Origin of the sequence: Streptomyces sp. NBC_01298, from assembly GCF_035978755.1 — a bacterium.
In the GTDB taxonomy this organism is placed as follows: Bacteria; Actinomycetota; Actinomycetes; order Streptomycetales; family Streptomycetaceae; genus Streptomyces.
In genome coordinates this window covers 55757-169316 of sequence record NZ_CP108415.1, presented here as the reverse complement: position 1 = coordinate 169316, position 113560 = coordinate 55757, and the positions used below count along the sequence as shown (strand labels likewise).

The following is a 113560-nucleotide window of genomic DNA, read 5'->3' as shown; positions in this document are numbered from 1 at the left end:
GGCCCGGCTCGCCGGCTGCGACTGGCGATGGTCGGCTCTGGTAGGCGCGCTGATGAACTGCCGCGGGATCACCGAGATCGTCGTCCTCGGCATCGGCCTCGAACTCGGCGTCATCTCCACCAACCTGTTCACGATCATGGTCCTTATGGCCGTCGTGACCACCGCGGCCACCGCGCCGCTGCTCGACCGCCTCACTCGAGGCGCCTCCGACCTCACCACCCCGGCCGCCGCAGACGATCAGGTCCCCGTACTGCCCCAGCGCCCGGGGGCGACCCGATGACCACCGCGCCGGCCGCACGGGCCGCCGCGGTAGAGGCCGAGACAGCGATCCGCACCCGGCGCAGCACCATCCGCCTCACCGCGCCCGCCCCAGGCCCGGACGAACTGCTCGACCTCCTCGCGGCCGCGGCCACCGCGCCCGACCATGGGCAGCTGCGCCCCTGGCGCGTGATCGCCATCTCCGGCGACGCCCGCATCCGGCTCGGCGAGGCCGCCGCCGAGGCCGCACCCACCGCCGACCTGGCCGAGAGGATCGTCGCCAAACACCTGCGCGCGCCGATGATGCTTGCCCTGGTCTTCCAGCCCCGCGACCATCCGACCATCCCCCGCTGGGAGCAGCTGGCCGCGACGTCTGCGATGGCCACCACGCTGCTGCTCCTCCTCAACGTTCGCGGCTGGGGCGGCGTCTGGTTTGGCGGCCCGTACCCGGACGCGCTGCAAGTTCGCAAACACCTCGGCCTCGGCCACGGCGAGCAGCTACTCGGCTACCTCCACATCGGGACACCCGCCCGTGAGGAGGCACCCCGGGTCCGTTTCGCGGCCGACGTCCGCTCCAAGCTAATCTGGGTCGGCGACACTGCGGCCTGACCGACTCCTCGCTGGCGCGCGACACTCTGAACCGGAGCTCCGACGTTCAGAAATCGTGGAGGGGGCCACCAGCGGCGGCGTCGGACAGGCGCCGTGCCAGGCGTCGGCTCTTGAGGTGCTGGACCGCCGCTCTCGCCTTCCCCAGCGACTCCTCCCACGCTGCTCGGTCACCACGCAGCCGCGCCAACTCCGCACCAGTGATCAACAGCTCCACGCTGTCGCGCGTACGCTCCGGCGGCAGGCCCATTGCGACCTTCAGAGCCTGCTCACCCTCCTCGGCCAGCCCGGCCATCGCCAGCGCCCACGCGGCCTGCCCCTCCAGTTCGGGGCGGTCCAGCCACGCCAGCCACCGAGGGTCCGATCCGCGCCCGGCCCGCTCGAACGCGCCACGCGCCCGCTCCACCGCCGCCTGGCACTGCGCGCCGTCCCCGTTGTAGGCCCATGCCCTCGCCTCTGTCACCGCGACGTATGCCCGCACCAGCGCAGGCGCGCCCGTCGCCGCAACCACCGCGCTGCGGGCGTGGGTCAGCACCTCCCGGCCATCGCCCCGCACCGCCGCCAGCCGGGCCTGGTGAATGCAGCCGCGCGCCAGCCGGCCGCGATCGCCGATCGCCTGAGCAAGCCGCATGGCCTGCAAGTCGTAGCGCTGAGCCAGGCCCGGCAGCTGGTCGTCGTAGGCCATGCTCGCCAGCGCGAGCACCGCGTCCGCGACGCTGCCGTACAGCAGCCGGCCACGCCCGGCGTTGAACCCCCCTTCGAGCAGCGGAACAGCGTGGGCGGCGAGGAAGGCGGCGAAGACGGAGCGGAACTGCCCGCCTCCGTGGCGGGCGTCCGTCCTGCCATACAGGTCGGTGTGTGCATCCAGGAGCTCGATGTCCGCCACGGTCACCCGTCGCTGTCCGCGCCCGGCGATCTCCGTGTCGGGCAGCATGACAAGTGCCTCGACTGCGGAAGGTGCCGCGGCGAACGGGATCCTCCGCACCGCCGTGCTCTTGGGAACAGCGTCCATCTGCCACAGCCTCCGGAGCATCCGCACCGCGTGTCCCAGGTCCCCGTACTGAAGCGCCTGTTGGGAGACATCCAGGTCTTTGGACAGCCACCCCAGAGTCTCAGGAGATACCTGGCGCTTGCACGCCCGAGTCAGGACGTAGCACGCCGCATCTGCCAGCTCCGGCCCCGGTTGTGCGCCGGCGCACCACCGAGACACCGTGCTTGTGCTCACGGACCGCGGCTGGCCGCCAGCCGCGCAGTGCTCGCGGATCCTCTTGGCGAACCCCGCCAATGACCACTTGAGTTCATCAAGGATGATCTGCTCGAGGTCGTGGTTTCTCGGGGAGGTTCCACGCGCAGACGTCGCCCCACTTGTGCGGCCATCCCTGGTGTCTGCGTGGCCACGGTGGACTGCCGTGTCCAGGCTGGAGTCCCCGGTGATGGTGTTGGTCACCACTGCGGGCGGGTGTGGGGTCCCCGGGGCTGGCTCGGTCATTGCCAGTCGCCTTTCGTTGTCCGACGAGGGTAGGTCGTGGTCTCGCCACGTGCGGGCCGCAGCCCGGTGCCACGAGGAGAGCAAGATCAGCTGACTGTGGTGGTCACCGGCGGCATGGCGGTCAGGCGGCCTATGGGCGAGCGCCACAGCACCCAGGACGACAGGACCAGGAGGACGAGGCCGGTGAGCATGGTGGTGGGCACGCTGGTGAGGGCTGCGAGGGGACCGGCGGCGACGGCTGCGAGAGTCTCGCCGCCGGCCACGGCCCAGTACGCGTTCTGCACGGCTCGGGCCTGGAATTGGGGCGGGCTGACGGCCTGGTGCACGGAGCGCTGGGTGGTGCCCATGCAGCAGGCCGCGGCGTGCTGCGCGAACCCGGCTGAGGCGAGGACCGCCAGCCAGCCGAGCCCGGCTCCGGCGATGAGCGGTGCGACGTGTGTGAGGGCGTACACCGAGGATCCGATGCTGAGGACGGCGCCGGGACCGTAGCGGTCCGCGAGGCGGGGAGCGAGAAGGGCCCCGGCAAGAGCCCCCAGGCTGCTCGCTGCCATGACGATACCGAGACCCGTCGTGCCGATCTGCACCGTGGTGAGCAGGTGGTACGCCAGGAATGTGCTGGCGAGTCCAGTGCCCACGCCGGTACCGACGAGGGCCAGAAACAGGGGGTTGAGCAGTGGGTCGCGGGTGTTATGGAGGAGGCCGTCACGGATCTCACGGACCATAGGCGGTCGTTTTCCCGGCACTTTGGGGGCGGGCCGCACGCGGACGCGGGTCGCGCACCACGCGGACACCAGGAAGGACGCCATGTTGGCGAACGTCGCCTTGGCGGGCCCGACTGCCGCGACGAGTAGGGTCCCCAGTCCCGCCCCGGCAATGCTGGCCACGCTGGCCACCGACGCGAGCCGGGCATGAACCCGGTGCAGCAGCCTGGGATCGGTAAGCCGGGGCAGCGCAGCCATCGCGGCCGCGCCATGGAGGACGGAGAGGGCGCCGAGTGCGAAGGCGACGATGTAGAGGGCGGGCATCGTCAGCTGGCCGAGGACGGCCGCGGCGGGTATCGCCAGGACAACGCCGGCCGCGGCAAGGTCGGTGGTGAGGAGCACGGTGCGGAGCGGATGCCGATCCAGGACGACGCCCGCCGGTAACGACACAATCAACGCCGGGAGTTGCGCGGCGGAGGCCAGGAACGCGATCTGGCCGGGGGTGGCCTGGAGGTGGAGGACGGCGAGCGCGGGCAGTGCCATCCGGTGGACGGCCGTCCCCGCGTAGCTGGTGCCTTCACCGGCCAGCAGGGCGATAAGAGCCCTGCGGGTGGTCGGTCCGCTGTCCGGTGCCGCTGGGGTGGTGGTGTCGGGGGCTGCCGTCACGGTGCGTCTCCGATGTTCTGCGGGAAGATCACGGCCGACTCCGCTCCGCCGAGACTGCGCTTGCGCCGCTGAGGTAGACGGCCGTTTGCTGGGCGATCGGGACCAGTCCGATATCGGCACGCATGCGTTCGGCGGCTTCCCGGTCCTTGATCGGGTAGGGGCGCAGGGTTCGCGGGTTGACCTGGGTGCCGTAGGTCTGCGGAATCGACAGCGCCACATCGCAGGTGTCGGCGACGTACGCGTACAGAATCTCCGGGAGTTCCCCGCTGTCGAGGGCCAGCTTCATCAGGTTGCGGCAGCGGATCTGGAAGCCCGGATCGCCGCAGGCCAGCAGGATGCGTACGGCGTCGGCGGCCGACTGGGCGCCGACCAGCCCGGGGGTGGGCCACCCGTGGACGTCGACGATCTCCCGGAGCTGTTCGGCATTGGTCCGCCGGATCTCGCGCAGCTGGACCATCAGGTGGACTGCGGGGATCCGGCAGGCGGTTGCGTGAGCGCTCTTCTCCGCGAGCCGCATGGCCTGCAGCATCTCGCTGGCCTTGCCGATACCGGCCGTCACCGCCGCTGGCGTGCGCCCGGGCGCGCCGGACGGCGGGGTGTCGGAGGTGGCGCTGGCCGTGGCTGTGCTCCCCGTGGAGGGAGTTGTCGCACTCACTCCGCGGCCTCAGTCGCGGCGCCGGCAGGCTTCCCGCCGCGGGGGCGGAATCGGACGCCTTCCTGGGAGAGGAGGCGGTGGATCATGCCGTAGGAGCGTCCCGTCTCGTCGGCGATCTGGCGAATGGCGCCCTGCTGTTCACCGGTGTAGGCGGCCACGACCTGCTGGGCGAACACCTTGCGTTCCTTGTCGGACAGACGCGAGTTCTTCTTGTGTCGAGGCAGGCCCAGGGACGGCTTCACCGGCTTCTTCTTCCGGGTCGTTCTGGTGGCGGACCGGCGAGTGCGGGTGGCGGGCATCGTGGAGCTCCTGGTCAGAGGTCGGTTTCGGGGGGATGCGAGAGCGGGAAAGCCGCCGACGTCACTGAGGCAGAGGTGGAGGAACTCCTCGTACTCGTCGTCGGAGGCGGTGAAGTCGGTGCGGGAGACCGCGATGAGTCCGGAGGGGATGCTCAGCACAGGAAGCCTTCATCCCAGCCGCGGGCCACCAGGTGGTGATTCGTGCGGGCGTCGAAGGCGAATCTGAGGGCGCTCAGGTCCGCCTTCACGACCTCGAGCGAGACTCCGATGGCCATCCCGATTGCTGCCTGCGGGTCACCGAAGGCGGTGAAGCCCAGCACTGCACGCTGGCGCGGGCTTACAGCCGCGTTCACGCCGCTGGAGACCCCTCTGGCCAGCTCTCCCCGTAGGTAGAGGTCTTGGACCAGAGCTGTAGTGGAGCGGACAGCAGTGAGTCGGCGTGCCTGAGCTGTGTGCGATTTGACGGTGTCGACGCTCAGGAAGAGCCGCCCGGCTACTTCTGGAGTGGTGCGGCCCTGTGCGTAGAGCTGCGCGATTCTTACGTGATGCGGGTGCAGCGGCGGCTGCACCTCCGCTTCCGACGGGGAAGACAGACTGGGGAGTCGCTCGGTCCGGACCCACTGATTCAGGAGCGCCATGATGGTGGCGCGCTGCTCAAGGAGGACTGCACCACCACGGTGGTGGGCGGGTCGCGGGACGTCAGTCCATCCACCGACCTGCACCTGCCGCGCGGCAACAGCGGGTGACCAGCTCACACATCGGACTCGCGTGCATCCGTCCTGCCGTGCTGCGAAGTCGCTGATCCACATCGATGCGAGCCGCGCGACGGCCTTTTCCCCGGGGGCCGTAAAGGCGTTCTCCAGAATCAGAACGGGTGCTGTGCTGGCGGAGCGTAGCGTGAACGCGCCCACGAGCCGAGGAGCTGGCGCCGTGCGCCACATTCCGATGGCCAACCTGCCGCGCCGCACCGAGTCCCGTTGGGAGGTCACAACGACGCGGCGGAGCCGTGGGCCGGCACAGACCTGGCGCCCGCGTTTCAGCTGGTACCGCACTCGGTCACTGATCAGGGCATCCACGGCAGAGATGTCGGGTGCCGTCAGCTGTCTCATGGCGAACATCGCAGTCCTTGAACTTGGGCAGCAGGGGGAGCGGCAAGCGCGGCAAGCAGCTCGGGGCCGAAACGGGGGTCCTCCCACTCCTCGAAGTCGGCAGGAGTGGCCCCCGGATCGCGGAGCAGTGGCCGCATTCGAGCTGCGTCCCCATGCCCGAGCTCGGCCGCGCAGGCGATGAGGAAGCCGCGCCACTCGCGCGCGCCGTCTCCGCCAAAGACGCTGGGCCCCAAGCGATGCGCGAGAACCGCATACCGAAACCAGGCGCCGGGATGGTCCTCCTTCGCCGCCTGACCCAGCGAGCTCTCCGCATGACGGAGCTCGCCACGCAGCAGCGCACGGGAGCCCAGCAGGAACATGGAGTTTGCGAGCTCGCGTCGCTCCAGTGCCGCCGGACTTGTCGGTGGACCCTCACCCCAGTCACCGCTGGGCCGGTCCCAGTAGTCCCTCTCGCCCTTGAGCTGACCGCGTAGTTCGATCAGGCTCCCCACACGGGGCCGGTCTGCCCGGCCCATCAGCTGTCTGCCCTACGTGCGCCGCCCAGAGCAAGGGCTACAACCTCACCGCGTCGGGTGAGCGGCCACACTGGAGCGGTCGGCCACGCGTCACGCAGCTCCGCGATCACTGCCCGAGGCAGACCTTCGCCCCCTCGGGCGTGCTTTGCCATCTCCTCACGGACCTGTGTGACCACGTAGACCGTGCCTGTACCTGGCCGAAGGAGGCAGCGCGTGTTGGCGATGAACGCGGGGAGGTCCAGGTACTGCAGCACGAACCGACAGCAGAGGACGTCCACCGCCCCTGGCTGGATGCCTGTGGGCCGGACAGGCAGGCCGAAGTCATGGGTCTCGAACGACAGCAGTGGGTGCGAGAGCGATGCACGCGCTACCGCCACGGCTGCCTCGGACCAGTCGTAGCCGATGGTCCGCAACCTGCCGTGCAATGCCAGGGCGCCGGACAGATCGCCTTTGCCGCATCCCACATCGATCGCCGTTCTGGCCTTCTCGTGCTGAACGTGCGCGGCGAACCCGCGCCACTCCCGCTCAAGGAGCACGAAGGTGTCCACGGACCGATCCGTGAGGTACAGCGAGTCCCAGAACCGGCGCTGAGAAGCGATCGCCTGAGCCGATCGTCGCCCGGTCACTGTGCTCCACTCTCGGCCTGAAGGCCATGAGCGGCCTCCGCGGGGTCGACCAGGCCGAGAGCCACGGCAGCGCCCAGGAGACGCAGCTCGGCTTCCCAGCCAGAGACCAGGCCGAACCCGAGGTGCTGCTGGGCGTGCCGTAACAGGCTCCGAAGCTCCGTGGCAGGCACGCGGGCCCGGCGGCCAATGTCTCCCAGATCGGAGCTCGGCGTCGTCGCCCACGTTCTGACCGCGGCCTCCTGTTCACTGGTCAGTGCCCGAACGGCCCGCGGGGCGTCGGGAGCCATGAGCTCGCCGGCGCTCAGGGCGAGCAGGGCCACGCTGCGCAGTGGCATGTCGTGCCTGCTGCGGGTGCGGGCCAGGGCCTGGCCGAGGGAGGCAATGCTGGTGTGAAGCCGTGCTGCGACCTCTCCGGCCGAGCCACCGGCCAACAGCCTCTGCATGCCAGCCCGCTCGGTGGCTCCCGTCAGGATGGGCGTGCCTGGCCATGTCATCGTGCCGCCCCCCGCATGCTCTCCCACTGCTCAACGCCGATCAGGCCATGGGCTAGTGCCGCGCCCACGAGGGTGATCTCCGACGCGGCGGGGGTGAGATCGAATGCGCGGTGGACATCGTGAAGGATCCTGGCGAGCTTCACCGGCGTGATGTCGGGTTTGACCTCCGGGAGCGCGTAACCGGTGTGCTCCACCCAGACACGAAGGGCCTTGATCGTCCGCTCGTCGAGCTGCCGATAGAGGTGGAAGGCCTCCGGCTTCGGCCGTTCGAGTTGGTGGGTGGCGACCGCCCCGAGAGCGATGCAGCGCAGCGGCATCAGGTGCCGTGCCCGTACTCGCTGGAGCAGTTCGCTCAGCGAATCCGTTCTTGGGAGGAAGGCTTCGACCTCGTCGCGTGGCGTGGCTCCGAGCAGGGCCTGGAACACCGCTTCCTCGATGTGTCCTACCAACAGCATCTCGTTCACGCCGCTGTCCCCCAGGAGGTGCCCTTCCAGGCGCCGGAGCGGTGCAGGGCGAGGGCGGCCCGGACTAGGCCGGCGTGGCTGAAGGCCTGCGGGAAGTTCCCCAACTGCCGTCCGCCGGTCGCGGAGGGCTGGAACTCCTCCGCCAGCAGACCCAGTCCGCCTGCAACCCCCGCGAGCGCGTCGAAAATGGCCGCTGCCTCCTTCCCGCGGCCGACCATGGCCAGCACCTCGACGAGCCAGAAGCTGCAGAGCAGGAATCGCCCCTCGTGGCCGGGCAGTCCGTCTGCGCTCCGGTCGCCGGGGGTGCGATAGCGCAGCATGAACCCTCGGTCGTCGGCGAGCTCGTCCATCAAGGCGTCGAGCGTGCCCACCATGCGCGGGTCGCTTGCCTCGATGAATCCGACCAGCGGCAGCCGCAGCAGGGAGGCGTCCAGGTCTGGCGCGCCGTAGGACTGCGTGAAGGAGCCCTGCTCGCTGTCGAATCCGTGGGTGAGGACGTCCGTGCGGATCAGGTCGGCAACGGCACGTAGCCTCCCCGCCTCGCGTGGATCGTGGAGCTCGGGGACAACCCCCGATCCCGCCAGTTCCGAGGCGCGGTCAAGGGCTACCCAGGCCATGACCTTGGAGTACGTGTGGTGCTTCAACCCGCCCCGGCTCTCCCAGAGTCCAGAGTCCGGCTCGGTCCAGCGAGTCTCGGCCACCCGCGCCAGGTCCATCACCAACCGGGCGGACTCGGGTGTCCATCCGATCTTGGAGGCGATCCGCGCGAGGGCGTGCGTGATAGACCCGTACACGTCGAGCTGGAACTGGTCGATGGCCGCGTTGCCACGCCGGACCGGCCGGGAGCCCTCGTAGCCGGCCAGGTGCTCAATGACCCGCTCCGGAAGCTCCCGCTCTCCGCGCACGCCGCACATGATCTGCACGCCGTTCACGTTGTCGCCGATCGTCTCGAGAGCGAACCGGCGCCATGCCTCAAGGCCTTCCTCAGCGCCGCCGGCGATCAGGGCATCGAGGGTGATCTCTGCATCGCGCCACCAGTGATGCTGGTAGTCCCAGTTCCTCACGCCGCCGAGCTCCTCAGGCAGGGACGTCGTGGCAGCGGCGATGTAGGCCCCGGTCGGCGCATACCGAAGTCCGTCCAGGGTCAGCATCGACCTCCTGACCAGCCCCGCGTACCTGCCCTCATACGACACGTTGCCGGCGACCCACCTGCGTCCGCGGTCTCGCGTCGCCTTCCGGCGTCCCGTAGGCGCCAAGGGACGAGGCAGGTCCGGCCCGAGCGTCATCACGAACGCCGTGGTGCGCCCGTACACCGTTCCCCGCAGCGCTCCGTCGGCCGGGTCTTTCACCAGCGATGCCAGGCCTTGCGCGGCGAGGGAGACGACCTGGTCGCCGTCGCGGAAGCGCCACCGCGCCCATCGGTGAGCCGTACCGACCTGTGCTACCTCCGGGACGGTACGGCCGTCGTGGAACCGGGGAAGGAACTCGAAGTCCATGGCGATCTGCCCCTGCAACCGGACCTCACGGAACAGCCGCCCAGGCGTGTCGGCCCCGGGGCGGGTGGGTGGCATGTAGTCGAGGACGGTGGCCTTGCCCTTCGCCGAGCGCCACACCGTCTCCAGGATCATGGTGTCCGGCAGGTAGCGGCGGCTCTCGACGGTGGACTCGCCGTGGGGACGGATCCGCCAGAGCCCGTTGTCCTCGCTGCCCAGCGCCCTGGCGAACACCAGGTCGGAGTCCGGCCGGTCACCGCCCGGCATGTAGCTCACAGCACCCGACGCATCGAGGAGCGCGGAGGTCTGGGCGTTGGACAGGAAGGCGAAGTCCTCGATCGCCGGTGAGTGCATGCTGTTCACAGGAACGGTCCTCGATATTGGGCACGGCTGGACCGCCGTGCGGAGGGAGAGCAGTAATCCGGGGCTGGCGGGCACGATTGGGGTCGCCCCCGATGACCGGGTGAGTGATGGTGTGAAAGCCGCCTCGGTGTCGCGCTCGTGGCACCGGACCGGGGCGGCCGTGGGGGTGCAGCGTCGTGGGTGCCGGTCCCGTGCGGCGGTGTCAGGTCAACCGCACGGGACCGGCGGTCTAGGGGGTGCCCGGCGGTCGGGCGACCTGGTCGACAACCAGCAGTCGGGCCCGGCGCCGGGTCAACCACACGGTGAGAGTTTCGGCCGCCTGGTTCTGGTCGGCCAGCGAGGTGCCGGGGGGCGAGAGGTCGGCGGCTGAGCGGACCACGAGGAGCTGCACCCGCCCGTCCTCGATGTCGCCGCGCAGCCGCGCGAAGCCGGGCCGCTGTTCCAGAGTCCAGCCGCTGGTCGCCACGTCGTGCTGGCGTACGGCTACATGCCGGCAGTACGGTGCGCTCGCGATCTCCAGCCGCTGATGGTCAGCCCATGGGGGGCGCTCGCTGTCCAGGTGGAGGTAGGTGGCCGCCACCGTGTGCCGGGCCAGGAATTCCCGGGTGATCCGCACCGTGTGCTCCAGGGCCCGGATGTACGTGTCCGCGGGGTCTAGGGGGTTGGCCGGCGTGATCTCGTCCAGCCACTGCCGAGCCCCGTCGACCGCCTGGGTCACCTCCGGCGTGAGGAGCGGGAGGATCGCGTCGATGGAGTACAGCACGGTCGCCAGCTGACGGCGCAGCTCCACCGCACGCCGCGCCCGAAGGTGGGCCTCGCTGTCCTCCGGCCCGGCAGCGCGAAGCCGGGGCGCCGCCGGTCGTGCGGTTACAGGCAGCCCGCAGTCTTGAGAGGCGAACTGCCGCACACCTCCTGCGGCCCGCATGGACTTGTGGTGCGGCCGGCGCCGGTGTCCTCCGGTCATCGCGCGCTCCGCACACCGTGCTCCGTCGATTCGGCATCAACGGTGGCGCCGACCACGCCCCGGAAGTCGGAGGTGCCCGCCTGGCCGCCCGCGCGAGCCCCGTGGCTGAATGCCGCCATCCGCCCCGCACTACCAGCCCTGGCCATAACCGCTTCACTGGCCTGGTCATGGTGCTGCGGCTCATCGGCGACGGGCTCTGGAAGAAGGAGCCTCGCGGGAAGGTGGAGGACGGCACGGACGCCGTCTTGCTGGCGGGGGTCGAGCCACGCCTGAAAGCCGCTGCGACGGGCGAGGACACCCACCGCGGCCAGGCCCAGCTGCGCACCGAGCGACGTGAGCAACACCCGCTGCTGCCCAGGCAGTACCGCGGCCGCGTGGGCGTACCCGCCCGGATCCCGCATCGGGCCGACGCTGTCGACGACGATGTTGATGCCGCCCTGCACAGGCATGCTCCACACCGCCACGGTGCTTGCCGGGCTCGAGTGTCGGCAGCCGTTGTCCACGAGCGCGCCCAAAGCGACGACGACTGGCTCAACCGCCGGACCCTTGACGAGGCCGCTGCTCTTGTTGGTGACCTTGACTCGTGTGTAGTCCTGAACACGCGACTGGGCACCGATCAGTACTTCCATGAGGGCGGCATCCGGGCGGCGGCTGCTCACTTCCCGCCCCGCCAGGGCCCCGATGATCTGCATTCGCTGGACCAGCAGCATTACACCGTGATCTACGGCGAAGGCGTGCTGGAGGACTTCCTCGTCACCGGTCCTCCGCAGCAGCTGCACCATCGCGCTTTGCTGCGCCGCGGCCTGGGCCGCCAGCGGGGCGAAGAGGGCCTGGATCTGCGCGTTGGCCGACGCCTCGGTCTGGCCCCTGAAGTCGGTGACGAAGTCGGCACTGTGCCGCAGCGCCGCCTGCAGGGAGCGGCCGAAGTCTGTGGTGGCCAGGTTCGGGTGGCGCAAGGCTCCAGCTTGTGCCGGGTTGCCGGAAGGGGCCGTGGTGAGGGAGGGCAGGCGGACGGTGGCGAAGTGGGCCACCTCCTGGTCTCGGGACTCGATCTGCAGGCCGAGGACCGCGTTCTGCTCCCGGGTCTGCTGGAGGTCGGTGTTGGCCCGGATCGCGGCCCGCCGAAAGTGCCAGGCGGTCATGGATGCGACAGCTGCACCGGCAGGCGCCACAGCCAGAATCACGTCGCTCAGGACTGCCATGTCAGCTCCTCACGGATGTTGAAGGGGAAATCGCGGGACCTGGGCTCACGCCCAGGAGGCAGCGCCGCCGGTCCACCAGCGTGGGTGCAGCACCGTCCGTACCGGCGGGGGCCGATGTGCCACCGCCCGTGCTGCGGGTGGTGACCGACGCTGCCGCTTCCGGAGCCCGGGGCGGGTGCTGTCGGCATCACCCACGGTGCCGTGAATCGCTGCGCACTGGTACGCCGAACCGTCGCCACTTCTTCGCCACTTCAGCGAGGCACGACGTAGGACGGTGTCCGAGTTGAGTGCTTTGCCCTTCCTGTTGAAGGGGCGAATGCACGGAGACGAGGTGGAAGTGGCGAAGAAGTGGCGACGGTTCGGCGTACCGATGCCACCGCAGTTCCGTCACGGTGGAGGAAGGTCAACCCCGGTCACGCCGCAGGGCGTCTCGATGGCGAGGAGGCGAGAGTGCCCCCGACAGCTGAGCTGGTCCATGACCGCAGCCTCGGAGAGTTGTTGAATCACCGCGACGTCGTGCTTGAAGGCCGTCCGGCCCCGCAACGCATTGCTCGTGTCGTACTTGCTGACATGCTGGGTGAGGCCCGGGCCGACGACGCGAAGCTCGTTGCCAGTGAGCTCATCGCCAACGCGATCAAGCACGCCGGCGGCGTGGTCCTCATCCGGATCGAGGTCTACGAGCTCGGGTCGGCGCTGGGAGTCGTCGACCGAGACCCTGACACCGAGGCTCTCCCCGCGAGCCCCTCGAACTCGTCCACCAAGTCGACGGCCGTGGCCATGAGCGGACGGGGCCTGTTCCTCGTCCACAACCTCAGCAGTACATGGTCGGTCGAACAGATCGAGAACGGAAAGATCGTCATCGCCGTGCTAGCACCGGCAGGGTCACGTTGAAGACCGCTTTCGACACCACGAAACGCCACCTCGGGCAAGGCCTCTTCGCTCATCCGCTCGGTGTCAACTGCGGAGCCATCGGAGCGGCTGAAGAACCTGGACAGGCACAGGCACGCGACGGGCGCTTCCTCGACGTCCTGCGCCGCGCCGTCGAGCTCGGAGCCAACTTGCTCGACACGGCCGACTGCTACGGCGCCGGCCATGCCGAACGCATGCTGGGACGCCTCCTGCGCGAACACCCAGACCAGGGGCTTCTCACCAGCAGCAAGGTCGGGCACATCCGCGGCTCCGCACCACACGCCTACGCCGACCGGCACATCCATCACCAGTTCCAGCAGACTCTGGAGAACCTCTACGCCGAGGAACTCGACCTCTACACGCTCGACTCCTGGGACTTCGGACCACAGGACCGCTATCTCGGAAGCGCGATCGACCAGATGCACACCTTGCGTGAGCTAGGGGCTGTGCGGGCCGTTGGTCTGCGCGGCCCGCACGTCCCCTACGGCGCTACGCCCGAGGAGCGGGACGCCAGCGCCGCACGGTTCCTGTACCTCTTCCAGATGATCAAGCCGAACATCGTCTGGACCCGCTTCAACGCTCTTACACCGGTGATCACCCTGGAGGGCGAGGACCTGTTCGCCTTCACAGCCCGCCTCGGAGTCGGCCTCGTTCTAGCCGCGCCCCTGGCCCACGGCGTGCTCACCGGGCGGGCCCCACGAATCACCACGCCGAACTTGGGCGCCTCCGGCCTGCCGCCAGGCAACAGGGGCCTTACTCCCGACAGAGTCGCGAGAGTCACCGCCGGGATGGAGGCCCTGCGCGTCCACTTCGGCGATGAGCAGGGGACCCTGACCCGGTTGGCCCTGCTCTCCTGCCTGCAGAGAGCCGACCACTGCGCAGCCGTCGTCGGCTTCACCAGTAAGACTCAAGTCGAAGAGAGCTTCGGATGCCTATCCGGCCCCACCCTCACGGCTACTGAGCTTCAGGTGATCGACGCGGCCTACGCCGATATCCGCGCCGACATAGAAGAGCAGCCGCGGCGGAGAGTGCCTCACCCCGCCCGCACTTGACGGGCTCCGGCATCCCGCAGCGGATGGAGAGGGAGACCGACCAACGCCCCTGCCTCGCTGCTGGCACCGCGTCCAAGGGCTCGTGATCATCGGCTCCCCGGGCTGGTCGGGGAGGGCACTTCAGGGTGCAGGGGGACCGAGCGGACTGTCCGCCACCGGTATGTCCTGTCCTGACGGCGCAGCTCGACGAGCTCCACCGATGTGACGTCCAGGGTGACGGGCGGCATCGAGCGCAGCTGTGCCACGGCCTCAACGACGGGCGAAGCCGGCCGTGCCTGGTTGTTGTAGGCGATTCCCAGATGCGGACGGAAGGCGTGTGTCGGTCCGCCTCCGGGAATACCGATCCGCTCGCCGACAGCGGTGAGCACGGCGTGGAGGTGGACCAGGGGGCGCCAGGGCGTGAGGCTGAAGCGGACGGCGCCGCGTGAGCCTGCCAGCGGGTGGGCCTGGAGACGAAACGCTCCGACGGGCAGGTTCTGGGTCAGGTCGAGGAGGCGTGCAACCTGGTCAGCAGATACCTGGTCGGTGCGGCCGACTCGAAGCATGGTCACATGCAGCCCGTCCTGCGGGACGGGGTCCATCCCGAGGTGATGGAGGGCCTTCTGGCAGTGCTCCGCCAGGCCGAGGAGTGCGGTGGCCCCGGTGAAGGTCAGCATCCAGTAGTACGAGCGCTTCTGGTCCGACCATCCAGGCCGGTCCCAATGATCGCCCATACGTTCGACATCCTGGAAGGCGTGCCAGTCGTGTCCGACAATCGCGTCCGGGTCGTCGAGATCCGCAGGCGGCTCACTGGGAAAGGCGCTGGGATCGGTCTCCAGCTCGGGCGTCACAGGGCTCCTCGTTAGTCAGGGGGCGATCTGGGCGGGCTGACCCTCGGCAAACGGTCCTGCCTGGGGTTGTGCCCGCCAGCTCCGCAGCTCATCGGCATAGTCCCCCACAGCGGGCTCGTCATGCCATTGCTCGGCGCCCACGTACAGCTCCTTCGCCCTCTCCCAGACCGATTTGATCGGACGACCGATGCCGGCTCTCAGCGCTCTACTGCCCAGGACCATGGCGTGCTCGACCTCAGGAGAGCCCTGCTTCAGCAGGGCGGACGCCACATCCAAGCCGACTAAGGCGCGACTCCAATCGGAGGGGGAGTGCTCGACCAGGTCCTCGATCTCCTCGGCGTGCGCCACGACCTCGGCCGTGTCGCCCAGCGAGAGACGCGTCGTGATGGCGTTGGCTAGCGTCCGGGGCATCGAGTAGGGCTCGAAGCTGATACACGAGGTCAGGCCGTCGGGCAGCGAGAACTGCTGATCGGACAGGCTGAGTGCCTGTCCGATGGCCGCCTCGGCCCTGCCGCGGTCCCCGAGGCGTGCGAGCGCCCGGGAACGGCCGTTGACGAGCAGCCGGATGGCCTGTGGGTTGTCCGGATCCAGCGCGACCCCCGCGGAGGCCGCATCGTCGGCTTCCGCGTACCGCTTCTGGTAGTACAGGCCGAGGGAGCGGGTGCCGCTCGCCCACATCTGCATCGAGACCTCGCCGATCTCACCAGCCAGAGACTCCGCCTCCGTGCAGTAGGCGTTGACGATCTCGAACCGCGCGCCGGCGTTGACGGCCATGTATCCCAGCAGCCCGGCGGCTTGGGAGGCGAGCCGGAAGAGCTCCGCGCGCACGCGCGGGGGCTGCTGGCCTCCGAGGACTCCGTGCAGCATCTCGCGGATGACCCGGGCCTCGCCCGCCAGCTGGTGCGGGCCGAGCGCCTCGTATCGGCTCACGACGTTGGTGATCGACTGCCTCACCATCATGAGAACGGGGTCATCGGCGTTGGAGCTCGTCAGCCTGTGAGTCTGCGCGACAACGCTCAGCGGGTCGTCGAACTCGGGGGCCAGTGCAATAGGAGCTACAGCTCCGGTCCCGAAGTCGATCGGCCGACGGGGAGCGGGGTCAACCTGGTCGAACAGCCGCTCGGGTGACATGTTGAACATGTGCTGAAGGACAAGGTACGCGTCGCGGCGGGGAGTGCCCTTGATCGTTCCTCTGCGGCCCATCCACCGGTCGAAGGAGCTGCGGGAGACGTCAGCGCGCGCGAGCCGAGGGTCGTTCTCCTTCTCGGCCGCCCGTCTCGCTGCCTTGCTGAAGTGAATGCAGAACTTCTCGTACGAGTCCCAGTGCTTCTCCTGCACCAAGAGGGTGAAGCGTGTGGTGGCCATGCCTCCTCCTACAAGTCTGGGTGCCAAATGGCTGCTCGCGCGCGGCGATGAAGGACCAGGCGAACCAGCAGCCGCGCGGGATCAGCCCTCCTGCTCGAAAGTGAGTAGGGGGACGTCGTAGAGATCGGGAATGCGCTTCCGGGTCACCACTGGGGAGGCCCACTCCTCGATGGCGAGTTCGGTGACGAACTGCACGGTGGCGCCCAGGAGGTGGCTCGTGCGTCCATCGGCAGAGTCCGCCTTGAGGCCGGCGGACACGTGGATGTGCGGAGCCACGCGGTCGTTCTCGGCGTCCCAAGCGAGAGTTCCGCTGCCGAGGACCTCCAGGGTCTCGACTTCGATCTCTTCCCACAGCGGGCGCTCCGGAGACTTCAGGGGGCCACAGGTTCCTACCAGCCGGGCACGGCTGAAGCCTCCGATGAACGTGATAGAGCCGGCGCGGACACCGGATTCGCGGCAGAAGGCATCCAGCGCCTCGAAGAACTCTTCGCCATGGTCGAAGGCAACAGCGAACCTTCGGCCGATACTGATCTCGGTGGCGCGCATAGGAATCCCATCGTGAGTCGTCGAGGGTCAGCGGTGGGCCGCGAAGACGGTCCGGATCGCGGTCTGGTCCGCGCCGGAGCGCAGGAGGGCAAGCAGCAGCAGCCGGGCCTTGCGCGGCTCCAGCCGGCCGCCATTGACCAGGCCCCGGCCGAGGAGGTCGGTCTCCGAGCCGGGACCGAAGTCGTAGGTGTGGGTGAGGACGCTTCCGGCGCCGGTACGGGAAGTCAGGACGACGGGGATGCGGGCTGCGAGGTTGCCCAGCCGTTGCGCCCAGATCTGCGGGACGTGCCCGGCGCCGAAGGCCGCGACGACCAGGCCGTCGAGCCGGTCGGCGGGAGCATCGAGGAGGGACCCCTCGCTGCCGAGCGTCGCCTCGATCACCTCGACGCAGGCCAGGCGCACAGGCAGTCCGATGGGCGCCTGGCGCGGCACCAGGAAGTGGATCCGAGGTTGGCCTTCCACCAGATGACCGACCGGCCCTGCGCCGGGCGAGGTGAACGCTGACGTGCTGGTGCTGTGGGTCTTCTGGACATGGCGGGCCGCGTGGAGCTCGTCGGCGAAGGCGACGAGAACCCCGATGCCGCGGGCCTCGGGGCAGGCCGCGGTGCGTACGGCGGCGAGGATGTTGGCCGGCCCGTCGGCGCCTGGCATCTGCGGATTGCGCATGGCGCCGGTGATGACGACAGGAGCGTTCCCGGTGTAGAGCAGGTCCAGAAGGTAGGCCGTTTCCTCCAGAGTGTCGGTGCCCTGGGTGATCACGATCCCCGCGGTGTCCGAGGAACGCTTGTTGAGTAGGTCGGCGAGGTCGACGATGTCGTCCACCGCGAGCCATGCCCCGGGAATCTTCCGGAAGTCCACCAGCTCCAGGGTGGCCTCCGCAGCAAGTTCAGGCACTGCGGCAACGAGGTCCTCGGCGGTCAAGGCGGGGGCGACTCCACGTCCCGCTGTGTCGGACGCCATCGCGATGGTGCCCCCGAGCGAGAGCACCAGAACACGCGGGGGCGGGGCCTGGGAGGTGAGGGCCACGGCGACTGCCTTTCACAGAAGAGGATCAAGCACAGGTCTGAGTCAGCGTCGTGCCTCTCAGCGGTCGGGGGCAAGGGATCCGAGGAAGTGGAACACCTCGTCCAAGGCCTCGACGCTGAGGTGGCGGCTGCGGGGACGGACGATGCTCGCTATCCCACACGCCGCCAGCTCACGGCACCGTACGACCAGCCAGCTCCAGTCGACGTCCAGGTACCCGGCCAGGGCACGCAGCCGGGCCTGCGGATCAGGCCCCCGCATCACGCTGTGTGCCTGGGCTTCGCCGGTCGCTTCACGGTATCCCCGGAGGGCGGGGCGCTGCGTGACCGTGTCGACAGCCCAGATCTCGTCGGTTCGCACCCAGTTGGCGACCACTGCACGCTGTTCGGGAATCATGGCGAACCCGTCCATCTCCGAGTACTCCGGGTCGGCGAGAACATCGACACGGATGCCCTGCAGTTCCATCAGGGTGACGGCCAAGAGGAGAAGGACCCGCTCGTACCTGTCGCTTCGCGCGACCGCGCTCTCCGGGATGCAGAAGGCGCGAGACATCGGCGCGGTGCCGACGGCGTACCGTGCTGACAGGGCCCTGAGGTAGTCGAGCTTGTGCTGGAACCACAGCCACGCGGCTGCCTGCTCGCCGGTCTGCTCGCGGGTCCAGAAGACCGGGGGCCCCGACAGCCCGTCGAGCCGGCGCATGATGTGCTGCGCGCAGAAGCTTGATCCCAGCCAGTGCGCTCCCGCCGTGGTGAGGTCGGGCATTGCCAGGCGGCTGGGAGCCGACCGCGGAAGAGCGAGGTAGGTGTCTAGGACCTGTTGCTCCTGGGCCAGAGTGGAGTCGTCGGCAAGTAGTCCGTCGTCGAACTGGACGAGCGACCACAGCAGACCGTAGGTGAGATCGTCCAGCACGTGCGCGGCCTGTAGATCAAGGGTGCTGCGTCCGGGTGCCATGGCGCGGGCGCGCCGGGCGTTCGCGGCGTCGATCACGAAGAGCTGAGCGGTGCTCTCCCGCTCGTCCACTCCGATGAGGAACCCGCGGCTCGCCGAACGCAGGAAGCGGTCGAACGCGTCGGCGCCAGTGATGTCGACTTGAGCAATCGAACCGGATCGGGTGACGGGACGGAAGGCCACTGCGGTAGCCGTCCCGTCCAGCGCTTGCCGACCGACCATCTCCCAAGAGCCGGGCGCCTCCCCCGAGGACATGAAAAGACGGCTCGTGGACCAGCTCTCCGTGATCGCAAGCGAGGCGCTCAGGCGGTCACGATCAGGCATGGGGGACTGTGGGCGGACGGTATCCGGGGCAGGGCTGAAGAGATCCCGGCAGGGGACGCCGAAGAGCCGCTCCAGGACCAGAGCCGTATCTGGCCGCGGCATGCCCTGCCAGTCCCCCTTCGCCCACCGGTCGAAGCTGCGCCGCGGCACCGTGATGCGGGCCAGCCTGGGTGCGTTGACCTCCTTGGCTATGTCGCGGGCTGCCTGTTCGAAGCGTAAGCAGAAGGTGTTCCACCGGTCCCACCTGCGCTCCATAAGCAGGACGCGGAACAAGGTGGGGCGGGGCATCGACACAGCCCTCCTCGGACAACGGCGGGACGAGCACCGGCAACCACGGCCAGCTGGCACATTCCACGAGGCGCGACAGAGGCACCACGGATTGTGACCTCGGCCAGGATGCTCCTCTCGGTGTGTTCCGCGCAACACAACCGAGAAAATTTCTCCATAGAATCGGTTGTTGGAGTAGGGGCCTTCAGGCCACACTGGCCACCATGTCCGATGCAGAGGTCCCCTGGTCTCTTCCGCACAGAGAAGTGGGCAGCAGGCTCGAGGAGTTGCGGGAGCGCCACGGTCTGACGCAGAGCGCTGTCGTTGACCTTCTGGGCGCGCGCGGCATCCGGACGAACGTCTCCTCTCTGAGCAAGCTCGAAAACGGGAAGCTGAAGAGGATCCCGAGCGGCCTCATCGAAGCACTGCTCGACCTGTACGAGACCGAGCCCGAGTCCGAGACCCGCCGGTACGTTCTCGGCCTGCTCAGCGTGGACACCACCCCAGCCGGTCGCCGACGCCGACCACCTCTCTGGCGACGCCATGCTGCTCTTCTGGGGCCGATGAAATTCGAGCCCTACCTCCAGCTGGAGCGCAAGGCGGCCAAGCTCCGCAACCACCAGCCTCGCCTAGTGCCAGGACTTCTCCAGACCTGCGGCTACGCCCAGCGCACCATCGAAACCATGCGCCCCGAGCTCAGCGCAGCGGACGTCCGCGGCTTGGTCGACGTCCGTATGGACCGCCAGCGACAGGTCCTCGGCGGAGACGTACTGCACGAGTTCCAAGCCCTGCTCGACGAGGAAGTCCTCCGCCGCCAGGTGGGTGACGAAGCGGTACGGCGAGACCAGCTCCGGCACCTCCTTGTACTGACGGAGCAGGGCAAGGTGACCATCCGCGTCCTGCCGGACAGCCTCGGTATCCACCCAGGCATGGCTGGCCCTTTCGTGCTGATGGGGTTCGATGACGCCGACCAGGACGTCGTCTGGTGTGAACTCGCAAAGCGGTCAGTCTATTTCGACCAAACCGAGGACGTGGACTACTACGACGGGGTATTTACGGATCTATGGGAGCGGGCCCTGTGCCCCGCTGAAACGCGTGCCCTCATCAAGAAGATGATCTAGGAGAGTTAGCAAGTGAGCAAGAGCAAGCCCACCGCGGCCGAGCTGGACCTTTCGGACATCGAGTGGGTGGTGTCCTCGTACAGCGGTGGCGGGGGCGACTGCGTCAGGGTCGGCACGAAGGACGGCTTCGCCTTGGTCGGCGACACGAAGAACCCCGACCTCCCCCCGCTCGTCTACACCCCGAGCGAAGCCCGCGCGTGGCTACAGGCGGCCAAAGCCGGCGAGTTCGACTTTCTGCTCGATCTGTGACACGAGCGGAACTCAGGTAGTCCGCATGGGCCGGCCTTGGACAAGGTCGGCCCATTGCGTTTTGTTCAGCTGCAGACTGGTCGATTCCGGCACCAGGGCACTTCCGGGCCAGGCACTCCGTGAGCGAGAAGCCATTGATGCTTCCCCTGCTCCTAGGAAGGCCGTCCTAGGTCGCGGTGCTCGACGACAAGGGCATATGCGCCCCCAATGTTCAGCTCTGCCAACCTCGTGGCGATGTGCCGCGCGATGACCACAGCACGGCGGCAGCCACCGAAGCTACCGATGGCGATCGTCAGTTGCGCCAGATCCGTGTCGTCCATCAGCATGTGCGTCCCGACCGCGGTCTGCACAGCCAGGCTCCGCGCCTCCGGGGAGGCGAGAACCCGCTGTTGGACAAGGCAGTCAAGGCCAGTCAGGCCGTCCAGAGCGGGATCTTCCACGGCGGGAACCAGCCTGCGGACGTCGAGAGCGAGATCGGATTCGGGCACGGCGCTGGCGTGCATGTAGCCGAAGCTGATGATGGTGACGATTCTTGGCATAACCTGCTGACTCTTTCTCAGGTGGAATGTATGCGTCGATAGCCAGCTGACCCGGGCGTGTCTTTTGTGCGGCACGGCCAGGGGGGCTGGGTGGCTCAGCGGCGACGCCGGTCGTCGCCGGGTGAGGGCGTGCGGCCGATGTGCAGGCCCCCGCAGTGGCGGCATGAATAGGAGCGCTTTGGCGTAGCTGACGGGTTGAAGCGGCTGTATTCGGAGGCGGCATGGTCTGCGTCCTCGGGGTTGGTGAATCGCTTCTTGCCTGTGCAGGCGCGGGCGCGCCTGAGGGCGTTGTTGGCGCGGCTACTCACAGTGGTGCTCCTTCCTGGGTGGGATACACGAAGGCCACCCCCGCGGCGCGGAGGTGGCCTTGGCCGTGCCGGACTCGGCGCCGGCGGCAAGAGGTTCTACTTGGGAGCCAGGTTTCGCAGGGCGTTGGCCGCCAGGTCGAGGTGCACGGAAAGCTGGCGGCTGTGATGCCTGGCGTTGTTGGTGCCGTTGACCGCGTTCTCAGTCCATGTCCGGGGTGGGTTGCGGTCCGTAGATCGCCAGGTCTCCGTGTGGAGGTGGGCGCGGACGTAGCTGTGGAGGTTCAGGGTGATCTCCGTCAGGAGGTCGGCGCACTCACGAATGGCGTCGATCGTCGCTGCTGCTTCGGCAGGGTAGGCGTATGCGGCCCGGGGGTCGCGGGTGCCGTTGGCGATCTCGCGGAGGGTCTGAGCGGCCTGGGATGCGGTGATGGGGTGGGCAGCCATAGCAGGAGGCTGCACCATATGTGTCTGTGCTGAGACGGGTTCGGACGAGTTGAGTTGATCCCGCCGGTGCGGCCGGAATCGTGTTCCGGCCGCACCGGCGGGTGGTCACTCGGGTTCGGCGAGGTCTCTCAGGGCGGTCAGGTCGATGCCTTTTCCGGACTTCGAGGTCATTCCCGCGCGCACTGGCTTCACCTCGAGGCCGGCCGCGCGGAGGGCGTCGCCCACGGTGGACGAGGTCCAGTCGGTGCCCTGGGTGCCGTCCTTGTTGAGGCGGGCGGCGATGTCGGCCAGGTGCGCCTTGGCCTCTCCTTCGAACAGGTCGGCGATGGTGGTGAGCAGCTGGTCCAGGTGGGCGGGATCCTCTTCTTCCTCTGGGTCGGCGTCGGGATCGAATCCGTCCGCGTCAGCGTCGTAGGCGTCGGTGTTGTAGGTGCCCCCTTCGGCACTGCCGCGCCCGCCCTGGCCGCCCGCCACGGTGGACAGTCCAGTCAGGGAGTAAAGGGCATCTTCGATCGGATCGAAGCACTGGCCGGGCAGGACCCCGGCCAGGCGGCGCAGCTCGAAGGCGTTGGTGATGATGTCGGCAACCTCCTGGTCGGTGAGGTAGTGGGAGCGGCGCAGGGCGGGCTTCCCACCGAGGGCGAGCCATCCGACTCCACGGGTTTCGTCGGAGATGAGGGACGCGTTGAACCCGGCCCCTGCTCGGCCGTCTCCGAGGATGGTGTTGGAGCTGGTGGCGTCCTCGCAGCGCATGGCCCAGCGGCCCGCGATGTTGTTGCGCAGGAGCCGGGGGATGACCTCCACGAGGGGGGTCTGCGTGGTGAGCACGAGGATGATGCCGGCGCCGAGGCCTTGGGAGCCGAGGAGGATCAGTAGGCGAATGATCTTCGCGCGGAGCTTGGGGTGGGTGGTGTACGGGTAAAGCTCGTCGATCGCGATGACTTCGATCGGCATTTCGTGGAGGAGGTCTTCGTCGAGCTTGGAGCGGCCGAGGTCGGACAGTCGCGCGTAGCGGCGGTCCATCTCGTCCTTGAAGACCAGGAGCAGGGCGAGGAGCCGTTCCGGTGAGTGCTTGAAGAAGGTTGAGGCGATGCGGGCGGTGCGGTTGTGTTCGCCGCTGCCCTTGCCGTCGATGATCCGCAGGTTGACGCGGGGGTCGAGGGCGCATGCGCAGATCAGTGCGGCCAGGGCGACGCCCTTCCCGGAGCGGGACGCGCCTCCGAGGATGATCGCGATGTCCCGGATGAGAATGGCGATGATCTCGCCCCGCGGGTCGGAGGCGACGGGCGCGCCGTCGTTCCACACGTCGAGGGGTTCGGTGCGGCCGATGAGCGGGGATCGGTAGGAGATGGTCATCGGGTCGACGTGGAAGCGGGCGACCTTGACCATGCGGGCGTGTCCGCCAGCTTCGGGGCGGACTCGTTCAAGGAGGAGCAGCGATTCGTCCACGGCCATCTCTCCGGCGATGTCGACCCGCCGGTTGATGATCTTGTCGGCATTCAGGTCCTGTCCGGCGGGCAGCACGATGAAGGCCTGCCAGCCGAGCTGGTCGCGGACGACCTCGCCGACGATCGTGGCGTGGGGGTAGATGACGGGCTGTCCGTCTTCGCTCTTGGGCGGCTTGAGGAGCCGTGCCCCGTAGAGGGCACGAGTGAACTCTTCGGTCTCTGGCGTGACGGTGTTCGGGTCGTAGGTGGGGGTCAGACCAGTGGGGTGGGGCTGCTGGCCGTGCAGCCCGGCAGGCATTGCAGTTTCTAGTTCGGGAATTTGCAGTACCGGGGGAAGGGACCGTTCGGTGAGGGGTATGGGGTGGCGGGTGAGCCACCAGGCACCGGCGAGGGACAACGGGATTGCGAGGAGGGCGCTGACGGGGAACTGGATGACTGCGAACCCGCCCACGCCGAGTCCGACCAGGGCCGTGACGAAGCGGCCGGCCCCGCCGGTCCGCCGGGCGCGGGCGACCTCGTCGTTCGTCGGCCAGACGGCGATGAACGATTCTGCGGTCAGGTGTTCCACGGCGGCGCGGTGTCGGCGGGCCTTTTCGCCGGCCTGCGCGGCGAGTGTCTTCTCCTGCGCGGTGAGTCCTTGCCGGGCTGCGCGGGCGGCCCAGGCCGCGACAGGCTTCTCGGCGGCGGCCAGAGCAGCCGCAGCGTCGGCCCGCTGTTTTCGATACAGAGCAAGAGCACGGAAGACGACTCGGCGGCGGATCTCCTCGTCGGACATGTTCTGTCCAGAGAGCCAGTGTGCGGTGACCTGGAAGGCATTGCGGTACCCGGGACCCGTGCGGGTGCCGACGATCCGGATGCCGGTCCACACCGCCTGTACGACGCGGTGGGAGCGGCCTGGATTTCTGATTCCGCTTTCGCTGTCGGGAGTCCTGGGATCGGGGCCAGCCGTACCGGGATCTGGGGCGGTGGGGGAGGGGATGTCGTCGACGATCTCGGCGTCCCAGACCCACTCACCCTGGTACAGCTCGGGAGCATTGTCCGGGGTGGTGCTCATTGCAGTTCTCCGTTCGGGCGGGCAAGCAGTGGGGCCTTGTAACCGTGTACCCAGGGTGTGCTGGGGACGGTCACAGGGCCGGTAACCGGGTACAGCAGGGGTCCCGGTTACCGGGTTACGCGGTTACATCGCTGGTCAAGACGTCATGCAAAGAACCACGCCTGGATGGTGCTGGCACCGATGCTGTTGACCATGGGGGTGAGGGTTACGGCTCCGAAGAACGGTCCGAGGCAGATGCCAGCGACCGACCCGAAGCCAAGTTCCTTTTTCAGCACGCCGACCGCGGACTTCCAGAAGGCGATCATCACGACGACGATCACCAGCATCAGCACGGATCCGTACGGGGTGAGCGTGCCGAACTCGGCGGCTCGGCTGACGGACACGGCGTCGGCTCCGGTTCCCTTCTCCAGGGCGGTGTCACCGACCCAGCCGAAGCCCTCGAGGATCCAGCCGAGCAGGGTGCCGAGGAGACCCCCGACGCACGCACCAACGAGGGCCAGGGCGGCGCAGCTGGTGAGGAACGGAAGCAGCTCGCGGACGTTGCGGGCGCCCTTGCCGGACTTGAACCACCACCAGGAGACCCGGCCGAAGAACACGCACAGGCCGATTGCGAGCATGCCGAGGCTGACGGTTTTCATGAGGCGGCTCCAGTAAGCATGGTGATGGCGGACAGCAGGGCGGGCGGGTAGTAGACCGGCGACAGGGCGGCGCCCCATACGAGGAGCACGGACCACCACTTGTGGTAGGCGAGGTGGACCAGGCCGAAGCCGATGAATGCGAGGGCGACCATCCCGAACGGCGCGGCGTCGGGGGTGTCTTCGGTGAACCGGGCCAGGGCGGCGCCGCCAATGGGGCCGGTGGTGAGCGCCGACACGATGAACTGGCGTCCGGTGGGGCTGGACAGCCAGTCGCGCAGCCACTGGAGGCTGACCTGCCGCGGCTTGGCCGGCTCGGGGGCGAGCCGGGTGGCGAGGGCGTCGGCGAAGGTCTCCGCCATGGCCCGCATGTCGGGCCCGGTGTAGGGGCTGTGGGGGTCCTGAGCTGGGGTGATGGAGTGCCACGGCACCTGGTCGGGCGGCGGGTGGCCCGGGTCGTAGGGGGGTTTGGGCGGGTACTGGTCGGGGTCCATCAGGTACCCCCCAGTCCGAACTCGGCCCACACGATGAGGAGCTGGCGGCGGACGAAGATCTCGTCGGCGTCCGGAGCCGCCCAGGCGGGGCGTTCTCGAGAGCCGGGCTGAGGCTGCGCCCACACGGGCGTGGACGGGGTCGTATCGGCGTCGGGCTCGTTGCGGGAGGGGAGGTGGGTGATCGTGTCCCACTTCCCCGGCACGACGGGGCGTTCACGGCGGAAGCCGCGGAGAAGGCGGGGTACGTGCGGCATGGTGGTGCCCTCCTGGTGTGTGAAGGCTGGGGTAAAGGCACGGGGCCCTGAGTGCTTCTGTGGTGGTTGCAGCAGGGCCCCGTGCTGCTAGCGGGGGTGGTGGCGCGCGTGCCGGTGGGGCCGCAGGGGGGCGCACTGCCCAGGTGCGGCGGGCGCGTCGCCCATGGGCGATGCGGCCTTGGCGGCGCGCGCGGTGCAGGCGTTCATGTGGTGTGCCTGTCTGACGGGGAGACTCCTGGCTCCCCGTCAGGGAATCGTACTGGTGTACGAGTCTGTCGGGGTGATTGCCGGCCTGGCAGTCCGCCGTTCTCGTTCACGGCCTTGCTCAGCCACGATTTGGACTTGCCGAGCGGGTCCTGTGCATAGGCACTCAGCGTGAGATTCGGGTTCAGCGCCATGGCGTTGAAGAAGTCGTTGGCGGCGCGCTTGCGTTCCTGTTTCGGGGTGAGAACGCCTTCCTCGTTCTCGTTCTCGGTGTCGTCGCTGTTCTCGCCGCCGTTCTCGCTCTTGTTCTCATCCGCGTTCACGGTGCCGGGGTCGGCGGTATCGGTGGTGTCCACGGGCAGCGGGACTGAGGCGTGAACAGCGGGCGGGCGCGGTGCGGCAGCGGCGTGAACGGGCACGCTGTTCACGGCCACACCCACGGGGTTCTCGGGGGGCCGAGAACGGTCGCTGAACTGTGAGAACAGGGAAAGGGTGTCGTCGTTCTCGGCACCGTGAATAGGCTCGTTCTCACCCGTGTTCATGGTGCCGTTCTCGGTGTTCTCGCCCGTGTTCACGGTGTCCGGGTCGGTGTTCACGGTGCTGTTCTCACCCGTGTTCACGGTGTCCGCGCCCGCGTTCTCGCCTCCGTGAACGGGCGTGTTCACGGTGGTGTCGGTGCCGACCGCGAGGGCGAGAACGGGCGCGCTGTTCTCGATGTCGTTCACGTTCTCGGCTATGGTCCCCGGGCCGTCGAGGCCGTGAACGGGGGCGCCGTTCTCACGGCGTTCACGGTGACCGCCCGTAGTCAGCGCGGGGAGACGCACGCCGTGGCGGAGCATCCGCAGCGGCAGCAGCTCCTCTATGGTCAGCTTCTTCCGCCACCGGCGCCCGTGCTTGGCCTGGAGTCGTGCTTGGTAGAGGAGCCGGTCCTGTTCGATCTGGATCGCCTCGTCGTACGAGCGCAGCTCCCAGAGCTTCATGCGGCGCCAGAGCTTGAACGTGGGCACCGGCGCGAGGAACCAGCGGGCGAAGCGGACGCTGTCCATGTGCCGGTCGGCGGTGATGTCCGCGATCCGGCCGATGGCGTGGCGGGCCGCTTCGACCGAGACGACGAACAGGATCGGGATGACGCCGTGCATCGCGACGCCCAGCGGGTCGGGCCAGGAGGCTGCGCCGTTGAAGGCGATCGTCGCGGCGGTCAGCAGCCACGCCGTCTGGCGGAGCATCGGGAACCCTATGCGCAGCCAGGTCAGCATCAGGTCCAGGGCGAGAAGTACGACGATGCCGGCGTCCAGTCCGATCGGGAACCAGTGCGCGAAGGCCCCGAAGCCCTTCTTGATGGCGAGGGCTTGGACCGCGGCGTACGACCCCGCGAAGCCGATCCCGGCAATGACCAGCACGCCGAAGATGACCACGCCGATGAGGATGCGCAGCGGGCGGGTGATGACGGGTTTGGTGGGGGTGCCGGACACCGGCACTGCTCCTTTCTCTTGGGGCCACTGGGGCCGCCTGGGCGACAGGATGATTTGCGAGTGCGCATCCTTGCCGCCCAGGCGGAGAGGGTGGCTAGAGCCCTGCCTGCCGCTGCTCGTCGGCCTCGGCCAGCGCCGTGGTGAACGCGGCGTCAGGGGCGGTTGCCGGGGCGGCAGCGGTGGCGCGGCCGGAGAGGTCGTGGGAGAGGTACCGAAGCAGCTCCCCCAGCGACTCGTAGCCGTTGTCGGGCATCCATTCGATGAGGCGGGTCAGGGCCCGAATCTCGCCCGGGTACAGGGGGACGGAGACGGGGGCCTGCGCGGTGGTGAGGTCGGCCGCCAGGCCACGGCGCAGAGCGAGCACGCGGGCGTCCGCATAGGTCTCGTCGGCGCTGAGGCGGCGGAAGCCGTTGTCGCGGGCGTAGCCGTCGAGGATGGCGGTCAGCCCGTCGAGCCCTTCACCCAGCGACCGGTAGCGGGGCTTCTCTCGGCTGCCCACTGAGGTGTGGTCGATCATGCAGGCCGTGGCGAAGGAGGCAACGCGTGCAGGGTCGGGGGTGAGACCGGCGCCCATGAAGACCTCGATCATCGGGCCCCCGCCTTCGACGCTGTACTCCCAGCCCGCGAAGCCGTCCCAGCGAAGCTGGGCGATGGTGCGGCGGGGGCCGTGGCGCAGAGCGTGGATGACGGGGAACTGGATGTAGGACTCCGTCTCGGCGTGCTTGGCGTCGAGCTTCGAGTCCTCGCCGTCGAACACGCTGATCGAACTGGTGGGCAGCCCCTCGTCCATGAGGGCCTTGGCGGTGGCGGAGGTGTAGTGGCCCAGGGCTTCCCGGAGGTCGGCTACCTGCTGGTCGGTGGGGTGGGGCATGTGCCTGCTTTCTTGATGGTGGTGAAGGGGCCGGTCGGCCGAGGCCGTGCTGAAGCCGCGCCTGGGTGAGGCGGGCCGCGGTTTCAGCACGACGTCGTTCGATGCCGGTCACTGCCAGGTGGAAGCGGTGAGCAGGGCGAGCGCGGCGGTCAGGCCGCCTAGGAGGCCGCGGAGTTCGGGGAGCGCGTCGGTGTGCTGCGCCTTGCCGAAGGCCAGGGCCATGAGGCCGGTCAGGGTGGCCAGGTGTGCGGTCACCGGGCGGGTTCCCACACGTCACAGCGGGGGCCGCCCTGGTGGTGGCCGACCGTGCCGTTGGGGTTGCAGGGGCAGCGGTCCGGGGCCGGGGCGGCGAGGGGCGGCTCGGGGGTGGGGTGGCCGGTCAGGCTGGGGCAGGGCTCCCAGTGCCTCCCGGTGCGCGGCTCGTCGTGCTCGGCGCAGTCGACCGGGCAGGGCCCCGGAACGGCGCCGAACCCGTTGCAGAACCTGCACTCCCGAGCGGCGAGGTCGCGGGCCAGGTCGCGGCGCATCCGGCAGAACCGGAGGTGGAACTCGGCCAGCGCCACGTTGCCCTGCTGGACGGCGAGGGTCGCGGCGTGCTCGGACGCCAGGGCTTGCGCGAACAAGTCGCTGGAGGTGCGGCTGCTGGTCACTGGTCGCCGCCTTCCGCCCGGAGTATGGCGACGGTAGTGCTGGCCTGCTCCTCGTTGAGGCCGGCGGTGAGCCGGAGCGCGGCGACGGGGTCGATGCCCAGCTCGATCGCCTTCTGGTAGACGGTGCGGTGCTCGTCGCTGTGCTTGCGGAGCATGGAGGCGACCCACTGGGTGCCCCAGGGCTCCTTGTCGGCGGCGGCCTTGGCGACCATTTCGCCGAGCTTGGTCTGCGCGGTGACCTCGTCGTAGATGACGGCCAGCCCCATGCCGAGGAGGAGGAACCGCTCGGCGGTGGTCTCCTCGACCTGGAATTCGGCCATAGCGTCGGTGACGGCGGTTTGGAAGTCGTTGGGGTTGGCGATCTGCGGGAAGCTGTCGGGGGTGCAGCGCATGGTGGTCTCTCCTTCCAGGGGTCGGCCGCCCCCGCCTGGGTTGGCGGGGGCGGCCGAGCCGGGGGTCAGGTGCGGTTCTTCTTGCCGAGGGCGGACAAGGCCCCGATCCGTCCGGCCGCCTTGCGGGCGCCGGTGCGTTCGGTGGTGACCCGGCCGGTCGTGAGGTTGGCCTTGGCGGTCTGGCGCGGGGAGCCGTTGTCGAGGAGGCGGTTGAGGAAGCTCATCAGCGCTTCCCCCAGCCACGCTTGGGCTTCGAGGTCCGGCCGCTGATCCGAAAGGCCTCGCCGCGGGCGGAGGCTGCCCGGGCGGAACGGTCCGGCTTCTTGAAGACGGACCTCTTGCCCCTCGTGCTGCCGTGGCGCTCGGGCTCGCTGAACAGGAAGCGGAGCATCAGCAGGCCCCCCGGCGGGGTCCGGCCTTGCGGCCGAGGTGGGCGCGGCACATCGCGATCTCGATGCGCTCGGCCACGCGGGGGTCGACGGGCGGGGCGTCGAGCGGGGGCAGCCGATATCCGGCTGCGCGAGCCCGCTCGACCAGGCGGGCGTGGTGGGCGGTGCGGGTCGCCTTCTGGTCGACGGCCATCAGCTGGCACCGCCGATCAGGATGTCCATGGTGATGCGGATGGTGGCCTGGCCGGCGTGAGCGACGATCTCCGCCCGGTCCCGGTTCTCCGGGTCGTTGAAGGCCATGCCGGGGGCGGCGAGGAGCTGGACCACGTCGGTGGCAAGGGACGGTGTGACCGGCAGGGGGATGGTCAGCTCCAGCTCGGCGGCGCGGTGCTGGTGGGCGCCGAGCCACTGACGGAGCTGGTCGAACCCGGCGTCCTCGTCGAGGAGGAAGCGGTCGAGGCTGATCGGTCCCGCCGTGGGGGCGGGGAGGGTGGCCGTAAAGTGGGCCATGTCCGGTACTCCTGCTGCTGTCAGGTGGTGCGGGACGTACGCCACGGCGGTTGCCGGGGCGCGGATGGGGCCCTCCTCTTGGTGTTGCGAGCACCGAATGGGGGGGCCCTTTCTGCTGCCCAGACGGGCACGGCTCCCGCACGCCTCGCATTTCTGCGGGCGTGTGGGACCGGGCTCGTCCGTCAGCGGGCAAGGCTGGGAGCTGGGTTCACCAGCTCACGGACGTCTGCCATGCGGAGGACCGCAGGGGTCACGCGTTCGAGTTGCGGGCCCGGTTGCGGGCGGCGCGGCGCTTCATGGCACGGCGCTCGTCCTCGCTGAGGCCGCCCCAGACGCCGGAGTCCTGGCCGGACTCGAGCGCCCACTGCAGGCACTGCTCCATGACGGGGCAACGGCGGCACACCGCCTTGGCCTCCTCGATCTGGAGCAGCGCCGGGCCGGTGTTGCCGATGGGGAAGAAGAGCTCAGGGTCCTCTTCCCGACAAACGGAGTTGTGTCGCCAATCCATGCGAATCACCTCTTTGCATTCGAAGGGTGGTTCCGGGCAGGCAGTCTGCGAGGAGCACACGAGTTGGCCTGACCGGTGTGGGCTGTGGAGCCCGGAAGAACCGATGCGGCAGAACCCGATCTGCGGTTCGTACCGCGGGCACGCCAGGTATTCGTCTGGATGTGCCGGATGCACGTCACGGCCCGAAGGGTGACGCGTAGGAGACGAGGAAGCCGAAAGGCCTTCTCGACTGCCAGTTACGCTCTGGCATGCGCGCCATCGTCACGCTCTGGTGTAGCGGGCGGCCGCTCCGGTGGTCCGTGGAGCCGGTGCGCTTGGCGTGCCGCCGGGCGTTTGGTGTCCCGGTCGCCGACCGGGGGCGGCTATGCCGCCACATGCGCTGGATGCCGCAGAGCCAGGGGCTCCTCCCCGCCCCCAGCAATCGCTGGGTGCTTGCCACGGCGTGGGGGGATAGGGCACTCGGCGCGGCGGCTCGGACCGGGGTCCTTGCTCGCCGTCCGGATGAGTGCGTCTCACGTCATTCCGCGCAGTCCACTGTGCAGTTCAGAAGTTGCGGGGCCTTCCCTGGTCCTCCCGCGAGCGGGTCTCCCAGAGGGCCTTGATCGATCAGGGGCCGGACCTTGCCGACCGCTTCCCCGCAAAGAGCCGGGGCTTGAGGGCTTGTTGAGCCCGGTAGGGGCAAATCGGAAGTCCGACTACGCCGGTCGCCGCTTGCCTCAACCTGGTAATCAAGGTAGTACCTGGTATACATAGTTTGTCAAGGAGGTGATTCGCGAGATGGCTGCTCACGTAGTGGTTGTGGTGGTTTCGGTCCCGGCGTTGTGCTGCACTAGGGGGACCATGTACAACCAGGCATACAAGGGAGGCCGCTCTGTGGCTGATGGAGCCAGGACGCAGCCCGAGTACCGCAGGGTCCTCGACGACCTGCTGCGCAAGGTCAGCAGCGGAGAGCTGCCGGTCGGTGAGAAGATCCCATCGACCGACGGCCTGTGCGCGGAGTACGGCGTATCGAAGCCTGTGGTCCGTCGCGCCGTTGCAGAGCTTCAGGGACGGCACATTCTCGAAGGTCACCCGGGCAAGGGCGTCTACGTGCGCGCTCGCCCGGCGGACCTCGAAGACGAGCAAGCCTCGTTGGCGGAGCTCGCAGCCGGACTGGAGTCGGTTCAGAGCCTGCTGGGTGCGATGCAGGAAGCCGACAATGAAGCTGTGGCCGCCATGCGGCGGGAGTTGGGAAACCTCCGCCGCCACGTGTCACGGCTTGAGGCCAAGCTCATCGAGCTTTACGGCCGGCTGGGCCAGCCGTACCAGCGGGATGCTGCGACGTCCGACGACGGTGGCGACGGGGTTGAGGGCAGCCAGAGCCAGCCTCTTGGTGCCTGAACAATGACTCACCGGGATAGACGTGGAGGGGGAGACATGGGGCAAGCAGCGAAGGTGGTCTCGATCGGAGCAAGGTCGAACTACCGGCCGGACTTCGGCCAACTCGCTCGGAGCCAGCTGGAGACTGCTCGGAAGGTCAAGGGCATGTCACAGGCGGAGTTCGCGTCGCTGCTCGCGTCCATGATGGGGTGGCCCATCACCGTGGACACGCTCGAGGCCTGGGAGTCCGATGCCACCCCGCCGGGGGACGTCATGATGGCGGTCGACCTCATCATCCGATCCGCGAGCACGGGCGTGGGCGAGGGACAGCCTCGTGATGTCCTCACCGACATCGTCGGCAGTCAGTTCGCCGATCTCACCGGCATCTACGCCAGCCGGTCGGAGTTCCAAGCCACCACGTCCGTCGCCTCGCTCTTCGACGATGCCCGCGACATCAAGGCCTGCGGTCTCTCCCTGAACATGCTGTGCCAGACGTACTCGGACAGTCGCCTGCAGCAGATCATCGAAGGTGGCGCGACACTGTGCTGTCTGTTCCTGGACCCTCACGGTCAGTTCATCAAGCAGCGTGAGGCGGAGGAGGGCTACCCAGAGGGGCAGCTTTCCGCTCTCACCGCCCTGAACCTCGGCATCATGGAGCGGCTGTCGGAGCGCCTCACCGAGGACGCGAGAGCGCGTCTGCAGTTCGCCGTGTACGACGAGCCGATCCGCTTCAACGTCTTCCTCATCGACGGCCAGCTTTGCGTGGCCCAGCCCTACCTGCCCCAGACCCGCGGCGTCGACTCCCCGACCATGCTTCTCCGAAAGCGCCCCTCATCCGGCGGCCTGTTCCCCACCTTTGAGCGGGTATTCACGAGCCTGTGGGAAAGGCACGGTGCGCAAGCATGAGCACGATGAGCGACTTGCTCGCTGTTGCCCAGGGTGCGGTCGATGCAGCATCGCACCTGGTCCGTCGCACGGCGGTCGGACAGGTGGAGGCCAAGGGGGAGCGCGACATGGTCACCAACGTCGACCGCGAGGTGGAGGAACACGTCCGAGCCTTCCTTGCCAGGGAGACTCCGGAGATCGGCTTCTTTGGCGAGGAAGGCGGCCAGGCCGGCAGGACCACTGCACCACTGCAATGGGTTCTTGACCCTGTCGACGGCACCGCGAATCTCGCCCACAAGATTCCCCTCTGCGGGGTGTCGCTGGGCCTGATGCAGGGCCAGGAGGCCATGCTCGGCGTCATCGACCTCCCGTTCCTCGGCGAGCGCTACCAGGCGGCCCGCGGACTCGGCGCCACCGCCAACGGACAACGACTCCAAGTTCGGCCGAACAGCGACCTGGGCGAGGCGATTGTCGGCCTGGGCGACTACGCGGTCGGCGAGCAGGCAGCGGAACGCAACGAGCAGCGCCTCGCCCTGACCCAGCTGTTGGCGGCCAAGGTACTTCGCGTCCGGATGCTGGGATCGGCAGCAATCGACCTGGCATGGGTCGCATCCGGCCAGCTGGACGCCTGCGTGGCACTCAGCAACCACCTGTGGGATGTGGCAGCGGGTGTGGCTATCGCGCGTGAAGCAGGCGCCTCCGTGATCGACGTCGACGGGACCCCCCACACCCCGTCGTCCCGGGCCACCATCGCCGTCACGCCCGGCCTCGAGAGGGCCTTCGCTGATCTGCTCAACACCCTGCGCGACACCACGTAGCAGGGCCAGCAATCGTCGGTCAGCTCGAGCACAGAAGACATAAGCCCGAGCAGCACCGCTCTTCGGACCGAAACGCAGAGCGGCCCGGGAGTCCAGTCCCGAGCCGCTTGTGCTGCCAGATGAGGGGGTGAGCACTACACGCATACCTAGCTGAATCACGTCGCATGCCCGGCTGTCCAACCTCCCCAGGTGGGCCGGGTGGCGATGCAGTACGTACTCAAACCCTCGACTGGAGCACATCATAGCTGCCCGCCCTGGGGCCGGCTCAGTCATGCCTGAAACCGGACCGAGTCCCCACTCCGCCAAGCCGCCACTGATCCTCTTACCTCCCGCCCCATCCGGCCCGTCCCGAGGGCGTGCCGACACCATGGACTACCCCGATCTCGACCAGCGCGGAGTACCCCGTCACCCTCTACTGCTGTCTGAGGGCATGCGGAGCCGTCTCCTGTCTGCAGTCCTCTGTCTGCTTGAAGACCCCGCTCTCGACGGGGCCTCGGACGACATACGGCTGAGCACCTTGGTGCTCGCGGCGAAGAGCGAGTCGGACTCTTGCCGCACAAAGATCCGCGCCCGTGAGCTCGGTCGATGGATCGGCATGTCGAAGTCCACGGTCGACCACAGTGTTCTGCCTCACTTCCGTGAGACGGGCATCGTCCAGTACCGCATAACCAGCTCTGAGACCGGCCGGATCACAGGTCTCGAATGCGTCATCATGCCGATGTGGCGAGCGCGGACTTCGGAATCACGCGAGCACCCCTTGACCCTGTACAAGCAGGAACTCGCCACCCTCCTGAGGTTGATCGAAGACCTGTTCGCACCCGGCTGGGGCGCCAACGCCACTTCCGCCGGACGAATTGCTCAGCGGCGAGGCCGCGGTGCTGCCACCGATCGCCTCGCACTTCTCCTCATGGTGCTGCACGCGAACGAGCAGGGGCGTGTGCCCCTCGTCGGCGGCACCGTGCAGACGGGGAAGGGCCGGGCGGCGGCGACCGTTGCAAGGCTCCTGGGCTGCAAGCCGGCCGGTGGGGGAAAGGTCCTATCTCGGCTGCGTTCCTTCGGCGCCGTGGCGACTACGCGTGTCCGCACACGATCCGGACTGCTGGGCAAGACCCGTCTCGTGGTGCCGGCAGCAGCGGATGCGCACGCAGCCTGGATGGACAGGCGGGCTGCGAACCGCCGGGCCGCACGCACGATCGCGCACCAGGGGCGAGGGTCAGGTCTGGTGACTGCAGCGAGTGGGCGACGGGCACTCACCTGGACACAGGCGTCCAACCGTGGCAAGGCTGGCGGCGACCACTGGTCCGAGGATGGGCTCCCCGGAACTGCAATCGGAGATCTTGATCAGCGGAACCCGGCGGACCGTACGCACCCATCTGCAGGGATAGCGTCCACGGGACCGGCAACTCCCACAGCTCCAGAGCGCTCCGGTGCTGCACCCCTTCACACTTACCACCCTGCTGTGGGTACTCAACCGAGCCAATCTGCAGACCGTTTCTGCTTTTCCGGCGTAGCCAGGGGGCGGTACGGAAGGCAGCCGGACCGCGCGTGCGCGTGCGAGGACCACACCGTGTCGTCGCCCAATGCGCCTGCCTCACCCGAGGCACCGGCCCCGGCCAAGAGCCCGCTGCGCGGAGAACAGCACATGCTCTCCCCCTCGGAAGTCAGCACGTTCAGCAAGGATGCCGCCCGCCAGACACTCGCTGCTTGGACGGGTCAGTCGGCCGACGCGCCGCAAAGCTGGGCTTCGGTTCCGAAAGAGTTCGCGACCGTTCTGGCCCCCGTGGAGGCGGTCTTTGGCCAGGTGGCGCGCAGGGCCGCCCGGCATGCGGTAGTCGCCGCAGCCCGGCGTGAGCTCCAGCTGTTGCGAGGTGTCTTCGGGCCTGGCGAGGCTGAGCGCCTGCTCAATGCCCGGCTCAGTCGGCGGCTTACCCAACAGCGTCAAAGCCAGGCGTCTATCGATGATCCAGCAGGCTGGATCATCGGCCGCGCCCTGCCGCGTCGCGGCAACTGCTACGACAACCGCTGCGACGAAGGCCGGCGCATGGACACCGAAGGCACCTGCCCGGCCTGCGTGTTGCTCATCGCGGACCGCCGAGCCCTCCGCCACAGTGTCGCTGCCCGGCTCTCCGGCAGCCTGTCCCTCGCACGGCCCGGACAGGCTCCCAGGCAGGACTTCGAGACGTTGTTGCGGCAGGAGTTCGCAGAGCACGAGGCTCGTCGCGCCGTTCACCGTGAGCGGGCCATTGCGGAACGGACTGCACGGGACGCCGCGGTTGCGGCTCACCGGGCGCAGGTGAAGTCTCTGGAAGCGGAGCGCATGGCTGCGCCCTGCCTGGAGTGCGGCGGGCAGACGGAGGCCGAGGTGTGCGGCATCTGCAGCAGCTGGCAGGCGGTGGAGCTGGCTGCTGCCGAGAGCGCAGACCTCGCCCGCGTTACCTGGACGGCCGCCGCCTCGCTGGCCGCGCGCGAGAGGACCGCCGACCACGCGGCGGCTGAGGTCCGGGCCGAGGCGGAGCAGGCCGCAAGTCGCGGACGAGTGGAGGGCGCCACTGCGGAGACGGCCGCCTGCATGGCCAAACTCGCAGCGGAGCTGACTGCAGGGGAGCGCCGCAGGGCGGCCCTCGCGACTCTGGCGCTTGGCTCCAGGGCGGAGGCGGAAGCGGCTGGCGCGTTCGAGGCTGAGCTGCGGCGCACCCACCTGCATCCGTCGGCTGACGACGCCCACCGCTCAGCGCGAGCCGCGGCCGAGGCCGCGCGCCTGCGGGTAGCCGAGCATCTCGTAGCCGCGGCGCTGGCAGAGGGACGGGAGCGCCGACGAGAGGAGCCGCAGCTGGACGAGACGGACCCGTACCGGTTGGGGGCCGCACGGGTGCGGGCGGAGTTGCGCCGAACAAGTTCGAGGGCGGCATGAAGGCCCGGGCAGGCCGCGCTGGTGGCCAGACTTGGCGGTGTCCCTGGGCGATGCCGACCCGCGACGGCACGTCGTGCGTCGCGCGCGGGCACGGGGACCCGACCGTCGATCGCCGTCGGGTCTCCGTGGACGGTACGAGTCCGTGGCTCGTTGCGCCCACGGAGACCTGCTGTGGGTCGGGGTGGGGGAGGTCAGCCCGTAGCTGCTGCCGGCGGCAGCGCGAAGGCGGTGAAGATCGTCCCGGCCGTCAGCTTGTGGAAGGTGAGTCGTTCGGCCACGGCCTGAGGGTCCTGCCAGCGGTGTTGGCCAAGGGTCAAGGACTCGGCCCAGGCTCGGACAGCTGCAGTGAGCTCGGTCCACTTCTCGGGCGTGACGACGCGCATGCCGTCGACGGTGATCGCCTGGCCGTGAGTCTCCCTGCTGGGGTGGACGATCACCGGGATCCGCTGGGTGCCGTCCGGGAGGGTTTGCGCTGCCCAGCGCACGCTGCCGCCAAGCTGATCGAGGTCGTGCTTGGAGATGGTGTCGGTCACGCAGCCGGTCTTGAGCTCGATGACGGCGTGCCGGGCGGGCCCGAGGATCCACAGGTTGTCCGGACCGGTGTCGTACAGCTTCTCGGGCCGCGTGCTGGTGAACCCGAGATGCCGGCCGAGGCCCTCCCATGCCTGCTCGGCTTCGTCCGCCCGGTCCTTGTCCCGCCAGACAACCTTCTCCAGGAGCGCCTGAACGCCGAGGAGCAGGGCTGTGGCGTCGGCGTATGTCTCCCTCAGATAGGCGGCGCAGGCCTCGGCCTGTGCCGCCGCGGGCCGCAGCTGGGTCGGGGTGACACCGCCGACGGGCTTGAGGACGAACGGGTTGTCGTCGAGGGCGCGGGAGAGCTGCTGCTGGGCGATGTGGGGGTCGACGTGGTGCAGGTAGGCGGCGCGCTGTTCGGCCATCCAGCCGCGGACCGCCGGATCGGTGACGGAACCCAGCGCCTTCTGCAAGCGGGCGGCGGCATCGTCGTAGCGGCCGGTTGTGGCGAGGTTGAATGCCTCGCGGGCGCCGACTGCCTCGGCGCGCACGGTGCCCCTGGCGTCGTAGTGGACGGAGGCCAGGGCCGATCGGTTGAGCGCGCGCCACTGGGGGTCCCGGTCGAGGCAGAGGCCGATCGCCTCGCGGATCCCGTCGAGGCCTTTGCCTTCCAGCTGCTCGGCAAGGCGGCTGCTGACGTCGATCTGGGCGCGGGTCGCGGGGGAGAACAGGGACTGCTGCTTGGGGTCGTGCAGGGCGATGGAGAGCTGGCTGCCCAGCAGCAGGACGGCGCAGTGGTCCTCGGTGTCGCGGACCCCGCGTCCCATGCCCTGCTCGATGCGCTGGATCTGGCGGGCGAGGAGGCTGGGGCTGCCGGACAGAACTCCGGCCTCGCGGCGTTCGGTGGCGTCCATGGGCCGGGGGACACCGTCCAGGATCAGCAGCTCACAGGCCGACCGGGGAAGGTCGACGCCGTCGTACTTGTTGACCAGGACCACGAGGCCGACGTGCCCGTTGCGGAGGGAACTCACGGTTTCGGGGAGCTCGCCGGCGTGCACGACCTGGTCGGCGTACGGGTGCCATGCAGCGGCGGCCGCGGTGCTCGGCACGAGAACCACGACGTTGACGGGATGCGAGTCAGGGGTTCCGTCTCCGTTGCGGTCGCCGTTGGCGAACTGGCGGGCCAGTTTGCGTACGGCTTCCGGATCCATCTTGGGGTTGAGGGCGACAGGGGCGAGGATCATCCGGTCCCCGAGGTCGGCCGCACTGCCGGGGGTGACCGGCTGCTCTACATCCTGCGGGCGGGCGTCGAGGCCGGTGACGAGGACGCTGTCGTCGGCGAGGGTGGCCGTGAGATAGACCCGGCGGCCCGCGCCGGCGAAGGCCGGGATCATCGCGATCGGCGGAGCCGGCGGAGCGATCTGGATGCCATCGCTGGTCAAGGTCGCGGAGCACAGGTGCAGGACGTCGGCGATGAGCGGCCAGGTGAACTTGAAGTCCTGGTCGTCGGCGTGGGGATGCAGGATGGCCATGACCTTGTCCTGCTGGTCGACCCACGACCAGAACGGAACGGGCAGCGTGGCGGTGTAGTCGTTCGCCTGGATGTCTGCCCATGCCTTGGGGGACTGCCGTTGCAGGTCGGACGCGAACAGGGTCTTCAGCTCCGTGTACGCGGCGTGCGCGGCCGGAACGGTGAGGCGGAACTGTGCCTCGGCCGTGGCGAGCGCGGCGTGCGCATCGTCCACGATGACGATGCCGACGTCGAGCTTCTCCCGGGCGTCCCCGACCACGCCGAACACGGACCGGCCGTTGATCAGCTTCTGGAAGGTGGTGACCAGGATGGCCCGCCCGGCCCTGAACGCGAGGTTCTCGACCTGATCGGTCGTTCCCAGGCCCATCGCTTCCGCCTCTGCACGTACCTGTGCTGCCAGGTAGCGGTCGGGAGCGAGGTAGATCGCGGGTCCCAGGCCTTCGTTGAGGGTGCTCTGGGCGATGAGCAGCCCGACGGCGGTCTTGCCGCCGCCGGTGTTCTGCTTGATCACTACGTCCCGGCGCGTGCGGGCGTTGAACCACGCCTCCAGGATTTCGCCCTGCTCGTGGCGCAGGTAGGGCCAGGGGCGGCGGGCAAGAGCCGCGTAGATCTCTCGGGGCCGCAGTAGCGGCACCTGGGGGCCGGTCCCTACAAGACTCAGATCCAGCGGCACGACGGTCCTCTCTCCACAACGGCGGCAGCCACAGAGCGCTGGGTGCCGAAGAGCCATCATCCACCGGCGCTGCCGCGCCCGGCGGGGGTTTCACAGGCGCAGCAGCAACGGGGGTCGAGGAGGGGGATGGCCGGCTGGATCAGAAGAACTCCACGCCGCAGAACTCGAACCCCTGCTCGTCGGCGAAGCATTCGGGAGGCCGGTCAGGGCAAGACCGCTCTACGCCGGCTTCCGCCTCAGGGCCCAACGCGGCGTCCCCACCAACAGCCCCGGCGTGGTTGTGCTCGGCGGCTGGGGTCCCGGAGTCCAGCCGACCGACTCCCTCCCCGGAGTCGCAGTCTGGGTCGCACCGCCCGTGCCCTGAAGCCCGCCACTGACACGCTCCGAACAGCCGACCCTTCCCAGGCACTGACCAGGGAGTCTGCTGCACCTGGCAGCAGTAGGCACGGCCCGGTCCCACCTGGGCGTGCGTCAGTCGCGCAGATCGCTCGTCGGGATCATGATCACGCTGGTACCGTCGCTCCTATGGAGCAAAGTGACGGACTGCCGACGGGATTCAGCCCGGACGAGTACGACCGGGTGGCGAAGGCGGCACGCGTGGTCGGAAAGTCGCCCGAGGCGTTCGTGCGTGACGCGGCCCTGGACGCCGCCGATGACCCGTTCCTCGACGCGCTGACGCGTGCCCGTAAGAGCGTTGCACGCCTCGCGCCCGCATTCGCGGAGCACAGCGAGGAGCCTCGGCCCGAGGTCACACCTGGCCTTTCCTTCCCGGATCCGGCGCCGCTCGGCAGCCGTGACCTCGGCCAGGCACACCAGAGTCACGCCGCGTGACCCGGTTCCTCACCCCACCAGAGCTGCTGCAGATCGCCCAGACCCTCCCCGGCGACCCGGCATGCCGCGATCTGGGAATCCTCGACGCTGTCTGTGCCCGAGCGCGAGCCCACTACATGCACCAGGACGTCTACAGCTCCCTCTGGCTCAAGGCAGCCGCAATGCTCGAGACGATCGTGCTCCACGAGCCGCTGGAGAAGAAGAACCACTTCTTCGCATGGCTTTGCGCCGAGACCTTCCTCGCAACGAATGAGGTCTACATGACCTATGAACCCGAGGACGCCCTCGCCCTCGTTCTGCGAATCAAGCACAAGGGCATCGACGACCTGCGCGAGGTTTCCGCCCAGCTGCGCGCCTGGACCATTCCGGCGCCCTGAGCACGCCCCATCCCGGCTCCGCCCGGAGCTCACGCATCACGAGAGACGCAGCTGATGATGTCCACGGCAAGCAGGCCTGCTGTCAGGACCGACAGCTACTGGGTGCTTCTGCACGAGCTGGCCGACGGTCTCGTGGGTACCGCTCGACAGCGGCGAGATGACGCTGACGCGGCCGGCCCCGCAACCATGAGGCGACTCCTCAACATCGGATACGGTCCCGGCGGCGTCCTGGACCTGTCCGCCATCGTCGTCCTCATGCTGATCGACGCATGGCCCGACCATGCCCGAGACCCACAAGGAAGGCCGGATCCGGCTGCGCTCCTCGCGAGCTCTGCCGCCCGCGCGCCCGGGACGCCAACCGCGCTCCGAAGCGGCCCCTTCTCCATGGCCGAGAGGCCCAGCCGCCAGCAGCATCAAAGAGCTCGGGAGCTCGAGCAGGCAGTCGCCAACGCGCTCAGGGTTGACCCGACCTGCCGTACCGCACGGAGCGCAGCACGGCAGGCTCTCGCTGCGTGCGGCCACACGGTCAGGGAAGCCACGGGGATCTACGCATCTGTCTGTGACCTGGTCTCGTGCCTGAACCCCACCCCGGAAACGGACTGACCAAGAGACCGGCCCGAGACCGCGGAACGAACCCGAACCAGCGCGCAACCGCGGGAATCGAAGGCCAGGCACCGCGGGGAGACGCGGCGTGCTCCACCCACGCTGGCCCGGACACTCGCGCCGGTGACCTCCGGCCGCCAGGACGCTGTACCAGTCAAGCGCCGACTGGCCCCGCCGGTGACGGCGGGACCGCTCACGGCCATTGTCGGAGGCTCCGCCTACGCTGGCGGCATCCCCGCCGACCAGCCCGAGGAGCGCCGATGCGGCCTGAGCGTTTTCGCGAGTTCGCCGAGTCGGCTCTGGCCGCCGCGCCCGGGGTCGCCGAAGTGCAGCGATGGGATGGCCGGCCTCTTGGGCTGGCCGTCACCCTCACCTCCGGATCCCGAGTCTGGATCGGAATCACCGGTGTGCTCAACCCCGGAGCCAAGCACCGCGACGCCGACGTGCCCGTTGCGGGAGAGGCCCCGACGCCGGTGGCTTGGCCCCAGCTGTACGACGACCAGCAGGCCACGACCCCCGAGCTCGTCACCGGTTACCTGGCGGCAGCGATCGTCAACAGCGGGAACCACGAGATCCGTGAAGCCTGTGCATACGGAGCGGCATCCCGGCACCCCGGCTTCGGGGCGGCCTTCCATAATGAGGCCCGGGCCTTCTGCCTCATCACGCACACCGCGCGAGCGGGACAGAACCTCGGGCCTGAGTACCGGCTTCAGTCCCGCTTCTGACGAAGGCGCCCGGATCGGCGCGAACGGTAGACCGTGATGGCTTCGCGTGCCCGCACGCTCGGCTGGCCGATCTACCCGCCCTCAGCGATGTCTCACCGTTCTGGGCTGGGCCAGCTTCGCAACTGAGTCTGGATCTCGCTGCGCTCCGTCTCCTCACGAGCGAGCACGGCACGGTGAACAGCAGGGTCACGGTGCCGTTCGATTGCCGCCCTCACGATGTCGGCCAAGATGTCGGGAGGCAGAGCCTCGGCCTGGGTTGTTGCCGCGCCCGAGAACGAGCGGCGGTCGGACGGCTTCGGCGGAGCGGTCGGCAGACCGTAGCGGGCAACCTGCTCCGCGGTGACTGCGACCCGCTCGAACTCCACCACGGCGCCGGCGGCCGCAGCGAACGCGACAACATCCTCGGCCAGCGAGCTGAACAGGTGCTCACCACTCTGGTCGTAGTCCCCGAGGTGCAAAACCCTTGTCTTAAGGCCTCCAGCAACCGCCCGCTGCGCCGCATCGTGCTTGCCTGCCAGGCCGTCGAACCCTCCTCCTGAGAAGCAGGCGATCCCGAAGCCAGCGCCGAGCCGAGCGAGCTGCGGCACCATGCCGATGGCCTCGCACCACAGCTCTAGCCGGACGGGCTGGCCCGCCTGCCGATCAACCCGGTACTCATCCGCGGCCGCCTTCACCGTCGCCCAGAAGTCAGCCGGGCCGTCGAAGGCCTGGGGGGCCTGGACGGCGACCTGAGTGTCGTCCCGGATCACTTCCCAGCCGATCCGGCCTGAACGGCGTGCCATGCCGACGTACTCGCACATTCGCTTGTAGTCCCGTTCGGTCTTGGCCAGCACTCCGTCGCTGACGAGCACGTAGAACAGCTGGCGCAGCGAGACCGGCAGATGGTCCCGGTAGCGGTCGAGAACGACGTCGACCGCGGCCAGGACGCGCAAGGTCTCCCGCTTGGGCCGCCAGTGCGGCTGCGGACCGCGTGGGCGCTTGTTCGGCACGACGACTCCCTGTCTCCAGAGTCCGCCATGGCGTCCTTCTGCTCAAGAGGGTCCGAAGACCGCCGCTGACCTGCTCCGCCGCGCAGCCCGTGTCACCCTCCGTCTGTGCTGCCGACTGGCCCGCGCCGGAGAGGTCTCGGCACGCGGGGCAGGATGCCGCTGACCGCGGCCTGGTGGGGATCCAGTGCTCGCCTGACCACCATGGACCAGTCCGTAGCGGCGAAGAACGGCTTGTCGGTCAGATGAACGCTCCACTCCAACAAGGCTGTCCAGGAGCGAACCCGTTCCACCGGGATCGAGTAGGCGCCCGTGGGTGCGCGGCCGCACCGACGGTGACGGGTCACCCACCGGATGCGCCTGCCAGCGAACACCCCAGGCCCATCGGTCCTTCGCCACCACTGCTCCAGCGTGCGCTGAGCAGCGGAAGCGTTGACTTCCAGAACACCAGCGCCGTTCTCGATCAGCTGTAGGCAGCGATCACATCGCGCAGTCAGTTCCAGATCACCAGTCATCGCAGCTCCCGCACGTACATGCCGTGGGCACGCCCTACCCCGTGGGACTCGCCGCCATGCCACGCTGGGCCTCCGGCCGGAGGCCCAGCGTCTGAAGTGTCGCCTGTGGCGCCTGGTCGGCCGGGGACGAGCCCGTCCGCGCGCACCCTGCACAGGGAAGCGTGCCGGGGCTATTGGTTCCCGGGTGCTGTGTGCGCTCTGATCGGGGACCGTGCCAGGGGATGGCGGGCGTCAGACGTCGGTCCCGGAATGTGCAGGGAGAACCAGCGGCGCAGACGCAGAGGCGGATGCCGGTTCAGCGCCCACAGTGCGTGGAGGCTCCGGACCGGCCACCGCAGGTTCCGTTCGTCGGCGAGGTCGGCGGTCCACATGGCGGCGACCGACGCACGGCCGCACGCGCGGATGGCCGCGAGGTCACAGGCCAGCTCCGACCACCAGCGGAAGGCGCGAGTAGCGAGCCAGGCAGCCAGCACAGTCAGCGAGGTGGCAACCAGGGGGAGCAGTCCTGCAGCAAGTACGGATACCGCGACGGCGCAGCTCTCAACGGCGAGTCTGCCACGGGTGTCGTTTCGGCGGATGTGCGCCAGCTCGTGTTCGAGGACGGCCGGCAGGTGGTGGGTGTAGTGCGGGTGGAACCAGCGTGCGCCGAGCCAGAGATGGCCGGCATTGCGGTAGCGCGCGGAGCGGGCATCGGCGAAGGCGTCGCGGGGACGGGGCAGGCCTATGGAGATCCGGTCCAAGCCGTTGCACGTCGCGTATGCGGTGACGTGCTGATCTGTCTGCTGCATGCGCTGTGCGAGTGCGGTGTACAGGGCGGTGGGTTCTTCAGGCGGTGTGTGCGGCCGGACATAGAGATCCCAGGTGGTGAACTGAGCAAAGTAGCCTCCTGACACTGCGCGCTCCTGTGTCCGGCGGCCGCTCAAGGCCCACGTGGCTGCGGCGAGAACCGTGCAGTACGCGGCCACGGCAGGGTGCGTCGAATGGCGCGCCGTGGAGATCACTTCGCCGATCGTCACGAGGGTGACGACGATCAGCGGCCAGTGAGTCCACACCTTCTCCCCCATGCGCATGCCGCCACCGTAGGGGGTGGACCGTGAAGGGGCTTCGCCTTTTGCGGCCAGCGGGGGTGCGGTCCCCGTCGCGGCCCTGCTGGCCAGGACCGCACCCCTCGCCGTCGAACGTACCTCCGGCGCGGGAGACCGTGCGCAGAGCGCCCGCGCGAGGCACCGCAGCCCTCTACGTCCCACGCTCGTGCTGCCGCGCGAGCAGGACATCAGTCACTCGCCGGTGGCGCCCCGCTCCGGCTGAACTGACTGGTGACTGGGGGTGATCCCGAGTTCCGTGAGGACGTTGTCGACGAGGTCGCCTGCTGCGGGGAGCCGACGCCCGTCAGCGGGCCACGGCAGGTCGACGAGGAAGGGGTCGTCGAGTGCAGGGCTGGGCCAGCCGAGACTTTGGGGCGGGTCCATGTCCATCATGAGGATCCGCTGTCCGCCCGACTGGGCCAGGAGACGGGCCAGCTCCGGGGCCTCCGTGGTCGTCTTGTCTTGTCCTCCGCGCCGGAAGCTCTTGGCATCCAGCACCCCCAGCACCTGCCGCGCCCGGGCCTGAAGGTCCGAGACATCGTTGGCAACGGAGGCCGGACCGCTAAGGCCTCGAGCCTGGACCAAGGCCATTCCTGTGGCCGCGCACAGGGCCCGGACTGTGCGCTCGGGCAGTCCGGCATCGAGCTCCTCCAGGCGCTGCGAGGCCGAGGTGCCGGGTTCGAGTCCGAGGAGCTCCATCGCCCGGTGCTGCTGAACACCGAGGCGTGCGGCGACTCGCCGGACGTAGCCCTCCAGCCGCTCGCCGGGGCGGGGGAGGGGAGCGGCAGGAATCCGGTCGGGGAGGCGAAGCCGGCGGCCGGCGCGGGCAGCGACGGCCTTGCGGGCCTCGTCCAGCGACATACCGGGGTGTTCCCGCTGGTACGCGCGTACAGCGCGGCTCTGCTCACGCTTGCCGGGGTTGGTCATGACGTCTCACATTCCTCGGCCTGCTGCCCCACACGCACCGGCCGTCCAGGAAGGAGGGCATGACGAAATCGTTCGCGCGAGTCTCAGACGTCTGCGGCCCTCCGCGACGGTGTGGGCGTCGTGGTGTGGTGGACCGGGCGCGGCGCGGTTGCCCTGGTGGTGCTTGGTCATCGTAGCGACCGCAGCGGACAGCGGAACAGGTGCCGTCGGCACGCAGCCCTGAGGAGCTCGGCGGGGTGAGCGCTCCACCGATCCACCGGGACACAAAACGATCATCGAACGATAGTGCGAATTTGATTAATTCGAACTTGTGCGCGAAATTCAAGGTGTGCAGGTAGTACCGGTTGCGAGGGAGCGGGCGGAGCGAGACGGCGCCGGTCAACCGGGGCAGTCACCGCTCGGCGCCCTGCTGCCCGGCGGCCGGATCCGCCCGGGCACGGCGGTATCCGCGGGCGCGGACATGCCGCTGCTCTTGGCGCTGGCCGCCGAGGCCTCCGCAGGGACGGCCGGCTGGGCAGCCGTGGGGCTGCCCGGGCTCGGACCGCGAGCGGCCGCAGATGCCGGACTGGATCTCGGCGCGGGCCTGTGGATCGACACTCCCGGACGAAGCTGGCCGCAGGTCCTGGCCACCGTGCTGGAGGCAGTCCCCGTCGTCATGGTCGGCCACCTGCCCCCCGCGCCGGACCGTGTGCTGCGCCGACTGTCCGCGGTCATGCGCCGCAGCGGCGCGGTACTGCTGGCGGCCGCTGCCTGGGACGGAGCCGACGTGCGGCTGCAGGTCACCTCGGCGACATGGGACGGCGTCGGCGAAGGCTTCGGGCTCTTGCGGGGGCGCCGTGCAACGGTCCTCTCGACGGGCCGCGGCGCGGCCGCGCGAGCCCGGCATGCAGATCTGTGGCTGCCCGGCCCCGACGGCCGGGTGGCTCCGGTCAGCTCCGACACGGACACCGCCACGGGCGGGATGCCGGACAACACTGCCGTGAGCCGACCAGTTCTGCGGGTGCTGGGATGAGCTCCTTATGGGCAGGGTTTTGTCGCTCTGGGTTCCGGACTGGCCGATAGCCGTCGCGGGATTCCCCGATGACCTCCCGGTCGCAGTGGTCTCCGGTGGGGCCGTTCTGGCGTGCTCGGCCACCGCGCGCAGGGCCGGAGTCCGCAGACGAATGCGCCAGCGGGTAGCTCAGGCCCGCTGCCCCCAGCTTCAGATCATCGACCGCGACCTCGAAGCTGAAGTACGAGGCTTCGAGCCGCTTGTCCGCCGCCTGGAGACGGAAGTCCTCCCGCACCTGGAGGTGATCCGCCCCGGCCTCCTCGCGGCACCCTCGAGGGGACCATCCCGCTACTGGGGTGGGGAAACCCAGCTCACCGACCGGCTCCGTGCAGCCACCGCAGAGGCAGGCCACAGGGCGGAGGTCGGGCTGGCCGACACCATGTTCGCGGCCGCGCTTGCCGCCCGGACAAGTCAGAACGTGCCTGCGGGCGCGACTGCGGCGTTTCTGGCCCCGTACCCGGTCGGGGTCCTCGGGCTGCCGCGGCTGAGCGAACTGCTTCAGCGCCTCGGGCTCAGCACCGTCGGCGCCTTCGCCGCACTACCCGCAGACAGCGTGACCGCCCGCTTCGGTGCTCCGGCCGCAGCCGCACACCGAACCGCCCGCGGCCTGGAGACCCGCCCGCTCACCGTGCGACCGGGCGGCGAGGAGCACGTCGTAGCTCGCACCTTCGAACCGGCCGAGATACACGTCGAGCGGCTCACCTTCGCCGCGAAGGCACTCGCTGACCAACTCCACGAGGATCTGTCGGCAGCCGCAGCGGTGTGCGCGCGCCTGGAAGTGCGCGCCGATCTCGCCCACACCGGACAGAGCCTGTCCCGAGTCTTCCGCCACGAGGGGCGACTCTCCGCGCTGGCAGTGGCCGAACGCATCCGCGGCCTGGTCCAGGCCTGGGCAGACGCCGGGGCCCTCGGCACGGGGGAGGACGGCGGCATTACCCGCCTGATGCTGCGCCCCGAGGACCTGGGACCGGCCGCGGGGCGGCAGCAGGCGCTGTTCGGAGAGGCTCTGACCCCGCTCGAAGTGGAGCGGGCGGCAGCGCGTGTGCAGGCGCTCCTTGGCCACCAGGCGGTGACCCGGGTCGAGATCGGCGGCGGCCGCGGCCCGGCCGAGCAGATCCGGCGCATCCCGTACGGGGATGACGACACCCGCCGACGTCTACCGGCTGGTCCCTGGCCGGGCCAGTTGCCCGCACCACACCCTTCCACCGTCTTTCCCCTGCCTCTGCCAGCGACCCTGACCGACGTCCACGGTGCCCGGGTGGTGGTCTCCGCGCGCCTCCTCCTCCCGGCGCCGCCATCCATGCTCGGCGTTGAGGGCTACGGCGAGGCCCGCGTCACGGGGTGGGCCGGGCCGTGGCCCGTACTCGAGCAGTGGTGGGAGGCAGGACAAGCACGCCGGATCGCACGGATGCAGGTCACTACCAGCGACGGCCGCGCCTGGCTGCTGGTCATCGACGAAAGCCGGTGGGCTGCGGAGGGGCTCTATGGCTGACCGGATCGCTACCGTCCACACCCTGCCCCACCACGCCGCTGATACCAGCGACGGGGGAGCGCTGCCGTGGGCTGAACTCCACGTCCACTCCAACTTCTCCTTCCTGCAAGGCGCGGCCGATCCGCGCGCGCTCACCGACGAGGCGGCCCGCTTGGGCATCACCACACTGGCGCTCACCGACCGCGACGGGCTCTACGGCGCCCGTCGCCTCACCCAGGCTGCCCGCGAGGCCGGCATCGCCACCGTGTTCGGCGCCGAGCTCACCCTCGGCGACCCCGAACTCGGGACGCCAGTAGTCATCGCCCGCGACCTGGAAGGCTTCTCCCGGCTCTCGACCGCGATCAGCGAAGCCCAGCTGGCCGGCACCAAGGGCGCACCCCGCTACGACCTCGGCGCACTCACGGCCGCCGCGGCCAGCGGACACTGGACCGTCCTTCCCGGCTGCCTCACCCCCGACGAGCACAACACGATCCCGGACGTCACCACCATCGCCTCCCGCCTCGACCGGCTCACCAGCATCTTCGGAGCCGGGACGGTGGTCGCCGAACTCACCGACCACCACCTCCCGATCACCTCCCTGCGCAACGACCTCACCTACGTCGCCGCCCGCCGCACCGGCTGCGAGATCGTGGCCACTGGCGCAGTCCACTACGCCCACCCCAGCCAAACCCGCCTCGCCCAGGCCCTCGCCGCACTGCGCCGACGGCAAACCCTCACCGCCGCCGCCGGCCACCTCATGCCCGCCCCCACCGCCCACCTGCGCTCCGGCACCGAGATGGCCCGCGCGCTCGCCCGCTACCCCGGCGTGTGGGAAGCCACCGTCGAACTCGGCCGCCAAACCGCCATAGACCTCGGCCAACTCCAGCCCGAGCTACCCGGCTTCCCCACCCCCGACGGGCACGACGAAGACTCCTGGCTCCGCCACCTCGCCGAGACCGCCTGCACCACCCGGTACGGACCACGCACCGATTCCGCGGCAGGCGCGGCATGGCGCCAGCTCGACCACGAGCTCACCATGATCAGTGCCCTCGGCATGGCGGGCTATTTCCTCATCGTCTGGGACATCGTCGCCTTCGCCCAGCGCTCCGGCATCTGGTGCCAGGGCCGCGGCTCCGCCGTGAGCTCGGTGGTCTGCTACGTCCTCGGCGTGACCGGCGTCGACCCGATCCGCCACGGCCTCCTCTTCGAGCGCTTCCTCCACCTGGAGAAGAGCGACCCCGACATCGACGTCGACTTCGAAAACGGCCGTCGCGAAGAGGTCATCCAGTACGTCTACGACCGGTACGGCCGCGACCACGCGGCCCAGGTCGCCAACATCATCACCTACCAACCGCGTCTGGCCATCCGAGACTCCGCCCGCGTCCTGGGCTACCCGGCGACGCGGATCGATGAGATGACCCGCCACATCCACCACCAGCCACCCGGCCCCGACTCCGCCATCCCCGACGACGTCCGCACACTCGCCGCCCAGCTCCACACCCTGCCGCGCCACCTGGGCGTCCACTCCGGCGGCATGGTCCTCACCCGCCGGCCCATCGCCGAGTTCATGCCCGTGGAATGGGCAACCGCACCCGGCCGCTCAGTCCTCCAAGGCGACAAAGACGACGCGGCCACAGCAGGCTTCCTGAAGATTGACCTCCTCGGGCTCGGCATCCTCGCCGCCATCCACACCGCCTGCGACCTCATCACCGAGCACCACGGGACCACATACGACCTAGCAACCATCCCCCCGGACGACCCCGAGGTGTACGCGATGATCGCCCGAGCGGACACCATCGGCGTCTTTCAGGTCGAGTCCAGGGCGCAGATCTCGATGCTGCCCCGCCTGAAGCCGAAGACCTTCCAAGACCTCGTCATCGCCGTCTCCCTCATCAGACCTGGCCCAATCCAGGGGGGCGCTGTCCACCCCTATCTGCGCCGACGCTCCGGGCGCGAACCCGTCACCTACCCCCACCCGCTGGCCCGCAGCGCCCTGGAGAAGACCCTCGGAGTCGCCCTCTTCCAGGAGCAGGCGATGCGCCTCGCGATCGACTGCGCCGGCCTCAGTCCGGGAGCCGCCGACCGGCTCCGCAAAGCCATGGCCGCCAAGCACTCCGCGGCGAAGGTCGCCGCACTACGCAATCAGCTGATCGAGGGCATGCGCGCCCGGGACATTGACGAGGACACCGCAGCCGAGATCACCCACATGATCGAGGCCTTCGCCGACTACGGATTCCCCGAATCCCACGGCCAGTCCCTGGCCCACCTGGTCTACACGAGTGCCTGGCTGCGCTGCCACTACCCCGCCGCCTACACAGCCGCCTTGCTGGTCAACCAGCCGATGGGCTTCTACAGCCCACTCAGCCTCATCGGCGACGCCCGCCGCCGCGGCATCACCGTACGCGGCGCCGACATCCACGCCTCCGGCATCCACGCCACCCTCGAACCCGACCCCACCTCGCCAACCGGACAGCCCGCCATCCGCCTCGGTCTGGCCTCCCTGCGCCACCTCACCACCGAAGCCGCCCAGCAGATCGTGACCACCCGCCCGTTCACCAGCCTCGACGACTTCGGCCGCCGTACCCGACTCTCGGCCCGGGCCTACGAAGCCCTCGCAACCGCAGGCGCTCTCACCGGATTCGGCATCGACCGCCGCGAAGCCCTGTGGAGCGCCGGAGCCCTCACCCATGCCACCGAGAGCCAGCTGCCCGGCGCCGCGGAAGCGCACACCCCGCCCCACCTCCCCACGATGACCGTCGTCGAGCAGACCTTCGCTGATCTGTGGGCCACGGGAGCCTCACCCGACACCCATCCCGTCCAGCATCTTCGCGACCACCTCGGCCGCTGTGGCGCCACCACCGCAGCCGACGTGCGCCACCTCGCCGACCACTCCGCCGTTCTCCTCGGCGGGCTCGTCACCCATCGCCAGCGCCCACCCACCGCCAAGGGATTCTGCTTCCTCAACGTCGAGGACGAGACCGGAATGGCGAACGTCATTGTTCCGCCGTCCGTCTGGGACCGCTACCACAGAGTTGCCGTCGACCATGCCGGACTCCTCATCCACGGCACCGTCCAACGCGCAGACGGCGCCATCAACATCCGAGCCCACCGACTCGAGCCACTACGCCTGTCCCAAGCGAGCTGATCCACGCCGCTGGCGGTTCTACACGCACGAGGCCGAGTACGGAGCAGTGGGCCGGCCGCGAGCATTGCTCCGCAGTAACCCCAGGCGCTTCGACCGCGTACGCGCTGCGTTGTCGCTGCACCGCTCGGCTCGGATGCAGGTCGGCCCGCCCTCCTGCATCGGCACGCCACGCCAGTCAGCGACCCGGTCCTCAGGGCCCGTTCACTGGGGGATGGCGAGGTCCTCAGGCCGTAGATCCCCCCGCACACGACGAACGCGAGGACGATGCCGGTATCGGCCGAACTCCAGCGCAACCTGGTCTGTTTCGATCTCCACCACGACCTCAGGCACCACGGGTCGATAGCGCACCGGATCCCCCCCGGGCAGACCACCCACCACACCAGGCAGCTCGGCCTCCTCCTCCCCGACAGCTTGCAGGACAGCAGCAAGCTCGCGCCGGACACCAGGAGCGACAGGAAGACTGACACCTACCGCCCGCATCTGCCCGCGGCGATCCGGCCGTCCCAGCACCAAGCACTGGGTGCCGGCGCTTCGTCCGCTCACACCCAGTACGACAGCCTCCGTTGAATGGGTCTGACGCCACTTCAGCCACCCTGACGCGAGACCGGCGGCGTAGGGCCGGTCCGGTTTCATGACGATTCCCTCCACCCCACCGAGCGCCCCCACCCAGCCCTGCGCCACACTCACATCGTGGGACACCGGAACCGGCCGGATGGACGCCGGAGCAGTGTCGAGCAGCTCCAGGAGGTGGCGCCGCCGCTCTGAGTAGCGCAGGCGCCGCAGATCCGCCTCGTCAACCGCCAGGACGTCGAACACCGCGAGGTGGACGCTGAAGTCTTCCCCGCGGCGGCGCCCCCGGGGCGAGCGCGACTGCAGAGAACCGAACGAGATCGTGCCGTCGTCGAGAACGGCGACCAGCTCACCATCGAGAACGCAGGGCGGCAGAGACCGGGAGGCCTGCGCGACATCGTCGAACCTGGACGTGAGCTCCGTGGCGTGCCGACTCCAGATCCGGCCGGACCCCGCCAGGACCTGACACCGCCATCCATCGAGCTTCGGCTCTGCGGCCATTTCCCCGGAGGTGGGCACGCGATCGACAGGCCGACAGGCCGCAAGCGGCACCGGCAGGGCAAAGGGCAGCGTCATGTCCGGATGCATTCCCGCTCGATCGCCACCCTCGCGAACCGTGCACTACTCTCCCCCGCCAGGGGACTGCCAGTCGGAGCCCCCGTCGCCTTCGCAGTGCCCCCACGGCCTGGCTAGGGTGACTCCATGGATCTTCAGGGCGACCTCATAAAGAACCCACACGCCGCGTACCAGCAGCTGCGCGACACTGCGCCCGCACAGCGAATCGCTGGACCCACCGGAGAGCCGGCATGGCTTGTCACCCGGTACGACGACGTCCGCGCAGCCCTCGCGGATCCACGGCTCTCCCTCGACAAGACCAACGCCGCCGAAGGCTCATACCGCGGCCTGTCCCTGCCGCCGGCCCTCGACGCCAACCTCCTGAACATGGACCCACCCGACCACACCCGCATCCGCAAGCTCGTCAGCCGCGCCTTCACCCCCCGCCGTGTCGAAGCGCTCCGCGGCCCGATCCGCCGGACCGCTGACACGCTGCTGGACGCCCTCGGAACGGACGGCCGGGCCGACCTCATCGCGGCGTACGCAGCCCCGCTGCCGATCACCGTCATCTGCGACCTCCTCGGAATCCCAGAGGAGCACCGCAGGGATTTCCGTGCCTGGACGAACGAGCTGATCGCACCGGACCCCAGCCGCCCCCAGGCCGCCAAGCAAGCGATCGGCGCCATGATCGCGTTCTTCGCCGAGCTCATCGCCCACAAGCGGCAGCACCCTGGCGACGACCTGCTCTCCGACCTGATCGCGGTCCGCGACACCGACGGCGACCGGCTCAGCGAGGACGAACTGACGTCGCTCGCCTTCCTCATCCTCGGCGCAGGCTACGAGAACACCGTCCAGCTCATCGGCAATGCGGTGCACGCCCTCCTGAGCCATCCCGAGCATCTGGCAAGCCTCCGTGCGGACCCGTCGAAGCTCCCCGCGGCAGTCGAGGAACTGGCACGCTACGAGGGACCAGCGCTTCTCGCGATCCGTCGCTTCCCCACCCAGGACGTGACCATCGCAGACGTCACCATCCCCGCAGGAGAAACCGTCCTGCTGTCGCTGGCCGCAGCCAACCGCGATCCCCAGCGCTTCTCCCACCCCGAGCAGCTCGACTTCGACCGCGACGCCTCCGGCCACCTGGCCCTGGGCCATGGCATCCACTACTGCCTCGGCGCGCCCCTGGCTCGCGTCGAGACCGAGATCGCGCTGGCCGCACTCCTTGAGCGGTTCGCCACCCTGACTCTGGCCGAGCCCGACCCCCGGTGGCGGCCGTCCCAGCGGGCCCGTGGCCTTCTCGGCCTCCCGGTGGAGTACAAGGCGACGCCGCCAGCGTGAGCGCGGCGTGACGGGCGTGTCGAGGTCTCATGTACTCCGGCCCCGATACGGCTGTGGGCCGCATGCGTTGTGTCGCATGCGGCCCACAGCCGTTCTGTGCAGTGCGTTCAGCTCTCCACCGGCTCTCGTTTGGCACGGACTCGGTCGATCAGGGCTCCCAGCATCGGAAGCGTCAGGCCTGCGAAGAGGAAGAGCACGGCCATGCCGCTCAGGGCGGGGCTCACGACTTCCTCCACCTCAAGGGACCAGGGCCGGCCCAGTGTGTGGAAGACGATGTACGAGCCTTTGGACACCGTGTATGCGACACCCAGCGTGGCCGCCATGGAGGAGAGCGCGAAGCCGGCCCCGCTCCAAGGATTGGGGCCCCACACGCGCTGAGCGGTCCGGCCGCACATGAACGCCAGCTCGCCGCATGTGAGGAGTACGTACGAGAGGTAGATGAGCAGGTAGGTGGCCACCCTGGGGTCCGAGACGTAAGCCGTCGTGAACTCGACGCCCGGGCGGTTCGTGGCGAGGAAGAGCGGGACCATGATGGCGAGTTCGACCATCGCGGCGAACCCGCGTTGGAACATCGCTGCCCGCAGATACTCTGGCCGGTAGGCGAGATCCACCATGGTGACCTGGAGCGCCACGCACCACAGGATCGCGCAGATATGGGCGATCAACTTGCCCACGTTGGCGACGCCGGTCAGGTCCTCCGCGGCTCGCGCGACCACGGGTACAGCGAACATCACCCCCAGCGTGCAGACGCCGAAGGCGACGGCGATGGACCAGGTGGCGACGCGGGGATTGCCGCGTGCTCTCCTGGTGCAGAGAACCGTGACGAGGAGTCCCGCCAGGGTGCAAGTCCCGAAGACTATGCCGTCAACCACTACTACAGCCCTTCCAGTGCCTTGGCCGCGTAAGCCGCGGCCTCATCCGCCGTTCGTCGTCGCCGACCCTTGGGCTGCCTCTCGACGGGATCGTTGCGCGGAATCGGTTTCAGGCCGAGATCGTCCCGCCGTCGCTTCAGGTCTGCAATGACATTTCGCAGCTCAGCCTCCGGAAGACCCTCCAGGAGGGTCAGCAACCGCAAGGCACCGGGCAACTCGTCGCCGAGGCGGTCGAGGAGCACCAGCGCCTGACGGGCTGCCGGGTTCTCGAAGGCCTGGAGGGCTTCTAGGTCGTCGTAGCTCGAGTGCGGCAGCAGGTGAGCAGGCGGAACGTCGCCCAAAGCCTTGCACAGGGCGATGACCGTGTCGGTGGTCGGGTTGAGCTGACTGCCGTTGGCGAGATTGCCGATGGCAGTACGGGACAGCGAAACGGAACTGTCGGGGAGGGCTTCGACGTCTGCAGAGAGTGAGCGCGTCGTGTGCCGCCGGCTGGTGCCGGCCCGAGCACGGGCCATCAGGGCTGTGAGTTTCTCGCCCAGCGACCGGGGAGTGCTGGTCATGGTCCGTCGGCCCTTTCGGGCATGGCTGTAGAGCCCTGCTGCCGATGACTACTCACAGCCACGTCTGGGTCTCTCTCGCGCCGGCTTACGATCTTGGTCTTGACCACTTTAGTTGACACTTCTGGGTGCTCAAGGCAGGATCACGATAAGGGACGGGTGTACTACCCGCCGTTGCGTAATTAGGGCATCCCTGCAAATGCGTGGTGCCCGCGCCGGGCGAAGTCATGTCCGCAACCAGGTCTAAATGCAAGTGCGGGACTCCGCTTTGCAGGCATAGGGGAACAAGTCGGCAAAAAGAGGCATGGGGGGTTTGCGTTCTCCGCCTCCGCGCAGCCGGCGGGCAGCAGCACAGGGGGAAGAGTGAATACAGTGCCGGTCTTCACGGGAAACTTGGAGGTCCGTTCGGGCAGTCGTGTCCCTTCGCAGGCGCCGCGTGCAGGCGCCGCCAGGCGCACGCTCCGTGAGAGGGGGGAGCTCCATGGCTCCCGCTCGCAGGAAGACGGCAAGGTCCGGCCAGAGGAGGCGGGCGATCCCGCGGCAAGTCGCCCGAGCCGGCTGCGAAAGCTGGTGCAGGGGCGGCGTGAGTTCCTGGGACTGAGTCAGGAAACCGTGGCTGCCCGCCTGGAGATGAGCACGAGGGCGTACGGGAACTGGGAGCGTGCCGTCGTCAAGGAGTGGACTGATCAGAAGCTGTACCAGCTGGCCGAGGCCCTGGAGATGACTCCCTTCCAGACCGAGCGACTCTTCTGGCTTGCCGTGGACCGCGCACCGCAGCCGGAGCTGCGCAGCCCGGCCCACCAGCCGCAGCAGGACGCCGCGACCGCCGCGTTCCTGGGGGACTACAGCGTGATGATCAACGCGCTGGCCCTGCCGGCATTCCTGATCGACCACCGGTGGAACATCCGAATGGCGAACAGAGCTTTCCATGAACTCTTCCGCGGCGTGCACCCGCACCCGACCGCCATGCCCACGGACAACTTCCTGCGCTTCGGGCTCTTCCACCCGGACGCGTCCCAGATCCTTGAGGGACACGTCGCCTGGAAGCTGTCGATGCTGGCTCAGCTCGCGGCCAGTCTCGAGCGCTACGACGACGACGCCGTGCTCCAGGCGATGAGGCGCGAGGTCTACCTGGACCCTGCCCTCCGCGAGATGTACTTGCAGGACATGCCGGCGTGGACCTACGGGCCCGGGGCCGACCTGCTTCATCACGGAGGCACCGTCCGACTGCTGCGCCACCCCGATCCGGGCCTCGGGCTGAAAGGCTGCCGGTTCGTGGAGGAGACGCCGCGGCCCCTTCAGGCCCAGGGCCTTACGCGGATCACCCTGGTTCTCACCGACGCCAGCGACGGCGCGGCCGCTGAGGATCAGCGTCTCCAGACTTTCCGTGCGGCGTAGCGCCAGCAGCCCATCCGCCGGTCTCGGCTGGCGTCGCGCTGCTGTCTGTGGCGCACGCCAGCGCCGCACCGAGGGCCGCCAGGGCGGCTAGTTCAAGACATTCGCCCTTGTGAGTCACTGCGCGTGCGGCATAGTCACTCGCAGCGAATTCGGCCTGGCGTTTGCATGTGAAGAAGATGTGTCGGCGGACAGAGTCGCCGAACTGCCCACGCCCCAACCCGAATGGTGCGCGGTGGCCCGGCGCTGGCTTGCCCCCGCTAATCTCCTTGACGGCTCCCGGAGGCCCGCACGGAGATCAATTCGAGTGTCTGTTCGGTTGATTGTTGGGCTGTCATGCGGAATACAGGTAGGGCGCAAGCCAAAACCGCGTGTAGCTTCAAGCCGCACGCGTCCGTACCCTGGCACCGTACGTCGGAGCAGAGGTGGGCCGGTCACTGTCCGGCGTCGAATGGGCAAGTGAGACCGGAGTCAAGGAGCCGTGCATGGTGATCGCTACGCTCGGCGCGGTTGTCGCGGACTACCGGGTACGCATGGCGCTCGCACCCGCCCGCGTCGCCGAGATGGCAGGCATCACCGAGGCGCAGTACCGCGCGCTTGAGCTTGGGACTGCATGGCCGGGCGGCGCCGCTGTGCAGGCTGTCATCGATGCCCTGAAAATTCCGCACACCAGGCGTTTGCACTTCCAGCCGGCCGACTCATCCCTCGACCGGTACCTCAGCCAGATCCTGCACGGCTACGACATACCCGCGCTCATAGTGGACAGTGAGTGGCGCACAGTCGAGGCCAACTGCTACGCGCAGCGCCTGCTTCCTGGTTCGGCCACCCCCGGCTGGAGCCTGCCGCGATGGATCCTGCACAGCAACGAAGCCCGCGAGCGCCTTGCCAACTGGCAGCAGGTGGCCCAATGCGTCGCAGACCTTGTACGCGAAGAGCTGGGCGCCGGCCTGGACAACCCTGAACTCCGCGACCTCGACCGAGCAGCTAGCCGCTACTGTTCCGGCCCCGACTCTGGATCTGACCCGCACGATGCAGACTCGGCGGGCCATCTCCTGACGTGGCGCACTGACACCGGGCCCTTTCCGGCCACGGCCTGCCTCATCAGTGTGCCCACCGGGCGACCGGACCTCAGGCAGGTCACTCTGATACCGCGGGGTACGCAGCCAGGCCACCCCTTGCTGGACGCCAAGCGCAGCCAGCCCTGGGACGGGCCTCTGCTCATAGACCTGCTCAACTGCGGAGTCTGCGGCCTCCTCCTCACGGGGGGTGGCACCCCCGCGACCTACCACTGCGCGACTGGATGCCTGCCCGCGTTTCCGGCGGACGCCCTGGAGTCCCGAGTTGCGCAGGAAGTAGTTCCCCGCGTGTTCGGGCCTGACGAGTGCCGCCAGCTGGCCGTCGCGCAGGAGTCCCTGACCGCCGATGGCTTCGACATGACCCTCAACGTGCCAGTCACGGCAAAGCACGCTCTTGACCAGTGGAGTCGGTCGATGACCGACACCCAGCGCCGAGGCATCCTCACCTCGGCCGTCCGCTCCGTCACCATGTACGGCTCCAGTGACTGTGGAGACTGGCGAAGGTCCGCACTGCGCTACGCCTGGCGCGACTTCATCTAGGACGGATTCCGCCACCCAGCCCAGGGCTCGCGTGCGAACCACGGCACCCTAGGTGTCCTTGGGCTTCGGCGCCCCACCTCCGCACCCAGGCGGCCCCGCTTCCAAGATCGTCTTGCGGCGCGCAGGATCCGTACCCCACGTCGTGCGGGACTTGACCTGGTGGTAGCCATTGGTGCACTCGCCGAGCCACATCCGGCTGATCCTCTCCACTGCCCGAGACCAGGCGTCGTGCCACAGGTACGGGCTGGCCGCGGCGTCCTCCTGATTGCCGTAGGCCGACTCCCAGCCCGTCCACAGTGCGGTCAGCTCGGCGACCACAGCGCCGTGCTCCCACCAGCAGGCGTGCGGCAGCTGCTCCGTGGTGAGCTCGTAGGTGTCGGCCATCCGAATCACCCAGGAGACGAACTCCGCCCACAGCGCAGCCCGCACCTCCTCGTCCTCGATCCGGTGCCAAACCACAGGGGCGCCCGGCACCCTGTCGCTCTCGCCCCCGCCGCTGCTGTCGCCGCCCTGCTTGGAGCCGCCGCGGACGGATCCGGAATCCTCGAGCCGCGCCAGCCGGGCCGCGAAGGTGGTCAGTTCGTTGTTGATGGACTCCAGCGCCTCGAAGAGCGGAGCAAGGGGATCAGGCATCAGCCGCCTCCTTTCGTGAGGCCCGGGATCGAGCTGCGCGCAGCGTGGGAGAAAGACGGTGCGGCCTCGGGGGGCGCAGCCGCTGGTATTGAGCAGACGCGGAGGGGGTGCCCGTCGCCGCCGGCAACGGTCGGTCCTCACGCGTGATGCACCTCGCTAGGTCACCGATCAGGAGACCGGGTGACGTGCCAGACGGTTCAGCGCGCATGAGCGTTCACCTTTCGCAGCGCATCCTTCGTCGCTTCGGCGATCTCCTTGGCCCGGGGGCCCTCGTGGATGCGCTCGAAGCGCACTCGCGTCACCGGCGTACGCCGATGCACGACCAGGCCCTCTCGTTCCCTGATCTGCCGGATGTCGCCCGGCTCCAGGACGGCCCGGCGCCGCGTGGAGATGCTGACCGAGCTGCTGTCGCCGCTGTCGGATACCGACTCGGTGTCTTCCTCGAACTCTCCGGCCAGGGCGCTGTAGGTCTTGAGTTCCTGCTCGTCAGAGACGCCACCCAAGATCACCTTGATGGTGGCTGCGGCGAACATCTTCCGGACGCCCAGTTCGCCCCAGCGCTCGTGTGCCTGGGCGAGGTTCTGGAGCACGGCGACCATGAAGATGTTCTGTGACCCCGAGACGGACATCAGGGACGGGATCTGCGGGAGGGGTGCCACGTTGGCGAGCTCGTCGCCCAGTACGCCGAGAGGGGGATCGAGCCGGCCGTTCGGCATCCGCGCGGCGATCACCTTGGCGGTGTCAAGGATGGCCCTGGAGAACGCTGCCAGGACCGGTGCCAGGGAGCTGCCTTCCTCCTCTTCGCCGATGAGGAAGACGGTGCCGCCCTCGGTGAGCCACTTCGTGATGGAGAAATTCTGCTCGTCGCGGGCCGACTTGCCGAAGATGGCGGCGACCTTGGCGTCGTACAGAGCCAGGATGCTCTGCTCCGCGGTCCGCCAGCTGGCCGAGCGTTCCTCCGGTGCGGCCGCGTGCTGCGCCGCCAGGGCGCGGGCGAGGTTCTCCTGGCCGTGGGCGGCCAGGATGTCGACCGGCTGCCGCTCGGTGGGGGCGGTGGCCCACCGGAGGATGTCCATGCCGCTGAGGCCTTCGAGGGCGGCCGCGTGCAGCCAACAGGTCATCAGCATCTGCGCGTTCATCACGAAGTAGCCGCCGTTCTTCGTCCCCTCGTCGGACTTCGCGGTGCCGGTAAGGGTCTCGGCGCGCTTGCGCGCCACGCTGAAGTCCTCGCAGCCGTCGAGGAGACTCCATTGCAGCTGAAGTGGCCAGTTCGACAGGCCCGTGGGGTCCAGGACCATCACCGGTCCGTACGCCTCCCGGGACTTTGCCGTCGCGTAGAGGACGTCCGTCTTGGACGATGTCGCCAGAACTGATCCCGGGAAGTCGAGGATCCACGGCATGATCAGCTGGGAGGTCTTGCCCTCGCGGGGAGGGGCCACGATCAGGACGGTCTCCTCGAAGGGGATGTAGAGCTTCACGCCTGTCGGGATCGCGGTCCCGCAGAACACGGCGACCTCGCTCACCGGCACGTCGGTGACCTGAGGCTTGCTGCTGCCCCGCCAGGGCTTCAGGCTGCGCGTGGAGGAACCTTTCTGCAGCGATGGGCGGGGCGTGCTGAGGCTGGGGCGGAGCGCGCCGAGCCGTGAGAGGGCCTTCGCCTCCCCCATCGCCTCTTCAAGCTGTGCGCCGGTGGCCAGGCCGTCCGTTCCCTCGTCACGCATGCTGCGCCAGCGGCGCCAGCCGGCCCGTGTGCCCCAGCAGGTCACGAAGGCCGCGCCGAGGAACATCGGATAGAAGGTGAACGGCCCACCGACTCCGGCTTCCGGAGGAAACGCGTCCTGCGGCCGGTGTGGTGCCGTGAGCAGGTGCGGGATCGCGGCGGCCGTTTCGTTCCAGGAGACCAGAGCCGGGGAGAAGTGAGCGAGGATCCCGGAGAGGAGCGCGGCGATCCACGTCCACAGGGTGAGTGCGACGGCGGCTATGCACAGCCCGATCCACCAGGCGTCCTTGTAGACGTGGAGCCGGTTGCCCGAGTGTGGGGTGACGACCTTGGCCATTACCGATCACCTCTGCGGACGTCACGTCGGACGGGCGTTCCCATTCCTTGTCGTTGCTGCTGGCACCGCGGGAGTGCTGCCCGGGTCGTAGCGTGTGCGTCGGACATCAGGCGGCACCCTTTCGCATCGTCATGAGTGGTGCCTCAGGCGCCCGGGTGCTCGTGGCGGCCTCGGTCATCTTTCGGTTGGTGTTGGTCAGCGCGGCTTCTGTGGCGCTGCGGATGTGCTCGACGAGGTGCAGGCGGTTGCCGACCTGCCACACGGCGCGCCCTGGCGAGCAGCGGCTGGCGCCGTCGACGAGTGCTTCGCGGGCCCAGTCGGGCAGCTGGAGGTAGTCGGCCGTCAGATCCGCCTCGGCCTTGTCCATGTGGTAGAGCACGCGGGTCGCGGTGAGTTTCAAGATGGCTGCGGCTTCCGGGGCTTCCTCGACTTGGAGGTCACCGAGGTGGTGGAGGATGGCCCAGAAGGAGAGCCCCAGCCGGCGTCCGTACCGCACGAACTCTTCGAAGAGCCGGGCCACTGGTCGGTGGCTGAGGATGTGCCAGGCCTCTTCGACGATCAACGTGCGCTTGATGCTGTCGCCGGTCTTGATCCACGCGTAGCGCAGCCAGGGCCCGATGACGCTCATCAGCAGCGGCATGGCCTCGCCTTCGCGGGGGAGGCGGGTGAGATCGAAGACGATCAGGCGTGCGTCCAGGTCGATCCCGGGCGTAGTGGGGCCGTTGAACAGGCCGGCCAAGTCGCGGGTCTCACTGCACAGCTGGTCCATGGCCAGGCTCGCGGGCTGGCCCCAGGTGACCATGTCCTCCGAGCCGATCTGGCGCTTCCCGAGCATCGCCGGCGCCGGGTTGGTCAGGGCGTCGTGGATGTCCGACAGCACAGCGACGCGGTTCTCAGCTGCCGCACGGATCTGGGCTGCTGTGTGGGCCACGGAGAGAGCGAACTCGCTCTCCGAGTTGAGGGTGCCACCGATGATCTCCACCATCGAGCAGAGGATCTTGAACTGGTACTGGGCCGGGATCCGCGGGTCGAGGGGGTTGAGGCGGACGCCTTCTCCGTCTTCACCTCCGTAGACCAGGCGGATGGGCGAGACCCCCAGGGCGCGCGCGATGGAGTCCCACTCGCCGACGCCGTCCTCGCCCTGGGCATCGAGGATGCAGAAGGACCGGTCTCGGAAGCGCAGTTGCCGCAGCACGTAGCACTTCTCGAGGCTGGACTTGCCGAAGCCCGACTTGCCGAGCACCAGCGCGTGACCACTGGGGAGGCGCTCGCGCGCGCTGGGGTCGTAGAGGACGAACGGGTCGTAGATGTAGGCCTTGCCGGAGTAGATCTCCCTTCCGATGATCACGCCGCGCGGGTCCGAGGAGGGCGCGCCTACGGCCGGGTACAGGCCGGACGCGGTGGCCGTAGTGGTGCGCAGGGCCCGGCGCCGAGTCTGGGCCTGCGGTCGGATGAGCTCGAGCATGGGCGTCAGTCCTTCAGCAGTCCGGTGACCAGCGGCAGAGTGTTCGCGAAGGCCCGGTGCTGCTCCGAGTCGCACCACTCCAGTGCCAGCTGGGACTTCACTGCTGCGGCGCGCACCGTATTGCGGTGCTGGACCAGCAGCTCAGGATCCGGGGCCGTGACGGTCACCCACCCCGTGAGGCGGATGCCGGCCGCGCCGTTGGCGAGGTCATGCATGGTGGCCGAGGAGGCGCCCAGCTCACGCTCCTCACGGGGGTCGGTGATCTTCCCCGGGGTGTTGTCCGCCTGGCCGGCCTCGTTCGTGACGTCCGCCATCGCGTCCTCGAGGGCCTTGTCGGCCGGCACCAGCCGCATGGTGATTCCCACGGTGAGGATCACGTCCGAGACGTAGAGCAGCAGGGGTGCGAGGAAGTTGACACCGACCGGCAGCACCGGGAACTGCTTGATCCAAGCGGTGGAGGTGTGCCACGGGTCGGCGCCCTCCCAGCTGCGGGCTGCCATGCGGGACGGGTCCCGAGCATCCATCTCAGCCGGCCAGCAGCTGGAGCGGTCCATGCCGCGGGTGTCGTTGATCCAGTGGTCGGGTGCGTAGCTGTGATGGATGAGGGAGGCGAGCCCCGGCTCGTCGAGGTTGCGCACCCATCGCAACTGCGCGCCCGACAGGCCGCGGATGAAGTTGTCGACCTCCTTGCCGAGGACCTCGCCGTACCCGTCGTGCAGGGTGCGGTACTGCAGGGCCTCGGCGGCCAGTTCCTGCGTGTAGGGGATGCCCACCACGAGGAACAGGCGACGGTCTTCTGCGTAAACCGCTACCGCGTCCAGGAGCTGGTTGTAGGAGTCGTCCAGCCAGGACGGGGCGGAGGGATCCCTGCGCGCCGCCGCGTCGTGAGCGTGGGCGTTCGGATCGGTGGGCAGCAGCCGCGCCAGCCACTGGACGTACTGGATGCGGCCGCCCGACTCAGCCGTCTCCTTCAAGAGGTACTCGTACGCCCCGATCAGCGCTTCCTTGTCAGCGCCGTCCAATCCGCCGAAGTTCTTGGCGGCCTCGACCTCGATGCATGCCACGAACATGGACTCCGTGGGCTGCAGCAGCACGGCGATGTCCCCGTAGGACGTCCTCGCCGTGATCCACTCCAAGGCGTCCGGGACGCCCACCGGCTGAGTGATGGGTTCGGGCGTTCCGTCCCGGCGTCGGCCCGCCAGGGGCGCGGTGGAGCGGTACAGGAGCTTGCCGTCACGCAGCAGCCGCCGGTACGAACGCCGGATCTCGAACCAGCGCAGGAACGTACGTCCCTTGTGAGGGATCATCGTGACCCACACGCAGCCACCGGCCGCGCCGAGGGCCCCGATGATCTTCAGCGGGATCCCGGGCAGAGCTGCCAGAAGCCCGACCGCCAGCGCGATCCCCCCAAGCAGGACGAGCTGTTCGTCCATCTCGAAGCGACGCCCCAGCAGACCGCGCGGACGCGGGCGGGGGAACGTGAAGAGGCGGTCCATCGCGACTCCTTTCATGAAACGTGGTGGGCGTTGGGGTGCCGGCTACGCCGACGGCGGGGGCGGTGCAGGAGCTGGCGGCGGGGGCGGTGTGTGTCCGCCTCCAGACGGCGAGGGCGGTGGCGGAGGGGGCGGCATGGGACGCCCTCCGCCGGACCGCGGCGGGGGAGCCGGGGGACGAGTGCCTCCTCCGGGCGCCCCACCTCCACGGCCGGGGCGCCTGCCGACGCCTCCTCCTTGGCCTCCGCGGCCGCCGCCACGATGGCCAGCACCGTTCTGCCCCTGGCCCTGCCCGCCGGAGGACGGAGCGCCGCTGCCCGACTGACCGCCGCCGCTGGACTGACCGCCTCCGCCTGCAGCGTTGTTGGCGCCGTCCTTGGCGGCCTGTACGGTCTGGTCGCGCAGCTGGTCCGCGGCTTCCTTGACTGCCAGTGCGGCTCCCGCAGGTCCTGCAGCCTTCGCAGCGCCGGCCTGCGCGCCACCACCTCCGGTCTGCTTGTTCGCGGCCTGGGCCTTCATGTCGTTCTGCTTGGCCTTCGCGGCCTTCGCGCGTTGCCCGGCCTCCTCCTTGACCTGGTGCATCGACTGCAGCTCATCGCCCACGAAGGGGATCCACTTGGCGATCTGGAAGGGCATGAAGAGAGCGATGAACAGCAGCGCGAGGAAGGTGATGGACGTGCCGATCGCCTGCGGGAGCGTGATCCTGTCGACGCTGTCGGCCATGCCGTCGAGCAGAGCTCCGGCCAGAGCAAGGGCGAGGTAGATGCCCAGCTTGCTGGCGATGATTCCGCCCAGGATGCCGACGTACTTCTTCGTGTGACCCCAGAGATCCTTGTCGACGAGTCCGGAAAAGACGATCGGACCGAAGATGAGCCCCATGAGGATCAGGGCATTTCGCACGACGAGCATGACCCACAGGCCGAACACGGCAAGGAGGATGGCCAGCGCGATGGGAATTGCGATGACGACACCCACGCCCGGCATGAGCATGGAGATCGCCGCAAGCGCCGTGAAGATGACCAGTCCACCGACGAACACCTCGGCGATGTAATCGCCGAGAATCTCCTCGGCCGCACTGTCGACGAAATCGACCGTGAGCGCCACCGCCAAGGGTGAGAACCCAGCCACCACCACAGACATCAGCAGGTAGCCGATGTTCTCCATGATGGCCTGGCCGATCGGGATGCCCCGCACGGCCCGCTTCACCACGGATATCAGCCACATCACCGCGGTGAGAACGGCAGAGAGCGCGAAGACCAGGCCGTAGAGGCGCAGGAAGCCTGGGTTTCCCCAGTCGATTTCCATCATGAACTAGTCCCCCTTGGCCTTCTCGTCCTTCTTCGGTTTCTTGTCGCCGCCAGCGGGAGCGGAAGGCTTCTTCCCGGTGAGCTCTTCACCGAATGCCTCGAACATTCCCTTTGTGCCGCCGCGGAGTTTGCCCTCGATGTATCCGAAAGGGTCACTCGCAAAGTCGGCTACGGATGCGACCCCGTCGACCACGCCCTTCGCTCCGGAATTTTCGTAGAGCCATTCGCCACCCTTCCTGGCCTTGTCGCAGAGGTATTTGCCACCCGGTGCGTTGCACGGGTTCGCCCAGTCAGGGACCTTCACGTCTGCACGGGCCTGCGGAGCTGCCGGGCCAGCGACCAGGACGGAGGCGGCCAGCACAGCGGTGACGAGCGCCTGTGCGGCCCGGCGGCGGAACGTGTCAGCCTGCGTAGCGCGGAGCATCGAACTCCTTGTTGGCCAGGCGCATGTCGGCCGTCGCCGACGGCGCCGAGTCGCCGGTCACCAGGGGAGTGGGGCCGTTGGCCTGGCTGATCGTGGCGACCTTCCAGTCCCCGCTCTGCCACTGGAGGATCAGGGTGTAGGTGGACCAGGTCGCGGCCACGGGCATGGCCGACTTGTCGGTCGGAACGCCGACCACCTCGGTCATCCAGACCTTGACGGTCGCGGTCTCGGACGAGAAGGCGCTCACACTCGTGCCCAGCGGAGCAGCGCGCAGGACCATGTCCGGAGCCGTCTGCGCCGTCACTCCGAGCGCAGCCATCAGGCCCTTGGCCGTCTGATCGTCCGTCTGCTGCTGGACCGGGAGGGCGGCCGGGGTCATCACCGTCTTGAGCACCTGGTGGCGCAGGCTCTCGTCGGTGAAGTAGGTCGGGCTCGACCGAGCGGTCTGGAAGTTGACCGCAGCAGCAGCTGCCCCGTCCTTGGTCTGCGGGTACCCGACAGGGACCCCGTCCTGGACCGACCGGGCCTTGACTCCCGGCCCCGTGCCGCCGGCCTGACTCGTCCCCGTCGCCTTAGGGGCCGGTTCGTCCGCGGACTGCTTGTCCTTCTTGCCGCCCGTCAGCATGAGCAGGATGCCGACCACGAGCACGATCGCGAAGCCGATCGCGCCGATCTTGGCCCTGCGCCACGGCGAGGGGCCGTCCGCCCCCGCAGCCTCTGCGGTCCGCGGGGTCAGGCTGCGCGTACCGGCCTTCCTCGGATTCCCGTTCATCAGATTCCAAATCCGTAGACGATGGTGAAGATCGTCGCCATGGAAGCGACGGTGAAGAGTCCGAGGAGGGAGCTGGCCACCATGGTCTGCCCCTTCTTGGTCTCCATCGAGTTGTGCTGCTGATTTCCGACGCGGATATGAACGGCACCCACGATTGCGCTTCCAAGCAGGAAGAGAATCGCGCCCGCCATGATTGCGCCGATGATGATCTTGGCCTTGGTGCCGAGAGCCCCGAAAACACCCCAGTCGGGGTTGATGCCGCCAACCAGGCTTCCGATGTCTGCGGCCAATATCTGCTGTGTAACCTGCACGAACCCTCCCAGGCGCCTGCCCGAGTCCGCTGTGAGGACCTGGACATCCGGTCGTCGACAGCCAGGAATCGCAAGCCGAATTGATAGCGCTCCGATGAATTGAGAAGCTGTCAGCCCCCCTCCCCGTCGAATGCGTTGACGTGTCCGCCTGTCAGTGACATACAATTCAGCGCGAGTTGTCGATTCCCTGCTGCTTTCACTCGGCGCAGACGCTAGCCGCGCTTCACCGGCTGACGCAGTGGCGCATTCGCAGCCCTGGGACGCCCGGCGTATCGGGTCCACCCCATGGCACGGGAAACGCGGTTCCTGTCCCTCGTGGCGGGATACGCATCGACGACTGGGGACCGAAGATGAGCACAGGCATGCGCGCCGGCGCGGGAGGCCTCGCTGCGCTACTCGCCGGAGCGCTTTGCATTCCGCTCCTGCTGGGCGCCGGAAAGCCCAACGGAGGCGGCTGGGACGACGCCTGCTCGACTGGCAGCACGGCGATTCAGGTCAACGAGGACAAACAGACGATTCCCCCCGCTACACCGGGGGCACCGGTAACCGTTCCGCTGAACCCTCAGGGGAAGCAGAACATGCCCAGCTGGAACGCCTCCCAGCAGAAGTGGGCAAGCATCATCACCAACGTGGCCCGTAGCCGCGGACTGCCGCCTCGCGCCGCGGTCATCGGCGTCGCCACCGCGATGCAGGAGTCAACCCTCGAGAACATCAATCACGGCGACCTCGACTCCCTCGGACTGTTCCAACAGCGGCCCTCACAGGGATGGGGAACGCCGGCTCAAGTGACCGATGCGGTGTACGCGTCAAACAAGTTCTACGCGGGACTTGAGAAGATCGAGGACTGGCAGACGAAGCCTCTGACCAAGGTCGCGCAAGCCGTTCAGCGCTCCGGGTTCCCCGACGCCTACGCCAAGTGGGAGCAGTCCGCCGGCGAGCTGGTCGTCAAGAGCTGGGGCAACGCTGTACTCACCACCACCTCGGGATGCGACCCGGCCCAGAACGCGGGCAGCAAGGGCACCGGCGCCTGGGCGCTACCCGTCGAAGACTCCCGGATCACCACGCCCTACAAGGCAGGAGGCGGCATGTGGTCATCCGGAAGCCACACCGGAGTCGACTTCGCCGTAGGAACCGGCACACGCGTCCAGGCGGTAGGCACTGGCACCGTCGTGAAGGCTGGCTGGGGTGGCGCCTACGGCAACGAAGTCGTCATCAAGATGTCGGACGGCAAGTACACCCAGTACGGCCACCTGTCCTCCATCGCCGTGAGCCAAGGGCAGGCCGTCACCGCCCGCCAGCAGATAGGCGTATCCGGCGCGACCGGCAACGTGACCGGTCCCCACCTGCACTTCGAAGCGCGCACCGGACCCGCCTACGGATCCGACATCAGCCCGGTCGACTACCTGCGCGGCCACGGACTCTCGCTCTGACCACGGAAGGAGGACGCCACCTGCATGGTGGCAACCACCAATGAACACCATCACCCCGTACCAGGCACACATCTCCCACGACGCCCAGCTCAGCCTCGACGCCGAGCCCCAGGTAGTACCCGATGGAATCGACCCGTCCCAGGTCCTCCTGCAGATCCTCCACATCCAAGCAGCAGGGAGCGGGACACCCGTCCAGGTGCACGTCAGTGATGACCGAACCGGCTCCGGCTTCGACATCGAGGTCCTGCCCGACGGAACCACCCGGCCCCCCGGCACGCAAGCCACGACCGCAGCCGACGAAGCACCGACCTCGCCCACCTCGAACGACCTGGCCCGGCGCCTCGCCACAGCACACGAGGCCGGACGAGCACACGACTTCGAGACCGCCATCCCCGCTGCAGACGCCCTCATCCAAGACCTCGCAGCAGAGTTCGGCGAGACGGCGCCACGGACGCTGAAGGCCGCGCAGTTCCGCGCCGACCTCGCGGTCCTGGAAGGCGACTACGCCTACGCGACGGCTTCCTGGACCTGGCTCGCGCTCACCTGGTACGACGGACTCGGCCCCGGCATGCGTCTCACCCAGGTGGCTGCCGGCAACGCGGCCTGGACGTGGATGCAGCTCGAGCCGGACGAGGCGGTTATATCCGCCCCCGACCTCCTCAGCATGCTCAACGAGGTGACCACGCCCGACCGCACACAGACGATCCGCGCTCAGATCGAAGAGCGGCTCCTGCAGGCCACCAACTAGCTCCCCGCTTGGGGGCCTAAGCCCAGCGGCGGGAAGGGCGGAGCCGTCGCCCGAATAGAGCGCGATCACCCGGTGCTACAGTCGCCAACGGCGCGACAGCACACCGACTCCGCGCGGATCGATGCCGACAGGAGGCTCCTCCCGATGCAGAAGCAGCACGGTCTCCGATCCCTCGCGGCATTCCTGCAGTTCGTCCTCGTCCTCGCGTTCGTTGTGCTCGCCCTGGTGAGCGGCCTCCTGGCCTACAAGCACCGCGGGATGTCCACCGAGCTCGCCCAGGCGCTAGGCCTGCTCCTGTCGTGCCTGGCGCTCCTTCTCGTCACCGAACGCCTGACGACGGGCCGCTGGACGCGCTGGTCCCGCCGCTGATCCCCCAAGCCGCACTGCAGCCCGGCTGGCTTCCTACGGCGACCGCCGCAGGAAGCCAGCCGCCTGTCGTGGTTGATCGCGAATCCCACCCGTGCGTCACGCTCAGCTCAGCCCGCCTGCAGAGCGCCGCCGGCTCCAGCGCCTGCACATGAAAAAAGACCAGCCATACCCGCGCCCGAGGGCACAGGATTTCAATGCCCAGCTCGTCGGCTGGGCCTGGGAGATGACTGGTCTCTCCAACAGTTAAGCACACCGATCAGACCGGCGGTCAACCCCTAGCTTCGCGCCGGCCCGGCACAGCACTCAGCTCAGCACCCCGCCCCCGGCAGACCAGGCCGTGATCCCGCCAGCCGGGACGCACCAAGAGATTTCGGAGCATCTTCCGCTCACCCCTTGGTCCGGACGCCGCCCTTCGCTTGAAGCACCGCCTCGTCATTCTGCACGCTCAACAAGTCCCACCCGCAGGAGAACGGAGCCGACATGGCCGAGCCCAGCACTGAGCCCTCAGCCTGGGCATCCCGCATGCAGTCCTTGCGGGACTCGGCCCAGCAGCGAGTGCTGACCGCACCCATGCCCATCCCTGCCATGGACCAGCTCCTGGCCGACGGCAAGGCCGAAGCGATGGGGCCCTTCGAGGGAAGTCCCATCCGCTACATGAACCGCTGGTGGAGGCAGACCGAGCAGTGGTGGGTTGCCCTCGACGAGACCGCAACCTCCCAGCTCGACCAGCAGGCCGAGCGCTACCAGGCGGCCATCGCCACCCTGCCCCGCGGGCAGGGCACACCCGACGTGAACACCCCCAGCGCGGGGGCCAACTCGCGATGATCAACGAACGCTACGGCGAGCCCCAGCATGAGCTCAACGTGATCAGCAGCATGCTGCGGGATCGGGCCGTGGCCGCACGCCAGCTGGTCAACTGGACCAGCTCACCTCCGCAGTACTGGCTCCTGCCACAGCACTTCCGAACCCCATGGGCGGGGGAGATCTACGAGATCCTCCTCAACGGTGGTCTTGACGCCATCGACCAGCGACTGCAGGCCTTCCCCAACGCCGACCCGGCGCACGTGACCGCGGACGCGGTCGCCGGGCAGCTCTACGCGAAGTACCAGCAGATGGCGGCGGCCGGCATGCCGCACGCCCGCGAGACCCTCGCCAGCTCCGAATACTGGGCCAGCATGCACAGCGCACTCCGCGACCTGGCCAGCACCACCTGGCAAGCGAACACAGACAGCGCCCGGCACGACGCCTACGTGACAGTCCGGGCAGCCCAGCACCCCAGCACCACCGAAGGCGTACCGTTCTCCCTCGCCCGAGGCCGCACCGACGACGCGTCTGCCCGGGAGAAGGAAGTCGCCGTCATCGGCGCGATACTCAACGATCCAGCCCGGGCCGCGAAGTTCCGCTACCAGCCATCCTCCCCGGATGCTTCCCCCTACTGGCTCCAGCCGCAGGACTTCGGCGACCCTGCCACCGCCGAGATCTGGGATGCGCTTGTCACCGGACCCGACCCCGCCATCGCGCTCCCCGCAGCCACCGACCCCAGCCTGACCCCCGAGCAGCGGGCCCAGGCGATGATCGAGCACATCTACCAGCGGCTGTCCTACAACGACTACCACCGCTCGACCGCAGACCCTCAGGCTCAGGAACGACTCCGAACCGACACCAACCGGGCGATAGCTCAGTATCTCGCCAGAGCGACCCAGGCCGACTTCTGCCCCAACCAGGATCACGCCGACCAGTACGCGCTGCGCTTCATCCTCGAGCCCAGCATCCCCGCCACTGTCCAGGAACTCGCGGGGGAGGTCCGTCGCACCGGCCTGTCCGACGCACCCCTCGGACAGATCGCGATGGAGCTGTCCACCCGCCAGTACTCCCTGGATCAGCTCAAGGAGAGACTCGACGCCGCACCGGACCCCGTAGCAGCCAACGACGCCCCCACCCCCGAACCGGTCTCCGCCGAACCCGCCCAGGACGCCAGCTACACCTCCCGCGACTCCGAACGCCGCGTGCTGATCTCCCTGATGCAAGACCCGAACCAACTACGCTCCGGCGGCCCCACATCAGCCCTGGCACCGCAGGACTTCACCCAGCCCGAGCACGCCTACTTGTTCGAGGCTCTTCAAACCCTCCACCCCGGTGCGGCCGTGGACCCCTGGGTACTGGCCAACCAAGCGCAACGCCTGGCCCGCCAGGCGGGAACCGAGCTCAGCCATTCCGAAATCCAGAACATCGGCTATGCGGCACGCACGCTTCGAGTCCCGCCCGCCGAACAGACTGCCGGCCATCTGGTCACCATGACCGTGCGCCGCACGGCCCGCGATGCGAGCACCGCCATGGAAGCCGCAGCCCAGAACCCCGCCACCCGCCCCCGCCAGCTCATCGACCAGACGCAGGCTCAACTCAAACAGGCCACGTATGAGGCCCTGCGCCACCACGAGCAGTCCGTCCCGAACCTGTCCCGCTACGCCGGGAACCAGGCGACCATCTGATGGCTTCAAGTCACCCCGGCCCGGGAGCCAGCCATGGCAGCGGATGAGTCAGCACCCGATGCGCGAGCCTCCCAAGCTCCCGGGGACTCTGTACAGCAGGCCATCGACTGGTTTTCCCAAGACACCACCGACACGCCACAAGCCGTCTCGCGGCCTGACGGACCTGCCGCCCCCGGTCACCTGCTGACGGAGGCGCTCCGACAGTCAGCCTTTGATGATCTCCTCGCGCCTTCAGCCAGCCGGAAACAGGAGCTTGTACGCGCCCAGGCCGCCTGGCTCATCCGCCACATGCCCAGTGACCACGAACCCCCAGCCCTCGACAGCGCGCTTCAGGCCGGCCGAGCCTGGGGCATCCTCCTCGCCGCCGCAACCGACGTCCACCCCTCTGTGCAAGTGGTCAGCGAGGTAGCACGACAGACCCGGATCTCACCGCGAGCAGCCGCTGAGATCGCCAACGAGTCTCTGAAGACCAGCGCCGCCTTCAACCGCGCGGACCTCCTCATCCCCTACGACGACGCCCCCGACGCGCAACTGGTGGAGGACTGGAACCGCCTCGCCGCCTGCGGACCAGAGCTCCCCGGGGCCGCGGAGCGCGCCACCGACGTCCTCGACCTGATCACGGCACGCATCTCCAGTGACGACCACGCCTGGATGAACACCGCGGCCCAGGAGGCCGCGCAGCTGTACGACAGCGTGACCAGAGTGCAGCCGCTTCTCAAAGAGCTGGGACCGCTGATCCCCTCCCGCGGCCACCCCGACGCTGCCGCCGCCCAGGAGCGTCTCCTCGCCCTGGAAGGGCAGGGAGTGCTCAGTGCGGCCTCCACCGCCGCAGCACGCGCCCGTGCTATCCATGACTGGGCGCGGGCGGAGTCCGAGCCACAGCTGAAGCGCACACGCATGGTCGAGGCCGCCGCTCCCGGGACTCGAACACTTCTCGCGCTCAACAGGGTCCTTGAGCAGGCCGATCCCGCCAGTCGGCGAGACGTCGACCCGCACCGTCTGGCCGAGATCGTCCAACTCATCGGGCAGGCTTCGGCACGCGATCGTCGGACACCACAGGCGCCCGCCAGCACGCGGCCTCAGCCGAGCAGGCACCCGCAGCTACCCCACCACGGGGGACCGGGCGGGAGCACACCGCGACTGGGTCCATGAGGTCTGCGCGAAGTCCAAGGGGACGTCGGCTCGTTAAGGGAAGTACAGCCAAAGACACGGCCGACTTGCACTCAATGCAAGAGAATTGCACTGAGTGCAAGTCTGCGAGTATGCTTCCCCCATGTCGCAGAGCCCAAGCACACTCACCAAGACCCGTGCCGCGATCACTGCGCTCCTCGCACTCTCTCAGCAGCAGCAGATCGACCTGGCCCGAGGCATCGCCTTGCCCGACTACGCAGTGAGCCGACGCCAGGGGGCGACTCCGTGGGGACTCGATGAAGCCGACCGAGTCGCCGCTCATTTCGGAATCGACCCTCTGGACCTGTTCGCAGGCCCGGAAAAGGCGTGCTCCGCCTACGCCCGCCGCCACGGCCTTTCCCACCTCGCAGAGTTCGTCACCACCTCCACCGACGAAGCCGCAGCCGATACTGAACCCGCCAAGCAGACCGCTGCGCCCCACGACAGCGACCTGGAGGCCGAGGTCACCACGCTGGCGACTCCCGCCCGCTGCGTACTCTGCAACCTCCCCACCACCACCACCCTGGAAGGGTTCCCCCAGCACGTGTCCGCCGAGGCCTGCGCGGAGGCGGGAGAAACAGCAGCCCTCGCAGCGGCACCAGCGCCGGAGCCCGCCACCACCGCGCCCGCCAGCGCTGAACCAGACCGGCCCCGACGGGAGCGAAAGGAACCGCGGCCACGTCAGGAACGAGCGGAGACCCACGCCAACTGCGTGGCCTTCCTCCGCCGCAACGTCCAGGCCGCACTCAAGGACGCCGGCGGCGACATGGAGGCAGCGGCGACCTACCTGGAGAAGAAGGCGATCCCCCACGCCATGGAGCTCCTCGACATCAGCCGCGCGCAAGGACGATACGACGTCATCGCCTACCCGCCGCTGCCGGACGCCATCTACAAGAAGCCCAGCAAGTCCAAGCCCAACCAGGTCTGGGAAGCCCGCCCGCACTGGCGCCGACGCTGGGACACCCTCCCGCTCGCGCCCGGTACCCACACCGTCGACGAACTCGACATGAACGGCGCCTACCTCAGCGCCCTCAAGACCCACCTGCCACTGGGCGAGCCGGAACACACCACGGGCGCCATCAACACGCTCGCCCTCAAGCGCTCCGGTGTACACCTCGTAACCCCGGGCGAGTGGCACCATGACCATCTCCCCAACCCCATCGGGGCCCGGGACGAACCCGGACCCCTGTGGATCATGGAGCCCACCCTCAGGCTGCTCAACCGACTGGCTTCTCCCAAGAACGGCAACCTCTGCGCCCCGCCAGAGATCCACGAGTCCTGGACGAGCGGCAGCACCGAGCACCTCCTGGAGTACTTCCGCACCGCCCTCACCGAGGTCCGCGCCCAGGCCATCGCAGAGGGCGACGAGCTCAGCGAGCTCTACGTCAAAGCCATCTACTCCAAGTTCGTTTCCACCGCTGGCACCTCGAGCGCGAACCACAGCCTTGTCCGCCCCGACTGGGCACACACCATCCGCAGCCAAGCTTTCTCTAACCTGTACGGCAAGGCCCTCAAGGCGCACGCGGCCGGACTGCACGTCGTCAGGCTCAGCGGAACCGATGAGCTCCATGTCATCGGTGCCTGGCGGTCGGTCTTCGACGAAGGGCGCGGAGTGACGGAAGTAAAGCTCAAGAAGACCAGCGAGATCACCATCTCCCCGGAGGCCTGACCGTGCCCGGACATCACATCGACTTCGGCCACTACGGAGCAACCGGCCAGCGCAGCAGCCTCGCAGCCGCCGAGGTACTCGACGGCCTGGCCGGCGGCATCACCTCTCCGGTAACGACGCACCGCGGCCTCGCAGCACGGCTCCGCTACATGACGCGCTCAAAGCACGCTCAGCGGACCATGGCCAACGAGGGGCTCAACCCAGCACCGGCCACGCTCAGGAAGTGGCTCGACGGCAGCCAGACACCACGCGAGGACAACCTGACCCTGATCGAGGAGACCTACCGCCGGATGCGACGGCACAACGTCGCCCGCTACCTCCTGCAGCGCCTCAACGCCAACGGCGGGACCCTCATCGAGATCCACCCCGCCGAGGACGGCAACGTCGCCCAGGAGCACCGTCGCCGGGACAAGAGCGTGCGGAAGGTCAAGATCAGAAGCTGGGACGCGATCGTGGCCGGATGGTCGGACGGCGGCTGGGAGAAGGGAAGCGAACGGCTCCTGGACGACGCATGGATCGACGAGCTGCGCGACGCCATCGGTTCCGACTGGGGTGCCTACGAGTACACGAGGTCTCTCGGCTTCGCTGCCTGATGCCGTCAAGATCCGCCCACGGACCGTCCTCTACGTACCCCATTGCTGAAAACCGGGGCGCACCTGAAGCCGATGGGCGGCTCGCCTGCCACTTGTGTCGCTAGGTGCCGCGCCACGCACCGTCGACTCACCCCACGGGACCAGAGGTCCCGCAGAGTGAGAGGAACACAAGATCATGAGTGTCTCGTCGACAGATGCGCTCGTCGGCTTCCTGGAAGCCATCGCACCGGCCCCCACCGAGGAAGGCGCGCGCACCGCGAACGCCACTCACGACGCGCTCACGGCGGCGCTGACCACGCGCGGGGTCTCGCACAGAACCTCGGGCGACAGCGCCGGCGAGTTCGTCCACGTTCCCCTCCCGGGCGGCTACCTGATCAGCCTGACCAATCCGCTCGGGGACGACTACGGATACGACTGGCAGGTCACGGACCGCAACGTCCTCCCGGTCATTTCCGGAACGCTCAACACGGGACCGGATGCCGTCGCGAAGCGCCTTGCGCACCTTGAAAGGCTCACAGGCTGAACACCTGTTGCGCACCCGCACACCGGGACCCCGACCGCGCCCGCCTACGCGCTCCTTCTCGCGGAAATGCCAGGCCGCCGTCCCACGGGACGGCGGCCTGGCATCTACGTCAGGTCGATCGGCAGGCATGGATTCGAGTAGGACTTCGACACCCACGCCGTCGTGCCGGCGGGAAGGCCAGTCCGCGACTTGTAGCGCAGCCGCAGCTTGACCCATCCGTCAGTCTCACTGACTCGCGTCCCGCTGTCGGGGTAGTAGAGCAGGCCCACAGACCGGTACCCCGTACCGGGACCCGTTCGGAAATTGACACCGTTCGAATTGACGTACCAGGTCGAACAGCTGCTGGCTGCTGCCGTCGACGCCCGCGCGGGCGCGGCATGCGCAGCAGCCGGCGCCGCCAAGACCAGGGCAAACGACATGACCGCAAGTGCAGTTGCCGAGCGCTTCAAGAGGCTCTCCTCAGAGGAAGGGAAGGTGAGGACGCGAGGCACCCACACCTCTTCACGGGCGCCACCCGCCTCCACACTTCCGCGCCCGCCCCCAGCCTTCAACGCGGCCGCCCTCGCACCGGGACGTACAGCTCCCGCATCCCACCGAGTGCGCGAGCGACCTCGCCCGGCGTCCCGCCCCGCGGGGCCGATGCCTGGCTGAGAGCAGAGCTTGCCCGCCTAGCAACCCGAGCTGGCCGGCGGAGTGCATCCACACCCGGCACGCGCGCAGTCGGGCCCTCCGGCTTGCTCTGCATGCGTCGGACCCCTGCATCCCGATGGACCCCACCTCTCCCAGAAGGGAGGTGGGGAGGGTGGGGAGGGCGGCCTCCAGCCACACAGACCTGCGCGCGCTGGAACTTCAAGCCGTGCGGGGTACGGATGGGAGCCTTGCGGGCCTTGGCCATCAGCCAGCGACTGTTCACCGGTCCACACAGACCGTTCAAACAGAGCATGGGAGCGAGATGTCCGAAGAGGCCAGTGCCCCAGAACCAGGGGAACCGGACAGCCCGTTGTCCGGGACCGCGGGGACCGCACGATCACTGACTGATCAGGAGCTGCAGATTCTGCAAGCCGCCAAGCTGACATCCTCGATGGCGCAGGGCCCCCGAGACCGCTACATCCGAGAGATCCTTCGTATGGCGCCCACGCGGTACTCGCAGCTCCTCAACGCCCTACTCGACGTGCCCGCGGCATGGGCCGCAGACCCAGCCACCGTCAAGCGTCTGCGGGACCGCCGCCAGCGCAACCGCGATCGCTACTGGTAGTTCAGGCCCGGTGCTCCCGCCCTGACAGGCACCTCCCGGGGTGAATCCGACCCGCGTCGCGTATCTGAGCATGCGGCATCAGACCGCCAGGCTGATCACCGCGACGCGGGGCTGGTGCCATGGAGCTGAACCTGGCATCGACGCTGCTGGTCCCCCTTCTGCACGAAGCCGGAGGGGGACCAGCCCGTTGTAGCAGGGCGGCCCTTCAGCCATTGCGTCCTCGGGGCTACAGCCCAGCGAGGTACCGGGCTACTCCATCCCGCATCGGGCCGCTACCAGGTGAGGCGTCCGGGGACGGTGTCCCAGGCCCAGGACCCCCAGGTGCCGTCGACGTCGAGCAGCCTGCACGGGCCAGCTGCGGGCCGGCATGGTGCCAGCCAGCACTGGTGGACGGCCGCACGTTGCGGGCCTAGGCCACGGGTCAGCGACGGTCCTCAGCAGCCGCTGACCCGGGCGGCTCCCATCCCCGAGGACCTGTCATGCCCCGTAAGCGGACCACCCCCACCAAGTCGCGCACAGCCCAGAAGATCGAACTCCTCCAGAACCTGATCAACCACCCTCGCACCGAAGCCGAAGAGCGCGAGGCAGCACAGCGAATGCTCAAGCGGGTCATCGAGAAGGCACGGGACAACGGTGAGGAGGTCACCGACACCCACACAGCGAGGAAGCCAGGGGGCTACCGCCTTCCCGAGGTCGTCTACGGAGACAAGTACGAGCAGGTCAAGGGCATGCGGCTGCAGGACATCGCCAAACTCATGCGTGCCGACATCAAGATGGCCCGCAAGGTCGGAGCGAAGAGTTCTGCACCCGGCGCACTCGCAACCGTTGACCCTCTCGGCGATATGCCGAAGGAGATCAAAGTCTCTGTGACCAGCGAATACTTCTCCGGCGGCGGCGCGATCCGCATGCGCGTCAAGAACGTCCCCCGCGAATGGGGATTCGTCCGGAAGCGAGACCCGTGGGGAGACATGCGATGGGTCCCGTCAGACGCCTTCGAAGCAGTGCTCACCGATCTCAAAGTCATCCACCAGGCCTACAACTACGACGGCAGTGACTCGCAGGTCGACTACTTCCACGTCAACTACTACGGATCGGTGGACTACGACCGGCCCGCGCCTCAGCAAGACACCACTCCCGAAGGGCCCGTGACCGAAGCCCCGGAGGAGGACACCGCACAGCCTCAAGACCAGACCACGACGCTCCGGCCCCCACAGAGGCTCAGCGAAGCCCGCATCGAAGCCGCGGCCCACGCCGCAGGCATGCAAGACGTCCGTCCCGTCCACGAGGACGGCGAACTCATCGGCTACACCGCGCAGAGCAGGCACGGTCTCTACGCCGCCCTCATGCCGACAGGAAGGATCCTGCGGCTCAACCACCGAAGCCGTCACACGGTGGCCCTGTGGCTGCAGCGCAACCCAGTCCGCACCACCACCTCCTCCACCAGGCCGAACCGATCCAAGAGCGCCGCACCCGGCGGGACTCCCACGGCCTCCGGCTTGCTGATGTTCGCCTACACCGAGGCCGAGCGGACCACTCACATCGCCGACCTCAAGACCGCCGCTGCCGACGAGCCGGATCACGTCCGCTACGCCGCCCGCCTGATCTCGCACTACGAACCCGGCGGCACCCTGGCCGATGAGCCTGACCACGAGGACCTCATGGGCGTGAGCCTCCGGATCGGGGCCGCGCTCTCCAACGACATCCAGGCCATCTACCGCCGGACATCGCCTGCCGACCCAGCTGCCAAGCAGCGCCGTTACCGCGCCGACTACCGCCGAGTGCGCAACGAGGACCGCCTGAGCCGCAGCCGCAGGAGCGGCCGCGCCTTGCAGCCGACGACCACCACGTCACAGCCGTGAGATAGATACCTCGCGGGACGCAGCCCAGCAGCGGCGTGCCGGATCACTTCTTCCACATGTCAGGCCATACGACTGCCCCCCGCATACCTCGAACGCGGGGGGCAGCCGTCCGCAGCCAGGCGGGGGCAGCGGATCCAGCAGGGGCCAGCAACAGCTAGCGGCCCACATGCATTGAGACGAGCCCAGGGCAGCCGCCGGCCTCCGGGCCCAACGCAGGGGTTGCGGGGCTTGGCAGTGAGCCGGTCAGAGTCCACTCAGCACCGACCACGCATCGCGCCAGCCGGTCGCTGCGCACTCCACTTGGCGCGCTCTCCACCTGCTGAAAGGGAAGAACCCGATGACCGACGACACCTCCTCCACGAGCGAGAGCACCCCCGCGATACAGCAGCGGGCGACGATCAACACGCTGGTCAAGGAGGCCAAGAAGATCGGCAGCCTTCAGCTCGCCGACTTCCTGAACGGCACCGGCCGCGAGATCACCGACGTGTACCGGGGCGCAACTACATGGACGACCATCCTGCGCCGCGCCGAGCTCGTGCCCACCCCCGCCACCGCTCTTCCCGGCGAAGCGGCTCTCCTCAAGCGAATGCACAGCTTCCTGCACGTCGACGATGCTGAGCGTGTGGCTGCCTACCAGCTGTTCACCGCCGACGACGCTCCCGTGTACGGCTCCCTGGACGAATGGGACCAGACCCTGGCGCGGATGCTCTTCTTCAACCTGTGGGACAAGGGCGGCTTCGCGTCCTACGCGGCTGGGCTCAACTCGTTGCGAGCCCAGCACGCGGTGCGCGGCGAGCTGAGCCAGATCCTCGCGTACCTGCTCAGCAGTGATCGCATGCACGACGGTCAGCCGCTCGGGGGAGCCCATGTGCACATCCCCCTGAGCGTCCACCACGCCTACAACCGGTCGGAAATCCTGGCCGCACTGGGCGTGGCCCGCCTCGGCGGCCAGATGCCGGGCTACTTCGCCCAGGGAGTGCTCTGGGACGCGGCGAACATGACGGACGCCCTGCTGATCACCCTGAACAAGAGCGAGCGGGACTTCTCCCCGACCGTCCGCTACAGGGACTACGCGATCAGCCGGACCGACTTCCACTGGGAGTCGCAGAATGCAACGGCGCCGGACTCCCAGACCGGTCAGCGGTACCAGAAGCACGCTGAGCGGCGGAGCCACGTTCTGCTCTTCATGCGGGAGAGCAAGGACACGGCCACCGGCAAGGCGATGCCGTGGGTGCTGCTTGGCCCCGGAACCTACAAGAGCCACACCGGAAGCAAGCCCATGGCGATCACCTGGCAGCTGCACCACCCCCTGCCCGACCGGATCTGGTCCCAGATGCCTGCCGCTCCGCCCGCCCGCTGACCAAGCTCGTTCCACGGCCCGGCCCCGCTCGTGCGGGGCCGGGCCGCACTGCGTCCGTGACCTTTCAGGCCTATGGACGCAATGGCTCCCGAACCGAGCCACTCCGTGTGCAACCACGCCACAGGTCACAACGAACTGCGGGCTCCCGTCGACATGGCGAGGCAGAAGGGGCGTCCTCGCGGCCCTTCCTACAGCCGTCGCCAACCCCTGTTCTTGGGGCCCACCTTCCGGTTCGCCGTCCCCGTGGTCGGTCCGGGCCGGACAGTCCGGGGTTGCCGGGCTAACCCCGTCGCCTCGCACGATGTGCTCCAGCTGGCCAGCAGTCACGAGGTCCTGGGCGACGCGGCCGGTAGACCACCAGCGGGGCCGCGTGGACGCGCGGACTATGCCGTCCCAGGCCCCGCGCCAGCAACGCGCAGTGCAGCGCCAGGCCCACCACCATCGCGTGAAGAGGACACTCCCATGACCAGCAGCCTCGACCAGTGGCGTGCCAACGCCCGCGCCGCCGAAGAGACCGGGCGGCAGGTCCGCCGCCTGTACAACATCGCCTACCGGGTCGCCCCCATCGGTCACCTCCTGGCTTCCCCCGACGCGACCACCAACGATGTCGCTTACGCCACCGCCCGGATCCCCCGCGCAGTATCGGCCGCAGCACGGATCCTGGCCCTTCCCGGCGTCGCCGACCACGCGGAGACCCCGTACGCGCGCAGCTTCATCAACGCAGCCGAGCGAACCCTCAAGGGAACCAGCACACGTCTACTGATCACCGCCAACGGGGCGCGAGCGGCGGCCGCCCAGGCTGCACACGAGAGGGACGACCTGCGCTCGGTCCTGTTCACTGACATCGAGCAGCGCTGCCGCAACCTGGTGGCACGCCCCCGGGACCGCCGGGACAGAGCCGATCGCGAAGCCAGCGATTCGGTGCTCGCCCTGGCAGCCCAGTGGGGCCTCCACCACGGCGGCCCGGGAGCTTCCAACCGAGCCATCAGCGGTGAGCCTGCGGTGCCCCACTACGTCGCCCACGAGGTCGCCCGCCGGGCGGAGATCCGAGCGCGCTGCACCGCAGGAATCCGCTGCACCCGGAACGCATGCCTTGAGTACGGTGCCGTATGGGCCGAGGACAGCACCGGCGCTCACGTCTTCCTGTGCCTGAGCTGCATACCTGTTGAGAACGCCGACCGAGTAGCCCGTGGGTTCGCCCCCACTATCCGGCCCGTACCTGACGGCGTCCCGGCCAGCGCCCGCTACGTCGTCTTCCTCTACAACGGCTCCGGCCGCGGGGGAGAGGAGGTCTCCTGCGACACCGCGCAGGAGGCCCAGTTCGTTGCCGAGACCATGCGCCCGTTCAACAACACCGGCCACCACATCCGTGTAGCGCTCGCCCGCTAGCGCACGACAACTGACTGAAGGGGCCTGCCCACCGCCGCGCGCGGGCAGGCCCCTTCAGCGTCTCCCGACTCGACGACTGTCGCCTCGGATCAGGCACCAGGCCTCACACCGCGCGCCGCCGGCCGTGACCTGGGCAGCCAGGGTTGTGGCACTAACCCCCGCTCATCGCATGGTTCCCACGACCAGGCGCTACCGCCTGGAGACCAATGCGGACGGCGGCATCCGATAGCCCGCCTCCCCAGAAGAGATTGGAAGGCCGTGCACGACACCAGGACCCTTGTTCTCGCAGCCTTGGCCAACGATGCCACCCTCGCCCGGCACATCCATGAGGTGAAGGTCAGCGGACGCAGGAAGACCCTCGGCATGACCATCACGCCCGGCGACCCGGGAATCACGGTGCATGTGCCCGCCGACACTCCGGCGGATCTGGTCATAGCCGCGCTGACCAAGAATCGTGAACGGATAGGAGCGATGCTGCTGAAGGCCCGCCGGTACGTGCCGGACCACCCCGTCAAGGAGCTGGTCGGAGGCGAGGGGTTCCTGTGGCTCGGCCGCTCCGCACGCCTGCGCATCGTCGACAATGCCGAGGTCCCTGTCTCTCGCCAGGCTCACCTCTGGATGCTCCTCTCCCGGGACGCCGTCCCCCTCGGCGGCAAGCCCCTGATCGACTGGTACATCCACGAGGGAGGCGCTTGGATCAACCAGCCCGACGAGGCCCCGTACTGGTGGCGGATGATGGGGGCCGATCGCCCCATGCCGGCTGTCGTCGTGACGGATATCGGCCGCAGGCGGTGGGGAGTACACGACGGCGCCACAGACAGGATCCGGCTGGCGTGGCAGACCTTCCAGCTCCCTACCCAACTCGTCCGACATGTCCTTATCCACGAGTTCATCCACGCCATGGGAATCTCGACGCACGGTCCCAAGTTCTGGCGTGCCTTCGAGCGTGGCCGGATCGGCGCACAACAGGAAGTCCAGCAGCTCAACGAACTGGGCTGCCGAGTGTGGATGGGCGACACCACCGTCGACACTCTGGGGAACTCCAGATCTCGATGACCACCGCGCCAGCCAAGTAGCAGGTACAAGATCAACGTCACGGCCCCGGTACCACGTGGCAGTACCGGGGCGGCTCTCGCACGCGGCAGTGCTGAATGGCCACGATCTACCCGGCGCGCGATCCCTCCGTCAGTCGCCGAGTCCGCCCCGGGCCGTGCTGCTCCGACTCGGGTCTCGAAGTCCGGACCAGGCGCGCGGTCCGCTGCTTGAGTCTCACGTCCCAAGTCACGCGCTGCGCGGTGCCAGTCCGCGTTGTGAGCTCTGACACCAACTACCCATTTACGTACCGCATTTGTTGGTTGCGCCGCTAATGCCCACGCATGGCTTCCTGGCTCGGTCAGCCCACCCCGGAGGTTCCGCTTCCGGCGATGGAGGATCGCGAATCGAGGAAGCGGCCATGAACGGCAAGTCCCCAGTCCACATAGTTGACCTGTTCGGTGGCCCTGGCGGGTGGGATCTTCCCGCGCAGCGGCTCGGTCTAGCCGTCACAGGCATCGAGAATGACCATTCCGCTTGTGAGACTCGCAGAGCCGCTGGCCTGGGAACCGTGGAGGGCGACGTGCGCGCCTACGGTCCCGCAGACTTCCCGGACGCCACAGATCTGATTGGCTCTCCTCCATGCCAGCCGTACGCAATCGGCGGCAAGGGTGCCGGGCGCCGAGCCCTGGACACCGTGCTGCACTTCGCCTCACTGCTCGCTGCGAGGCAGGAGATACGCTCCGGCCTTGCCACCTTGGACGACGAGCGCACCGGGTTGGTCCTCGAGCCGCTGCGCTGGGTTCTTGAGGCGCTGGACAGCGGACGTCCGTTCCGAACCGTGATGCTGGAGCAGGTCCCCACCGTGCTACCTGTCTGGGAGGCAATGGCGCAGATCCTGCGACGCGAGGGCTACACGGTGGAGACCGGCCGTCTGCACGCGGAGGCGTACGGAGTCCCCCAGACGCGTACACGTGCCATCCTGGTGGCCCGCTGGCAGGACTCAGTAGCACTGCCTGAACCCACCCACCGCCGCTACAGCCGCAACACCGCACAGGAAGACGGTCACCCCGCCCTCCTGCCCTGGGTGTCAATGGCGCAGGCACTCGGCTGGGGGATGACGCACCGCCCGGCGCTCACTGTCGCGGTAGGCACCGCGGCGGGCGGCCCCGACCCCTCCTGCGTCGGCGGCTCCGGCAGCCGGGCCACCCTGTACGGAGAGCGCGATGCAGGCCGATGGATCGCAGACACCCGACTGGCGCCCGCTGACTCGCTTCCCGCCTACCGCGGCGGCCGTAAGGACATGATTCGAGTGTCCGTCGCCGACGCAGCCGCTCTCCAGACATTCCCGCCAGACCACCCCCTCCAGGGGCCGCGGACCAAGCAGTACGAACAGATCGGCAACGCGATGCCGTACAGGCTGGCAGACGCGGTCATCCGGCAGGCCCTGGCTCCTGAACTGGCTGCCCTCCCCAGCGCACATGCAGCCTGAGCCTCCGCCCCGTTTGGCCCTCGGGGCCTGTTCCTGATGCACCCGCCCCCGGCCCGCGCAACGCGGTGCCGGGGGCTTTCCTGGTCTCATTACCACTCGCCCGGTCCAGCTGCCCGCCTCCTGGCCCCAGCAGCAGGACCGGCCGTCGGCTTCGGCGAACGACCGGCCCCATCCCGCCATCAAGCCATGCCGGGGGTGTTCGCGCTCAGTCCCATCATCCAGCGGTTGGGTTGCCGACCTTGCTTGACCGGCTGGCATGTTCAAGTCAGCTGCCCCGGGAGTTCGGTGACCACTCCCCGCTCCTCCCGGGGGCGCCCATCTCGGCGCCACGCCAAGCCACACCGCAGCCCTGACTCCTGGAGGACTCTATGAAGGCGACACCCAGCGGCTACGTCCTCGAATTCCCGCACATCCTGGAGGGACTGCGCGACGCCGCTGCCCAGTGCCGGAACCCCGCCCACCGTACCTTCGTGAACACCGCGATTGCGGCGTTCGAGCAAGAGGGACCCGACGCCGAACCACTTCTGAACGGCTGCCCTCTGCGAATCGCCCAGCTGATCTTCGACGAGGTCTCTGAGGCGTACATCACGACCCAGACAGCAGACCGTGTTCGCGAGCAAAACAGCATCCTGGCCCGCGACTTCCAGCGCCCCTACACCGCCCACCGCCGCGCTCAGAGCATCCAGGCACGGCGCGCACGCCGTATCCGAAAGGCCACCGGCATGGACAGGCTCCGTGCTCACCTCACGATCGGCTGATCGTCCCCCGGGTCCTCGGCACACCAGGCCAGCCCCAAGGTGCCGGGGCCCGTGTTGCGCTCCGGTGAGACAGGCACAGGACAGGGCTAGCGGGGCTTGGTCCCTCCCGGGGCAGTGTCCCTACTGCAGGGGAGAACGCTCCCGCGCCGCACCATCCTCAGAAGTGCGGGCGCGCCCTGCCGCCGGGCCGCCCACGTGGGCGGCCCGGCCCCTCGGCCAACGCCCAGCCCCGCCGCCGGCCGAGCACCCCTGAGCTCATCCGGCCCGTGCGACAAGCCCACTCGCGGGCCAGCACCACCGCGTTGCCCGCCTAGCCCCGGCATTGGCCACCGTTCGTCCACGCGCCCGCACCTGACGGGCCCAGCTACAGAAGGAAGCCCTTGTGTCGTCTCACCCTCATTCCGGATCCGCTCCCATTCCGATGACGCCCGCTGTCGAACCGGCCGCCGTAAGAAGGCTCGATGCCGAGGAAGCTGTGAAGCACGCTGTCGACACGGCAGTCGGAGCCGCACCTGTCCACCCCGGACTGATCCCCGCATGGACCTCGTGGCGCGGCGTCGTGCACGACCTCATCCACAGTGGCTGCCGGGCCGTCGGCATCGACCAGGCTGACGCCGTGCAAGGAGCCATCACGATGGCTGGCTACCAGCGCCGGACCACCGGCTCCCTCCACAACGAGATCGACGCCCTGACGGCCGCGGGAGCCTGGTGGCACCACACCCCCCACGGGGTGTTCTGGACCGACCCCGATCACGAGATCTGATCACAAGCCCCAAAATGGCCTGCCCCGCCCCAACGGGCGAAGCCGCCCCGGCCCGCTGAGAGAGGGCCGGGGCTTCCGTGTCTGTGCCCCGCACCGGCACAGCCCGCCGCCCAACACCCGGGCGAACCGTTCCGAGGCTGTAGCTCGTAGTAGGCGGGTTGCGGGGGTTGGCACTGCGGAGGGCAACGTTGACGGTGCCGGACGAGTTCGCGCACCACCCTCCCAAGTGTGGTGAAGCCCTCCGACCGCCCCACCCAGTCGGGGCGGCCAGGCAATCCCGGCCCCGGCCTGTAGCCGCGCCCTGACGGTTGCCCGCCGGAGCGTGCCGCACACCACCCACACAACCTGGAAGGGTCTCATTCGTGTCCGACCGGATCATGACCACGCCCGGCAGCACCGACCAGTTCACGCTCACCGACCGCCCTGTACCCTCCCTCTCCCACCGCTACCGGCCACTGCCCGAGGGCCTCAACACCACCCACCACACGATCGTCCCCGCCCACCAGGTACGCGACGGTGACATCGTCACCGCGTTCTTCACCGACGGACCCGGCATCCGCACCGCCCGGCACGCTCCCGAGGCGTTCACGGCGCACCCCCGCACCTACGGCACCCCCTGCCCGGCCGAGTGCCGGGCATGCGAGGACACAGCCGCCGCAGGCCTCACCGCGGACCGGTACGTGTGCCTGAACCCCGCCAACGACCGAGCAGACTGCGTCATCCGCTTCCGGAACGCCCCGGTCGCGATCGTCCGCGCCGACGTCGCCACCTGCTTCCCGCCTCTGGACACCGCACCGCTGCTCCCGGACCTGTTCACCTTCCACGACAGCGACTACGGCCCCTACGAGGCGCTCCCCGTCACCCGCGCCTGGGGCCCGTGGGACACCCTCAGCGTCACCCGGTCCACCGCCGAGCAGATCGCCCGTGACCTGCCCACCAGTAGCGCGGGCCGCCACCTCACATGCCAATGGCTGCACGACTCGTTGCTCATCGCCTCCGACCCCCACATGCGCACCGAACCGGGTCGCCCGGGCCACCTCATCCGGCTGGACGCCGAAGGCCGTTACCCGATTGGTGGCCTGTGGCGATGGGAGGCATGGTCCGCGCCCTCCTGCCCGGAATGCATGGCCAGCACGGAGCCGATCGACGTTGGGGACGAGCGGGTCTGGCGCTGCACCGGGCCCGACTGCACGCGACGCACCTACGGCACCGGCGACCCGGACGACGACGAAGACCTTCCGCCGTTTACCGAGACCGACGAGAACGGCGCGACGATCGTCTACCACGGCACCGGCGAGATCGACATCGAGGCGACAGCCGAACTCGCAGCCCAGGACGGCCCCGACGAGGACGAGCAAGAGGCTGGATAAGCGCGATTCCCCGGCACCGGGCCACGCAATGCGCGGGGCCCTAGGCACCGGCCTTCTCCCCGACGCCCCGACCCGCAGCCAGCGGACCGGGGCGTCCGCCTTTCCTGGATCTACCCCTAGCGGGTGTTGCGGGGCTTGCCCTCTTGTCAGGCACCGTCGGCACACCGGCCGAAGAGCGGTCACCCCCCTCGGCCGGCCAAGTCACCCCCGGCCGTAGCCCAGCCGCAGGCCCGGACCCACTCCCGGCCCGGAACAGAGTTGCACGCCCATGCCCATCAGGTCGCCGCCCAGGGCCCTCACCGCACCTCGCGGCCCCTCACGACCAGCTGACCCACCATCCGTCTGGAGGACACCACCATGACCCGCAACACCATTGACCTGACCGAGCTGCCGCACGTCTCCGAAATCGACAGGACCTACCTGCCCTGTCTGGAAGAAGAGTTGATTGCCGACCGCCAAGTGGTGATAGGAGACATCGGCCGCTTCCGCTCAGGCTTCGAGTACTACGCCCCGATCGCCCCAGACGAGACCGGCCGTCCCAATGGTGGCATGCTGTCCCTGTCCGAGGTGCAGGTGCGCCACATCCACGCGCGACTCGGACAGCAGATCGCGGCGTGGGACGACGAGGACGCCGCAGGCCTCTGCCCCGACAGCGACTGCGACGGCTACCTTCTCAACGACCGGTGCACAGCGCCGAACTGCCCCACAGAGATTGACATCCTCAGCACTCGCACCACCACCAGCCGCCGCTGACCACTCCAGCCGGCCCTAACGGCCCCCGGGTCGGGACACCCTGTCCCGACCCGGGGGCTGACTGCGTTCCCGCTCTGCCACCGCGCCCTCGCTGGCTGCCTGCCCTGCTACCCCGTCGGAGGAGCCGGGCCCGCGCCTCCACTCGCCGCCTGCGCGCCCCAGGTCCGCCGTCAGACGGGGCCGCCGTTTGCCGATTTGGGTCGCCCGCGACCTGCCGCCGGGGCGTGCCGTAGTGGTCCGGCAACCCTCCCGGCGCCCCGGTCCGCATTCAATTCAGCGGCCCGGGGCGTCCGCGTTCCCCGGCTCCCTCCGGCGAGGGTTGCGCGGCTTGCCTGCCTCGGCGGCACTGTCTGCTCACCGGCCGGGGGCGGTGCCGATCCAACCCGCTCCCCCGGCCTCCCAAACCAGCCGCGGCACGCAGGCACAAGCCAACCCCGCCCGCTGGGCGCACGCCCGACTGCCGGGCCGTTCACCGCATCGCAAGGAGTAGTCCATGAAGTCCAGCCAGATCACTGCGTTCCACACCGCCCTGGCCCGTCTGGCCGCCGCGGGTTTCCGCTGCACCGTCGAGTCCGACGGGAAGACGACGGACGAGTCCTGGGCCGCCTACCACTTCGCCGACACCTCACACCTCACGTGGGGTGCGATCAGTGACACCGGCGCGGAGAACTCCGCGACCCACCCCGTCAGCGCCCACCGAGCCCTGAGCGCCTTCTTCATCACTGACTACGGGGACGAGCCCCAGCTCTTCGACTCGGGTGACTTCGACCGGGACGTGGCCGCGCTCCTCGCCTGGATCACCGACCTCGCCGACACGCACGGAGCGTCCCAGCAGTAGCCCCACCCCACAGCCGCCCTGCCCTGGTGTCTGTCTCTGCGGACACCAGGCCGGGGACTGGCTCCCACCCCCGGCCGCCCTGCTCCCCGCAGCAGGCACGGCGGCCCGGCGGCACGACACCGGCCTCAGCCAGCCTCCGACCTAAGGACACCACCCCGATGCTCACCGCCCTGCTCCGCAGCCTCAGTGCCCGACTGGTGGCTGCCCCGCTGCGGACCGAGTTCTACCAGTGCGACCAGTGCGGCCTCCGCGCCTGGATCACCAACCACCCGGACCGCATCGCCCCGCTTCTCGCAGCGGTGAAGGACCACCGCTGCGAGCCGAAGCGGAAGTCCAAGTCTCTGTGATCAGCCCCGCCTGTCGACCGGGGGAATGGTCGTCTGTCGCTGCCCCCTCGTCGGCCCGGGGGTACACCGCGATCCGCCCCCGGGCGCGGCCGGCGCGGCCCATCCGGGTTGCCGTGCTTACCAGTTCCTCCAGCACGGTGCAGCCCCCGGAAGGCGCGGCCGCCACCTCGCCGTCACGGGGGAGTTCAGCCCGGCCCATCGGTTCGGGCGCCCCGTCATCAGCACACCACGATCCGGTACCCGCCGTGCCGGCATCTCCATGAGAAGGGAACAGGAACATGAACCGAAGCGAGCTGGAGGCGCTGCACACCTCGGGCGAAGAGCGGACCTTCACCGCGCGCTGGGAGCGACTCGGCGAGCCGTACAGCGAGGGCTGCCGGGGCACGGTAGAGCGCGTGGGCTTCCCGAACGCACCCCACACCGTGTGGGTGCGCGACATCGCGGGCAACCGCCACAGTTGGGACATGCGACACCTGTCCGTGCACTGACCCGCCAGCTCCCCGGGCGCCACGCCCCCGCTCCGTCTGAACCTCCCACGCCTCTCCCCGGGTGCCCCGGACCGCTGACCGTCGGTCCGGGGCACCCGACGTTTCCCTCGTTCCCGCACCCGCCCGCCCGCCCGCCCGTCCGGCCGCGTGCCGCTCGTATCGGGTGTTGCTCGGCTTGCCAGCCCCCGCTCCATGGTCATGCCCGTCAGCCGCCCCGCCCCTTGGTGGGAGTACCCGCTGTGACGCCGCCCGCGTCGACAGCGCCCCCGCCCCGGCCGGGAGGCCCCCAGCCCCCAGCCCCCATCCCGCCGACGAGCGGCAGCCGGGCCTTTGTCGGGCCGACCTACAGGCCGTCCCGCTGGGTGGGAGTCACACCCAGCTGAGGCTGTCAGGTGTTGGGACGCGGTGCCGCCAACCACTCGGCGCCTTGCCCCACTAGCCCTCCTCTCCGGCACGGTAGGTGCACCACCTGACCCGGGAATGTGGTCAACCATTTGCTGCCAAGGAGTTGCGATGTCTGATCTTCGCCCTGTTCGCACCGTCGAAGGTGTGCAGCGCTCCGGCGCTGTCTTCGTCGAGCTTGCCGCCCTGCACCCGAACCTGCCCGTCGCCACGAACTCGGTATCCCTGCACTCCACATCCATCTCCGTCCACCTTCACGGCAGGCACTCGCTCGAGCACCTCGCCCAGTGGGCGATGGTCTTGGGGAACTGTGCGCGCAGTAGTGGCAGCTACCCCAAGGACGGACTTGGCGGAGGCTTCTTCACCGAAACACGCACGGGTGTGTTCGCGGACACCAAGATCGAGGTCATTGCCTTCTACCACGCCTCGGCTGGCGCCGCCCCCCACGACCCGTACGGCATGACTGACCCCGGAGGTACAGCGCGCCAGATCCCGCTCAACCTCCGCAGCCTGTCCAATCCTCGGGCCCGTCGCCGCATGGTGGCGCTGAGCGCCCTCACGCTGACGGCCACCGCGACCGTCGCAGTCATGTGGGCCCGCCAACGACTTACCAACTGAGTCCTCCTGGGGCAGCGGTCGTGTCGGTGGCTGTGGAGTTGACTGCGACTCTGCTCATCGGGGACTTCGAATCCGAGTGCGGTAACTGCCACATGCCCACCCTCATCCGCGGAGTACACCGCCACTCCAAGATCCCGGGAGTGAAGCCGGAGCCCGGATGCGGAGCCCGTTTCGTGAGCACCGCCAGCAACTCCTGGCGGGTGACCCCGGACCACCTCCGTGCCGAACGGCCCGACCTCCCCGTGCGAGGCGAGGACACCGACTCCTGACCGAACACCACCAAGCGGCCCCCGGCACCCCTCAGCCGGGGGCCAGCCGCATGCCCTCCCCGGGGGCCGCCCCCGCCCACCATCTGGGCCCCGGCGAGACCGACACCGCGCCGCGCCTGTGGTGGTGCAAGGACGACGGCACCTACCTCCGCAGCAACGGCCGCTACCCCGTCCAGACCCGCGACGAGGACGGCCGCCTGTTCCCCGTCGTCTCGCCGACGGCTGACCGGGCGCTGACGCCACGACCGCCCTCGGCGGCGACGGCAGCTGCGAGTCCATCGAACTGACCACCCCCCTCCCCGGGGACGGCCGCACCCTCCTCGACGACCTTCGCACCGCCGCCGCCGAAGGCGCCACCCACTTCAACCTGACCATCCCCGACGACGGCGACTACCAGACCCCTGACCTACACCACCAAGTAGCCCCCCGGCCCGCGCCTGAACCCACCCCGCAGCGTGGCCCGCCTGCCCGCTGCCCGTCCGGCCCCTGAGAACCCGCAGCACCCCGCCGCACGGCACGGCGGCCGCCGCCGCACCCCAGCCAGGCCGAACGGCCAGCCGATATCACCTCACGCGCGAACAACTCGTCCAGGTCCTCGCGCTGGCCGAGTACCTGGCCGCCGCGAACACGGCCGGGTGAAAGCGGAAAGCGACGCGACGCCCTGGCCACGGCCGCTCACTGCGGGTTGTGGGGCTTGCCGCCTGCCGCTCCACGGTGTGCATGCACGACGTTCCGTGCACCGTCCGACGCCCGTCAATGAGCAGGAGGCCCCCATGAGCGTGATCCGATGGTGTGTCAGCACCCACAGCGGCAGGACCATGACCACCCTGTGGCCCGACCGCTCGTACGCCCCGGTCAACGTCTACGAAAACGGCTGGCTGGTCCGGGTCAAGGCCCGCGTCCGTACGGGTCACTGCCGGGCCTGCCTCGGCGTCGGCTGCGGGAAGCCCGAGGTCAAACCGTCCTACGACGGCCCGTACTCGCCTGTCCCGCAGGAGCTGATCACGCGTGGGCAGAAGCTCATGCCCGGTTGGCAGGCGGACCCTGCCGAACCGGTCGGCGTCCCGGTCGCGTGCACGCCCGCACGGCAGCCCACAAGCGCCTGAGGCTCTGCTCCGCGCAGCCCGGACCCGCAGGGTCGGGGCTGCGTAATGCCCACCGTCCCGTGCGCCGCCCTCGCCCCGCCCACGGCCGCGCCCCTCCCGTACACCGGTGCCCCTGGCCGCTCCCCGCGGTCCGGGGCACCGGCGTTCGCGCCCTGGCGCCCCGGCCCCGGCCGTCCCCGCCCGCGCCCGCCCGCCCCCGCCCCCGGCCGCGCCCCGTGTCGCGCCCCGGCCCCCGGCCGCTCCCCGGCCCGCGCTCTGGTCTGTCCTGGTGCCGGCGGTGTTGCCGTCCTAACCCCCGGCCCCCGCACGGTGCACCCCGCCCCGGTTCATCACTCCAGCGAGGAGCCCGCCCCGTGCCCACCGTGCCTACCGTTCCTGCCGCCCGCGCCCGTATCACCCGCCGCCGACTGCGGCGACTGCGCCGCCGCGACCAGTGGATGAAGGCCACCATCTACCCCACCCCCACCAAGCTCACCGGCGCCTATGGCCGCGGCTCCGCGCCCCTGCCGTTCCCCCTGACCTCCCCGCACGCTCCCTACCTGACCCGCCGCCGCCTCGACGTCGACCGCACCCCCACCAGCCCCTTCCCCCGCTACCTGACCCGCACCCCCAAGCGCTACCGGCGCTGGCCTCGCTGACCCCGGGGCTGGCCTTCCTAACCCCCCGCCCTCACACGATCCCCGTACCTGAACGACCGCCACGCACACGCCGGGCCGGGGCCGTCCAGCCCCGGCCCGGGCCCCGGCCTCACCAGCCCGTCACCCGTCCGCCCACACCCCACCAGGGAGCACCCGTGCAGTACCTGATCACCGACTCCAGCCGCCCCCTGCTCGCGGTCGACGTCCCCGACGACGACATCCGATCCATCGTCGTCGAACGCGCCGACCAGCCCGCGCTGCTCCTCGCCGGACTCGACGTGCACCCGGACGGAACCGTGACGGTCGGCCACTGGCCCAGCGGCGAGGACTGGGTGGAGGTACTCGACACCACCGGCGTCCCGAGCGCGTACGGCCCGAGCACCCTCCAGCCCGCTCCGGTGCCGCTCATCGACCCCCAGGACGCCGCCCTGCTCGTCCGGCTCCTCCAGACCGCGATCGACAAGCGCACGCTCCCCGGCGACCAGCACGAGCAGGCCGCCCAGCTCCTCCACCGCCTCACTCCCCGTCCCTGAAGCCCCGACCGCTCCGCCCGGCCGCGAGGCCGCTCGCGTTCGCGGGCCCGCACCCGCACCCGCACCTGGGCGCGGGCCCGCCCGGCTTCCGGGCCTTGCCCAACTAGGCGCCGGCCGGGGCAGTGTCAGCACCGCTCGCACCCCTTCCCCAACCGATCCGGAGACCCGTCATGTCCCGCACCCCTGTGAACCCGCCCCTTCCCCTGCCCGACCGGGCCGCGGCCTTCCTGTGCCCCCGCTTCACCCCGTACAGCCCCGGCCAGAACGACGGGTGGCACCTCATCTCCCGCAACGGCCGGTGGGCCGTCGTGTGGGACCTGGCCGACCGTGAGGGCGGCGAGACGCCGGAGCAGGCGGCGAAGCGGCTGGAGCTGGCCAAGGCCCTCGCGGCGGGCGGCTACGCCGTCAGCATGCCGTCCGGCTTCTACATGGTGTTCTTCGCCGACCGGCCCCACGACGACGCCGGGCCCCGGTACTCGGTCGTGACCGAGGACTCCGTACTCGGCGGCCTGCTCGGCGGCCCCCACGTGGTGATGGACACCTGGACCAACGTCAACATGGCGGCCTTCCCGACGGAGGAGAAGGCGCGCGAGCGGTGCACGGAGCTGGAGCGGGAGCAGGCGCTGGCCGACGCCGTGGCGAACTCCACCCCCAACATGGCCAAGTACCTCACGCGGGCGGACGAAATCCTCGGCGAGGGCTTCTGGTTCCTGCGCACCGAGGAGCACAGCGACACCGACCACCGGCCGCCGACCGTGCACGAGCGCGTCGACGCCCTGGTCGACATCGCCAACGCGGTACTGCGCAGCGCCACGTTCGAGCGGACCGGGCGCCGGGTGGCGTACGAGTCGCAGGAGTGCGACGTGGCGTGGTGCCCCAAGAGCAGCACCCCGGCCGTCGGCTACTTTCCCGGGCGGAACCCCGAGGACCGGCGCACCCCGCTCATGGACGCGGCGATTCAGCTCCTGGTCGACGCGGGCCTGACCCCGGCGGTCTTCGGCGAGCCAGTCGGCGACGGCGCCTTCATGGTCGAGCAGGAGGGATTCCAGGTGAACAGCGCCCCGCAGGCCCGGCACATATCCCCGCCCCTGTGGGTGTCCCTGTGCGGGCGCGGCATCGCGCTGGCCGAGCACGGGCGGGCCGTCGAAGTGCTGCAGGAAGCCGGATGGACGGTCAACCCGTCCGACTACGACGGCCTCCACGAGGCATTCCCGCCCGCAGGGACGGCCGCGCCCCAGCAGGACACGACGCCGGGCCTCTACCCGAGCGCCACGGACCGGGCGCAGGCCGTTCCTCCCACTCCCCGCCCCTGAAGCCCCGACCACCCACCACCCGGCCCTGGTACCGCACCCGCGGTGCCGGGGCCGGGGGCCGTTCCATGCCTGCGGGCCCGCCACCCCCGGGCCCCGGGCCGTGGCCGTCATGGGCCGCCCGGCCGCCGCCTCACCACGCCCCGCCCCACCGCGCCCCGCCCCCTTCCCGCCAACGTCGCGCGCGGGCCGGACCGTCCCGTGGCCGGCACGACCGAGGTGGTTGCGGTGCTTGCCCCCACCTCGAGCACGCTGCGGCAACTTCACCGCCACCCCGCCGCCACCCCGTCTCCGGCCACGCGATGCCCACCCCCGGCCAGCAGGCGCAGCAGGCGGCCCCCTTTCACCACCAGGAAGCCACCCCCGTGACGACCCTCCCGCCCGCACCACGCCCCTGCACCTTCTGCCCCTACAAGACCGAAGTCCCCTCCGGTGTCTGGTCGGAAGAGGACTACGCCAAACTCCCCCTCTACGACGGCCCCACCTGGACTCAGCCCCCCGGGCTGTTCCAATGCCACGTCCACGACCGCGACGACGACAGCGCCCGCGTCTGCGGCGGCTGGGCCGGATGCCACGACATGGCGGAGTCCCTCAGCCTCCGCCTGGCGCACGCGTTCGGTGAGATCAGCCTGGAGACCGCGCAGACCATCCTCGACTACGTCTCCCCAGTCCCGCTGTTCGCCTCCGGTGCCGAAGCCGCCGCTCACGGCATCCGCGAGATCCTCAACCCCGGCCCCGACGCCCGCCACGCCATCGGCAAGCTCCGCCGCACCCGGTCCGACCTCACCTGAACGCCCGCCCCCACCCCACGAGCACGGTGGCCCGCCCTGCCCGCCAACCCACCAGAGGCGACACCCCGCTCGCCCCCGCTCGCTGCTGGCGGCCCCGGGCTGCCCGGCGGGGCGGGTGTTGCGGGGCTTACCCGCCTGCCCGGCAGCGTCGGGTCACCGGCCGGGGGAGTGGTGACCACCCCCACCCCCCGGCCGCCCAGAGCCGCAACCTGTCAGGAGCATCGGCATGACCGTGTACTGGGTGTTCTTCCCGCAGACCCCCCAACATCCCAGCCCCGAGGCGCGTATGGAGCACGCACCGAACCTGTTCGTCCCCGAACGCGCCCTCCAGCACCGCGCCCAGCACCAGACCAGCAGGGTCTACTACGACGGCGTCGTCCGCCGGACCCCGCAGCCGACCGAGGACTTCCCCCAGGCAGACCGCACCGCCCTCCTGCACGTGTGGCGCCGCCGCAGCGCCGAACCGGTCCCGGACCTCACCGACACCCCGGACGAGCTGTGGAAGCTGTCGCCCAAGGGCGGCCTGGAACGCTCTCCCTGGCAGGCACGCTAAACACCCGCCCCCGCGCCCCCCTGCCCCCGGGACCACTCCTGCCGCTCCAGCCCGGCCCCGCGCCCCGGACGCCCCCCGCCCGGCTGCGGGGCTCACCCGGCTCCCCCCTGCCAGCAGCCCAGCAGCGGCCGCGCAACCCGCACCCGCGCCCGGCCGCGCCGTGTCCGCCCCCCTGATGCTTGCAGCGCTAACCCCTTGCCCCGCCACGGTCCTCCCACCGGCCCGCACCAGCGATGCCACCCACGGCACAAGGGAGTCCCCGTGACCTTCGACATGTACACCAAGGGCGCCACACCGAAGCAGGAAGAGGCCCTCCACCAGGCCGCCTGCACGGCCTTCGACGCCGCGGTAGCCGAGCGCAACGGACTGCCCGGGGACCCGCAGCAGCAGGAGGCACAGCGGAAGGTCGATGCCGCCTACGACAGGATGCAGAAGACGCACACCTCCCACTTCGGCCTGAGCAACTACGGCATGGGCAGGTACCTGGACGTCATGGACAGGCTCGGCATGCTCACCACCGACTACGAGCCGACCTCCTGGCCCGAACTCCCGGCCAGCCTCACATGGGAGGACATCGACGCCGCCGGAGAAGCCCCGGACACGCCGGACGACACCCTCCCCGTGAAGGCCGCCGCCCTCGACTACCTCCACGCGCTTGACGCGCACTTGTCCTGGCACCCGGAGCACCTCACCGGGATCGCGGCGCACAAGTTCACCTCCAACGACGGATGGCACGTCACCCCCAAGGAGATCGAGACCGCCCTGACCGCCTACCGCACCCACACCGGCGAGGAGGTCAAGGCCATCCTGAGTTCCGCCGAAGGCGGCTCCATCGACATCGACCGCTGGATGCAGTGGATCGCCTACCTCGAACGCTCCAAGGAACGAGAAGGCTTCGAGGTCCACTGACGCCTGCTCGGCTGGACCGGCCCGCCCGATCACACCGACTGGGCGGGCCACCCTGTGGCACCACCGCCCCGGCTGATTTGCCGGCCTTGCCGTGCCACCGGGCACCGTCCATCAGCCGCACCGCACCCGCGTGCCCACCACCCGCTGAGAGAGGCCCAGCATGAGCGACAACATCGCATCGGAACACACCGTCGGCGAGCACACCATCCACGGCCGCCGCGTGGAAGTGCACCGCCTGACGTGGAAGGACCACCCCGGCTTGAGCTTCGAGGTGATCGACGCCGAGACCGGCGACCTTCTCACCGAGACCGAGAGCTTCGACGACTACCCCACCGAGGAACAGCTCACCGCCCTGGTCGAGGCCAGCAACACCGCCGACGCGCAGTCCGGGGACGGGCACGAGGACTGCTTCGGCGCCCACGTCACTGCCGACGGCCACGCTGACTGCGACGGCAACGTCCTGTAACCCGGCCGGCCGCGACCCGCCTGCCGCCCCATCCCATACCGCGCTGCGCCCCCACCCCGCCCCCCGTCGGGAACGTCCCCCGACCCACGCCCGACCGGCTTCAGCGCCGAGTCGGCGCCGCCGCCAGGCCGTACGGCATGCACCGTGTGGCCCGGCGTCTACCTGGTCCGGCGCACCGACGGCGGACCCTGGGAGAACCTCCACCTGTCCGACTGAGCAGCCGCACCGCCCCCGCGACCCCGGGCCCGCGTCCAGCGGCCCGGGGCTTTCCATGTCCACGCCCCCAGCCCCGCACGGCGGCCGGGCCCGCCCCCCGAGCGTCCCGGGCCCGCGCCGTGCACCGTGCGGAAGCCCGCCCGGGACACCCCCATCGGTGACGGCTCCGCTTGTGAGGCTTGCCGGCTCCCGGGCCACCGTACGGACACCAAGCAGCCGCACCGCCCCGGCTCGGACCACGCCACCAGACCCGTACCTCAAGGGGAGCACCACATGGACCGTCGCAACGTCACCGGCCTCAACGGCCGCATCCACGAAGCCCTGTTCAACTCCCACACCGACGCCCTGATCGACGTCGCCTGCGACGCCACCCGCTACACGGTCGTGAAGCCGTACACGCTGTTCGACCCCGCCCAGCTCACCGACGCCCCGGCAACCTGCACCGACTGCCGCACGATCCTCGACGCCGCCCCCGGCGCGCCCCTCCACCCGGCCGACACCGCCCGCGAGTGCGCCAACACCCTGCTCGCCGACGCCGACAACCGGGGCTACCCGCCCACCCTGGACGACGAGGGCCTCCGGCTCGCGTTCGCCCGCCTCGCCCCGGACGCCGGACACCTGCGCCCCCTCTTCGAGCGCCTGGCCCGGGGCGTCTACGACCCGCAGAACTCGTACCGCACCCAGCCGCTGTACGCCCTGATCCAGGAGCACCTGACCGACACGCTCACCGAGCGGGCCCTGCAGGTACCCGCCAACACCCCCAAGGTGCTGGTCCGCTACGTGCGGTACACCGGCGGAGAGCTCCAGGCCCCCGTAGGGGTGGGCGACCGGCTGACCTATGACGGGCTCGCCTCCGGCCACTGGCCCACCGGCACGGTCACCGCCGTGGAGAACTCAGGCGTCCTCGTCGACTTCCACAACGGGTACCCGCCCCGCCACTACCACCGGCACGAGGTCCCCCGCTGCTTCGCCTTCAAACTGGACCGCGCTCCGCAGCCCACCACGCCCCCGGCCGCCACACCGCGTCCCTGACCCTCCCCGCCCGCCACACCAACACCGGCGCCTGCCACCCCACCCGGGGCGCCTCATCCCGGACCGCTTGGCACTACCCGCCTCGGCCCCGGCCCCCGCTCCTGGCGGCGCCGGGGCCGCCGCACGCCCGGCCCCCAGGGCTCGCCAACGCGCCACGCCCCGCCCGGCCGTGGGCCCACCAGCGCCCCCGGCCGGCCGCGCCTCCGTCTTCTTGCCGCGCTTGCACCCCGCCCGCGCACCGTGCTGCCCACCGCACCCGTCCGGGACACCCGGACCCCCGACCGGAAGGCAGCCCCGCCCATGTCCAAGTTCACGTTCGCCCTCGACGAGGTCGTCGCCGTCGCCACCCACTCGATGCTCGCCCCCAGCCACACGCTGCGCCCCACCTACGAGCAGTGCCTGAACGAGGAGAGCGTCCACGCCGCCCTGTGGTGGCTGCGTGACCGCACCGGCACCTACCTGACCGGCAACTCCACTCACACCGGCGCCCCCGACGACGCCTACGCCCGCGGGTATGGCCCCGGTGACGGCAACGACGCCTCCGGCGTCCTCGGCGCCGACGACGGGATCATCCACGCCCTTCCTCTGCATGACCCGGCCACCAGGGAGTGCCTGCACTCCGACCTGATCAACGCCAAGCACGACGGCCACAACACCCTGACCCTCACCCTGACCGACGACACGCTCGACCTGCACACCTTCCGCGCCGCCACCACCCCGTAGCCGTCACCACCCCACCCTCAGCCCGGCCCCGCGCCTCCCGGACACCACCGGCAGGCGCGGGGCCGACGCGCGTTTCCCGCCTCCAGCACCCGCCACCCCAGCCCGCGTCCCACCCCCCGACACCCGGCCGCCCACCACCCCCGCACACCCCCGCCGCCGCGTCTACCGTCGCGACCAGACCGCCGCCACCGCCCGCACCCGTACCCGCCACGTAGAAAGGGGAGCCCCTGTGCAGCACCAGACCACGATCAACGACCTCGCCGCCCTGGACGGCCTGTTCACCCTCGTCGACCGCATCACCGTCCCCGAGACCGACCCCAGCACCGGCATCACCGAGGAAGTCACCCTCCCCCCGCCGCTCATCCGCACCCGGACCCTGCGCGACGACACCGTCGTCTTCGTCCTCACCCCGCCCGGCATCCACGAGCGCATCCACGTCGCCGACGGCGCGCCCGTCACCGTCTACTACCGAACCCCCGCCCCCGCCCCCGCCCCCGCGTCCGGCCAGCACTCCGCACCGGCCGCGGCCGCCCCCCACCAGGCTGCACCGCCCCAGCACTCCGCGCCCTGGCCCCAGCCCACCGCACCCCAGGCCCAGCCCCAGGCCCAGCAGCCGGCCCCGGCCCCGCGCCGTCCCGCCGCCCCCTGGCAGTAACCCACCCCCCGCCCCGACGACTCGGCCCCGGCCGCCGCACCCCTCCCGCGGCAGCCGGGGCCGCTGCCGTTCCCACACCCCGCTCAGTCACCGGCGCCCCGCTACAACACCCGCTCACCACCCGGCAACACCGGCGCACCAGCCGCCGACGGCCCGGCCGGCAGCGGGGGAGCAGCAGCCACCGGCACCCCCCGCTCCCCAGACACCCCCGCCGCGCCCGTCACCCCCGTCCCCGGCCCCGGGCCCGGTTCCCGCTCCCGTGTCGAGGCCCCGTCCGCCTTCCGCCTCCCGCCCGCCTCCTGGCCGGTGACCACCCCACCCGCCGTGTCCACGGCGTCCGAGTCCCCGTCCTCACCGCCACCCCCCTCCTCCCGGCCCAACCGGCGCAGCTCCTTGACCCGCTCCGCCCCCACCCCCAACCGGCGCGCGCACCCGGCCACCGTCTCGCCCTTGTCACCCATCGCGACAACCACCCGCGCCGCCACCAGCCGCACTTCCTGGATCCGCGCCTGCCCGCGCTCGCGCACCAGCCGCAGCTCCGCCTCCACCTCGGCCGCGACCTGGTCCTCGTCCTCCCGCGCCAACTCGAAGTCCGCCGCCAGCTCGTCGAACTCCGCCTCCCGCGCCAGCCGCTCCTCCTCCGCCCGCGCCGCGGCCTCCCGCTCCGCCGCCACCCGCACAGCAGCCCGCTCCAACGCCGCGCTACGCCGCGCCATAAGCTCCTTGCCGCCCCGCGCCTTGCTCTTACTCGCTGCCACACGCCACCTCCTGGCCAAGAGGGGCCCGCCGGGCGCGGACCCACCTGCCGCCAGTCTGGATACGCCGCCACGCCCCGGCCCGGCCCCGGCCGCCCGCGTCCCACCCCGTAGCACTCCTGTCGCCCCGCCCGGTCCCGCTCACGGGACAAGCCCCTCCAGCCAGCACGGAGCCGGAGACGGGCACAGCACAGCCAGGGTCACGACTTCGGTGCTCCCCGTCCTGTCGTACGTAGTGCTGGCCCGGGCGTGGCAGCGGTGTGTCCGGTCGGTGGTGGTGGGGGTGAGGCCGGTCTCCGGTTGATGGCCGTTGGTGCGCAGCACACCTCTGGCACTTTTGGCCCGTCCACCCCTCGCGGGGCTGGATTTCCCGCCGGACGGAACGGCTGGGGCGATTGCCTTCCAAGCCCTTGGGAGGAACCCGCCTGGTGCCTTCCGGAGTCCTGCCGGGCTGGTCGACTGCCGGGGTGGGGATGACCGGGGCGGCCGTGACGGCCGAGAACTACCGCTACTACCGGAGCAACGTCGCCGCTGGCGACGGGGTCCACGGTGGTGGGCCGGCCGTGTCCTCGAGCCAGCCGGGCGTCCCGGCCGGTGTGTGGACGGGGCGGGCCGCGGCCGCGCTGGGGCTGGCCGGTCAGGTCACCGAGCCGCAGATGCGGGCGCTGTTCGGCCTGGGCATGCACCCGGACGCCGAGGAGCTGATCGCGGCCGAACTGGCCAGGGGAGCCTCGCCCCGCCAGGCACTCAAGGCGGCCAAGCTGGGGCCGGCCGTGCCCCGGCTGTCCGATCAGTCCCCGCTGGACAAGCAGATCGAGGAGGTCCTCGACCTCGCGGCCGAGCGGCTGTGCCGGCCGCTGACGAAGTCAGAGCGCCGCGAGCTGACCCACCGCACCGCGGCGCTCGCCTTCGAAACCGAGTACCACCGGAAACCGGCCGACGGGGAGGAGCTCGGCCGGTACCTGGCCGCGCGGACCGGGAGCCGGCGCCGTGCGGTGACCGGCTGGGACCTGGCTTTCGCCTCGGAAGAGCTCTCGCTGCTGTTCGCGCTCGGCAGTCCCGAGGTACGGCGCATCGTCCTCGAGGTGCTGGCCCAGGCGCGGTCGGAGTCCCTGGCATCGCTGGAGGAGCAGGCGCTGGCGGTGCGCACCGGCCCGGGCGGGATCGCCCAGCAGCGGGCCGAGCCGGCGCTGATGGCGACGGTCTACCTCCACTACGAATCGCGTGCCGGGGATCCGATGCTCCACGAACACGTGGTGATCAGTCCGCGTGTGAAGGGCCCGGACGGCCGGTGGCGGAACCTGGATTCGCGGCTGCTGCTGCGCGAGATCGTCGCCGCCAGCGAGCTGTTCAACCAGCGCTCACTGGAGCTGATCTGCGACCGTCTGGGGCTGGCCGCCGAGGAGGTGGTGGTCACGCCCGGCAGGCGGCCGGTCATGCGGATCGTCGGCATCGACCCGCGGATCCGGGCCGAGTTCGCGCAGAGGTCGGGGGCCGTGCGGACCATGGCCGAGTCCCTGTTCGACGACTACCGGCGCCGTTACGGCCGCCAGCCCGACACCACCGCCCGGATCCGCCTGCAGCAGCGGGCCACGCTGATGACCCGCCCGCCCAAGGGCAAAGCCCGCTCCCTGGACGACCTGCTGGCCCGCTGGCGGCGCCGGGCCATCGCCGCAACCGACCGCACCACCGTCGAGGAGTTGCTCACCGCCGCCCAGGCCGCGGCCCTGGCCCCCGGCGCCCGACTGCCTGCTGAGGCGGTCCTCGATGTCACCGCCGCCGCCGGCGAAGTGCTGGCGGCCGTGACCGAGCGACGCACCACCTTCCGGCGCCGCCATGTCCTGGCCGAGGCGCGCCGCTACCTGATGCGGACCCTGTGCGGGGCAGCCGCCGCACCCCACCTCGCCGAGGAGATCACCGACCGGGTCCTGGCACACGGCGACTGCCTGGACATCACTCCGCCCGAGATCAACCCCTCCCACCCCGACCTGCTGCGCCCGGACGGCTCCAGCATCTACCGGCCCATCGGCTCGGCCACCTACACCACCCACTCGCTCCTGGCCGCCGAGCACCGCCTGCTGGCCGGGGCTCGTACGCGGGTCATCCCGCCCGTCGCGCACGGCACGTTCGCCCGCACAGCCACCCTCCACCAAGGCCCCCTGGACGCCGGACAGCAGGCCCTGGCTTCCTCCTTCGTCCTGTCCGACCGGCTGCTGCTGGCAGGACTCGGCCCCGCCGGAGCGGGCAAGACCACCGCCATGCGCCTGGCCGCAGCCGCCGTGGACGCCGCCGGCGGCCGCCTGATCCCCCTCGCGCCGTCCTCCCGCGCCGCCCAGGTCCTCGCCACTGACCTCGGGCGGCGCGCCCACACCCTGCACTCCTGGCTCCACCAGCGCGGCCAGGCCGCCGACGGCCACGGCGTCGGCGCCGACTTCGCGCTGCGCCCGGGCGACGTCGTCCTCGTCGACGAAGCGGGCATGGCCGGCACCCTTCTCCTGGACCGGATCCTCGCCGACGCGGCCGCCGCCGGAGCCGTCGTCCGCCTCCTGGGCGACCCGCACCAGCTCGCCGCCGTCGAAGCCGGCGGAGCGCTGCGCCTGATCTCGCAGGCGGGCGCCACCGTCGAACTGGACCGGCTGCACCGCTTCACCACCCCCGGCGAAGGCGATGCCTCCCTCATCCTGCGCGACGGCGAGCAGGCCCGCACCGTGTTCGACTGGTACCGCAGCAAGGGCCGCATCGTCGCCGGCCGGCACGAGGCGATGTGCGACGCGGTGTTCACCGCGTGGGCCCACGACATCAGCCGGGGCCTGGCCTCGCTGATGACCGCCGCCGACAACCTCACCGTCACCGACCTCAACCACCGCGCCCAGGCCTGGCACATCGACCGACAGGACCTCGACACCAGCCGGTGGGCCTTGCTGCGCACCGGATCCCGCGCCCACGTCGGCGACATCATCGTCACCCGCCTCAACCGGCGCCGCATGACGGTGCGCGGCGGCAAGGACTTCGTGAAGAACGGCGACACCTGGGTCATCGAGGAACTCCTGGCCGACGGCGCCGCGGTCGTCCGCCACACCCAGCACCGCGGCCGCATCACCCTGCCCGCGGACTACCTCACCACCCAGACCGAGCTCGGCTACGCCTCCACCATCCACCGCGCCCAGGGCATGACCGTGGACACCTCCCACGCACTGGCCTCCGCCCGCTCCAACCGCGAGGGTGTCTACGTACAGCTGACCCGCGGACGGCGCACCAACCGCCTCTACATGGCCATCGACGACGGCGACCACCTCGACGACGTCCTCGCCGCCGTCGCCGCCCGCCGCAGTGCCCAGCTGACCGCGACCGAGCACATCGCCGCCCTGCAGCGCGACATCGCAAGCCCCGGGCAGCTGTCCGCCGAGTATGCCGACGTCACCGAACGCGCCACCGCCGCCCGCCTCACCGGCGTCCTCGAGCAGATCCTGGGCACCGACCGGGCCGCGATGTTCCTGGCCGCCGACGCCTACCCCGCCCTCATCCGCGCCCTCCACGACGCCGAACGCGCCGGGTTCGCCCTGCCCCGCCTCCTCACCCGCGCCACCCGCAGGCTCTCCTTCACCGAAGCCGACGACGTCGCCGCCCTCCTGACATGGTGGCTGCGCGAAGCCCTGACCGACGCCGAAGAAGCCCGCAACACCGCCCGCGACAGCGCCCTCGCCGCTCTCACCACAGCCCAGCTCGACCATCTCAAGCAGCTCGCTGCCAGCCACCGCGCCGCCGCCAACGAAGCCCTGCGCGCCGCCGATGCCGCCTTCACCCACCTGCCCACCGCCGTCACCACCCGCCGCGCGACCACCCACCCCGCCTGGACCGAGCGGCCGCTCGGCCCCCTCACCCGCACCGAGCTCGCCTCCCAGATGGCCGCCGTCCGCACCCAGGTACGCAGCGCGGCCGCCACCGGCCGCCCCCTCTCGGACGCGGCCCGGGCCACCATCACCGCCCTGACCGCCGAGACCCAGCTGCGCCGCGCGATGACCTGGCGAGACCGCGCCCGCGAGGACTACCAGCGCGAGCGCTCCCCCAACCGCCCCCACAGCAGCGGCCAGTCACTGACCGCCGCCCGCCTCCAGGCCGCCAAGCAGCGTGCCGCCACCGACCAGCGCCAGGCCTGGGCCCGGGCCGCCCTCACGCGCGCCCACGCCGCCGGCGCCCGCATCGACGCCGAACTGCGCCTGCGTGAACGCCTGCCCGACCACGCCCCGCCCGCCCGCGTCCACCGTGAGATCCCCGACTGGGTCGCCGACTCCCACGCCCTGACCCACCCCGACACCCCTGCCCACTGGCGCACCCATCTCGCTGAACGTCACCGCATCCTGGCCCGCTCGCTCGCCGACCGCGGCCACACCCTCGCCGCCGACCCGCCCGCCTGGGCACGGCCACTGGGCCCGCCGCCCTCCACCCGCTCACCGCGCCGCCGCCACGCCTGGGCCACCACCGCCGCCCTGGTGGAGCTGTGGCGCACCCGCCACGCCATCACCGGCGTCCCCGGCCTGGGCCCGCGCCCGGCCGACCCCGACCAGCAAGCCGACTGGGACGACCTCGACGCACGCATCCGCGCCCTCACCGGACGGCGCCGCCCCTCCGGGCACCTCCCGCCCCCCGGCGCGCCCGCCCACCAGGTCCTCGCGGCCGCCCTCGACCACCTCGACACCCCGCCCCCGGCCGGACCCCTGCCCGCACACCCGGCGCTGCGCGATCCCTTCGGCGTCGCGCCCCTGAGCTACGGAGCCCTCGACGCCAAGCTCGCCCGCACCGCACTGGCCGCAGCCCTCGCCGGCGAAAGCGCCCCCGAGGGGTGGATGGAGGAGATCACCCCGCCCGGCGAGGACGACGAGGACGAGCAGCGCACCTTCACCAGGCTGATCAGCGCCCTGTCCGACTACCGGCGCCGCCACCACCGCGCCGGACCCGACATCCTCGGCCCCCGCCCCGAAGGCCTCGCGGGCGAGGAATGGGACCACCTCACCGACGCCATCGACCTCTACACCCACGCCCGCGTCGCACGCCGCCTGGAGCAGATGCGAGAGCGCACCGCCGCGGCCCGGGCCCAGCTCCTGCCCCCGACCTCCCCGCTCCACGAACATCCCCGGCCGGACAACAACCGCCCGGGCCCGCAGCGCCCGACCCGCTGAAACGGACCACCGATGACCCTCCAGCTGCACCTGCCCGGCCATCTGAGGCCACGCTGGCGCGACCTGCCCCGCCTCGCCGCCCTCCTCCAGCGCCGCCTCGGACCCCCGCCCCTGCACCCGCTGACCCGGCCCGCCGCCTGCTGGCTGTGGCTACTCACCCTCGCCACCCAGCACGCCGCCGGACGCCTCCTCGCCCACGGCACCGCCACCGTCTCGGTTACCGGCCCCCGCGTCCCCTGGACCCGCCGGGCCGCCTGCACGGCCGTCCTCACCGCAGGCCTCGCGGCCCACCTCGCGTGGATCTGGCTTCCCCTGGAGGCCGCCGCCTGGGCCCTGAAGAGCCACACCTGGCCGCTCACCATCGCCGTGCTCGGCTTCGGCATCACGCTCTCCCTGCTCGTGGAGACCGGCAACCTGCTCCAGCACACCCGCGCGCTCACCTCCCTCACCGCCACCCGCCGGCACCTGCGAGCACACACCGAAGGCACCTGGTGGGAAGCCGGGAACCTCGCCGGCCACGACAACGACCCCGTCTCAGCCGGCCGCCTCGTCCACCAGGCGCTGCACCTGGCCGACGCCCACCAGGCAGGGCTGGTCGTCGTGGCCAGCAGCCCGGCCACCCACCGCGCCTACCTCCGCCGAGGCTTCACCCCCGGGCCTCTCAACCCGCGTGTCCTCATCCGGCCCCCGCACCCGACGGCCCGTCCTGGCGCGGCGAGCTGACCGGTTCCTGCTTGCGGCGTCCATTTCAGGAGCGGTTCGTTGGGGTCAGTGGCACAGGCGCTTCGGCGCGATGGGGAAGAGGAAGAGGGGCAGATGAGCACGCGTCGCATCGACTCGGAGGGCTACCACCACAGGGTCGCGGCATGGACGGTCGGGCAGCTGCGGGCGGCGTTGGCCGGCCTCCCGGATGACACGCTCGTGGCCGCGTCGATTCCGCACAGCCTGGGACCGCGCCCCAACGACCCGGCGGGAGCCGAAGACTCCGACTGGGTCGTCACGGATCTGGAAGAGGCGCCGTCGGCCTCCGAACCGCTCGTCCTGGTCCTTGACCGGCCCACGGGCCGCTACGTCTTCATCCACCGGGAGGAAGAGGGTGAGTAGCGCCGCCTCACACGTCCCACCAGCCCCAGTTTCGTGAAGTAGCACGTTCTTTGCCTCTCCAGTGCTCCCACCCGTACTCACAGCGGGGCCACTCCGGGCCCCGTGGAGGCGAAGGAGACACAGCGGTGACGAAGACGACCAACCCGACGGCGCCCACCGGGGCCGTGCTTGTGGGAGTGGCGCGGCGGCCGGGCACCGAGCCGCCGTATGCGGACGGTGCGGACTACCAGCGGCGAGGCGATCGTGTGACGGCCGCCGTCGTCGACAGCGCAGGCCACGGCAAGGAGGCCGTGCGCTACGCCGCGACCGTGCCCGCGGTCATCACGCAGATGGGCATGGTCCAAGGCGGCCTGGCCGGGCTGACCACCGCTGGGATGATGGCGCAGGCCCACGACACGGTGCCGCACACCAGCGCCGTGTACGTGAGCATGGAGCCGGACCGGACCACCGCCGTGTACTGGATCGGCGACGCGCGCGTCTACTCCGTCAACGACGGCACGGTCACCCTGGTGACCACCGACATGACCATGGCCAACTACCTGAGGACCCGGCGCGGCTTCGCCCCCGACCTCACCGCGGTCTACGACGACTGCTCCCGGCTGGGCCTCGCACAGGCCGGCTGGGGAACCTGCAGCGTCGCGGAGATCCCGGAAGACCACCTGGTCCTGCTCGTCTCGGACGGCATCCCCGACCACGTGGACGCGGCGGAGATGACGGAGCTGTGCCGTACGCACGCCGCCGATCCGCAGGCCCTGGCCAGCGCCCTGGTCGCGGCCGCCGCACAGGACGCCGACGGCTACCGAGACGACTGCACCGTGATCGCGATGCGCCACCGCACCGCCTGACGCCGTCCGGACCGGCCGCTCCGGGCGGCCGGTCCCTTCTGCTCAGAGGGTGCGCACCGACCGGAAGTCAATGGCCCGGCCGGTCTCGGCGAGCAGCTGCGCCGCGACCCGCTTGGCCTCCGCGGGCACGTCCCCTCGCTCCCGGATGAGGGACGCGTAGATCGGAGTGTCGCCGGATGCCCAGCGCGCCGGGTCGTACTGATGCACGGCACTCCCTTTCACGACGGACCGGGTAGCGAGTGTAGGCGAGCAGAAGGCCAGGCGTAGGAGAACGGGAAGGAGGCCAACTACACGCAACAAGAGGTGGAGTTGCGCACACCGGCATCCCGCCCGCTTGTCCGGGATGCCGGTCTGCCCGGACCGGCGCCACCACGAAGCCCCTGTACCACTGACCCCTGGAGAGGACTGGCCATGCCCGCCATCGGCCCCGGCTACAACGACCCCGAGTACGACAACTACGACCCCGACTGGCGGCACCAGGAAACCCCGTTTCGGAGGTGGCTCCGCGAGCACCTCACCGCGGCCGGCACCGCGTGCGCGGCGGACATCGCAGCCAGCTACGCCCCTGCCAACCGCTACATCGGGCTCGACAGCGCCGACCTGGACACCCTCGCGATGCTTACCGGTACCACCATCGACGACGTGGGCAGTGCTCACAAGGCCGACCTCGGCCACTGGGCGCGCGAGCAGCAGCTACGGGATCACCCCGACCTCGCCGTTCTCGACGCCGATCTGGACCGCCTCCGCCACCGTTCCTGACCTGGAGAAGGAGGCGACCAATCTCGATGTGAATCCCTACCGCTGGCGGGGGGACGCACGAGGTCAGTCGAACTCCAGACGGCGGCGTACGTCGGCGGCCTCCTGCTCTTTCAGGGCCGCGATGATCTGCGGGTGATCGGCGTCGAACGCAGCGAGCGCGTCACAAGCCTGTTCGTAGGCCGCCTCGTTCCCGGGCTGCTGCTCGCGGTAGTAGGCCCCCGGGTCGCCGCCCTCGTCGTCGTGGGCGCGAGCCCGCTGCTCCGAGTCAGTGTCGAGCGCGGCGGCCGCCGCGCTCACGAGCCGGGCGCGCCGCGCCATCAGGGTCTTGCCCTGCGGGGAGTGCAGGACGGCCGTGCGGGCGGCGTGCTCCCTTGTCCGCTCCGCTTGGTCCCGACGCCATTCGTCGAGCTGTTGCCCTTCGGCCGAGGCGTCGAAGGCGGCCTTGGCCGTCTCTCCCAGGGCGGTCAGCCGCGCGGCCTCCTCGGGCGTGAACCACAGCGGCTTCGGGAACGCGGGAATGAGATGTGTGCACCCGGCGGGCATGTCTTCTTCCGCAACGCCGCGCTGAGCGGCGTCCTCCAGCCAGCCACTGGCGATCCGCTGGCCGTCACCGTCGACGGCCTCGTAGCTGACCGCCCCGAAGACGGTGATTAGGGGAGTGACGTATGCGGTACGGCCGGCGTCGAGCGGCTTGCTGAACGTGGTGTCCATGGGGGTCTCCGCGCAGGGTGGGTGACGATGTCAGCGATCCGGCCCTCTGCTCGCGGCAGAGGGCCCTGCTGGGCTGCGATCCTCACCCCGGCAGCCGTGCCGGGCCCTGGGCCCACCGAAGCCGTGGGCGTGCCACCCCGCCTACCGCGCGGGGGACGCGGTGCGTCGAGCACCGCAGCACCAATCGTACTCACGGCGCCCCCACGGGCGGCTCACGAGCTGGACTTGCCGCGCACATGAGGAAGAGGCAACAGGCAACTCCTTCCGCCCGGTCCGGCCCGGGCCAACGATGGAGGCATGACCCGAAACCACACCGAGAACAACGGCCTTGTCCAGGTCGTCCTGCAGTCCGCGGGCACGCTCCACCCCGGCACAGTCGAACTCATCGGCGACGGCCTCTTCTTCGACATCGGCGGCCGCCTGCGCAACCCGCACCACGACCCGGCGATGCGCTACCGGACCGGCCTGGAGCCCGAAGTCCGCAGTCACGTCCTGACGACGCCCGGCGCGAACCGGGTGATCAACGAGATCATGGACACCACCAGGGCCGTCTTATACGGCTACGCCGAGCCACGCCGCCGTCTGGTGAAAGTGACGGTCGCCTGCAGGGGTGGCAGGCACCGCTCCGTGGCGATCGCCGAACAGGTTGCCGAATACCTGCGTGCCGAGGACGACATCTGCGTGGAAGTCGAGCACCCCCACGTCAGCCTTCCGGTCGTGGAGAACCAGCCGTAATCCCCGCGCGAGCAGCAGACCCGCGCGGACCGTACAGAAGAACCTGGCCCGGTCCTTCATGAACAGCGTCTGCCCGGCGTGTGCGTGAACTGCGCCCAGGCACAGGCGAAGGCCCCCGGCGCTCCTCGGCCGAGGGCCGTTCGCCTGCCCCGCCCGGAGCCGACGGCCTCGCGGTCAGCCCGTGCGGCACGTGCTGTTTGTGCGAGCGGTGCGTCCTCTTGCCCGTCGTGCACCGGGTCCTTGCCGCCTGGTGGGACGCACCCTGAAAGAGCTGACTCACCGCTTGGGAACACACCCCCACGGGGAGAAAACCTGTGGCCTCAACGGCATGCAGGTGGCACATAGTGGTCCTCGAACTCACCATCGAGCAGCGAGAACGGACAGCCGCGTGACGACCGCCAACAGCGAATCCTCCACCACCGTGCGCATCCCCGGGCGGGGATGGACGGTCCGGCTCACCGGCCATACCGACCGCTCGGCAACCGTGACCTGCACCGCGACCTGCCGGATGCCGGCCCGCTCTCGCGACCTGGCGACCCTGCGCCGCTTCGCCGCCCAGCACGCGGCCGCTCACGCCAAGGCGGCCACTGTCCGTCCGAACGCCTCCTGTCACTGCCGCTCCCAGCGCTGCGACGCGCACGCCGCACACAAGGTGCACTGCGCCGGCTCCGTCGTGATGGTCCTGCGCCACGACCCCAGTGTCGGGCAGGTCTGGATCGTCGAGGAAGTCTGCGAGAGCTGCGCACCGCTGATCCCGCACGCCCGCATCCTTGCCCGCGCCACCGCTCCCGCCCGGCCCGCAACGGTCAAGCCCGCCGCGCAGGTCCCCGCTGCGGGCCGGCCGGACGTGATGGGCCTGTTCTCCTCTGCCGGTGCCGTCGCCGACTCCGGCCGCGATGCAGTGCGGCCGTCCCGAAGCGGCGCGGGTAGTCCCCGCCGCAGTCCCCGCCAGGGCCGCTGAACGCGGGCAGGTGTCAGACGGCGACGTCGGCCAGGTCGGCGGACGCCACGATGACCGCCTGGGTGAACTGCCGGGTGGCCATCAAGCAGGTTTCCGCCGCCGCGCTCGGATCGGTCGGATTCTGCAGCCCGCGCAGGATCATCAGCCCGGCCAGGACAGCGGTATCGACCGCATCGTCGAGGATCTGCCCCACCGTGAACTCACCCGTGGAAGTCGCTGCCTTCACCAGACCGATCGCGGCTTCGGGATCGTCCAAGAACGAGGCGAGGAAGTCCGCGCTGATCGCGGGGAGCGCCATGGCGGCTGACTGCGAGGCGGTCGGAAGCGCGATCGCGCCCGGTCCGGGAAGGTCGTCTTCGACCGGGCCGAGTACCGCATCGACGAGGACCTGATCGGCTTCGGCGGCCGCGCACCGGGCCTCGAAGGTGCGCTGCCCCTCCGTCTCCTCCCGGGCCACGGCGTCCGGCCAGCGCGCGGCATCTTCCTGCCTGGCGGCATCCAGCCGGGGGCCGGCGGCCGCGCCGAGCACGACGATCGGCAGCAGGTTGAAAGGCACGTCGCCCTGCTCCGGTGCGGCGTTGGCGATGGGCCTGTACACCGTGCCGGCGGCGTTGGCGCAGTCGCCGATCAGTTCGGCGAGGGTGGCGATCAGTCGCGCGTGCCGTCGGCGGCGCGCGGGTGTCTCGAGCGGGTGGGGTGCAGTCACCTCAGCACTATCGCGGGTACGGCCCCTGCCTGTCGCAGTTCTGCCCATGTTCACCGGGGCGGCGCCCTCGCGGTTACCGGGCAACCGGCTGGGCGAGCAGGCCTTCGTCAGTGTGGGGCCACGGCGGGTGCGTCCCGCCCGGCGGGACGGATCCGCCAATACCGCGTCGGGTGCTCCCGCCGGACGGGAGAACCCGGCTGGAGTGCGCAGGGCGTTGATGATCGCGGGCATGCTGCGGCCAGCCGCCCGTTCCCGGACCCGCGCGGCGCCCCCACCGCCGAGCAGAAAGTCCCTCGATGAGCGAGCCCACCTCCCCCCTGCCCGAGGACCTGTCCTCTCTCCTGGCCGCCGCCGGACCCGATGCCGTCGCTCTGGTCGAGACCGACACCGGTCTCGACCTGGTCACCTGGGAGGAAGCACCGGCACCCGTGGTGGGGGAGACCGGCCTGCTCCGTACGCGGTCGACGGGGGAGGGCGTATCCGTTCTGCAGGTCTGCCAGGGGCGGCGCGAGGCTCTGCTGAGGTGGCTGGAGCTGGACGACGGAGAGGGGCAACTGGCCCTGGTCACCACCGGGCAGGCCCCGGCCGAGCACACGCCCGGCGAGTTGGCGGCCCGCCTGCTGCGGGATTCCGCGTCCGGCGACGCCGAGCTCCTTCAGGCGATCAGCCGCTGGTTCTCGCGCCGCTTCGCCCCGGGGCCGCAGAGCATGGAGGCGGGATGGGCGGCCGCGGCCGCCGCCTGGACCTGCCACATGCGCGCGCTGGCCGATGTCCCCCTGACCGCTGTGCTCTCCGCCGCCCGCGAGCTCGCGGGCGACGACGGCCCGGCCACGGACGAGCTCATCGTGCGCACCAGCCTGAAGCTCGCGGACCTGATCGACCGGATGCACGCACCGCACCGCACCCGCGCCGACCTGGTCGCGGACTGGAGGACCATCCAGCCCCTGGCTGCGGCCGTCCCCGCTTTGAGGGCGGGAGCGGACTGGCTGCTCGACCAGATCGCGCTGCGCGACGCCCCCGCGCAGCAGCTGCGCGCCGTCCTCGAGCCCGACATCAGCGATCACCTTCGCGACCTCCGGATAGCCGGCGGCCCCCTCCACGCTCCCGGCCCGGCTCTCGACGCGGCCCGCACCGCCCAGCTGGCGCAGGCCCGTCAGACCGTCCGCTCCTACACCGCCGCCTTCTACTCCGGACGCACCGAGGAAGCGGATCTGCTGCGCAACGTGTTTCCCGCGCCCGCCCGTTCGCTGGAGGCCAGCGCACCGGCACAGGCATGGCGGCAGGTCTCGCTCACCGCCCGTCACGCCCTGGAAGCGGTCTCGACGCGCCGCGCCGCGGCGACGGCCGAGGACGACACGGCGTACTTCGCCGACCCGGAGCGGCTGCATGCCGAGTCCGTCTACCTGACCGCGTGGCAGGGCCGGATCGACATGGTCCACGATGCATTGGGCCGCCTGGCCGCCCCCCTATCCGTTCCCCACGAGGTGCCAGGAGACCTGCGTGAGATCGCGCTCCAGGTGCCCGCGCGGCGTCTGGCCGATGCTTTCGGAACCCACGAGCGGGCGCTGACGGCTCTGGACGGGCAGATCAGCTATCTGCAGCAGGAGCCCATCCCGGCGCACCGGCGGAAGGCGACCCCCGGCGAGCTTGCCCTCCTGACAGCAGTGCGGGACACCGTCGTCCCTCATCTGCCCGTGGGGGAGAGTCTCAAGGCCGGGCTGGACGAGGACGCGATCCGGCGGCGGGTGGAGCAGATCATGGCCGCCACTGCGGCACCGGCCACAGGGCAGGTGCTGCTGCCGTCTGTCCTCCACGACCACGGCCTGAATCTGCAGCAGTCCGGCCCGCTCGGTATGCAGCCGTGACCCGCGTCCTCACCCTGCTGGTGGCGCCGTTGGTCCGGCGCGGTCTGCCCCGCCTTGCCCTGGCCGTCATGGCACTGGCGGGGTCCGCGGCCGCGCTGTCGGCCTCGGCAGCCGTGGTGGCGGCAGGCCGGGGCCTGGTGGCCGTACGGCCCGACACAGGCAACGGCGGTACGGCGGCCGTTCTTCTCGGGCTGCTGACCGTGGCCACCGTGGCGGCCGCGCTGCTGGCCATGGCAGGGAAGGCGGGACTGGCCGTGTTCGCCGTGCTCACCCCGTGCGCCGCCTGCTTCGATCTCGCGGCCCGGCACCGGACCGGGCCCCGCCGCCTGGTACCTGCTCAGCCGGTCAAGCGGCAAGTCCCGCGCGGCGGGCCCTGAAAAGCGCGGCGATGGTGAAGGCGTCCGTGATCCGGCCGCTTTCTGCCATCTGTTCGGCCTCCGCGAAGGAGACGGTCCGCGCGCGACGGACCCCTTCACCGCTCTCCAGGTCGCCGACCGCGTCGATCCGCGCGGCGTACAGCTCGACCTCGCTGGCGAGAATCCCGGTGT

General features: G+C 69.8%; 115 protein-coding genes (2 of these 115 cut by a window edge). 63 read left to right on the top strand and 52 right to left on the bottom strand.

Translation table 11 applies throughout. From position 1 onward, the window contains the following. Positions 1-280 carry the final stretch of a cation:proton antiporter gene (locus tag OG730_RS42075; RefSeq protein ID WP_327309865.1) on the top strand. It extends 1001 nt beyond the left edge of the window, so only the last 280 of its 1281 coding nucleotides appear in the window; its start codon lies off the left edge, out of view; the stop codon is at positions 278-280. Further along, positions 277-867 carry a nitroreductase family protein gene (locus OG730_RS42070; protein ID WP_327309864.1) on the top strand — a complete coding sequence of 197 codons (591 nt, stop codon included), beginning with the start codon at positions 277-279 and terminating at the stop codon, positions 865-867. The genes OG730_RS42075 and OG730_RS42070 overlap by 4 nt, the downstream gene beginning before the upstream one ends. Positions 868-913: 46 nt before the next feature. Here OG730_RS42070 and OG730_RS42065 read toward each other — a convergent pair whose 3' ends face one another. From OG730_RS42065 to OG730_RS42020, 10 genes are all read right to left on the bottom strand, one after another. Then, positions 914-1876 (bottom strand): NsdA family TPR-like regulatory protein, encoded by a 963-nt coding sequence (locus tag OG730_RS42065; protein ID WP_327309863.1) that lies wholly within the window; start codon positions 1874-1876, stop codon positions 914-916. Between the two features lie 563 nt (positions 1877-2439). After that, entirely contained in the window at positions 2440-3720 is a 1281-nt protein-coding gene (locus OG730_RS42060; RefSeq protein ID WP_327309862.1) for an MFS transporter, read from the bottom strand. Between the two features lie 28 nt (positions 3721-3748). Further along, a complete protein-coding gene (locus tag OG730_RS42055; RefSeq protein WP_327309861.1) occupies positions 3749-4279 on the bottom strand; it encodes a DUF6624 domain-containing protein in 531 nt (176 codons plus the stop codon). 92 nt (positions 4280-4371) lie between these two features. Then, positions 4372-4833, bottom strand: a complete 462-nt coding sequence (locus OG730_RS42050; protein WP_442815240.1) for a helix-turn-helix domain-containing protein — start codon at positions 4831-4833, stop codon at positions 4372-4374. Then, complete coding sequence (locus OG730_RS42045) at positions 4827-5585, bottom strand: helix-turn-helix transcriptional regulator (protein ID WP_327309860.1); 759 nt, start codon at positions 5583-5585, stop codon at positions 4827-4829. The genes OG730_RS42050 and OG730_RS42045 overlap by 7 nt, the downstream gene beginning before the upstream one ends. A 712-nt stretch (positions 5586-6297) precedes the next feature. Further along, a complete protein-coding gene (locus OG730_RS42040) occupies positions 6298-6846 on the bottom strand; it encodes a class I SAM-dependent methyltransferase (RefSeq protein ID WP_327309859.1) in 549 nt (182 codons plus the stop codon). Positions 6847-7414: 568 nt separating this feature from the next. Then, positions 7415-7882 carry a hypothetical protein gene (locus OG730_RS42035; protein ID WP_327309858.1) on the bottom strand — a complete coding sequence of 156 codons (468 nt, stop codon included), beginning with the start codon at positions 7880-7882 and terminating at the stop codon, positions 7415-7417. After that, positions 7879-9729: a glycoside hydrolase family 15 protein gene (locus OG730_RS42030; RefSeq protein WP_327309878.1), complete on the bottom strand. Its 1851-nt coding sequence runs from the start codon at positions 9727-9729 to the stop codon at positions 7879-7881. The genes OG730_RS42035 and OG730_RS42030 overlap by 4 nt, the downstream gene beginning before the upstream one ends. Positions 9730-9967: 238 nt before the next feature. Then, positions 9968-10528: a recombinase family protein gene (locus OG730_RS42025; protein ID WP_327309857.1), complete on the bottom strand. Its 561-nt coding sequence runs from the start codon at positions 10526-10528 to the stop codon at positions 9968-9970. A gap of 170 nt (positions 10529-10698) precedes the next feature. After that, complete coding sequence (locus tag OG730_RS42020; RefSeq protein WP_327309856.1) at positions 10699-11904, bottom strand: hypothetical protein; 1206 nt, start codon at positions 11902-11904, stop codon at positions 10699-10701. Between the two features lie 348 nt (positions 11905-12252). Between OG730_RS42020 and OG730_RS42015 the strand changes: the two genes are divergently transcribed. Together OG730_RS42015 and OG730_RS42010 are read left to right on the top strand one after the other, a co-directional pair. Next, complete coding sequence (locus tag OG730_RS42015) at positions 12253-12795, top strand: ATP-binding protein (protein WP_327309855.1); 543 nt, start codon at positions 12253-12255, stop codon at positions 12793-12795. After that, positions 12792-13865 carry an aldo/keto reductase gene (locus tag OG730_RS42010; protein ID WP_327309854.1) on the top strand — a complete coding sequence of 358 codons (1074 nt, stop codon included), beginning with the start codon at positions 12792-12794 and terminating at the stop codon, positions 13863-13865. The genes OG730_RS42015 and OG730_RS42010 overlap by 4 nt, the downstream gene beginning before the upstream one ends. 86 nt (positions 13866-13951) lie before the next feature. On the opposite strand, the gene OG730_RS42005 is transcribed toward OG730_RS42010, so the two are convergent. The 5 genes from OG730_RS42005 to OG730_RS41985 all read right to left on the bottom strand — a co-directional run bounded on the left by OG730_RS42005 (position 13952) and on the right by OG730_RS41985 (position 19189). Continuing rightward, the gene (locus OG730_RS42005) at positions 13952-14695 is read right to left on the bottom strand and encodes a 2'-5' RNA ligase family protein (protein WP_327309853.1); all 744 of its coding nucleotides are present in this window, start codon (positions 14693-14695) and stop codon (positions 13952-13954) included. A 15-nt stretch (positions 14696-14710) separates the two neighbouring features. Then, entirely contained in the window at positions 14711-16060 is a 1350-nt protein-coding gene (locus tag OG730_RS42000; protein ID WP_327309852.1) for an NsdA family TPR-like regulatory protein, read from the bottom strand. Positions 16061-16141: 81 nt separating this feature from the next. Then, the gene (locus tag OG730_RS41995) at positions 16142-16606 is read right to left on the bottom strand and encodes a PPC domain-containing DNA-binding protein (protein WP_327309851.1); all 465 of its coding nucleotides are present in this window, start codon (positions 16604-16606) and stop codon (positions 16142-16144) included. Between the two features lie 27 nt (positions 16607-16633). Further along, positions 16634-17566 (bottom strand): asparaginase, encoded by a 933-nt coding sequence (locus tag OG730_RS41990; protein WP_442815242.1) that lies wholly within the window; start codon positions 17564-17566, stop codon positions 16634-16636. 123 nt (positions 17567-17689) lie between these two features. Further along, the gene (locus OG730_RS41985) at positions 17690-19189 is read right to left on the bottom strand and encodes a transcriptional regulator, XRE family protein (protein ID WP_327309849.1); all 1500 of its coding nucleotides are present in this window, start codon (positions 19187-19189) and stop codon (positions 17690-17692) included. 203 nt (positions 19190-19392) lie between these two features. On the opposite strand from OG730_RS41985, the gene OG730_RS41980 reads away from it, so the two are divergent. Continuing rightward, entirely contained in the window at positions 19393-20289 is an 897-nt protein-coding gene (locus OG730_RS41980) for a helix-turn-helix domain-containing protein (protein WP_327309848.1), read from the top strand. A gap of 12 nt (positions 20290-20301) precedes the next feature. Continuing rightward, positions 20302-20538 (top strand): DUF397 domain-containing protein, encoded by a 237-nt coding sequence (locus tag OG730_RS41975; protein WP_327309847.1) that lies wholly within the window; start codon positions 20302-20304, stop codon positions 20536-20538. 152 nt (positions 20539-20690) lie between these two features. On the opposite strand, the gene OG730_RS41970 is transcribed toward OG730_RS41975, so the two are convergent. From OG730_RS41970 to OG730_RS41895, 16 genes are all read right to left on the bottom strand, one after another. Beyond that, complete coding sequence (locus OG730_RS41970; protein WP_327309846.1) at positions 20691-21077, bottom strand: RapZ C-terminal domain-containing protein; 387 nt, start codon at positions 21075-21077, stop codon at positions 20691-20693. A 404-nt stretch (positions 21078-21481) separates the two neighbouring features. Further along, positions 21482-21829, bottom strand: coding sequence for a hypothetical protein (locus OG730_RS41965; RefSeq protein WP_327309845.1), 348 nt, complete (start codon positions 21827-21829; stop codon positions 21482-21484). A gap of 105 nt (positions 21830-21934) precedes the next feature. After that, a complete protein-coding gene (locus tag OG730_RS41960) occupies positions 21935-24331 on the bottom strand; it encodes an FtsK/SpoIIIE domain-containing protein (RefSeq protein WP_327309844.1) in 2397 nt (798 codons plus the stop codon). A 143-nt stretch (positions 24332-24474) separates the two neighbouring features. After that, a complete protein-coding gene (locus tag OG730_RS41955) occupies positions 24475-24969 on the bottom strand; it encodes a hypothetical protein (protein WP_327309843.1) in 495 nt (164 codons plus the stop codon). Further along, on the bottom strand, positions 24966-25460 hold the full coding sequence (locus OG730_RS41950) for a hypothetical protein (RefSeq protein ID WP_327309842.1): 495 nt from the start codon (positions 25458-25460) through the stop codon (positions 24966-24968). The genes OG730_RS41955 and OG730_RS41950 overlap by 4 nt, the downstream gene beginning before the upstream one ends. Next, the gene (locus OG730_RS41945; RefSeq protein ID WP_327309841.1) at positions 25460-25714 is read right to left on the bottom strand and encodes a hypothetical protein; all 255 of its coding nucleotides are present in this window, start codon (positions 25712-25714) and stop codon (positions 25460-25462) included. The genes OG730_RS41950 and OG730_RS41945 overlap by 1 nt, the downstream gene beginning before the upstream one ends. Before the next feature lie 203 nt (positions 25715-25917). Next, complete coding sequence (locus tag OG730_RS41940) at positions 25918-27390, bottom strand: DUF2637 domain-containing protein (RefSeq protein ID WP_327309840.1); 1473 nt, start codon at positions 27388-27390, stop codon at positions 25918-25920. A 94-nt stretch (positions 27391-27484) separates the two neighbouring features. Further along, positions 27485-28261 (bottom strand): hypothetical protein, encoded by a 777-nt coding sequence (locus OG730_RS41935; protein WP_327309839.1) that lies wholly within the window; start codon positions 28259-28261, stop codon positions 27485-27487. A 108-nt stretch (positions 28262-28369) separates the two neighbouring features. Beyond that, positions 28370-28516: a hypothetical protein gene (locus OG730_RS41930; RefSeq protein ID WP_327309838.1), complete on the bottom strand. Its 147-nt coding sequence runs from the start codon at positions 28514-28516 to the stop codon at positions 28370-28372. After that, positions 28513-28911, bottom strand: a complete 399-nt coding sequence (locus OG730_RS41925; RefSeq protein WP_327309837.1) for a hypothetical protein — start codon at positions 28909-28911, stop codon at positions 28513-28515. The genes OG730_RS41930 and OG730_RS41925 overlap by 4 nt, the downstream gene beginning before the upstream one ends. Then, complete coding sequence (locus tag OG730_RS41920; RefSeq protein WP_327309836.1) at positions 28908-29303, bottom strand: hypothetical protein; 396 nt, start codon at positions 29301-29303, stop codon at positions 28908-28910. Before OG730_RS41920 ends, OG730_RS41925 begins: the two co-directional genes overlap by 4 nt. Positions 29304-29368: 65 nt before the next feature. Next, on the bottom strand, positions 29369-29527 hold the full coding sequence (locus OG730_RS41915) for a hypothetical protein (RefSeq protein WP_327309835.1): 159 nt from the start codon (positions 29525-29527) through the stop codon (positions 29369-29371). Then, positions 29527-29694: a hypothetical protein gene (locus tag OG730_RS41910; protein WP_327309834.1), complete on the bottom strand. Its 168-nt coding sequence runs from the start codon at positions 29692-29694 to the stop codon at positions 29527-29529. Before OG730_RS41910 ends, OG730_RS41915 begins: the two co-directional genes overlap by 1 nt. Continuing rightward, positions 29694-29885, bottom strand: coding sequence for a hypothetical protein (locus tag OG730_RS41905; RefSeq protein ID WP_327309833.1), 192 nt, complete (start codon positions 29883-29885; stop codon positions 29694-29696). Before OG730_RS41905 ends, OG730_RS41910 begins: the two co-directional genes overlap by 1 nt. Then, positions 29885-30202: a hypothetical protein gene (locus OG730_RS41900; RefSeq protein WP_327309832.1), complete on the bottom strand. Its 318-nt coding sequence runs from the start codon at positions 30200-30202 to the stop codon at positions 29885-29887. Before OG730_RS41900 ends, OG730_RS41905 begins: the two co-directional genes overlap by 1 nt. 250 nt (positions 30203-30452) lie before the next feature. After that, on the bottom strand, positions 30453-30710 hold the full coding sequence (locus OG730_RS41895; RefSeq protein WP_327309831.1) for a WhiB family transcriptional regulator: 258 nt from the start codon (positions 30708-30710) through the stop codon (positions 30453-30455). A gap of 873 nt (positions 30711-31583) precedes the next feature. On the opposite strand from OG730_RS41895, the gene OG730_RS41890 reads away from it, so the two are divergent. From OG730_RS41890 to OG730_RS41875, 4 genes are all read left to right on the top strand, one after another. Continuing rightward, positions 31584-32090 carry a GntR family transcriptional regulator gene (locus OG730_RS41890; RefSeq protein ID WP_327309830.1) on the top strand — a complete coding sequence of 169 codons (507 nt, stop codon included), beginning with the start codon at positions 31584-31586 and terminating at the stop codon, positions 32088-32090. 36 nt (positions 32091-32126) lie between these two features. Next, entirely contained in the window at positions 32127-32975 is an 849-nt protein-coding gene (locus OG730_RS41885) for a DUF5919 domain-containing protein (protein ID WP_327309829.1), read from the top strand. Beyond that, positions 32972-33772, top strand: a complete 801-nt coding sequence (locus OG730_RS41880; RefSeq protein ID WP_327309828.1) for an inositol monophosphatase family protein — start codon at positions 32972-32974, stop codon at positions 33770-33772. Before OG730_RS41885 ends, OG730_RS41880 begins: the two co-directional genes overlap by 4 nt. Before the next feature lie 1567 nt (positions 33773-35339). Then, a complete protein-coding gene (locus OG730_RS41875; protein WP_327309827.1) occupies positions 35340-36683 on the top strand; it encodes a hypothetical protein in 1344 nt (447 codons plus the stop codon). A gap of 191 nt (positions 36684-36874) precedes the next feature. Here OG730_RS41875 and OG730_RS41870 read toward each other — a convergent pair whose 3' ends face one another. After that, on the bottom strand, positions 36875-39400 hold the full coding sequence (locus tag OG730_RS41870) for a DEAD/DEAH box helicase (protein WP_327309826.1): 2526 nt from the start codon (positions 39398-39400) through the stop codon (positions 36875-36877). Between the two features lie 525 nt (positions 39401-39925). On the opposite strand from OG730_RS41870, the gene OG730_RS41865 reads away from it, so the two are divergent. The 3 genes from OG730_RS41865 (at position 39926) to OG730_RS41855 (ending at position 41936) form a co-directional block, all read left to right on the top strand. Further along, complete coding sequence (locus OG730_RS41865) at positions 39926-40231, top strand: hypothetical protein (RefSeq protein ID WP_327309825.1); 306 nt, start codon at positions 39926-39928, stop codon at positions 40229-40231. Beyond that, positions 40228-40608 carry a fic family toxin-antitoxin system, toxin component gene (locus OG730_RS41860; RefSeq protein WP_327309824.1) on the top strand — a complete coding sequence of 127 codons (381 nt, stop codon included), beginning with the start codon at positions 40228-40230 and terminating at the stop codon, positions 40606-40608. The genes OG730_RS41865 and OG730_RS41860 overlap by 4 nt, the downstream gene beginning before the upstream one ends. Positions 40609-41471: 863 nt before the next feature. Continuing rightward, positions 41472-41936, top strand: a complete 465-nt coding sequence (locus OG730_RS41855; RefSeq protein ID WP_327309823.1) for a hypothetical protein — start codon at positions 41472-41474, stop codon at positions 41934-41936. Positions 41937-42028: 92 nt separating this feature from the next. Here the strand turns inward: OG730_RS41855 and OG730_RS41850 are convergent, their stop codons facing one another. From OG730_RS41850 to OG730_RS41840, 3 genes are all read right to left on the bottom strand, one after another. Then, positions 42029-42925, bottom strand: a complete 897-nt coding sequence (locus OG730_RS41850) for a hypothetical protein (protein WP_327309822.1) — start codon at positions 42923-42925, stop codon at positions 42029-42031. A gap of 682 nt (positions 42926-43607) precedes the next feature. Beyond that, entirely contained in the window at positions 43608-44507 is a 900-nt protein-coding gene (locus tag OG730_RS41845; RefSeq protein ID WP_327309821.1) for a hypothetical protein, read from the bottom strand. A gap of 207 nt (positions 44508-44714) precedes the next feature. Beyond that, complete coding sequence (locus OG730_RS41840) at positions 44715-45449, bottom strand: TniQ family protein (RefSeq protein WP_327309820.1); 735 nt, start codon at positions 45447-45449, stop codon at positions 44715-44717. A gap of 328 nt (positions 45450-45777) precedes the next feature. Here OG730_RS41840 and OG730_RS41835 point away from each other — a divergent pair, with 328 nt between their 5' ends. The 3 genes from OG730_RS41835 to OG730_RS41825 are packed head-to-tail and all read left to right on the top strand — an operon-like array spanning position 45778 to position 51116. After that, a complete protein-coding gene (locus tag OG730_RS41835; RefSeq protein ID WP_327309819.1) occupies positions 45778-46461 on the top strand; it encodes a DnaE2-dependent mutagenesis accessory factor ImuA' in 684 nt (227 codons plus the stop codon). 7 nt (positions 46462-46468) lie between these two features. Then, on the top strand, positions 46469-47992 hold the full coding sequence (locus tag OG730_RS41830; protein WP_327309818.1) for a DNA polymerase Y family protein: 1524 nt from the start codon (positions 46469-46471) through the stop codon (positions 47990-47992). After that, positions 47985-51116 carry an error-prone DNA polymerase gene (locus tag OG730_RS41825; RefSeq protein ID WP_327309817.1) on the top strand — a complete coding sequence of 1044 codons (3132 nt, stop codon included), beginning with the start codon at positions 47985-47987 and terminating at the stop codon, positions 51114-51116. The genes OG730_RS41830 and OG730_RS41825 overlap by 8 nt, the downstream gene beginning before the upstream one ends. A gap of 201 nt (positions 51117-51317) precedes the next feature. On the opposite strand, the gene OG730_RS41820 is transcribed toward OG730_RS41825, so the two are convergent. Beyond that, positions 51318-52262, bottom strand: coding sequence for an ATP-dependent DNA ligase (locus OG730_RS41820; protein ID WP_327309816.1), 945 nt, complete (start codon positions 52260-52262; stop codon positions 51318-51320). Between the two features lie 126 nt (positions 52263-52388). Between OG730_RS41820 and OG730_RS41815 the strand changes: the two genes are divergently transcribed. Beyond that, entirely contained in the window at positions 52389-53576 is a 1188-nt protein-coding gene (locus tag OG730_RS41815; protein ID WP_327309815.1) for a cytochrome P450 family protein, read from the top strand. Between the two features lie 107 nt (positions 53577-53683). Here the strand turns inward: OG730_RS41815 and OG730_RS41810 are convergent, their stop codons facing one another. Both OG730_RS41810 and OG730_RS41805 read right to left on the bottom strand, forming a co-directional pair. Continuing rightward, the gene (locus OG730_RS41810; protein ID WP_327309814.1) at positions 53684-54448 is read right to left on the bottom strand and encodes a hypothetical protein; all 765 of its coding nucleotides are present in this window, start codon (positions 54446-54448) and stop codon (positions 53684-53686) included. 2 nt (positions 54449-54450) lie between these two features. Further along, positions 54451-55008, bottom strand: a complete 558-nt coding sequence (locus OG730_RS41805) for a hypothetical protein (RefSeq protein ID WP_327309813.1) — start codon at positions 55006-55008, stop codon at positions 54451-54453. Positions 55009-55575: 567 nt separating this feature from the next. Between OG730_RS41805 and OG730_RS41800 the strand changes: the two genes are divergently transcribed. Together OG730_RS41800 and OG730_RS41795 are read left to right on the top strand one after the other, a co-directional pair. After that, complete coding sequence (locus OG730_RS41800; protein WP_442815241.1) at positions 55576-56403, top strand: helix-turn-helix domain-containing protein; 828 nt, start codon at positions 55576-55578, stop codon at positions 56401-56403. A gap of 482 nt (positions 56404-56885) precedes the next feature. Further along, entirely contained in the window at positions 56886-58016 is a 1131-nt protein-coding gene (locus OG730_RS41795) for an MmyB family transcriptional regulator (RefSeq protein ID WP_327309811.1), read from the top strand. Between the two features lie 48 nt (positions 58017-58064). Here the strand turns inward: OG730_RS41795 and OG730_RS41790 are convergent, their stop codons facing one another. The 8 genes from OG730_RS41790 to OG730_RS41755 form a co-directional block, all read right to left on the bottom strand. Further along, entirely contained in the window at positions 58065-58649 is a 585-nt protein-coding gene (locus tag OG730_RS41790; protein WP_327309810.1) for a hypothetical protein, read from the bottom strand. Positions 58650-58846: 197 nt separating this feature from the next. Continuing rightward, entirely contained in the window at positions 58847-60706 is a 1860-nt protein-coding gene (locus OG730_RS41785) for a type IV secretory system conjugative DNA transfer family protein (protein ID WP_327309809.1), read from the bottom strand. Between the two features lie 106 nt (positions 60707-60812). Continuing rightward, positions 60813-62171 carry a putative type IV secretion/conjugal transfer ATPase gene (locus tag OG730_RS41780; RefSeq protein WP_327309808.1) on the bottom strand — a complete coding sequence of 453 codons (1359 nt, stop codon included), beginning with the start codon at positions 62169-62171 and terminating at the stop codon, positions 60813-60815. Between the two features lie 5 nt (positions 62172-62176). Then, positions 62177-63667 carry an SCO6880 family protein gene (locus OG730_RS41775; protein WP_327309807.1) on the bottom strand — a complete coding sequence of 497 codons (1491 nt, stop codon included), beginning with the start codon at positions 63665-63667 and terminating at the stop codon, positions 62177-62179. 42 nt (positions 63668-63709) lie between these two features. Beyond that, positions 63710-64972 (bottom strand): hypothetical protein, encoded by a 1263-nt coding sequence (locus tag OG730_RS41770; RefSeq protein WP_327309806.1) that lies wholly within the window; start codon positions 64970-64972, stop codon positions 63710-63712. 3 nt (positions 64973-64975) lie between these two features. After that, positions 64976-65395 carry a hypothetical protein gene (locus OG730_RS41765; RefSeq protein WP_327309805.1) on the bottom strand — a complete coding sequence of 140 codons (420 nt, stop codon included), beginning with the start codon at positions 65393-65395 and terminating at the stop codon, positions 64976-64978. Continuing rightward, positions 65373-66167, bottom strand: a complete 795-nt coding sequence (locus OG730_RS41760) for a DUF8175 domain-containg protein (RefSeq protein WP_327309804.1) — start codon at positions 66165-66167, stop codon at positions 65373-65375. The genes OG730_RS41765 and OG730_RS41760 overlap by 23 nt, the downstream gene beginning before the upstream one ends. Then, positions 66167-66457 (bottom strand): DUF8827 family protein, encoded by a 291-nt coding sequence (locus tag OG730_RS41755; protein WP_327309803.1) that lies wholly within the window; start codon positions 66455-66457, stop codon positions 66167-66169. Before OG730_RS41755 ends, OG730_RS41760 begins: the two co-directional genes overlap by 1 nt. 599 nt (positions 66458-67056) lie before the next feature. Here OG730_RS41755 and OG730_RS41750 point away from each other — a divergent pair. The 9 genes from OG730_RS41750 (at position 67057) to OG730_RS41710 (ending at position 75469) form a co-directional block, all read left to right on the top strand. After that, positions 67057-67908, top strand: a complete 852-nt coding sequence (locus OG730_RS41750) for a M23 family metallopeptidase (RefSeq protein ID WP_327309802.1) — start codon at positions 67057-67059, stop codon at positions 67906-67908. Positions 67909-67948: 40 nt separating this feature from the next. After that, positions 67949-68656 carry a hypothetical protein gene (locus OG730_RS41745; RefSeq protein WP_327309801.1) on the top strand — a complete coding sequence of 236 codons (708 nt, stop codon included), beginning with the start codon at positions 67949-67951 and terminating at the stop codon, positions 68654-68656. Positions 68657-68800: 144 nt separating this feature from the next. Next, the gene (locus OG730_RS41740; RefSeq protein WP_327309800.1) at positions 68801-69025 is read left to right on the top strand and encodes a hypothetical protein; all 225 of its coding nucleotides are present in this window, start codon (positions 68801-68803) and stop codon (positions 69023-69025) included. 480 nt (positions 69026-69505) lie between these two features. Next, entirely contained in the window at positions 69506-69850 is a 345-nt protein-coding gene (locus OG730_RS41735; RefSeq protein WP_327309799.1) for a hypothetical protein, read from the top strand. Further along, on the top strand, positions 69847-71514 hold the full coding sequence (locus OG730_RS41730; protein WP_327309798.1) for a DnaB-like helicase N-terminal domain-containing protein: 1668 nt from the start codon (positions 69847-69849) through the stop codon (positions 71512-71514). The genes OG730_RS41735 and OG730_RS41730 overlap by 4 nt, the downstream gene beginning before the upstream one ends. 288 nt (positions 71515-71802) lie before the next feature. Beyond that, positions 71803-72666 (top strand): hypothetical protein, encoded by an 864-nt coding sequence (locus OG730_RS41725; protein WP_327309797.1) that lies wholly within the window; start codon positions 71803-71805, stop codon positions 72664-72666. Positions 72667-72787: 121 nt separating this feature from the next. Beyond that, positions 72788-74353 (top strand): hypothetical protein, encoded by a 1566-nt coding sequence (locus OG730_RS41720; RefSeq protein ID WP_327309796.1) that lies wholly within the window; start codon positions 72788-72790, stop codon positions 74351-74353. A gap of 2 nt (positions 74354-74355) precedes the next feature. Next, entirely contained in the window at positions 74356-74946 is a 591-nt protein-coding gene (locus tag OG730_RS41715; protein ID WP_327309795.1) for a transcriptional regulator, read from the top strand. Positions 74947-75121: 175 nt separating this feature from the next. Beyond that, a complete protein-coding gene (locus OG730_RS41710; RefSeq protein WP_327309794.1) occupies positions 75122-75469 on the top strand; it encodes a hypothetical protein in 348 nt (115 codons plus the stop codon). Positions 75470-75573: 104 nt separating this feature from the next. On the opposite strand, the gene OG730_RS41705 is transcribed toward OG730_RS41710, so the two are convergent. After that, the gene (locus OG730_RS41705; protein WP_327309793.1) at positions 75574-75918 is read right to left on the bottom strand and encodes an SH3 domain-containing protein; all 345 of its coding nucleotides are present in this window, start codon (positions 75916-75918) and stop codon (positions 75574-75576) included. Positions 75919-76235: 317 nt separating this feature from the next. Between OG730_RS41705 and OG730_RS41700 the strand changes: the two genes are divergently transcribed. The 26 genes from OG730_RS41700 (at position 76236) to OG730_RS41575 (ending at position 99394) form a co-directional block, all read left to right on the top strand. Beyond that, complete coding sequence (locus tag OG730_RS41700) at positions 76236-76724, top strand: DUF3263 domain-containing protein (protein ID WP_327309792.1); 489 nt, start codon at positions 76236-76238, stop codon at positions 76722-76724. 479 nt (positions 76725-77203) lie between these two features. After that, positions 77204-78583, top strand: a complete 1380-nt coding sequence (locus tag OG730_RS41695; RefSeq protein ID WP_327309791.1) for a hypothetical protein — start codon at positions 77204-77206, stop codon at positions 78581-78583. 337 nt (positions 78584-78920) lie between these two features. Next, positions 78921-79943: a DUF3427 domain-containing protein gene (locus OG730_RS41690; protein WP_327309790.1), complete on the top strand. Its 1023-nt coding sequence runs from the start codon at positions 78921-78923 to the stop codon at positions 79941-79943. Between the two features lie 462 nt (positions 79944-80405). After that, positions 80406-81332: a hypothetical protein gene (locus OG730_RS41685; RefSeq protein ID WP_327309789.1), complete on the top strand. Its 927-nt coding sequence runs from the start codon at positions 80406-80408 to the stop codon at positions 81330-81332. 258 nt (positions 81333-81590) lie between these two features. After that, a complete protein-coding gene (locus tag OG730_RS41680; protein WP_327309788.1) occupies positions 81591-82388 on the top strand; it encodes a YgjP-like metallopeptidase domain-containing protein in 798 nt (265 codons plus the stop codon). 397 nt (positions 82389-82785) lie between these two features. Further along, entirely contained in the window at positions 82786-83856 is a 1071-nt protein-coding gene (locus tag OG730_RS41675) for a DNA cytosine methyltransferase (protein WP_327309787.1), read from the top strand. 368 nt (positions 83857-84224) lie between these two features. Continuing rightward, on the top strand, positions 84225-84614 hold the full coding sequence (locus OG730_RS41670; RefSeq protein WP_327309786.1) for a hypothetical protein: 390 nt from the start codon (positions 84225-84227) through the stop codon (positions 84612-84614). Between the two features lie 475 nt (positions 84615-85089). After that, the gene (locus OG730_RS41665) at positions 85090-85377 is read left to right on the top strand and encodes a hypothetical protein (protein ID WP_327309785.1); all 288 of its coding nucleotides are present in this window, start codon (positions 85090-85092) and stop codon (positions 85375-85377) included. A 362-nt stretch (positions 85378-85739) separates the two neighbouring features. Further along, positions 85740-86747: a hypothetical protein gene (locus OG730_RS41660; RefSeq protein WP_327309784.1), complete on the top strand. Its 1008-nt coding sequence runs from the start codon at positions 85740-85742 to the stop codon at positions 86745-86747. Between the two features lie 357 nt (positions 86748-87104). Then, positions 87105-87500 (top strand): hypothetical protein, encoded by a 396-nt coding sequence (locus tag OG730_RS41655; RefSeq protein WP_327309783.1) that lies wholly within the window; start codon positions 87105-87107, stop codon positions 87498-87500. 493 nt (positions 87501-87993) lie between these two features. Then, entirely contained in the window at positions 87994-88338 is a 345-nt protein-coding gene (locus tag OG730_RS41650; protein ID WP_327309782.1) for a hypothetical protein, read from the top strand. 158 nt (positions 88339-88496) lie between these two features. Further along, positions 88497-88685 carry a hypothetical protein gene (locus tag OG730_RS41645; RefSeq protein WP_327309781.1) on the top strand — a complete coding sequence of 63 codons (189 nt, stop codon included), beginning with the start codon at positions 88497-88499 and terminating at the stop codon, positions 88683-88685. Positions 88686-88963: 278 nt separating this feature from the next. Continuing rightward, positions 88964-89173: a hypothetical protein gene (locus OG730_RS41640; protein WP_327309780.1), complete on the top strand. Its 210-nt coding sequence runs from the start codon at positions 88964-88966 to the stop codon at positions 89171-89173. A 513-nt stretch (positions 89174-89686) separates the two neighbouring features. After that, positions 89687-90193, top strand: a complete 507-nt coding sequence (locus tag OG730_RS41635; RefSeq protein ID WP_327309779.1) for a hypothetical protein — start codon at positions 89687-89689, stop codon at positions 90191-90193. 319 nt (positions 90194-90512) lie between these two features. Further along, positions 90513-90749: a hypothetical protein gene (locus tag OG730_RS41630; RefSeq protein ID WP_327309778.1), complete on the top strand. Its 237-nt coding sequence runs from the start codon at positions 90513-90515 to the stop codon at positions 90747-90749. Between the two features lie 486 nt (positions 90750-91235). After that, positions 91236-91568: a hypothetical protein gene (locus OG730_RS41625; RefSeq protein ID WP_327309777.1), complete on the top strand. Its 333-nt coding sequence runs from the start codon at positions 91236-91238 to the stop codon at positions 91566-91568. Between the two features lie 353 nt (positions 91569-91921). Continuing rightward, positions 91922-92206: a hypothetical protein gene (locus OG730_RS41620; protein ID WP_327309776.1), complete on the top strand. Its 285-nt coding sequence runs from the start codon at positions 91922-91924 to the stop codon at positions 92204-92206. Positions 92207-92361: 155 nt separating this feature from the next. After that, a complete protein-coding gene (locus OG730_RS41615) occupies positions 92362-92739 on the top strand; it encodes a hypothetical protein (RefSeq protein WP_327309775.1) in 378 nt (125 codons plus the stop codon). A gap of 170 nt (positions 92740-92909) precedes the next feature. Next, positions 92910-94052 carry a hypothetical protein gene (locus OG730_RS41610; protein WP_327309774.1) on the top strand — a complete coding sequence of 381 codons (1143 nt, stop codon included), beginning with the start codon at positions 92910-92912 and terminating at the stop codon, positions 94050-94052. Positions 94053-94351: 299 nt separating this feature from the next. Continuing rightward, entirely contained in the window at positions 94352-94840 is a 489-nt protein-coding gene (locus OG730_RS41605; protein WP_327309773.1) for a DUF6283 family protein, read from the top strand. Between the two features lie 226 nt (positions 94841-95066). Beyond that, positions 95067-95393: a hypothetical protein gene (locus tag OG730_RS41600; RefSeq protein WP_327309708.1), complete on the top strand. Its 327-nt coding sequence runs from the start codon at positions 95067-95069 to the stop codon at positions 95391-95393. A 261-nt stretch (positions 95394-95654) separates the two neighbouring features. Next, on the top strand, positions 95655-96302 hold the full coding sequence (locus tag OG730_RS41595; protein WP_327309709.1) for a hypothetical protein: 648 nt from the start codon (positions 95655-95657) through the stop codon (positions 96300-96302). A 160-nt stretch (positions 96303-96462) separates the two neighbouring features. Next, positions 96463-96768: a hypothetical protein gene (locus OG730_RS41590; protein WP_327309710.1), complete on the top strand. Its 306-nt coding sequence runs from the start codon at positions 96463-96465 to the stop codon at positions 96766-96768. Positions 96769-97257: 489 nt separating this feature from the next. Then, positions 97258-98016 (top strand): hypothetical protein, encoded by a 759-nt coding sequence (locus tag OG730_RS41585; protein WP_327309711.1) that lies wholly within the window; start codon positions 97258-97260, stop codon positions 98014-98016. Positions 98017-98316: 300 nt separating this feature from the next. Then, the gene (locus OG730_RS41580) at positions 98317-98739 is read left to right on the top strand and encodes a hypothetical protein (protein WP_327309712.1); all 423 of its coding nucleotides are present in this window, start codon (positions 98317-98319) and stop codon (positions 98737-98739) included. Between the two features lie 229 nt (positions 98740-98968). Beyond that, a complete protein-coding gene (locus OG730_RS41575) occupies positions 98969-99394 on the top strand; it encodes a hypothetical protein (protein WP_327309713.1) in 426 nt (141 codons plus the stop codon). Positions 99395-99495: 101 nt separating this feature from the next. Here OG730_RS41575 and OG730_RS41570 read toward each other — a convergent pair whose 3' ends face one another. Further along, positions 99496-100152, bottom strand: coding sequence for a hypothetical protein (locus OG730_RS41570; protein ID WP_327309714.1), 657 nt, complete (start codon positions 100150-100152; stop codon positions 99496-99498). Between the two features lie 425 nt (positions 100153-100577). Between OG730_RS41570 and mobF the strand changes: the two genes are divergently transcribed. From mobF to OG730_RS41550, 4 genes are all read left to right on the top strand, one after another. Beyond that, positions 100578-105326, top strand: coding sequence for a MobF family relaxase (gene mobF / locus OG730_RS41565; protein ID WP_327309715.1), 4749 nt, complete (start codon positions 100578-100580; stop codon positions 105324-105326). A 12-nt stretch (positions 105327-105338) separates the two neighbouring features. Further along, positions 105339-106049: a hypothetical protein gene (locus tag OG730_RS41560; protein WP_327309716.1), complete on the top strand. Its 711-nt coding sequence runs from the start codon at positions 105339-105341 to the stop codon at positions 106047-106049. A gap of 93 nt (positions 106050-106142) precedes the next feature. Next, positions 106143-106430, top strand: coding sequence for a DUF6225 family protein (locus OG730_RS41555; protein WP_327309717.1), 288 nt, complete (start codon positions 106143-106145; stop codon positions 106428-106430). A gap of 125 nt (positions 106431-106555) precedes the next feature. Continuing rightward, complete coding sequence (locus tag OG730_RS41550; protein WP_327309718.1) at positions 106556-107275, top strand: PP2C family serine/threonine-protein phosphatase; 720 nt, start codon at positions 106556-106558, stop codon at positions 107273-107275. Between the two features lie 42 nt (positions 107276-107317). Here the strand turns inward: OG730_RS41550 and OG730_RS41545 are convergent, their stop codons facing one another. Further along, complete coding sequence (locus tag OG730_RS41545) at positions 107318-107482, bottom strand: hypothetical protein (protein WP_327309719.1); 165 nt, start codon at positions 107480-107482, stop codon at positions 107318-107320. A 204-nt stretch (positions 107483-107686) separates the two neighbouring features. Between OG730_RS41545 and OG730_RS41540 the strand changes: the two genes are divergently transcribed. Then, positions 107687-108034: a hypothetical protein gene (locus OG730_RS41540; RefSeq protein ID WP_327309720.1), complete on the top strand. Its 348-nt coding sequence runs from the start codon at positions 107687-107689 to the stop codon at positions 108032-108034. Positions 108035-108097: 63 nt separating this feature from the next. Here OG730_RS41540 and OG730_RS41535 read toward each other — a convergent pair whose 3' ends face one another. Further along, positions 108098-108745 carry a hypothetical protein gene (locus OG730_RS41535; protein ID WP_327309721.1) on the bottom strand — a complete coding sequence of 216 codons (648 nt, stop codon included), beginning with the start codon at positions 108743-108745 and terminating at the stop codon, positions 108098-108100. A gap of 297 nt (positions 108746-109042) precedes the next feature. On the opposite strand from OG730_RS41535, the gene OG730_RS41530 reads away from it, so the two are divergent. Together OG730_RS41530 and OG730_RS41525 are read left to right on the top strand one after the other, a co-directional pair. After that, entirely contained in the window at positions 109043-109480 is a 438-nt protein-coding gene (locus OG730_RS41530; protein ID WP_327309722.1) for a RapZ C-terminal domain-containing protein, read from the top strand. Positions 109481-109868: 388 nt separating this feature from the next. Further along, a complete protein-coding gene (locus OG730_RS41525) occupies positions 109869-110441 on the top strand; it encodes a hypothetical protein (protein WP_327309723.1) in 573 nt (190 codons plus the stop codon). Positions 110442-110454: 13 nt separating this feature from the next. On the opposite strand, the gene OG730_RS41520 is transcribed toward OG730_RS41525, so the two are convergent. After that, on the bottom strand, positions 110455-111147 hold the full coding sequence (locus OG730_RS41520; RefSeq protein ID WP_327309724.1) for a hypothetical protein: 693 nt from the start codon (positions 111145-111147) through the stop codon (positions 110455-110457). A gap of 296 nt (positions 111148-111443) precedes the next feature. Here OG730_RS41520 and OG730_RS41515 point away from each other — a divergent pair, with 296 nt between their 5' ends. Further along, complete coding sequence (locus OG730_RS41515) at positions 111444-113012, top strand: hypothetical protein (RefSeq protein WP_327309725.1); 1569 nt, start codon at positions 111444-111446, stop codon at positions 113010-113012. After that, positions 113009-113389 carry a hypothetical protein gene (locus OG730_RS41510; protein WP_327309726.1) on the top strand — a complete coding sequence of 127 codons (381 nt, stop codon included), beginning with the start codon at positions 113009-113011 and terminating at the stop codon, positions 113387-113389. Before OG730_RS41515 ends, OG730_RS41510 begins: the two co-directional genes overlap by 4 nt. Here the strand turns inward: OG730_RS41510 and OG730_RS41505 are convergent. After that, a protein-coding gene (locus OG730_RS41505; RefSeq protein ID WP_327309727.1) for an NUDIX hydrolase crosses the window boundary here: on the bottom strand, positions 113358-113560 show its end. It continues 493 nt past the right edge of the window; only the last 203 of its 696 coding nucleotides appear in the window; its start codon lies off the right edge, out of view — the gene reads right to left on this strand; the stop codon is at positions 113358-113360. The genes OG730_RS41510 and OG730_RS41505 overlap by 32 nt on opposite strands.

Coding starts and splice junctions, on each gene's coding strand:
- OG730_RS41885 (WP_327309829.1), top strand. CDS start 32,127: ATGGGGCAAGCAGCGAAGGTGGTCTCGATCGGAGCAAGGTCGAACTAC.
- OG730_RS41830 (WP_327309818.1), top strand. CDS start 46,469: ATGGGCAGGGTTTTGTCGCTCTGGGTTCCGGACTGGCCGATAGCCGTC.
- OG730_RS41970 (WP_327309846.1), bottom strand. CDS start 21,077: ATGCCAAGAATCGTCACCATCATCAGCTTCGGCTACATGCACGCCAGC.
- OG730_RS41965 (WP_327309845.1), bottom strand. CDS start 21,829: ATGGCTGCCCACCCCATCACCGCATCCCAGGCCGCTCAGACCCTCCGC.
- OG730_RS42065 (WP_327309863.1), bottom strand. CDS start 1,876: ATGGACGCTGTTCCCAAGAGCACGGCGGTGCGGAGGATCCCGTTCGCC.
- OG730_RS41980 (WP_327309848.1), top strand. CDS start 19,393: ATGTCCGATGCAGAGGTCCCCTGGTCTCTTCCGCACAGAGAAGTGGGC.
- OG730_RS41895 (WP_327309831.1), bottom strand. CDS start 30,710: ATGGATTGGCGACACAACTCCGTTTGTCGGGAAGAGGACCCTGAGCTC.
- OG730_RS41585 (WP_327309711.1), top strand. CDS start 97,258: ATGGACCGTCGCAACGTCACCGGCCTCAACGGCCGCATCCACGAAGCC.
- OG730_RS41815 (WP_327309815.1), top strand. CDS start 52,389: ATGGATCTTCAGGGCGACCTCATAAAGAACCCACACGCCGCGTACCAG.
- OG730_RS41880 (WP_327309828.1), top strand. CDS start 32,972: ATGAGCACGATGAGCGACTTGCTCGCTGTTGCCCAGGGTGCGGTCGAT.
- OG730_RS41765 (WP_327309805.1), bottom strand. CDS start 65,395: ATGCTCCGCGCTACGCAGGCTGACACGTTCCGCCGCCGGGCCGCACAG.
- OG730_RS41745 (WP_327309801.1), top strand. CDS start 67,949: ATGAACACCATCACCCCGTACCAGGCACACATCTCCCACGACGCCCAG.
- OG730_RS41600 (WP_327309708.1), top strand. CDS start 95,067: ATGACCGTGTACTGGGTGTTCTTCCCGCAGACCCCCCAACATCCCAGC.
- OG730_RS42070 (WP_327309864.1), top strand. CDS start 277: ATGACCACCGCGCCGGCCGCACGGGCCGCCGCGGTAGAGGCCGAGACA.
- OG730_RS41945 (WP_327309841.1), bottom strand. CDS start 25,714: ATGCCGCACGTACCCCGCCTTCTCCGCGGCTTCCGCCGTGAACGCCCC.
- OG730_RS41690 (WP_327309790.1), top strand. CDS start 78,921: ATGACCGACGACACCTCCTCCACGAGCGAGAGCACCCCCGCGATACAG.
- OG730_RS41960 (WP_327309844.1), bottom strand. CDS start 24,331: ATGAGCACCACCCCGGACAATGCTCCCGAGCTGTACCAGGGTGAGTGG.
- OG730_RS41820 (WP_327309816.1), bottom strand. CDS start 52,262: ATGACGCTGCCCTTTGCCCTGCCGGTGCCGCTTGCGGCCTGTCGGCCT.
- OG730_RS41795 (WP_327309811.1), top strand. CDS start 56,886: ATGGTGATCGCTACGCTCGGCGCGGTTGTCGCGGACTACCGGGTACGC.
- OG730_RS41590 (WP_327309710.1), top strand. CDS start 96,463: ATGAGCGACAACATCGCATCGGAACACACCGTCGGCGAGCACACCATC.
- OG730_RS41555 (WP_327309717.1), top strand. CDS start 106,143: ATGAGCACGCGTCGCATCGACTCGGAGGGCTACCACCACAGGGTCGCG.
- OG730_RS41910 (WP_327309834.1), bottom strand. CDS start 29,694: ATGCTCCGCTTCCTGTTCAGCGAGCCCGAGCGCCACGGCAGCACGAGG.
- OG730_RS41985 (WP_327309849.1), bottom strand. CDS start 19,189: ATGCCCCGCCCCACCTTGTTCCGCGTCCTGCTTATGGAGCGCAGGTGG.
- OG730_RS41740 (WP_327309800.1), top strand. CDS start 68,801: ATGCAGAAGCAGCACGGTCTCCGATCCCTCGCGGCATTCCTGCAGTTC.
- OG730_RS41725 (WP_327309797.1), top strand. CDS start 71,803: ATGCCCAGTGACCACGAACCCCCAGCCCTCGACAGCGCGCTTCAGGCC.
- OG730_RS41770 (WP_327309806.1), bottom strand. CDS start 64,972: ATGATGGAAATCGACTGGGGAAACCCAGGCTTCCTGCGCCTCTACGGC.
- OG730_RS41685 (WP_327309789.1), top strand. CDS start 80,406: ATGACCAGCAGCCTCGACCAGTGGCGTGCCAACGCCCGCGCCGCCGAA.
- OG730_RS41865 (WP_327309825.1), top strand. CDS start 39,926: ATGGAGCAAAGTGACGGACTGCCGACGGGATTCAGCCCGGACGAGTAC.
- OG730_RS41670 (WP_327309786.1), top strand. CDS start 84,225: ATGAAGGCGACACCCAGCGGCTACGTCCTCGAATTCCCGCACATCCTG.
- OG730_RS41950 (WP_327309842.1), bottom strand. CDS start 25,460: ATGGACCCCGACCAGTACCCGCCCAAACCCCCCTACGACCCGGGCCAC.
- OG730_RS41720 (WP_327309796.1), top strand. CDS start 72,788: ATGTCGCAGAGCCCAAGCACACTCACCAAGACCCGTGCCGCGATCACT.
- OG730_RS41905 (WP_327309833.1), bottom strand. CDS start 29,885: ATGGCCGTCGACCAGAAGGCGACCCGCACCGCCCACCACGCCCGCCTG.
- OG730_RS42000 (WP_327309852.1), bottom strand. CDS start 16,060: ATGGCCACCACACGCTTCACCCTCTTGGTGCAGGAGAAGCACTGGGAC.
- OG730_RS41805 (WP_327309813.1), bottom strand. CDS start 55,008: ATGACCAGCACTCCCCGGTCGCTGGGCGAGAAACTCACAGCCCTGATG.
- OG730_RS41515 (WP_327309725.1), top strand. CDS start 111,444: ATGAGCGAGCCCACCTCCCCCCTGCCCGAGGACCTGTCCTCTCTCCTG.
- OG730_RS41995 (WP_327309851.1), bottom strand. CDS start 16,606: ATGCGCGCCACCGAGATCAGTATCGGCCGAAGGTTCGCTGTTGCCTTC.
- OG730_RS41840 (WP_327309820.1), bottom strand. CDS start 45,449: ATGACCAACCCCGGCAAGCGTGAGCAGAGCCGCGCTGTACGCGCGTAC.
- OG730_RS41675 (WP_327309787.1), top strand. CDS start 82,786: ATGAACGGCAAGTCCCCAGTCCACATAGTTGACCTGTTCGGTGGCCCT.
- OG730_RS41540 (WP_327309720.1), top strand. CDS start 107,687: ATGCCCGCCATCGGCCCCGGCTACAACGACCCCGAGTACGACAACTAC.
- OG730_RS41920 (WP_327309836.1), bottom strand. CDS start 29,303: ATGCGCTGCACCCCCGACAGCTTCCCGCAGATCGCCAACCCCAACGAC.
- OG730_RS41645 (WP_327309781.1), top strand. CDS start 88,497: ATGCTCACCGCCCTGCTCCGCAGCCTCAGTGCCCGACTGGTGGCTGCC.
- OG730_RS41935 (WP_327309839.1), bottom strand. CDS start 28,261: ATGCCCCACCCCACCGACCAGCAGGTAGCCGACCTCCGGGAAGCCCTG.
- OG730_RS41855 (WP_327309823.1), top strand. CDS start 41,472: ATGCGGCCTGAGCGTTTTCGCGAGTTCGCCGAGTCGGCTCTGGCCGCC.
- OG730_RS41650 (WP_327309782.1), top strand. CDS start 87,994: ATGAAGTCCAGCCAGATCACTGCGTTCCACACCGCCCTGGCCCGTCTG.
- OG730_RS41605 (WP_327309773.1), top strand. CDS start 94,352: ATGCCCACCCCCGGCCAGCAGGCGCAGCAGGCGGCCCCCTTTCACCAC.
- OG730_RS42030 (WP_327309878.1), bottom strand. CDS start 9,729: ATGCACTCACCGGCGATCGAGGACTTCGCCTTCCTGTCCAACGCCCAG.
- OG730_RS41530 (WP_327309722.1), top strand. CDS start 109,043: ATGACCCGAAACCACACCGAGAACAACGGCCTTGTCCAGGTCGTCCTG.
- OG730_RS41560 (WP_327309716.1), top strand. CDS start 105,339: ATGACCCTCCAGCTGCACCTGCCCGGCCATCTGAGGCCACGCTGGCGC.
- OG730_RS41640 (WP_327309780.1), top strand. CDS start 88,964: ATGAACCGAAGCGAGCTGGAGGCGCTGCACACCTCGGGCGAAGAGCGG.
- OG730_RS41845 (WP_327309821.1), bottom strand. CDS start 44,507: ATGCGCATGGGGGAGAAGGTGTGGACTCACTGGCCGCTGATCGTCGTC.
- OG730_RS41760 (WP_327309804.1), bottom strand. CDS start 66,167: ATGAACGGGAATCCGAGGAAGGCCGGTACGCGCAGCCTGACCCCGCGG.
- OG730_RS41900 (WP_327309832.1), bottom strand. CDS start 30,202: ATGGCCCACTTTACGGCCACCCTCCCCGCCCCCACGGCGGGACCGATC.
- OG730_RS41655 (WP_327309783.1), top strand. CDS start 87,105: ATGACCCGCAACACCATTGACCTGACCGAGCTGCCGCACGTCTCCGAA.
- OG730_RS41785 (WP_327309809.1), bottom strand. CDS start 60,706: ATGGCCAAGGTCGTCACCCCACACTCGGGCAACCGGCTCCACGTCTAC.
- OG730_RS41780 (WP_327309808.1), bottom strand. CDS start 62,171: ATGCTCGAGCTCATCCGACCGCAGGCCCAGACTCGGCGCCGGGCCCTG.
- OG730_RS41915 (WP_327309835.1), bottom strand. CDS start 29,527: ATGAGCTTCCTCAACCGCCTCCTCGACAACGGCTCCCCGCGCCAGACC.
- OG730_RS41990 (WP_442815242.1), bottom strand. CDS start 17,566: ATGGCGTCCGACACAGCGGGACGTGGAGTCGCCCCCGCCTTGACCGCC.
- OG730_RS41825 (WP_327309817.1), top strand. CDS start 47,985: ATGGCTGACCGGATCGCTACCGTCCACACCCTGCCCCACCACGCCGCT.
- OG730_RS41730 (WP_327309798.1), top strand. CDS start 69,847: ATGATCAACGAACGCTACGGCGAGCCCCAGCATGAGCTCAACGTGATC.
- OG730_RS41630 (WP_327309778.1), top strand. CDS start 90,513: ATGCCCTCCCCGGGGGCCGCCCCCGCCCACCATCTGGGCCCCGGCGAG.
- OG730_RS41700 (WP_327309792.1), top strand. CDS start 76,236: ATGGACCCCACCTCTCCCAGAAGGGAGGTGGGGAGGGTGGGGAGGGCG.
- OG730_RS41750 (WP_327309802.1), top strand. CDS start 67,057: ATGCCCAGCTGGAACGCCTCCCAGCAGAAGTGGGCAAGCATCATCACC.
- OG730_RS41790 (WP_327309810.1), bottom strand. CDS start 58,649: ATGCCTGATCCCCTTGCTCCGCTCTTCGAGGCGCTGGAGTCCATCAAC.
- OG730_RS41775 (WP_327309807.1), bottom strand. CDS start 63,667: ATGGACCGCCTCTTCACGTTCCCCCGCCCGCGTCCGCGCGGTCTGCTG.
- OG730_RS41735 (WP_327309799.1), top strand. CDS start 69,506: ATGGCCGAGCCCAGCACTGAGCCCTCAGCCTGGGCATCCCGCATGCAG.
- OG730_RS41710 (WP_327309794.1), top strand. CDS start 75,122: ATGAGTGTCTCGTCGACAGATGCGCTCGTCGGCTTCCTGGAAGCCATC.
- OG730_RS41625 (WP_327309777.1), top strand. CDS start 91,236: ATGAGCGTGATCCGATGGTGTGTCAGCACCCACAGCGGCAGGACCATG.
- OG730_RS41580 (WP_327309712.1), top strand. CDS start 98,317: ATGTCCAAGTTCACGTTCGCCCTCGACGAGGTCGTCGCCGTCGCCACC.
- OG730_RS41695 (WP_327309791.1), top strand. CDS start 77,204: ATGCCCCGTAAGCGGACCACCCCCACCAAGTCGCGCACAGCCCAGAAG.
- OG730_RS42020 (WP_327309856.1), bottom strand. CDS start 11,904: ATGGCAGTCCTGAGCGACGTGATTCTGGCTGTGGCGCCTGCCGGTGCA.
- OG730_RS41955 (WP_327309843.1), bottom strand. CDS start 24,969: ATGAAAACCGTCAGCCTCGGCATGCTCGCAATCGGCCTGTGCGTGTTC.
- OG730_RS41610 (WP_327309774.1), top strand. CDS start 92,910: ATGTCCCGCACCCCTGTGAACCCGCCCCTTCCCCTGCCCGACCGGGCC.
- OG730_RS41635 (WP_327309779.1), top strand. CDS start 89,687: ATGTCTGATCTTCGCCCTGTTCGCACCGTCGAAGGTGTGCAGCGCTCC.
- OG730_RS41535 (WP_327309721.1), bottom strand. CDS start 108,745: ATGGACACCACGTTCAGCAAGCCGCTCGACGCCGGCCGTACCGCATAC.